The sequence below is a fragment of the Thauera sp. WH-2 genome, from assembly GCF_048321015.1.
In the GTDB taxonomy this organism is placed as follows: Bacteria; Pseudomonadota; Gammaproteobacteria; order Burkholderiales; family Rhodocyclaceae; genus Thauera.
In genome coordinates this window covers 164,628-277,246 of the sequence record NZ_JBLWFG010000003.1, presented here as the reverse complement: position 1 = coordinate 277,246, position 112,619 = coordinate 164,628, and the positions used below count along the sequence as shown (strand labels likewise).

Sequence of the window (112,619 nt, the reverse complement as noted above, 5' to 3'; positions counted from 1 at the left end):
GATCACGCGAGACGGCCGTCCGTCCACCGTGACCGGCGTGCCGTCCGGCACCACGCGCGGATAGCCGTCCGCGTAGCCCATGGCGACCAGGCCGATGCGGGTCGGTCGCTGGGCCACGAAGCGCCCGCCATAGCCGAGCGGCTCGCCCGACCCGATCTCCCGTGTCGCCATGACTGCGCTCTCGAGCGTCATCACCGGCTGCAGGCCGTGTGCGGCGTCGGGCATCGGGTCGGCACCGTAGAGCAAAATGCCGGGTCGCGCCCAGTCGCGTCTTGCCTGCGGCCAGCCCAGGACGGCCGCAGAGTTCGCTAGGCTGCGCGCGCCGGGCAGGCCGGCTGTCGCCGCGTCGAAGCGTGCGATCTGCTCCAGCGTTGCCTGCTCGCCAGGCTCATCGGCGCGCGCGAAGTGGGTCATGAGCGTGATTTCGCCCACCCGCTCACAGGCGCGCAGGCGCTGCCAGGCGGCCGAGGTGGTTTCGGGCGTGAAGCCGGCGCGGTTCATGCCGCTATTCACCTTCAGCCAGACCTGCAGCGGATGGTCGAGCGGCGTCGTCTCCAGCATGCGCAGCTGTGCTTCGTGGTGCACGACGATCCAGAGTCGGTGTGCGGCCGCCTGCGTCAGCTCAGCGGCGTCGAAGACCCCCTCAAGAAGCAGGATGGGAGCGACGACGCCGGCCTCTCGCAGCGCGAGGGCTTCGTCTAGAAAGGCCACCGCGAAACCGTCCACTTCATCGGCAAGCGCCTGCGCACAGCGCGTGGCCCCATGGCCGTAGGCGTTCGCCTTTACCACGGCAAGCGCCCGACCGCCATGCAGGTGGCGGGCGATGCGGTAGTTGTGGCGTAGCGCAGCGAGGTCGACGAGGGCGCGTGCAGGTCGCATGTGGGCTTCCGGGGGCGGGGCGATACGGGTAAACGCGTGATGGTGCGGGGAAACGCGCTCGCCTGCAATGCCGCTGGGGCGGGGCGCCCGGAATCAGGCGGTGCCTAGCATGCGGCCGCCTTCCGTCCGGGGTTGCCGTCCGGCGTTCCCGCCGTGGTAACGGGTGAGGCCCAGGTCCTCGTGACGGATTGCGGGCTGGCGGCCGGTGACCAGATCGGCCACGAGCTGGCCGGCGCCGCAGGCCATGGTCCAGCCCAGAGTACCGTGCCCAGTGTTCAGGAACAGCTCCGGGAAGGGCGTGGCGCCGATGATTGGTGTCGAGTCGGGCGTCATCGGACGCAGGCCGGTCCAGAACTCGGCCTTGTCCACCGCGCCGCCGCCCGGGAAGAGGTCGCTTACCACCAATTCCAGGGTCTCGCGGCGGCGCGGGTTCAGGCGCAGATCAAAGCCGCCCAGCTCAGCCATGCCGCCGACGCGGATACGGTCGTCAAAGCGGGTCACGGCCACCTTGTAGGTTTCGTCGAGCACGGTCGATACCGGCGCCCGGGCTGCGTCGATGAGCGGAATGGTCAGCGAATAACCCTTCACCGGGTACACCGGGAGATCCAGCCCGAGGCTGGCAGCCATTGGGCGCGAATAGCTGCCGAAGGCGAGCACGTAGCGGTCAGCGGTAAGCAGCTCGTTTTCCGCCTGAGCGTCATTGCCGGCGATGCGTACGCCCGCAATGTGGCCACCACGCTGCACCAACTCGCGCACCTCCACGCCAAAACGGAACTGCACCCCCGCCTGCTCTGCCATCTGTGAGAGCCGCTCGGTAAATAGGCGGCAGTCGCCGGTTTCGTCGTTGGGCAGACGCAGGCCACCTGCGAGCCTGCTGGGACGCTGCGCCAGCGCCGGCTCCGCCCGCGCCACATCATCGCCGGTGAGCAGTTCATAGGGTACGCCGCACTCATCGAGCACGGCGATGTCGCGTGCCGCCGCGTCCAGCTGCGCCTGGGTGCGGAAGACTTGCAAGGTGCCGCGGCTGCGCTCTTCGTAGTGCAGGCCGGTCGTTTCGCGCAGCGTGCGCAGGCAGTCGCGGCTGTATTCCGAGACGCGCATCATGCGTTCCTTGTTCACCGCGTAGCGTGCGCCTGAGCAGTTGGCCAGCATCTTCGCCATCCAGCGCAACTGGAAGAGGCTGCCATCGGCGCGGATGGCGAGTGGGGCGTGGCGCTGAAACAGCCACTTGAGCGCCTTGAGCGGGATGCCGGGTGCGGCCCAGGGCGTGGAGTAGCCGGGTGATACCTGACCGGCATTGGCGAAGCTGGTCTCGAGGGCTGCACCAGGTTGGCGGTCGATCACGGTGACCTGTGCACCTTGCTGCGCGAGATACCATGCTGTCGTGGTGCCGACGACGCCGCTGCCGAGTACGATGACGTGCATTTCAGGTCTCCTGCCGGATATAGGTTGAATATCGGCAGTGTAGGAATGCTTGTGCAGAGAAAGTCACCTATTATTGGCGGTTAAATAGCGATAACGCCTGAATCAGGTGGTGCCTTGGTAGGGATGGGAGTGAAATGCGCGAACTCGACCGTATCGACCTGAAAATCCTCGATCTTCTGCAAAAGGACGGGCGCCTTTCGATGACCGAGTTGGCGCAGCGCGTCGGCCTGTCGGCGACCCCGTGCACCGAACGCGTGCGGCGCATGGAGCGCGAGGGTGTGATCACGGGCTATCACGCGCGCGTGGATCCACACGCGCTCGGCCGGGCGTTGCTGGTGTTTGTCGAGCTCAAGCTGTCGGCCAAGTCCAATGATGCCTTCGACCGGGTGAAGAAGGAGCTCGCCTTCGTGCCGGAGGTGATGGAATGCCATCTCGTGTCGGGCGACTTCGACTACCTGATCAAGGCGCGTATCGCCGAGATGAGCGACTACCGCCGCCTGCTCGGCAACATCCTGCTCAAGCTGCCCTCGGCGACCGAGTCGCGCAGCTACGTGGTGATGGAGGAGGTGAAGGAGTCGCTCTACCTGCCGCCCGAGCTGTGAGCGAGGGCGGGCGTGCAAAAGCAAAAAGGCCAGTCCGGTGCGGGACTGGCCTTGTGCAGGAATGGGGCTGGAGCGGGTGAAGGGAATCGAACCCTCGTATGCAGCTTGGGAAGCTGCCGTTCTACCATTGAACTACACCCGCACGCGTTTCGACGCCCTTGCCGAGCGGTATCGCGGAAGCACGGATTGTAGCCGCTGTGCCGGGTGGCTTCAACTTGCGTTTGTCACTTGCGTTTGTCGGCTGCGGATGGTCCCGCAGGCGGCCTTCAACCGGAGAGGCGCTCCATCGCTTCGCGGATGCGTGCTGGTTCGTCCATCTTCAGGATACGCTGGACCTTGGGCGCGAGGTCACCGAGGTCGGCACGCAGGATGATCTGCTTGATCTCGAGGATGTTTCCCGGGTGCATGGAGAAGTTGCGCAGGCCCATGCCGAGCAGCAGCGCCGTGTAGGTCGGATCGCCCGCCATCTCGCCGCATACCGATACCGGGAGGCCGTAGCGTGCGCCGGTGGAGATCGTCATGGCGATGAGCTTGAGCACCGCCGGGTGCAGCGGGTCGTAGAGGTGGACCACCGCGTCGTCCGAGCGGTCGATGGCCAGCGTGTACTGGATCAGGTCGTTGGTGCCGATCGACAGGAAGGACAGACGGCGGATGAACATCCCCAGGGATAGCGCTGCAGCGGGCACCTCGACCATGCCACCGATGCGGATGCCCTCGTCGAACTTGTGCTTCTCGGCGCGTAGCTCGGCCTTGGCCTTTTCGACCAGGGCGAGGCACTGGTCGATCTCCTGCGCGTGCGAGAGCATCGGCACCATGATCTGCAACTGGCCGTGTGCGGAGGCGCGCAGCAGGGCGCGCAACTGCGTGAGGAACATCTTCGGCTCGGCGAGGGAATAGCGCACCGCGCGCAGACCCAGCGCCGGGTTGGGCTCGACACGTGTCTGCCCGCCGTCGAGCGCCTTGTCGGCGCCAACGTCGAAGGTGCGGATGGTGACGAGCTTGTTCGGCAACGCCTTCAGCACCGTGCGGTAGGCCTCGTACTGCTCGTCCTCGTCGGGCAGGCTCTCGCGGCCGATGAAGAGGAACTCGGTACGGTACAGGCCCACGCCGTCGGCGTTCGCGGTCTTCAAGGCCGGAAGGTCCTTGGGGCCTTCGATGTTGGCGAGCAGGTTGATCTCCTCGCCATCGAGTGTGGTGGCCCGGGTGTCGCGCAGGCGATTGAGCTTGGAACGCTCGATCTCGAGCTCGCTCTTGCGCAGGCGGTATTCTTCCACCAGCTGCTCGTCGGGTGCGACGATGATGACCCCGCGAGAGCCGTCGACGATGATCAGCTCATCGTCCTCGAGCAGGTCGCGTACATGGTGCAGGCCTACAACGGCGGGAATCTTCAGACTGCGCGCGACGATTGCGGTATGGCTGGTCGGGCCGCCAACGTCGGTGACGAAGCCTGCGATATTGTGGTCGCGAAAGCTGATCGTGTCCGCCGGGGAAAGATCATGGGCGACGACGATGGTGCCCAGTCCGTCGCGGCGCTTGGGCGGCAGGTGTCCCGGGTGGCCGAGCAGCTCTTTCACCAGGCGCTCGACGACCTGGACCACGTCGGCCTGGCGTTCGCGCAGGTAAGGGTCCTCGATCTGGCGGAACTGCTCAACGACGTGCTCCATCTGCTGCACCAGCGCCCACTCTGCATTGCAGCGCCGCTCGAGGATCAGCCGCCGTGCGGCTTCGACCAGCATCGGATCGGCGAGCATCATCAGTTGCAGGTCGACGAAGGCGCCGACCTCGCTGTGCGTCTGGCCGGATGTGGTGACCGCCTTCAGGCCTACGAGCTCGCCCTGGACGGTCGCGACGGCCTCGTCGAGGCGCGCGGTTTCCTCATCAAGGTATCTCTCGGCGACGTGGTAATGGTTGACCTCGAGCAGTGCATGCGAGACCAGATGGACGTGGCCGATTGCGATGCCCTGGGAAACAGGCAGGCCGTGCAGGGTGAAAGGCATGTCACTCCTCTTCGCCGAAACGGTCGGCGATCAGCGCCTGAAGCGCCTGCATGGCTTCCTCGGCCCGTTCGCCGTCGGTGTCGATGGTTATCGTGCTGCCCTTTGCGGCGGCAAGCATCATCACACCCATGATGCTCTTGGCATTGACGCGGCGGCCATTGCGTTCGAGCCATATTTCACAAGGGTAGCCGCTCGCGAGCTGGGTCAGTTTGGCCGAGGCGCGCGCATGCAGGCCGAGCTTGTTGATGATGGGCGCATCCTCTCGCGGCATTGGGGCGGGTCTCCGTCGGCAGTTACGGGAGGAAGGGGCTATGCGGCCCGGTCGTCCCGTCGATCTCGTGCAAGGACGGAATTCTAGCCGAGCGGGCCCGAATCGTGCCGTGGATCATCTTCGCTAACTCTATTGGCCCAAAACGAATTTGTCTGAAAATGATAGAATATGCGGCCTGCAGCTTCCGGCGTGCTGCGCGCTCGTGCGCCGGTCGTGCAAAATGACAAGGAGTACAGATGGCAGAAAACAAGGATCCCATGATCCCGGACGGAGACGTCAATCCGATCGACACCGATTACAAGGTCGGTCAGGACAACATCCTCGTCAACGTGGGCCCATTCGGCCTCGATATCCACAACCGCGTGTTCGCGATCTCCGGCCTGATGGTCGTCGCTTTCGTGGTGCTCACGCTGGCGTTCCAGAATCAGGTCGAGCCGATGTTCACCTCGATGCGGGGCTGGCTCACCTCGAGCCTCGACTGGTTCTTCCTCAGTGCCGGCAACATCTTCGTGCTGGTGTGCCTGGTTCTGGTGGTCTCGCCGCTCGGCAAGGTGCGCCTGGGCGGCACGGAGGCCACTCCCGATTACACTTACCTGGGCTGGTTCTCGATGCTGTTCGCTGCCGGCATGGGGATCGGGCTGATGTTCTTCGGCGTCTCCGAGCCCTTGTCGCACTTCGGCAGCGCCTTCGGTGGCACCGCGATGGACAACGGTGCTCGTACCGACTGGGCCCCGCTCGGCGCTGCGGCAGGCGATGCTGCAGCTGCGACCCGGCTTGCCATGGCGGCCACGATCTACCACTGGGCGCTGCATCCGTGGGCGATCTACGCCATCCTCGCGCTCGGCCTGGCGCTGTTTTCGTTCAACAAGGGCCTGCCGCTGACGGTGCGCTCGGTGTTCTATCCGCTGCTGGGCGAGCGTGTCTGGGGCTGGCCGGGTCACGTCATCGATATCCTCGCCGTGCTGGCCACGCTGTTCGGGCTGGCGACCTCTCTGGGCTACGGTGCGGCACAGGCGAGTTCGGGTCTGAACTTTCTGTTCGACGTGCCGCTCGGCAACACCACGCAGGTCGTGCTGGTGATCGGCATCACGGCGATTGCGCTGTTCTCGGTGGTGGCCGGCCTGGACGCCGGGGTCAAGCGCCTGTCCGAGATCAACATGATCCTGGCCGTGCTGCTGCTGCTGTTCGTGGTCGCGGTGGGGCCGACGCTCGACATCCTCACCGGGTTCTTCGCGAATCTTGGGGCGTATTTCCAGCAGCTGCCGGCGCTGTCCAACCCGGTCGGCCGCGACGACGCCAACTTCTCGCAGGGCTGGACCGCGTTCTACTGGGCATGGTGGATCTCGTGGTCACCCTTCGTCGGCATGTTCATCGCACGCGTCTCGCGCGGCCGCACGGTACGCGAGTTCATCATTTCGGTGCTGATCGTGCCCTCGCTGGCCTGCGTGCTGTGGATGACGGTTTTCGGCGAAACCGCGATCCTGCAGTTCGTGCGTGACGGTTACGATGCGGCGACCAAAGCCGAACTGCCGCTGCAGCTGTTCTCAATGCTCGACGCGCTGCCGCTGGCGCAGATCACGTCCTTCATCGCGATCATTCTGGTGGTGGTGTTCTTCGTGACCTCGTCCGACTCGGGTTCGCTCGTCATCGATGTCATCGCCGCGGGCGGCAAGGTCGATGCGCCCACGCCGCAGCGCGTGTTCTGGTGCGTGTTCGAGGGCCTGGTGGCGATCGCGCTGATCCTTGGCGGTGGCCTCGTGGCGCTGCAGGCGATGGCGGTGTCGACCGGCCTGCCCTTCACCATCGTGCTGCTGATGTCGGCGGTGGCGGTGGTCAAGGGACTCATGTCGGAGCCGCGCGCGCGCTGACGCCTTGGCGCTGATCGCCGGTGTCGCGCCGGCTTCAGGCACACTTCGCGGGCAAGCCCGCTCCTGCGGCGGTGATGCGGTGGGAGCGGGCTTGCCCGCGAAGCGCTTGTAAGAATCGGAACCCAGCATGCAAGTCGAACAACTCGAGATCCTCGATTTCCTGCGCGCTCATCGCCCCTTCGATGAATTGCCTGAAGAGGCGCTGCAGCGCACCGCGGCTGTCATCGACGTGCGCTACTACAAGGCGGGCGAGCGCATCGTGGCGTTCGGTGAGGTGGCCGAATACTGGCATCTGGTGCGCAGCGGCGCGGTGGAGGTGTTCCGGCGCAACGGTACGCTCTACAACCGGCTCACCGAGGGCGGCTACTTCGGCGAGTTCGGTCTGCTGCGCAACGGGCGTGTGCGTTTCCCGGTGGTGGCGCTGGAGGATTCGCTGATCTACCTGATCCCGCGCGAGGTGTTCGCCGAGCTCTTCGATCAGTACGAGGCCTTCGCCGACTACGTCGAGGTCGAGGACAAGACCCGCCTGCGCCAGGCCATGTCGCGCAAGGAAGACGCCAACGACCTGTTGTCGGCTACAGTCGAAACCCTGGTGGGGCGTGCGGCGGTGACACTCGACAGCACGGCGACGGTGCGCGAGGTGGCGCAGCGCATGAGCGAGGAGGGCGTCTCCTCGCTGCTGATCGTGGACGACCACCCCGACGTCCCCGGCCTGCCCCAGCTCTCGGGCATCATCACCGACCGTGACCTGCGCACCCGCCTCGTGGCGCCCGGCCTCGCCTACGACACGCCGGCGACCGAGATCATGTCCTCGGGCGTGGTGTCGGTGAACCACAACCAGCTCGTGTTCGAGGCGATGCTGACCATGCTGCGCCACAACGTGCATCACCTACCGGTGCTCGACAATCTGCGCCCGGTGGGTGTGGTGGCGCTGTCGGATATCATCCGCTACGAGTCCCGCAACAGCCTGTTCCTGGTCGGCAGCATCTTCCGCCAGCAGTCTCAGGACGAACTCGCCACCCTGGTGCCCGAGGTGCGCGCCTGCTTTGCACGCATGGTCAACGAAGACGCCAGTTCGCACATGATTGGCAGCGCAATGGCGGCGATCGGGCGCAGCTTCAAGCAGCGCCTGCTCGAACTCGCCGAGGCAGAACTCGGCCCGCCGCCGGTGCCATACTGCTTCCTCGCGCTAGGCTCGATGGCGCGCCAGGAGCAACTGCTCGTCACCGACCAGGACAACGCGCTGGTGCTCGACAACCGCTTCGATCCCGCGCAGCACGACACCTACTTCAAGGCGCTCGCCACCTTCGTCAGCGACGGCCTGGCGCGCTGCGGCTACAGTTACTGCACCGGCGGCGTGATGGCGACCAACGACAAGTGGCGACAGCCGCTCAAGGTCTGGGAGCGCACCTTCACCGACTGGATCGAGCGCCCTACACCGGAGTCCCTGCTCCACGCCGGCATCTTCTTCGACCTCGACGGTGTATGGGGCAAGACCGCGTGGGCGAACCGGCTGCGCGAGCTCATCGCGCGCAAGGCCCGCGGCAACTCGCGCTTCCTTGCCTGCATGGCGCGCAACGCGCTGCAGCGCACGCCGCCGCTGGGCTTCTTCAAGGACTTCGTGGTCGAGTCCGACGGCCGCCACACCGGCGCGATCAACATCAAGCGCCGCGGCACCGCGCCGCTCGCCGACCTCATCCGCGTGCATGCGCTCGCCATCGGCTCGGCTTCGCTGAACTCCTTCGAACGTCTCAAGGATGTCATCGACGCTGCCATCCTGCCGCTCGGTCGCGGGCAGGACCTGTTCGACGCGCTGGAATTCATATCCATGGTGCGTGCGCGTCACCAGGCTGAGTCGCTCGCCGTGGGTGAAGAGCCGGACAACAGCATCGACCCCGAGAAGCTCTCCGAATTCGAACGCAAGAGCCTGCGCGACGCCTTCCTGATCCTGGGCAACGCACAGAAATACCTCAAGTACCGCTATCAGCCCGGGCGGGCGAACTGAGGGGCGCGCGATGCTGCATCTGGGGGATATCAAGGGCGCCGGGAGTGGCGCGCGCAGCCGCAGGCCCGAGGCGGTCGCGGCGCCGGACTGGCCGGCGCGCTTCGCGGCGCTCGCTGAGGCCGCGCGGGACCCGCGCCTGCGCGCCTTCTACGCCGCCGGCGCGGTGGCCGGCGACACGCCGCTTGCCGAGGTGCCGATGGTGGCGATCGACGTCGAGACCACCGGGCTCGACCCCGCCCGCGACGAGATCGTCAGCATCGGCCTGCTGCCGATGACGCTCAAATGCATCGCCTCGAGCGCCTCGCGCTACTGGGTGGTGCGTCCGCGCATCGATTTGAACCCGGAGTCGGTGGTCATCCACGCCATCACCCATGCGCAGATCGAGGCGGCGCCGGATTTGGGTGCGGTCATCGACGAACTGCTCGCGGCGCTGGCGGGTCGCGTGGTGGTGGTGCATTGCCGCGACATCGAGCGCAGCTTCCTGGACCGCGCGCTCAAGGCACGCATCGGCGAGGGCGTCGAGTTTCCAGTCATCGACACCATGGACCTCGAGGCGCGCATTCATCGCGCCGCCCGGCCGGGCTTCTTCGCCCGCCTGTTCGGCAGGAAGCCGGCGCCGGTGTCGATCCGCCTCGCCGACAGCCGCACGCGCTACCACCTGCCGCGCTACCGCGCCCACCATGCGCTGACGGATGCGCTCGCCACCGCCGAGCTGCTGCAGGCGCAGATGGCGCACCGGTTCGCGCCGGAGACGCCGCTGCGAGAGCTGTGGCGCTGAACCGACCTTCGTGAGGGCGGGCAATTCCGCTCCCACGCTCGCCTTCGGTTCAGTCCAGACCTTGCGAGGAAAGGTATTCCTCGTACGTGCCCCGGTAATCCACGATCTGGTGGTCGAGCTTGATCTCGATGATGCGGGTCGCCAGCGAACTTACGAACTCGCGGTCGTGCGAGACGAACACCAGCGTGCCGTTGAACTTGTCCAGCCCGGTGTTGAGCGACTCGATCGATTCCATGTCGAGGTGGTTGGTCGGCTCGTCCATCAGCAACACGTTGGGGCGCGACAGCATCAGCTTGCCGAACAGCATGCGGCCCTGCTCGCCGCCGGAGATCACCTTGACCGACTTCTTCACCTCGTCGCCCGAGAACAGCAGGCGGCCGAGTGTGCCGCGCAGCAGCGTCTCATTGTCCTCGCCGGTGGCGGCCGCGGTGATGCGCGAGTAGGGCGCGATCCAGTCGGTGAGGCTGACGTCCTCGGCGAAATCGCTCGAGTGGTCCTGCGCGTAGTAGCCGGGTTTGGCCTTCTCCGCCCACTTGATGGTGCCCTTCTGCGGCTGCAGTTCGCCCATCAGCAGCTTGAGCAGCGTGGTCTTGCCGACGCCGTTCTCGCCGATGATGGCGATCTTCTCACCGGCCTCGATGGCGATCGAGAAGCGGTTGATCAGCGGCTTGTCCATGCCCTCGTAGGCAAAGGAAATGTTGTCCACCTCGCAGGCCAGGCGGTGCAGCTTGTCCTTCTCGTCGTAGTCGAAGCGGATCCACGGGTACTGGCGCGAAGACGGCTTCACGTCCTCGGGCTTGAGCTTGTCGATCAGCTTGAGGCGACTGGTGGCCTGCTTGGCCTTGGACTTGTTGGCCGAGAAGCGGCGCACGAAGGCCTGCAGTTCCTGGATCTTGTCCTTGGCGCGGGCGTTGGCCGACGACTGGCGTTCGCGCGCCATCGTCGATGCTTCCATGTAGTCGTCGTAGTTGCCCGGGTAGATGGTGATCGTGCCGTAGTCCAGGTCGGCCATGTGGGTGCACACCTGGTTCAGGAAGTGGCGGTCGTGCGAGATGATGACCATCGTGCAGTCGCGGTTGTTGAGCACGTCCTCGAGCCAGCGGATGGTGTTGATGTCGAGGTTGTTGGTCGGCTCGTCGAGCAGCAGGATGTCGGGGTTGGCGAACAGCGCCTGGGTGAGCAGTACGCGCAGCTTCCAGCCCGGGGCGACCTCGCTCATCGGGCCGTTGTGCAGTTCGGTGGGGATGCCCACGCCGAGCAGCAGCTCGCCGGCGCGCGCCTCGGCGGTGTAGCCGTCGTACTCGCCGACCTTGCCCTCGAGCTCGGCGGCATGCATGTAGTCGTCCTCGGTGGCGTCCGGGTTGGCGTAGATCGCGTCGCGCTCCTTGATCGCCGCCCACAGCTCCTCATGGCCCATCATCACCACGTCGAGCACGCGCATGTCCTCGTACGCGAACTGGTCCTGGCGCAGGTAGGCCATGCGCTCATGGACGTCCTTGGAGACGTTGCCGGCGGAGGGTTCGAGGATGCCGCACAGGATCTTCATGAAGGTCGACTTGCCGGCCCCGTTGGCCCCGATCAGGCCGTAGCGGTTGCCGTCGCCGAACTTGACGGAGACATTCTCGAACAGGGGCTTGGCCCCGAACTGCATGGTGATGTTGGCTGCGACGAGCACGGAGAATCCTGTTTTTCAGATAAAACAAAGCCTTGCATTATAGCCGGGAAAAGGCATACGCGTGCGCGTCGCAGCCCTTGCCCGCACGGCAGGCGGGCATGGCGGGGCGATGGAAGGGGGCCCTCAACCGTCGTTGCCGAGCGTGATTTCCTGCGTTCTTGCGGGCAGCAGAATGCGGCCGAGGTCCTCGGCCGGCAGCGGTTTCGAGAACAGGTAGCCCTGCGCTTCGGTGCAGCCGTAGATGTGCAGCTGCGCGAGGGTCTGCTCGTCCTCTACGCCTTCGGCAATCGTGGTGAGCCCCAGGCTGCGGGCCATCTGCACGATTGCGCGCACGATTGCGGCGTCCTCCGGGTCGTGCGCCAGGTTGCGCACGAAGGACTGGTCGATCTTCAGTCGGTCGACGGCGAAGCGCTTGAGGTAGGCGAGGCTGGAGTAGCCCGTGCCGAAATCATCGATGGAGAGCCGGACGCCGAGGTGCTTGAGCCGTCGCACCTTGGCCAGCACCTCGTCGGTACCGGTGATCAGGATCGACTCGGTCAGCTCGAGCTCAAGCAGGGCCGGATCCAGGCCGGACGCGTTCAGGGCGTCGATTACCGATTGTTCTAGGTCGCCGCGCCGGAACTGAATGGCCGAGAGGTTGACCGCCACGGTGAACGGTTCCAGCCCCTCGCGCTGCCAGCGTGCGCACTGCATGCAGGCCTCCTGGAGCACCCAGGCGCCGATCTGCACGATGAGGCCGCTGTCTTCCGCGATCGGGATGAAGCGCGCGGGCGAGATGTTTCCCATCTCGCCGTGGTGCCAGCGCAGCAGCGCCTCGGCCCCGGTGTGGCGGCCGGTGGTGATCTCGACCTGCGGCTGGAAGTGGAGGCTGAACTCCCGGCGCTCGAGGGCGCGGTGCAATCCGTTGCGGATCTGCATCTGCTCCAGCGCTTCCCGGGTCATGTCGGGATCGAAGTAACGGTAGGTGTTTCGGCCGGCATCCTTCGCCTGATACATGGCGAGATCCGCCTTCTGCCGCAGCGCGTCGAACGCCTCTCCGTCCTCCGGGTAGACGGCGACCCCAAGCGAGACGGTGGTCGACAGTTCGTGACCTTCGATCAGGAAGGGCTCGGCGAAGCAGCCGATCAGCTTGGACAGCAGCGGACTGAGATCGCCGACCTCGCCGACTGCGGGCAGCATCAGCAGGAACTCGTCGCCTCCCTGGCGACACAAGGTGTCCGACTGGCGCACGTTCTCCAGCAGCCGGGCGGCCACGCTGCACAGCAGCGCATCACCGACCTGGTGGCCGAGCGAGTCGTTGATGGTCTTGAACTTGTCGAGGTCGATGAAGACCAGCGCGATCCGCGTTCCGGACCGGCTGGCGATTGCCTTCGCCGTCGAGAAATGTTCCTGCACGAGGAGTCGGTTCGGCAGGCCGGTCAGCACGTCGTGGTAGGCGAGGAATTGGACGCGCTCCTCCGCCTTCTTTCGGCCTGTGATGTCGTGGACGATCCAGACGGCACCTGCCCAGGGCCTGCCGGGTTCGAGCGCATGGGCGGTGATTTCCGCCCAGAACATTCCGCCGTCTTGGCGGGCGACGCGGTGGGTGGAACTGAAGCTCCCGCCTTCGGCAAGCACTTCGTCGACCTGTTCGCTGAACGCCTCGAAGTCTTCCTGCGAGGGGCAGAGCGCCGCTGCCGAGCGGCCGGCCAGCTCTCCCGGCGCCAGGCCGTAGATTTCCTCCATGCGCCGGTTGCAGGTGGCGATGTTGCGATTGCGCACGAGTGCGATCCCGACGATCGCGTTGTTGAGGATGGCCTGGTTCTCCGCAAGCAGGGCCGACATGATTTCTTCGCGGTGCTTGCGCTCGGTTACGTCGCGCCCGACCAGGATGCCGAAGCGCTGTCCTTCCACCTGCGCAACGCGGAAGGACAGATCGATCCAGATCGTGCCTTTGGCTTGCTCGAAGCAGGTGATCCCGGTGTGGTTCGGGTAGTCCTGCGTTTTCTTCATGTCGCGACGAAGGATGCGCAGGATTGCCGCTGTGCGGCTCAGGCCGATCTCTTTGAAGGCTCGCCCGATCAACTTCTCGGGCGGCTCGCCGAGCAACTGGGCGAGCGCCAGGTTCGCATCCTCGATCGTGCCGCCGGGGAGCGTCACCATGAGCACGAGGTCCGAAGTCTGATCGAGCAGGGTCCGGAAGCGCTCCAGGCGCGCCATGTTGACCCGGAGTTGCGGGTAATAGCTCTTGCGGAACGAGCGCTCACCCAGTCCGATGATCCGTTCGCGCTGCGCCTGGCGTTCGTCTTCCGGCTCAGATCGCATCGGCGTAGATGGCCTTCAGGTCGTCTTCGAGGGCGATGCGCGGGTTGGTCACGATGCAGGCATCCCGTGCCGCGTGGTAGGCGAGCTCGGGGATGTCCGAACTGCTCACTCCGCGCGTGCCCAGCGCACCGGTGATGCCGCAGCGCTGGCGCAGGCCCGCCACCGCATCCAGCACGCGCTGGCCGCGTTCGCGCTCGCCCAGGCCGCGCAGGTCCAGCCCCATCGCCGCGCCGATGCGCGCGTAACGGTCGGAGGCTTCCCGGTAGTTGAAGCGGATGACGTGCTCGAGCAGCAGCGCGTTGCATTCACCGTGCGGCAGATCGAGGAATCCGCCCAGGGAGTGGGCCATGGCATGCACTGCGCCCAGGCTGGCGTTGGAGAATGCAAGTCCGGCCTGCAGGCTGCCGAGCATCATGTTCTCGCGTGCGCCCATGTCGTGCGGGGCGCTCACCGCCTTCTCGAGGTTTTCCCAGATCAGCGAGATCGCGGCCAGTGCGTGCACGTCGACCACCGGCGAACTGGCGGTCGACACATAGGCCTCCACCGCGTGCGTCAGGGCATCGAGCCCGGTGCAGGCCGTCAGGTACGGCCCCATGGTGCAGGTCGTCTCCGGGTCGACCAGTGCGACGTCGGGGACCATGGTCTTGCTGATGATGGCGATCTTGTAGCGTGACCGGCGGTTCGAGACGATGCAGAACTGCGAGATGTCGGCCGCCGTACCCGCGGTGGTGGGGATGCAGATCAGGGGCGGGCCGGGCATCGTCACCTGGTCCACGCCCTCGAACTCGAGCACGTGCTGCCCGTTGGAGTGCACGATCCCGATGCCTTTCGCACAGTCGATGACACTTCCGCCGCCGACGGCGATGATGACGTCGCAGCCCTCCTGCGCGTACATGGCCGCCCCGGCCATGACCTCGTGGTCCTTCGGGTTGGCCGATATGGCCGAGAACACCACCCAGGAAATGCCGGCCGCCTCGAGGTCTTCCTGCAGCGCATCGAGCCAGCCGGCGGCGATGACCCCGGGGTCGGTGGCGATCAGCACGCGCGCGGCGCGCAGGTTGCTTGCGTAATGCGCAGCCCGGTGGCGTGCGCCGACGCCGAAGATGAATTCCGGTGCGACGAATTTTCGCATCTCGTAGAGGGCCATGCGAAAACCTCCCTGTTTGCGCGCTGCCGTCTTCCGGCAAGGAGTCGCCGGGAGGCCGTTCGCAAGCGCAGGATAGCGCCGCCCATGCGATAAATCACCCATGAATGGCTGCATTGGCGATGCTTATTTCACGCTCCGTTCGCGTTGGAGCGGGCCAGAGCGCGCACATGGACGGAGCGTGCAAGCAAGGTGCTGCACCGGTGCAGGCCTGCAGCGCGCATTCGGGGCGGCAGCGGGGGCGGCAGCGGGTTTGCCGCGAGCAGTCTGAAAAGGCCATGATTCACAGGCATACTGCGCGGGCTTCCCGTTCCGGAGTTCCCGTTCGTCATGCGCCTCCTCCACACCGCGGACTGGCATCTGGGCCGCGTCTACCATGGTGTCTCGTTGCTCGAAGACCAGGCCCACGTGCTACAGGGCTTCATCCGTATAGCGCGCGAAACACGTCCTGACGCAATCCTGATCGCCGGCGACGTCTACGACCGATCCGTACCGCCCGCCGAGGCGGTGCGGCTGCTCGACCTCGTGCTCTCCGAACTGATTCTGGGGCTGAAGATTCCGGTGGTCATGATCGCGGGCAACCACGATGGCCCGGACCGCCTCGGATTCGGTGCCGGGCTGCTGACGCGGGCCGGACTCACCGTGCGCGGCCCGGTGGAAGCTGAATCGGTGCCCCTGCTGCTGCGTGACGCCCATGGCGAGCTTGCGGTGCATGCCCTGCCCTACGGCGAGCCGGCGCTCGTGCGCAGCGCGCTTGGTGACGAGGGGGTGGTGGATCATCACTCGGCCCTTGCAGCGCAGACGCGGGCAATCCTGCGCGCCCGGCCCGAGGGGCAGCGTGTGGTGCTGGTGGCGCATGCCTTCGTTCTCGGTGGTGCCGAGAGCGAGTCCGAGCGTCCCCTGTCGGTGGGGGGGAGCGGGGCCGTCGGCGTCGGCCTGTTCGAAGGCTTCGACTATGTTGCGCTCGGGCACCTGCACCGGCCACAGCAGGTCGGCGCGCCATGCATCCAGTATTCCGGCTCGCTGCTCAAGTACTCCTTCTCGGAGGCCGGCCACACGAAGTCGGTCAATCTGGTCGAACTCGGCGCCGAGGGCCGCTGCACGGTCGAGCGTATCCCGCTCGTGCCGCGTCGCGACCTGCGCATCGTCGAGGGCGAGCTCGACACCCTGATCGCTGCCGCAGCCGCCGATCCGGGGCGGGACGACTACCTGCTCGCCCGCCTCACCGACCATGGTGCGCTGCTCGACGCCATGGGCCGGCTGCGCGCTGCCTACCCCAACGCGCTCGCGATCGAACGCCCGGCGCTCAGCGGCGACGGTCCGGGGCGCGCCGCGGCGGATCATCGCCAGCTGCGTGTACAGGATCTCTTCGCCGGTTTCCATCGCGACGTCACCGGTCTCGCCCTCGACACGGCCGAGCATGCCGCGCTCGAGCGCGTCCTCGATAACCTGGAGCGGGAGGCGCGCGCGCAATGAAACCGCTGCGACTCATCATGCAGGCCTTCGGGCCCTTTGCCGGCCGTGAGGAGGTGGACTTCACCCGCCTGCCCGAGGGCGCCCTGTTCCTGATCGCAGGCCCCACCGGCGCGGGCAAGACCTCTATCCTCGACGGCCTCAGCTACGCCCTCTACGGCGACACCTCGGGGGGCGAGCGCAGTGCGCGCGAAATGCGCAGCCACCACGCCGACGCCGCACTGGAGACCGAGGTCGAGTTCGACTTCGCGCTGGGTGCGCGCCGCTACCGCGTGCGCCGCGTGCCCGAGCAGGAGCGTGCCGCGCGCCGCGGCGGGGGGCTGGCCAAGGTGCTGGCCAAGGCCGAGCTGTCCCGTCTGGAGGAAGACGGTCACACATGGACTCCGCTCGCACACAAGACCACCGAAGTCACCGCCCTGGTCGAGGAACTGCTCGGCTTCAAGGCGGAACAGTTCCGCCAGGTCGTCGTGCTGCCCCAAGGCCAGTTCCGCCGTCTGCTCGCGGCGAGTTCGGCCGAGCGCGAGAAGATCCTCGAGACCCTTTTCGCCACCGCTGCCTACAAGCGCGTGCAGGATGCACTCAAGACCGAGGCTGCCACATTGCGCGAGCGCGGCGAGAAGGCTGCGCTGCAGCGCCGCACCTTGCTCGACCAGGCCGGCGCTGAAACGGCCGAGGCCGTCGCCGCGCAGCAAGCGACCCTGAGCACAACGCTTGCAGGCCTGACCGAAGAGGAAGGCCGCGCGCGCAGCGAGGATGCCGCTGCGCGCCTCGCACTGCAGCAAGGACAGGCGGTCGAGGCGAGGTTCGCCGAGGCCGCCAGTGCCGCCGCTGCGCTGGAGGTTCTGGAGGCGGGCAAGGCCGAGCTGGACGCGCAGCGCGCGGTTCTGGCGAGTGCGCGCCGGGCGCAGCAGATCGTGCCCGCCGAGAAGGCGCTCGCGAGCGCGCGCCGTTGCGCCGACGAGGCACGCACGCAGGTCGAGCAGGTGGGCCGGGAGGCCGTCGAAGCCGCCCGCTGTCTCGACGCGGCACGGCACACGTTGCAAGCCGAGGTCGAGCGGGCGTCCGTGCGCGAAGCCGCGCAGCGCGAGTTGCTGCGTCTGGAAGGGCTGGCCGAAACGGTCGCACGCGCGGCCGAGGCCGACGCCGAGCTGGCGCGCAGCGATGCAGCGCGCGTTTCTGCGGACAAGGCGCTGGCCGATGCGTCCGCTCGCCACGAAACCCTGCGCCTGCAGCGCAGCGAACTCGCTGCCCGCATCGACACCCTGCAGGCGCCGGCCGCAGAGGCGGGTAGCCTTGCGCTGCAGGTGCAGCAGGCTGAACAGCGCGCCGCGGCGCTTGCTGCGCTGGCGCATGCACGCACACAGCTCGCCGGCCGAGCTGCAGCCGAGGCGCACGCACGGCAGGCTTTTGAGGCCGCCGACGAGGGGGCACGTGCTGCGCACAGCGCGCTCGAGGCGCTCGACGCCCGCTGGCGCACGGCCCAGGCGGCCGTCCTCGCCCGCCACCTGCAGGAGGGCGAACCCTGCCCGGTGTGTGGTAGCGCAACCCATCCCGCGCGCGCGCGCCATGACGGCGAGCTGCCCACCGAGCAGGCCCTGCAGGCGGCAGCCGAACAGGCGCGCGCTGCCGAGCAGGCGCTCGACGCGGCGCGGCGTGCGCTCAACGCTGCAGAACTTGCACGCGCCGGGGCGGCAGCTGCGGTCGACACCCGCGCGGCGGCGCTCGCATGCGACCCGGGCGCAGCGCAGGCGGCACAGGGTGAACAGGCCTCGCCCGATGCCGCGCTCGCCGAACTGCGCCGCCGGCTGGAGGCTGCCCAGGCCGCAGCACGCGAGATCACGCCGCTGCGCGCGCAACTGAATGAGACCGATGCAGCAATCGCCACGGCGACCGCTGTCTGTGAGCAGGCCCGCAGCGCTGCGGCCGAAGCTGCGAGCGTGGCGCGCGCCGCGCAGCACGTGGCGCAGGAGCGCCGTGCCGGCGTGCCCGAAGCGCTGCGCACGCCTGACGCGCTGCACGCTGCGACCGCCGCCGCGAAGGCTGCGCGCGAGCGGGCCGAGCAGGCGCTTCAGCAGGCTCAGCACGCCCATCATGACGCCGCCAGCCGCGAAGCCGCGCTGCGTGCCCGGCATGCCGCCCTGAACGAGGCTGCTCAAGCTGCACGCATGCGCGTGGACGAGGCCACGCAGCAGTTCATGGCAGCGCTGACCGCCGCCGGTTTTGGCGCCATAACCCCCGATTCGTCCGTCGCCGCGTCCGGTGCCGCCGACCCAGCGCAGGGGCTTGCCGCCGCTGAGTCCGCCTGGCGCGCCGCCCTGCTGCCGCTCGAGCGTATCGACCTCCTTGAGACGTCGTTACGCTCGGCCGATGACCGCCTCGCCGCCGCGCGTGCGCGCGCGCAACGCGCCAGCCAAGACATTGCCGGCCTCGTCCGCCCCGAGCTTGCCGTGCTCGAAGCCCGCGCCGCCGCTGCGCGGGAACGGATCGAGTCCGTGCTGGCGCGCATTGGTGACACCCGGGCCGCCTTGCGCACGCTCGATACCCTGCTCTCCCGCCTGGAGGCGCTTGCACGCGAATCCGGCGCGATCGAAGCTGAATACCGTGTCGTGGGCCATCTTGCCGAGGTCGCCAATGGCAACAACGGTCGCAATCTCACCTTCCAGCGCTACGTGCTCGCCGCCCTGCTCGACGACGTGCTGCGCGCCGCTTCCGAGCGTCTCGCCGCAATGAGCCGTGGCCGCTATCGCCTGCAGCGGCGTGAGGAACTCGCCGACGCCCGCCGCGCCGGCGGCCTCGACCTGGAGGTGTTCGACGAATACACCGGTCGCAGTCGCCCCGCGGGCACGTTGTCTGGCGGCGAAGGCTTCATGGCCTCACTCTCGCTCGCGCTTGGGTTGTCCGATGTGGTCCAGGGGTACGCCGGTGGCGTCCAGCTCGATACCCTGTTCATCGACGAAGGCTTCGGCAGCCTCGACCCCGAGGCGCTCGACCTCGCGATGAAGGTGCTCATCGACCTGCAGCAGCGCGGTCGCAGCGTAGGCGTGATCTCGCACGTCGAGGAGATGAAGCAGCAGATCGACGTGGCGATCGAGGTGGTGCAGGGGGTGCGGGGGAGCCACGTCCGCATACGGTCGTGAGTACTCGCCGCCCGTAGCCGTCGTGCTTAGTCCGCAAGGGCCTGAGCGTGATGCCGCAGATGATCCTCGATGAAGCTGGCGATGAAGTAATAGCTGTGGTCGTAGCCCGGCTGCAGGCGCAGCGTGAGCGGGTGGCCGGCAGCAGCAGCAGCGGCTTGCAGGGCCTCGGGCTTGAGTTGATCCGCAAGGAAGCCGTCGGCTTCGCCCTGGTCGACCAGCAATGGCAGGCGTTCGGTAGCTTGCGCGATCAGCGCGCACGTGTCCCATTCGCACCACTGCGCGCGGTCTTCGCCGAGGTAGCGTGAGAAGGCCTTCTCGCCCCAGGGGCAGTTCATCGGATTGACAATCGGTGCGAAGGCCGAAACCGAGCGGTAACGCCCCGGGTTGCGCAGCGCGCAGACCAGTGCGCCGTGGCCGCCCATGGAGTGGCCGCTGATGCCGCGGCGGTCGGAGGCGGGGAAGTTGGCCTCGATCAGCGCCGGCAGTTCATCGACCACGTAGTCGTGCATGCGGTAGTGGCGCGACCACGGCGCTTGAGTGGCGTTCACATAGAAGCCGGCGCCATGGCCGAAATCCCAGGCGCCGTCCGGGTCGCCCGGCACGTCGGCGCCGCGCGGGCTGGTGTCGGGGGCGACGAGGATGAGGCCGAGCTCGGCCGCCATGCGCTGCGCGCCCGCCTTCTGCATGAAGTTCTCGTCGGTGCAGGTGAGCCCCGACAGCCAGTACAGCACCGGCAGGCGGGCGCCGGGCTGCCCGGCCTGCGGCGGCAGGTAGACCGCGAACACCATGTCGCAGCCGAGCACGTTCGAGTGATGGCGGACGCGCTGGTGCCAGCCGCCGAAGCTCTTCTGGGTGCTGAGGATCTCCAGGCTCATCGCCATGTCTCCGGGCAAGGTGGGGTCGGAAGGGTGGGCGTGGCCGGACTCGCCGGGAGCACCACCGTACGGCTCGCCTGCGGCCGCATCAGAAATGAATCACCGTGCGGATGCTCTTGCCCTCGTGCATCAGGTCAAAGGCCTGATTGATGTCCTCGAGCGGCATGGTGTGGGTGATGAAGTCGTCCAGCGGGATCTCGCCCTTCTGCGCTTTCTGCACGTAGCTTGGCAGTTCGGTGCGGCCCTTGACGCCGCCGAAGGCGCTGCCGCGCCAGACGCGACCGGTGACGAGCTGGAACGGCCGCGTGCTGATCTCCTGCCCCGCGCCGGCCACGCCGATGATGGTCGATTCGCCCCAGCCCTTGTGGCAGCACTCGAGCGCGGCGCGCATCAGCTTGACGTTGCCCACGCATTCGAAGGAGTAGTCCACGCCGCCGTCGGTCATGTCGACGATGACCTCCTGGATCGGCTTGTCGAAGTCGTTCGGATTGACGAAGTCCGTCGCGCCCAGCTTCTTCGCGATGTCGAACTTGCCCGGGTTGATGTCGATGGCGATGATGCGGCCCGCCTTCGCCATGGTCGCGCCGATGATCGCCGCCAGTCCGATGCCGCCCAGGCCGAAGATGGCCACGGTGGCGCCTTCCTCCACCTTGGCGGTGTTGAGCACAGCGCCGATACCCGTGGTGACGCCGCAGCCCAGCAGGCAGACCTTGTCGAGCGGTGCGTCCTTGTCGATCTTGGCGAGCGAGATCTCGGGCACCACCGTGTATTCCGAGAAAGTCGAGGTACCCATGTAGTGGTAGATCGGCTGGCCCTGGTAGGAGAAGCGCGTGGTGCCGTCGGGCATCAGGCCCTTGCCCTGGGTGGTGCGCACCGCCTGGCACAGGTTGGTCTTGCCCGACTTGCAGAACTTGCACTCGCGGCATTCGGCCGTGTATAGCGGGATCACATGATCGCCGACCGCGAGCGAGGTCACGCCTTCGCCCACCGCCTCGACGATGCCGCCGCCTTCATGGCCGAGGATGGCCGGGAACACGCCCTCCGGATCCTCGCCTGACAGGGTGTAGGCGTCGGTGTGGCACACGCCGCTGGCGACGATGCGCACCAGCACTTCGCCCTTTTTCGGCGGCTCGACATCCACCTCGACGATCTGCAGGGGCTGGTTGGGGCCGAATGCCACGGCGGCACGCGATTTGATGGTCATGGTGCGGATCCTGGAGGCAAGCGGGCGCACGGCCCGCGACCCTGAAAGTATCCGTATGCGGCTAAATCCGATAAATGGATAATTTCAGATTTCAGTCTTCCTAATGCTGGAATAATCGGCCATCCCCTTTTCCGTCTTGTCAGGAGTACCCAATTCTGAACCGCCTGGAAATGCTGCGCATCTTCTGCACCGCCGCCGAGTCGCGCAACTTCAAGGAAGCCGCCACCCGACTGGGCGTGTCGCCGCAGGCGGTCACGCGCGCGGTGAAGGAGCTCGAGGACCACGTCGGCGAACTGCTCTTCCACCGCAACACCCGCCACAACCGCATCACCGAATTCGGCGAACAGCTCGCGGTGCGCGCGCGGCTGAGCCTGCAGGGTGTGGATGCGGTTTTCCAGCGTGCCGAGCAGGCGCGCGCCAGTGAGCTGGTGGGCCTGGTGCGCATCACCGCGCCGCGCGCGCTGGGCCGCCACGGGCTGATGCGGGTGCTGGGCGAGCTGTGCGCGCAGCATCCCGGGCTGCAGCTCGACCTGCGCTTCTCCGACCAGTTCGCCGACGTGGTCGATGAGCAGATCGACATCGGCATCCGCGTCGGCGTGCTGCGCGACAGCCGCTTCGTCGCGCGCGCGGTGTCGAGCGTGTCCTTCCACATCGTTGCCGCGCCCGAGCTGCTTGCGCGCTGTGGCCCACCGAAGACGCTGCAGGAGCTGGCCGAGCGTCCGACCACGGTCGCCATCGACCCCAACACCGGGCGGCCCTGGGCGTGGTTCCTGGCCGGCGGCCAGCAGTGGCTGCCGCGCGCACCCACCTTCGCAACCGACGACACCGGCGCCGAGGCCGAGGCGGTGCTCGCCGGCGTCGGCTTCGGCCAGCTCACCGCCTACCTGGCGGCGCCGCACCTGCGCGCCGGGCGGCTGGTCGAAGTCCTGCCCGAGCTGGCGCCCGAGCCGTGGAGCCTGTCGGTGTACCGCCCGCAGCGCGGCCCTGTGGCGGCGCGCATCCGGCTGGTGTTCGACCGGTTGGTGGAGTACTTCGGTGAGGGCGGGCGGTTTCCGTAGGATGCCCGCCAGACAAGGCCCATGCGCAAACACAGGCTATACTGCAGTCAGGTGTAATACAGGAGATTACTCATGGCTACGACCCCTGTTTCGGTTCGTCTTGATGAACCCCTCAAGGCACGCGTTCGCAGCTTGGCCGATCAGCGCCGCCGCCCGGTGCACTGGTTGATGCGCGAGGCGATCGAGCAGTACGTGACGCGCGAGGAGCAGCGCGAGGCATTCCGCCAGGAAGCGCTCGACGCTTGGGAGCATTTCCAGAGCACTGGCCTGCACGTGACCGGCGCGGAGGCGGTTGCCTGGCTTGCCGAACTCGAGGCCGGTAATGACGCCGAGCCCCCCCGAGCGCATATCTGATGCCTCGCCTGATCTGGTCGGAACCGGCGCTGGCCAGCGTCCAGCGTTTGTATCGGTTTCTGGCCGCCAAGAATCCTGCTGCAGCCCAACGCGCGGTGAGGGCGATTCGTGAGGGCTTGAACATCCTGGCGACGCACCCCCAGGTGGGGCGGGTCGTCGAGGACATGGACGAAGCGTTCCGCGACTGGCCGATACAGTTCGGGGACTCTGGTTATGTGGTTCGCTACCGATTCGATGGCGACCAGGTCACGATCTTGACGGTAAGGCACCAGAGGGAAGCCGGGTTCTAGACGACGGGTTGACCGAGCTGTTACGAGGCATGCGGGTAGGCAAACGCTACACGACCGCCCAGCTCAGCCCGCCACCTTCGCCCGCGCCGCGTGCAGCTTGCGGTAGCTGTCGATCAGGCGCTGGTGGCGATCCAGCCCCTCGAGCTTGATGCTCGTCGGCGTCAGCCCGTAAAAGCGCACGCTGCCGTCCACCGACCCACGCACCGCGTCCATGCGCGCGTTGCCGAACATGCGGCGGAAGTTGGCGACGTAGTCGTCCAGCGCCAGTTCGTCGTCCAGCACCACCTCCAGCACCACGTTCAGCGCCTGGTAGAACAGCACGCGCTCGACGGTGTTCTCGTTGTACTGCAGGAAGGCCTCGACGCGCTCCTTCGCTTCCTCTAACTGCTGCAGCGCGAGGTGGATGAGCAGCTTCAGTTCCAGAATCGTCAGCTGGCCCCACACCGTGTTCTCGTCGAACTCGATGCCGATCAGCGTGATGATGTCGGTGTAATCGTCGAGCTCGCTCTCTTCCAGGCGCTCGAGCAAGGCTTCCAGGGCGTCGTCGTCGAGGCGGTGCAGGTTCAGGATGTCCTCGCGGAAGCGCAGCGCCTTGTTGGTGTTGTCCCAGATGAGGTCGTCCACCGGATAGACCTCGGAATACCCCGGCACCAGGATGCGGCAGGCGATGGCGCCGAGCTGGTCGCGCACCGCCACGTACACCTCCTTGCCCATGTCCGCGAGGATGCCGAACAGGGTCGCGGCCTCGTCGGCGTTGGAATTCTCGCCGTGGCCGGAGAAGTCCCACTCGACGAAGTCGTGATCGGCGCGCGCGCTGAAGAAGCGCCACGACACCACGCCGCTGGAGTCGATGAAGTGTTCGACCGAGTTGTGCGGGTCGGCGACGACGGCGGTCTCAAAGGTCGGCGGCGGCAGGTCGTTGAGGCCCTCGAAGCTGCGCCCCTGCAGCAGTTCGGTCAGGCTGCGCTCGAGCGCCACCTCCATGCTCGGGTGCGCGCCGAACGAGGCGAACACGCCGCCCGTGCGCGGGTTCATCAGGGTCACGCTCATCACCGGATACACCCCGCCCAGCGACGCATCCTTCACCAGCACCGGAAAGCCCTGGCGCTCCAGCTCCTCGATGCCGGCGACGATGCCGGGATACTTCGCCAGCACCGCCTTCGGCACGTCGGGCAGCGCGATCTCGCCCTCGATGATCTCGCGCTTCACTGCGCGCTCGAAGATCTCCGACAGGCACTGCACCTGCGCCTCGGGCAGCGTATTGCCGGCACTCATGCCGTTGCTGAGGAACAGGTTGTCGGTGAGGTTGGTCGGGAAATACACCACCGCGCCGTCGGACTGGCGCACGTAGGGCAGGGCGCAGATGCCGCGCGCGGTGTTGCCCGAGTTGGTGTCGTACAGATGCGAGGCGCGCAACTCGCCCTCGGGGTCGTAGATCGCCCGGCAGTAGTCGTCGAGCAGCCCCGCCGGCAGCGCATCCTTGCGGCCCGGCTTGAACCAGCGCTCGTCCGGGTAATGCACGAAGGGCGCGTTGGCGATGTCCTCGCCCCAGAACTGGTCGTTGTAGAAGTGGTTGAAATTGAGCCGCTCGATGTACTCGCCCAGGGCGGAGGCCAGCGCGCTCTCCTTGCTCGCGCCCTTGCCGTTGGTGAAGCACATCGGCGAATGCGCATCGCGGATGTGCAGCGACCACACGTTGGGCACCAGATTGCGCCACGACGCGATCTCGATCTTGATGCCCAGATCCGCCAGCACCTTCGACATGTTGGCGATCGTCTGCTCGAGCGGCAGATCCTTGCCGAGGATGTAGGTGTGGGCGTCCGGCGCCGGAGCCAGCGTCAGCAGCGCCTGGGCGTCGGCGTCCAGGTTCTCCACTTCCTCGATCACGAACTCCGGCCCGGTCTGCACCACCTTCTTCACGGTGCAGCGCTCGACCGAGCGCAGGATGCCCTGGCGGTCCTTGTCGGAGATGTCGGCCGGCAGCTCGACCTGGATCTTGAAGATCTGCTTGTAGCGGTTCTCCGGATCGACGATGTTGTTCTGCGACAGGCGAATGTTGTCGGTGGGGATGTTGCGCGTGTCGCAGTACAGCTTCACGAAGTAGGCCGCGCACAAGGCCGACGACGCCAGGAAGTAATCGAACGGGCCGGGTGCCGAGCCATCGCCCTTGTAGCGGATGGGCTGATCGGCGATGACCGTGAAGTCGTCGAACTTGGCTTCGAGACGAAGCTTGTCGAGGAAGTTGACCTTGATTTCCATGGGGGGCTGACGCGGCGGGCTGAGTGAAGTGGGCGCGATTATCGCCGGTTTCCCCGCGGATGAACGGAGCTTCTCGTAAGTCGGCGGCAACGATCGACTAAGCGACGGTGCTAGGGCTCCGGGGTGGCCGGGATGTCATGCGTCAAGCTCGGCTGCGAAGCGCAGGCGGTTTCCATCCGGGTCCGTGACCACCATTTCTCTCGTGCCCCACGGCGTGTTGTCTGGCCCTTCGATGCGCGAGACCCCCTTCTCACGCATTGACACAGCGAGCTGGTCTACGTCAGGCACCTTGAAATAGACGGCCCCGCCGACCTGGCAATCGCCCGCGTGCTCCGTGAGAAAGATCGTTTGCCCTTCTCGCGTAAGCTGGAAGAACCACGGATAGCCCGGTCCAAATTGATGCTTCCAATCGACGGCGAAGCCCAGTCCGTCGACGTAGAAAGCCAGGCTGCTCGTTGCACTGGTAATGCGCAATTGCGGAATGACCGTCTGGCTCATTCTAGGACTTGCTTGTGAGGATCATGGCTATGTTCTAGGGCGGATAAACCTGCTGGATAGGATCGATCTTTGGTTCTCTAACCAGTTAAGGGCTGGGTTCGACCCAATCCAGCCGTCGGGCACTTCGTGGCTCGAACGGCAAGTAACCGAGTGAAGCCGCCACCTCGCATGAGATATTGGGGACGCGAAGTTGGTGCTTCGTTCAATCAATGTGAGTGCCGATGGTGGATGTCTGGAAAGTGCGGGTGCTTGTGAACCAGCGCCTCGTGACGGTGCCAATGTTCATGTGACTCGTCACTGTTCCAGGCGAAGTCGTGTTCGTGCTGGTGGTGTTCGTCATGGGTGTGCCGATGGCCATGCTCCATCGGCTCATGCACGTGCTCGTGCTCGTGATGGGGTCAGCTCACGAAACGGAAAAAATCGTACGCTATGCCTTGTCGTGCCAGCCCAGCACAATGATTGACATGCCCAGTAGCGCGACTCCAGCCCCCGTCCAATCCAGCGCGGACAGCTTCACGCCATCCACGACCCGAAGCCAAACCAGCGCGGTAGCCACATAAACGCCGCCATAGGCGGCGTAAACGCGGCCACTGGCGGCTGGGTGTAACGTGAGCAGCCAAACGAAGAGCGCCAAGCTCATCGCTGCCGGAATCAGCAGCCACATTGGCCCCCCTTTGCGCAGCCACAGGTAAGGCAGAAAGCAGCCGACGATCTCGGCAAGCGCTGTTGCGATGAACAGTCCGGTCGTTTTCAGAATCAAGATCAGTAGCTCCACAGTTGATAGACCTTACGAAGACGTTGCTAGCGGTGCCTGCTCGATCAATCGCAGCGGCCGGAACTTGCCCTGCTCGACGTGTTTGTTCTGCCGCCAGATGTAGTCGCCGGTCAGGTTGATGTGCTCCCAGCCCAGCGGCGAGAGATGTGGCAGCAGTCTCTCGTCGATGTCCTTGCCCGAGTCCCGCAGCCCCTGGATGGCCCGCTCCAGGTAGACGGTGTTCCACAGGACGATCGCCGCCACCACCAGGTTGAGGCCGCTGGCGCGGTAGCGCTGGTTCTCGAAACTGCGGTCGCGGATTTCGCCGAGCCGGTTCAGGAACACGGCGCGGGCCAGCGCGTTCTTGGCCTCCCCCTTGTTCAAACCGATCTGCACGCGGCGGCGCAGCTCGACGTTCTGCATCCAGTCGAGCGCGAACAGCGTGCGCTCGATTCGCCCAAGCTCGCGCAAGGCCACGGCCAAGCCGTTCTGTCGCGGGTAGCTGCCGAGCTTCCTGAGCATCAGCGAGGCCGTCACCGTGCCCTGCTTGATCGAGGCGGCCAGGCGCAGGATTTCGTCCCAATGGGCGCGAATGTGCTTCACGTTGACGCTGCCGCCGATCAGGCCGGCGAGCGTCGGGTACTGCTTGGCGTCGCCGTGGATGTACAGGCGCTTGTCGGTCAGGTCGCGGATGCGCGGCGCAAAGCGGAAGCCCAGCAGGTGCATCAGCGCGAACAGGTGATCGGTGAAGCCGGCCGTGTCGGTGTAATGCTCCTCGATGCGCAGGTCGGATTCGTGGTACAGCAGTCCGTCCAGGACGTGGGTGGCGTCGCGCACCGTGGCGTTGATGACCTTGGTGTGGAACGGCGCGTACTGGTCCGAAATGTGGGTGTAGAACTGCACGCCCGGTTCCTGGCCGTACTTCAGGTTCACCTGGCCGGCGGCGTGGCCCCGACCGCCGGCCTTGAAGTTCTGGCCGTCCGACGACGACGTGGTGCCATCGCCCCAATAGGCGGCGAACGGCTGACGGAACTGCGCGTTGACCAGCTCGGCCAGCCCGGCCGAATAGGTCTCGTCGCGGATGTGCCACGCCTGCAACCAGGTCAGCTTGGCATAGGTCACGCCCGGGCAGGATTCGGCCATCTTGGAGAGCCCCAGGTTGATGGCGTCGGCCAGGATGGTCGTCAGCAGCAGGTGTTGATCTTCGGCCGCCGCGTCGCTCTTGAGGTGCTTGAAGTGGCGGCTGAACCCCGTCCAGCCATCGACTTCCAGCAGCAGCTCGGTGATCTTCAGGTGCGGCAGCGGGCTGTACGCCTGTTGCATCAGCGCCTCGGCCTCGTCGGGCACGCCGTTGTCCAGCGGCGAAATCCTGAGCCGGCCGGTACTGGTGATGGCGGCGTCGGGCAGCTCGTTGGCGGCGGCCAGCCGCTCCACCGTCGCCAGTTGCTCTTGCAGCACCGTGAGGCGCGCCTCCAGGAAGCGCTCGCAGTCGGTTTCGACGGCCAGGCCCAATTCCCGCTGATCGCGCTGCGCGGCGAAACGCGGTGGCGGCAACAGGTAGTCCTCGAAGTCCTTGAACTGGCGCGAGCCCTGCACCCAGATGTCGCCGGAGCGCAGCGAGTTTTTCAGCTCGGACAGCACGCACAGCTCGTAGAAGCGCCGATCCAACCCGTCTTCGTTGCGCACCAGGCTTTCCCAGCGCTTGCGCACGAACGACGTGGGCGCATCGTCCGGCACTTTGCGCGCCTGGCGCTCGTTCATCCCTTTGAGCACATCGACGGCGGCGAGCAGCTCGCGTGCCGCCGGCGCGGCCTTCATGGTCAGCGCTTCCAGCAGGGCCGGCGTGTAGCGCCGGAGCTGGTTGAAGCCGTCGCCGACCAGCGCGAGGAAGTCGAAACCTTCCGGCTGGGCCAGCAGCTCGGCCTCGGTGATGCTCTCGGTGAACACCTCCCACGGGATGATGGCCTCGATGGCGGCGAACGGATCGCCGCCCGACTGCTTGGCTTCCAGCAGGGCGCGGCCGATGCGCGAGTAGAGCCGCACCTTGTCGTTGATCGCCTTGCCGGACTGCTGGAAGCGGTCGGCGTGGTTGCGCTTGGCCTTGCTGAACAGCGCGCCCATGAAACGGTCGTGCAGGTCGATGATCTCGTCGATCAGGGTGGCGCGGGTATCGAGGATCACCGCGGACAGGGTCGCATAGCGGCGGCTCGGCTCCAGGTCGCGCAGGTGCTGGGCCGTCATCTGTCCTCCTTCGCGGGCGAGCTTCAGCAGGCGGTTTTGGTGGACGGTGTGCTCCAGCCCATCCGGCAACGCCAGGTCACGGAGGGTCTTCAGCCGCTCCAGGTGGGCCAGCACATGCTTGGGCTTGGGCGGGCCGGGCGGCTGGCGCAGCCAGATTAGCCCGCTGCCCTTGGTGCCCTCGCGGATCGCCAGCAGACCGTCGAGCGCACGGCGATGGTGATCGGCCAGCGGCGCGGTCAGCGCCGCGTACACCTGGCGCGTACCGCGCGTGAGCGCCTCGCTACATACACGCTCGATGACATCGATGGCCGGCAGGATGATACGTTGCTGCCGCAGCAGCTCGACCAGCGCCTCGGCCAGCACGATACCCCGGTCGGTCTGCTGGGCCAGCTCGGCGAGCTGGTGGACGAAGCGCCGGTAGTCGGCGGCCGCGAACGGCGTCAGCTTCAGCCACGCCTGCAATTCCAGCAGGTGCTCGCGCCGGGTTTCCGGCCGCTGCGCGTACTGCGGCCAGATGTCCGGCGCGATGCGCAACTGGCGGCCGACGATATTCAGCAGGGATGCGGGCGGTTCCGCGTCGGTCGGCAGGGCGAAGCCGGGATAGCGCAGGTAGCACAACTGCACCGCGAAACCGAGCCGGTTGTGGTTGCCGCGCCGTTGGCGGATCACTGACAGGTCGGGTTCGGAGAAGGTGTAATGCCGGATGAGGTCGTCGTCAGTGGTCGGAAAGGCAAGCAGGCCGGTGCGCTCGGCGGGCGTCAGCAAGCTGCGGCGCGGCATGGTCAGTCATCCGTTCTCAGGTATTGGTACAGGGTTTCGCGGCTGATGCCGAATTCGCGGGCGAGCTTGGCTTTCTGCTCGCCGGCGGCGGCCCGCCGGCGCAGCTCGGCCACCCGCTCCGGCGACAGCGCCTTCTTGCGGCCCCGGTAGGCCCCGCGCTGCTTGGCGAGCGCGATGCCTTCGCGCTGCCGCTCGCGGATAAGGGCGCGCTCGAACTCGGCGAACGCGCCCATCACCGACAGCATCAGGTTCGCCATCGGCGAGTCCTCGCCGGTGAAGGTCAGGCTTTCCTTGACGAATTCGATGCGCACGCCGCGCTGGGTGAGCTTCTGCACTAGACGGCGCAGGTCGTCGAGGTTGCGCGCCAGGCGGTCCATGCTGTGCACCACCACCGTGTCGCCCTCGCGCACGAAGGCGAGCAACCGTTCTAGCTCGGGGCGCTGGGTGTCCTTGCCCGATGCCTTGTCGGTGAACAGCCTGTCCACCGGCACATGCTCAAGCTGGCGTTCCGGGTTCTGGTCGAAGCTGCTGACGCGGACGTAGCCGATGCGCTGACCGTGCAAAGGGTCCTCCTGAGGGGAATGTGTCAGGAAGAAATCTATGACTCTTGACGGTGCGTGTCAATCAATTCTGAAGGCGACTCTATTCTGACGCTTTCGCGCCGGATGGTCTGACGCCATGTTAGGGTATAGCTTAACCGGACACATCGGCCTCTGTGCCTCTACTGCTTTTCGGTACAACCGTCAAGAACAGGCAGAGCGCTCCGATAGTTATCGCCACATCAGCGAGGTTGAAGGCGGGCCAGTGCACAAGCTGCCAATGGAAGTCGAGGAAATCGACAACCGATCCACGCAGCACACGATCCACGACATTGCCGAGCGCACCACCAAGGATCAGGCTGTAGCCCACCGCTTCAAGGCGTGGCCGCTGCTGGCACAGCATGCGGCCCAGCCAAGCAGAAACGACCAGACCCAGCGCCATGAGAAAGTAACGTTGCCAGCCGCCAGCGTTCGCCAGAAAGCTGAATGCCGCGCCGGGATTCAGGACATGGACAATGTTGAAGAAGGTGCTGACTTCGACCTGTTCACCGTAGGCAAACGTGCGGGTGATGGCGAACTTTGCGAGCTGATCTGTCATGACAGAACTGGCGGCCACTGCGAACCAGACCCAAGTCGATGTGCGGCGAGCCGATTGCCACACAGGGGCGGCCAGCGGCATCAGCCACCCGGCGAGCGCCGTGCAGCTCAATCCAAGTACCCACCCCGCCAGCACATCGGCAGGAAAGTGCATTCCGGCTGCGATGCGTGACCAACCGACCAATGCGGCGTACAACACCAAGCCGATGCGGCCACGACGGCCTATCAAAGGCCAGAGCGCGCCGACCACCAGCGCGGCATAGGTGGCATGCCCGCTGGGCAGGCTGTAGTGTCGTTCGATGCCCCCGATAACGCGCACCATGTCGCCAAAAACGGCAGGCGGGCGTGGAAAGTCGATCCATAGCTTCAAGATGGTGGCGACGAGAAATGCCAACGCAAAGGCCACGCTAAAGACTCTGAGTCTGTACCGGATGGCATCGGCCCGCGTTGGGTCAGGTGCCGACTTTGACCATCCCCACATCGCCAAGAGCATCAGTGGTGCAGTCCAGTAGTTGCCTATCACAAGGTTGAAGAACGATACCGGCGGTTCCAGCGCTGCAGGTGTGCTCATGTTGATGGCTTGGAACAACGCGATGTTTAGACCACCCCAGTCGTAGAGAAAGAATTTCCAGCTCATTTGCGCAACAGCCTCAAGCCATTGCCAACGACGAGCAAGCTGGCCCCCATATCAGCAAACACCGCCATCCACATGGTCGCTTGACCCGTGAAGGTCAGCACCAGAAATACTGCCTTGATGCCAAGGGCCAGCACAATGTTTTGCATCAGCACCTGCGCCGTCGCACGCGACAGGCGCACGAAGGTCGGAATCTTGCCCAGGTTGTCGTCCATCAGGGCCACGTCAGCGGTCTCGATGGCGGTATCGGTGCCAGCCGCTCCCATGGCAAAGCCGATGTCCGCACGCGCCAAGGCCGGGGCATCGTTGATGCCATCACCGACCATGCCGACCTTGCCCTTTATGGCCAGTAGCTCAACTTCGCGCAGTTTGTCGTCTGGGAGCAGATTGCCTTGCGCACTGTCGATCCCGGCTTGTGCGGCAATGGCCTGTGCCGTGTGGGGGTTGTCGCCGGTCAGCATCATGGTGTTGATGCCCAGTGCATGAAGCTCGGCAATGGCGCTCCTGCTGCTTTCCTTGATGGTGTCCGCTACGGCAAATAAGGCATGAACCCCTTTTGCGCTGACCAACATCACGACAGTTTTACCCATGGTTTCCAGCGCCGCGATGCGCTGTTCCAGTTCTGGTGTGCATTGCCCCAGCGCTTCGAGCATCCGCTGGTTGCCAAGATGGTAGGTCTCACCGTTGATTTGGCCTTGCACGCCCCGACCGGGCAGCGCGCTGAACTCGGCTACGTCGAGTAAGGCAACCCCATCCGTCTGCGCGGCTTGTGCCACCGCTTTGGATACAGGGTGGTCGGAACGAGCCGCCAGACTGGCAGCGATGCTGCGGCTGTTTGCGGCGAGTGCATTGCCCCAAGTGACAAAATCGGTCTGTGCGGGCTTGCCGTGCGTGATCGTGCCGGTCTTGTCCAGAGCCAGCCAGCGCAGCTTGCGGCCTTCTTCCAGATAGACGCCGCCCTTGATGAGAATGCCGTGGCGGGCGGCAGCGGCCAGGCCGCTGACGATGCTGACCGGCGTAGAGATCACCAGTGCGCACGGGCAGGCGACCACCAGCAGAACCAATGCACGGTAAATCCAGTCGAGCCATGCCGCACCCATGAACAGCGGTGGCAACAACGCGACGGCGATGGCAACACCGAAAACAATGGGCGTGTACCAGCGGGCGAACTGATCGACAAAGCGCTGAGTCGGCGCACGGCTTCCTTGGGCAGCCTCTACCGCGTGAATGATGCGGGCCAATGTGGAGTTGCTGGCCACGGCGGTGACGCGGTACTCGAATGAACCGGATTCGTTGATCGTGCCCGCAAACACCGGATCACCGGGGGATTTCTCGACCGGAAGGCTTTCACCCGTGATCGGGGCTTGGTTGACGGCAGAGCGGCCTTCCAGCACCTCACCATCCAGGGCGATGCGCTCACCTGGCTTGACCCGGACGCGGCTACCGATGGCAATTTGCTTTGCACCCACCTCGCGCCATGTGCCGTCAGCCTGCTGCACCGTGGCCTGTTCCGGGGTCAGGTCGAGCAGGCCACGGATGGCATTGCGGGCGCGATCCAGCGACTTGGCTTCGATCACCTCGGCCAGCGCGAAAAGCACCATCACCATTGCCGCCTCGGGCCAGTGCCCGATCAACATGGCACCCGTGACGGCAATCGACATCAGGGCGTTCATGTTGAGATTACGGTTCTTGAGCGCAATCCAACCTTTCTTGTAGGTGGACAGACCGCCGGTGAAGACCGCGACGAGCGCCAGAACGACGACCGACCAATGATTGCCGTTGTGGAGCCAGTAGACCGCCTCGGCCGCCGATGCAGTTACAAAGGAGATGCCCAGCGGCCACCAGTTGGTCGGCGTGGTCACAAGGGATGCGGATGGCGATGCGGCCTCTGCGGTGTCCAACACCTGCGCCTCGAATCCAAGCGCTTGCAGTGCCGCGAGCACGTCCGGCAGAACCTGGTCCGCATGGCGTACCGACAGCGTGCGCTGCATCAGGTTGAAATCGAGATCGGCAACTCCGGCCATGGTACCGAGCTTGTTGCGGATCAACGTCTCTTCGGTCGGGCAATCCATTTTGGTAATGGACAGCTTGGTCGTTTGCCCGGTCGATGCCTGATCCATGCGCACGGCTTGCATGCCGATGGCGGTTAGCGCCTGCTCAACGGGAAACAACGAAGGCAGTTCGTGCCGAACGGCCAAAGTACGCTGCATCAGGTTGAACTCAAGACCAACCACCCCCGCCAGCCCGACCAGCTTGCCTCGGATCAGCGCCTCTTCCGTGGGGCAGTCCATGTTCTCGATGCGATACACCGCTTGAGCCGATCCGGTTGTCGCTGGGGCTTGTGTCGTGGGTTGGATGATCGGCCCAGCCGAGCAGCCACACGCCGTGGAAGCGCATTCGCTCATAAATAACTCCTTCAAATCTATACAACTTCCATTACAAACCCTATAGTTACTATAGAGTCAAGTGAAATAAAGGAGATTGATGCATGGAAATCAGAATTGGCGACCTCGCCAAGCGCTCTGGATGCGAGGTTGTGACCATCCGCTACTACGAGAAGGAAGGGCTACTGCCGAAGCCAGCGCGAAGCGGTGGCAACTTCCGGCTGTACGGTGAGGCGCACATTGAGCGCTTGCAATTCATCCGTCATTGCCGTTCGCTCGACATGACGTTGAGCGAGATTCGCGCATTGCTGGGTCTGCGAGACAACCCGATGCAGGACTGTGGGGAGGTCAACACGCTGCTGGAGGCCCATATTCAACAGGTGGAAATGCGTGTGTCCGCGCTGTTGCAGTTAAAGCGGCACTTGGTTGATTTGCGCGAGAAGTGTTCTGGCTCTCGATCTGTAGAGGCGTGCGGCATTTTGCAAGGGTTGGGCAATTGCAATTGCCATGGTGAAAGTGCCACGAAAAGTCAAACATCTGGGTAAGTAAGGGCTTAGCGTGCTTTATTTTCCGTTTTCTGAGGCGACCCCATTAACGGCCAATCGAAACGGCCGCCAATTCAACGCCAGCCAGCGCTGCATCTGACGGCAGGCTTCACCCAGCACCCACGCGCCGATTTTGGGCATCAGCCCGGACGATTCGGCCAGTGGCAGGAACGCGCCCGGCGGCAGCAGGCCAAGGCTCGGGTGCCGCCAGCGCAGCAGCGCTTCCGCGCTGGCAATTCGGCCGCGGCGCAGATCGACGATGGGCTGGTAGTGCAGCTCAAGCTGCCGATGCTCGGCCGCCTGGGCCAGTTGCGCCGCCGTCCAGCCATCCGGCTCGGTAGCGCTCATGATCTTCCCTTGAACGCCCGCATCGCCCGCGCCAGGGACAGGACGAACAAGCCGGTCAGGCCGAACGCCGCAATGCCCCAATACTTGCCGAGGAACGCACCGGCGGTGGTGCCGGCAAGAACGATGGCGAGCACCGGCAGGTGGCAGGGACAGGTCAGCGCGGCGAGCAGGCCCCACAGGTAGCCGGCGACCGGCTTGCGCGCCTCGGGGGAAACGCGCTCCGGGCTGTTCATGCCGAGATCTCCGACGTGCTGTGCGCCAATTCGGTCAACTGCGTTTCCAGGTTCGTCAGCGCTTGGCGTCGGCGCTCGACGAGGTGGCACAGGTCGGCAAGATGCGCCGACGCTTCATCGCCGTCTGCGGTGTCCAGCGCCCGGCACAGCCGCGTCAGCAGGTCGAGGCCGATGCCGGCCTCCAGGGCGGCTCGCACGAAGCACAGCCGCTGCAAGGCGGCCGCGTCGAACACCCCGTAGCCGCCGGCGGTGCGCGCCACCGGCCGCAGCAGCCCACGCACCTTGTAATCGCGCACGACATGTACGCTCACACCGGCCTCATGGGCCAGACGCGATACCGTGTAGGCGTTCATCGACCACCTCCTGTTCCTCACCCGGCGCAGCAGGACAGCTGCTTCACGTCCTTGTTGAACGTCTGCGCCGCGAGCTTCAACCCTTCGACCATCGTCAGGTACGGGAACAACTGGTCGGCCAGTTCCTGCACCGTCATGCGATTGCGGATCGCGAGCACTGCGGTCTGGATCAGTTCGCCCGCTTCGGGCGCCACCGCCTGTACACCGATGAGCCGTCCGCTACCTTCCTCGATGACCAGCTTGATGAAGCCGCGCGTGTCGAAGTTGGCGAGCGCGCGCGGTACGTTGTCGAGCGTGAGCGTACGGCTGTCAGTCTCGATGCCGTCGTGGTGCGCTTTCGCCTCGCTGTAGCCCACCGTCGCCACTTGCGGATCGGTGAACACCACGGCTGGCATCGCGCTCAGATCCAGCGCCGCGTCACCGCCGGTCATGTTGATCGCGGCACGGGTGCCCGCCGCGGCCGCCACATAGACGAACTGCGGCTGGTCGGTGCAGTCGCCGGCGGCGTAAATGTGCGGGTTACTCGTGCGCATGCCCTTGTCGATGACGATGGCGCCCTGCGCGTTGATCGTGACGCCCGCCGCTTCGAGGTTCAGGCCGCGTGTGTTCGGTGTGCGGCCGGTGGCGACCAGCAGCTTGTCGGCGGCAACGATGCCGTGCCCAGTGGTCAGCACGAATTCCCCGGCGGCATAAGCGACGTGGCTCGCCTGGGTATGCTCCTGCACCTCGATGCCCTCGGCACGGAAGGCGGCGGTGACGGCCTCGCCGATCGCCGGGTCCTCGCGAAAGAACAGCGTGCTGCGCGCCAGGATCGTCACCCGGCTCCCGAGCCGGGCGAAGGCTTGCGCCAGTTCGACGGCTACCACCGACGAGCCGATGACGGCGAGCCGCTGCGGGATCGTGTCGCTTTCCAGCGCCTCGGTGGACGTCCAGTAGGGCGTGTCCTTCAGTCCGGGGATCGGCGGCACGGCCGCACTGGCGCCGGTGGCGATCAGGCAGCGGTCAAAGGCCACCTCGCGCTCGCCACCGTCGGTCAGGCGCACCGTGAGGTGGTGGCCGTCCCTGAAGCGCGCTTCGCCGCGCAGCATGGTAATGGCGGTGTTGCCGTCCAGGATGTTTTCGTATTTGGCGTGGCGCAGCTCATCGACCCGCGCCTGCTGCTGGGCCAGCAGCCGCTCGCGCAGGATCGCCGGCGGTGCCGCGGCGATCCCGCCGTCAAACGGGCTTTCTCGCCGCAGGTGGGCAATGTGCGCGGCGCGGATCATGATCTTGGACGGCACGCAGCCCACATTGACACAGGTGCCGCCGAGGGTGCCGCGCTCGATCAACGTGACCCGCGCGCCTTGCTCGACGGCCTTCAGCGCCGCCGCCATCGCGGCACCGCCGCTGCCGATGACAGCGATATGCAAACCACCCCCATCGCCGCCCGCCTTGTCGCCACTGCCCAGCCACTCGCGCATCTTGCCGAGCAACCCGCTTCCCATCGCGGCGGGCGGCGCATCGGCGAGCGCGGCCCGGTAGCCAGCTGCTGCGACTGCCGAGACGAGCATCGTCGGATCAAGCGCCGGCTCCCCGCTCACACGGGCCAAGGCGTCAGGGTAGGACACCTCCGCCTTATGAACACCGGGCACGGTGAGAAGCGCCTTCTCGACGTGGTTTGCGCAGGAATCGCAAGTCATCCCGGTAACATGCAGAACACGGCTATTCATTTCATATCCCCTTCTTCTGGTTTTCTCCGACTCCAACAGCGCAGCAAGCGGCTTCCGCCCGCCGGCGACGCAGCGCGTAGATCGTGATGCCGACAAAAACGACGAGGGCCGGGATCAGCACGTAATCGAGCCACCCGACCCAGGCGGACAGACCCAGGACGCCGAGCGCAATCACGAGCACGGGGGTCGCGCAGCATATGGCGGCGATCACCGAACCGGTGATGCCGGTCTTGAGCAAGGTCCGGTTATCCAGGGATCACCTCTTGAGCTCGGACGGATAGCCGGCATCGGCGGTGGCCTTGGTCAGGGCCTGCACGCTGGTCTTGGCATCGTCGAAGGTGACGACGGCCTCGAGCTTCTCGAAGCTCACCGCAGTCTTGCTCACGCCTTCGACCTTGGAGAGCGCCTTCTTGACCGTGATCGGGCAGGCGGCGCAAGTCATGCCGGGCACCGACAGCGTGACAGTCTGCGTGGCGGCCCACACCGGGGCAGCAACGGCGACGAGGACGAGGGAGGCAAACAGCTTTTTCATGGCGAACTCCTGATCAGTAGAAAAATGGCACGACGAAGGGAAAGGCGAGCGCGACCAGAACCAGCGCGGCCACGATCCAGAAAATGAGCTTGTAGCTGCCGCGCACCTGTGGAACTGCGCAGACCTCCCCCGGCTTGCAGGCTTGCACCGGGTGGAAGATGCGCCGGTAAGCAAAGAACAGCGCCACCAGCGCCGTGCCGATGAAGATCGGGCGGTATGGCTCCAGCACCGTCAGGTTGCCGATCCAGGCGCCGGAAAAGCCAAGCGCGACCAACACGAGGGGGCCGAGGCAGCAGGTCGAGGCGAGGATGGCCGCGACACCTCCGGTGGCCAGCGCGCCACGACCGGTCTTGGGTTCTGACATAAAGCTTCTCCTTCTGGGTCTTCGCTTGATGTTGTAACGTTACTGCCGTAGTCAACTACGGAGTCAAGCGGGATGGAGAACGGTCTGAAGAACCTGACCATCGGCGCCTTCGGTAAGGCGGCCGGGGTCAATGTGGAGACGATCCGGTTCTATCAGCACAAGGGCTTGCTGCCCGAACCGGCGCGGCCCTATGGCAGCATCCGCCGCTACGGCAAGGCGGATGTAGCCCGGGTGAAGTTCGTGAAATCGGCCCAGCGCTTGGGCTTCAGCCTGGATGAGATCGCCGAGCTGCTGCGGCTGGAGGATGGCACCCACTGCGACGAAGCCAGCCGCCTGGCCGAGCACAAGCTCCAGGACGTGCGCGCCAAGCTGGCCGACCTGGCGCGCATGGAGGTCGTGCTGTCCCAACTCGTGTGCGCCTGCCATGCACGCCAGGGAAATGTTTCGTGTCCGCTGATTGCGTCGTTGCAAGGCGAAACGAGCCTCGCCACGTCGGCAGGGGACCGGCTTGGGCGAGCTATGCCTTAGCGTACGATTTGTTCCGTTTCGTGAGCTGCCCCCGTGATGCTCGGTGAGGTGTAACCACACCCCCCAGCCCATCAGGGCTGCCGCAATCCAGAATGAGATCGAGGTCGACTCCCCCAGCAGGGCCAGCGACACTGCCGCGCCGATGAACGGCGCAGTCGAGAAGTAGGCGCCGGTGCGCGCCGTCCCCAGTCCGCGCAGCGCAAGCACGAAGAGGACCAGGCTGATGCCATAGCCGAACAACCCGACGACCATGGTGCCGAGCAGGACCGCGCCGTCCGGCAGGCTCGCGCCGAGCGCAAACGCCAGCCCGACGTTGACCGTGCCAGCCACTGCACCCTTCGTGGCCGCGATGAAGAGCGCATCCGATGCCGACACGCGCCGCGTCAGGTTGTTGTCGATTGCCCAGCACAGACAGCCAGCGGCGATGGCTAGCGGACCGATCCAATCGTTCGCGCCCTCTTCACCACCCGACCAGGACAGCACGATACCTCCGGCCACGATCGCGAGCATGCCGAGCACGATGCGGCGGTCGGTGTTCTCCCTGAACACGACCCACGCAATTGCGGCGGTCAGTACCGCTTCAAGGTTGAGCAGCAGCGACGCGGTCGCGGCACTTGTGCGCGTGAGACCGAACATCAGCGCGAGGGGGCCGAGCACGCCGCCGAAGAAGATCGCCCCCAGCAGCCACCGCCATTCCCCCTCGGCCAGGCCGGAGGGCGTCCAGCTGCGATCGCGGATCAGACGCGACGCAGCCAGCCCGAGCCCGCTTCCAAGGTAGAGCAAGCCGGCCAGCAACCACGGCGACATCTCGCCGACCAGCAGCTTGGCGAACGGGGTGCTCGCGCCGAACAAGGCCGCCGCGAGCAACGCATGGATCACGTAGATGTTGTTCATTGCCCTTGCCAGACCGGTGTGGCCAGAATGATCGGAAGCGCCCCCACCCCGGCGGGATGGGGGCGCTGCGCTTACAGCACGCGCTCGATTTTGGTGTAATCGCCTTGGGTCTTGAGCGTGACCGTGACGTCGAAGCCGGAGCGGTTCCGCCAGAACCAGCCGTGCTTGCCATCGAACGCGGCAACCAGGTCGCCCTGGTTGCCGAGCTCGTTACGCCCCTTGCCGTAGCCGTGATAGAAGTTTTTCGGCGCGTCGTAGGGGTCGCCATGGGTGTCGAAGTTCACCGGGCCACCGGCGCTCGCCCACTCATAGCGGACACGGCTGTCCTTGTTCATCGTCAGTTTGACCTCGGCGCCCTGACCGGGTTTGAGCGTCACGGTCACCGTGTCTTGTCGTCCGGCGACAGGCTCGGGCGCGACCGCTGCGGGCGGCAGTGCGGCGACCGCGACGGGCGCCGGTGCCGGGACAGGCGCCGCTTCGGCACGAACCGTAGGGGCGACGGCTACGGGCTGTGCGGGCGCCGTTTCCGTAGCAACGCGCTCTTCTGCGCGGGCCTCAGCCGCCAGCGACATCTTGATTTCGCCCATCGGTGTCAGACCGAGTGCGCGGCCGATGCCCGTGGGGTCGATGCCGTACTCGGCGGGCAGTACGGTGGTGACGAGCAGTCCGCCGGCGATCAGGGCAGCGAGGGCGGTCGAGCGCAGCAGCTTGCCGGTGGTCGGCAGGTCGGCGCGTTTGGGAAGGTCGGTGTTGTACATGGTGGATGACTCCAGGAATCTCAGGATACGAACAGGCCGGTGAGCTGATAGCCGATCAGCATGAACCCGGCGCACATCATGGCGACGTTGGCGGTATAGGCGTGCTGGAAGAAGCCGGCGGTACGACGCCAGAAGCCCATCGCGATCAGGATTGCGCCGAGCGCGAGCAACTGGCCGATCTCCACCCCGACGTTGAACGCCAGCAGGTTGGGCAATAGGCCATCGCGGGCGATCTCGAACTCCTGGATCTTGGCCGCCAGGCCGAAGCCGTGGAACAGGCCGAAGACCAGGGTCGCCACTTTGGTGTTCGGCTGCACGCCGAACCAGCGCTGGAAGGCGCCGAGGTTGTCGAGCGCCTTGTAGACGACCGACAGGCCGATGATCGCGTCGATCAGGTAGGCATTGACGTTCACCCCGGCGTAGACGCCGTACAGCATGGTGACCGAGTGCCCGATCGCGAACAGGCTGACGTAGAGCGCGATGTCCTTGAGCTTGTAGAGGAAGAAGATCACCCCGGCGAGGAACAGCAGATGGTCGTAACCGGTGACCATGTGCTTGGCGCCAAGGTAGGTGAAGGGCAGCAGGTGCGTGCCCGAGACCTCCTGGATGTAGCCCTTGTCGCCCTCGGCCACGCCATGAGCGTGCGCGAAAGCGGTCAGGAGCAGGTAGAGCAGTACGCCTGTGAAAGCATGCAGCAGCGGCCCGGAGCGTGGCAGCACGGCTGCCCGCCCCCGGCTGGGGAAGGAATGCGTCATGAGAGTCTTCCGATGAAGTTTGCTGGGTGAGTCCGGCGCTTCACGCGCGCGGAACTCGACAGGTCAAACGATCAGGAGACGTTTTGGCGGGCGCTCGAGCAGGGCGCAGGGCGCGGGATAGGCGGGTCGACGCTCGTCGGCGAGCCACTGATCGGACAACGGTGGGATACCCATCGCGTGCGTGGGCGGCACATTCGGCTTGTCGTGACTGTGATCGGCCGGGTTGTGCCCGTGTTGGTGGGGGCCGCCCTCGTCCTCGAAGTCATCATGGCGATGTCCATGATCGTCCTGACCTGTGTCTGCATCGGCAAACGCCTGCGCGTGCGTGCTTGCACGCAAGGGGTCGTGAGACAGCGAGATCGCGCTCGAGAACGCGAACAGCGCATGCGACAGCATCAGCAGCCCGATCACCCCCCTCACCAGCATGCGGGCGATCTTTCGCGAGAAGACGGACGAGGAGGCAAACACGGTCATGTCGGGTCGGTTTCGCGAGGGCTGGGCGCCTTCGGCGATCCGTCGGCCGTTTTATACAGGAGTCCGGCTTGTTGCGGGAAATTCCCAACGATTGGATACGTCAGGGCCGTGGCGAGAATTGCCCCTCCCACGCGTGGACGCAACTCCGTTGCCGCACCAAGGTTGGGGGCGAGGCAAGGAGAGCAGCAGGCGGGAGTGTGGCTCGGATGGCCGTTATCCCGATGCTGATGCGGTTTGCGAGGTCGCCGCAGAGCTTTCTAATAGCTAGAACAGAACGTTGTCGTTCAAACATCAAACAACACTCATCAGCTTGGGAAGGTTGGTTTTGAGCTATCTCGCCCGTTTCGTGAGCCTGCCCAAGTCATCAACCGGCTGAATGCGCGTCTGCCGTTCGGTCAAGGCCTTGGGCTGACGAAACCCAGCCCGCCAACCCTGACCGTACCCTTTCATTCTTATGACTTAAATGTAATTGTAGGGTCACTGCCCTGTCAGTCGCTGGCTCCTATGATCGAGTCCATGGTTGCTCAAACATGAGCAGCCAATCTGGACAACTGGACAAGGAGCCACCATGAAAAAGTCGATCATCGCCGTTCTCGCCGTCTCGGCCATCAGCACCCTTGGATCTTCCGCTGCGTTCGCACACGAGGACTATTCCGAGGGCGGTGCGGTGCACTGGCTCGAGCATGTCCAGGCACGCGCTTCGAGCCCGACTGAGCGAGAGCTGGCCACATATGGCTACGCGAGCAACGCCACGCCCTCCCGCACCGTGATCGTCAATGCGGACACGCGCTACATCAACGTCACGCGGCTCGAGACGGTTGCCCTGAAGGTCGGTGACAAGACGATCAACTGGACCTTCGACACCCTCGGCACAAACAGCTTTCCGCTTTCGAAGGTGGTCCAAGGGGGCGACAAGGTGACTGTCTATCTCGAAGAAAGCCCCCTTTACCGCAGCGGCTCCTGATAGCACCAAGCTTCCCCAGGAACCAAGGCGGGTAAGGCATCGGGCAATCTTCTATGGAAGAGGCCTGATGCAATGTTCAGCAATTATTTGTAGTTGATTCAAGGAGACGAGCATGTTGAAGAAAGCACTGATGGTCGCGGCACTTGGGATTGCCACCACATCGGCCTTCGCGGTCGATGTCGAGCGGGTCGAAAAGTCCATCCCCATGAAGGATGGCTCGACGGTCCACATCTTCAAGGATGGGAAAATGGGCATGGAGGACAAGATGGGCCGTGCGGTGAGGATGAAACACGGCGAAGTGATGGAGACCAAGGATGGACAGAAGATCATGATGCACGGCGACGAGGTCATGCGTCTCGACAGCATCCTTCGCCACGACACCCGTAACTGATTCGCACGTTTCAGGATGAACTTGCCCCCGGTGTCGATCCCGGGGGCTTTTCTGTCGACCTTTCTCAGGATCGGCGGGTGTGATTGATCAAACTCGCTCTGCCCTGCACGCATGCGTGGAGCCCCAAGCTCAAAGGCGCCTTGCTTGCAGACAATGAGCAATCTGCGCGGCGGCATCTCCCTCTACTTCGCAAGCGGCGCTCGGCACCAAACGGTCCATCGAACTACCGCAGGCGAGGAATGAACGCCGGCGTGCGGTCGCGGTATGAGCGATAGGCATCACCGAATGCCTCGATCGCATCGAGTTCTTCCCGGCGGGCGAGCCTGGCGTACACGATCAACAGAACCGGGAACATGATCAGCGTGATCAAGGTCGGCCATTGCAGCAAAAAGCCGAACATGACCAGAACGAAAGCGACGTATTGCGGGTGTCGAATGCGTGCGTACGGGCCACTGTCGGCGACGCGGCGGGTGCGCTGAGCCTCGAGGAGTACGGGCCAGGCCTTTGCCAGGAGCCAGAAGCCACCGACGATGAACACCGTGCTCAAGAGGTGAAACGGGCCGAAGTGCGGGTTACTGCTCCATCCGAACATCACCTCCAAGAGGTGGCCCGAGTCGTGGGCAAAAAAATCGATTCCCGGAAATTTCGAAGACAGCCACCCCGAGAGCAGGTAGATCGTCAACGGAAAGCCGTACATCTCGGTGAAGAGCGCGAGGATGAAGGCCGAGTAAGCGCCCAAGGATCGCCAGTCCTGGCTTGTGCGGGGACGCGTGAAGCTGAATGCGAAGGCGATGAAGAACAGCGAGTTGATGATAACCAGTGACCACAAGCCGTAACTCGACGTCTCATTCATCTCGATCTCCCGTGGCATTACGCATCATGGTTACCTTGGTCTTCAGTCGGCGTGTGTTTTCCCTTGTGGCCGTGACCGCCATGCATGAAGACGTGCATCAGGGGGCACGCAAGCAAGATGAGCCACGGTAGGTAGCCGAGCACATGGAGCCGATGCTCGACGATGAGGAGAACGGCCGCCAGCCCGACGAAGACCAGAAAAACACGGCGAACCCTTAGGTTTGATGCAGCCCGACCGGATGGACGGGGCTCGACTTCAGTCTCGGCTTTCATGAGACAGCTCCTTGTGAGCAAACATCGACATGCCGGGGTCGGGATGGCTTCCAACGAACGAGACAACGCGAGACGCGGTTCGTCTGCCCAGCTTTCCGTGCGGGCGGATTGAGGTCGATCAGATCCTTTTCCGTCCGAGGCGCAACGCGTTACCGACCACCGACACGGAACTCAAGCTCATCGCCAGGGCCGCAATCAGCGGTGAAAGAAGCAGCCCGAACGCTGGATAGAGCACCCCGGCTGCGATCGGCACACCCGCTGCGTTGTACAGGAAGGCGAACACGAGGTTCTGGTGCATGTTGCGCACGGTGGCGACGGAGATGCTGCGTGCGGTGGCGATGCCCCGGAGATCACCCTTGACCAAAGTCAGATGGGCACTGTTCATCGCGACGTCGGTCCCCGTGCCCATCGCGATACCCACATTCGCGCGCGCGAGCGCCGGCGCGTCGTTGATGCCGTCGCCGGCCATGGCGACGATGTGCCCCTCGGCCTGCAGTTTGCCGACGAGCTCATTCTTGTCGGCGGGCTTCACTTCGCCATAGACCTCGTCGATGCCCAGGCGGGCACCGACCGCACGCGCCGTGGTGAGCCCATCGCCCGTGGCCATGATGATCCTGAGCCCGCTCGCCCGCAGCGCATCGAGCGCTTCCGGGGTCGAAGCCTTGATCGGATCTGCAACGGCGATGAGGCCGACGAGCACGCCCTCTGCGGCGAGGTACATCACGCTTGCGCCCTCAAGGCGCAGAGCCTCGGCGCGTTCCGCGAGCCCGCGCCAATCGATGCGCTCATCGTCCATCAGGGCGGTGTTCCCCAGAACCACACGTTGGCCATCGACCGTGCCGCGCACGCCGATGCCGGACGAGGACTCGAAGGTGTCCGGTGTGCTGAGCGAGAGACCACGCGCGCGGGCCTCGGTCACGATGGCGTGGGCGAGTGGGTGCTCGCTGCCCTGATCGAGGCTGGCTGCGATGCGAAGCACGTCGGCCTCCGTCCCGCCCGGCGCGGCCACCACACTATGGAAGGCAGGGCGTCCTTCGGTCAGGGTGCCGGTCTTGTCGACGATCAGGGTGTCGACCTTGCGCAGCGACTCGATCGCCGCCGCATCGCGGAACAGCACGCCCTGGGTGGCGGCCTTGCCGGTCGCGACCATCACCGACATCGGCGTGGCCAGGCCCAGTGCGCAGGGGCAGGCGATGATCAGCACCGCCACCGCGTTGATGAGGCCGTAGGCCCAGCTCGGCTGGGGCCCAAAGAGTCCCCAAACGACGAACGTGGTGAGGGCGATGAGCACGACGACGATGACGAACCAGCCCGCGACGACATCGGCCAGGCGTTGCATCGGCGCGCGCGAGCGCTGGGCCTGCGCGACCATCTGCACGATCTGCGACAGCATGGTCTGTGCGCCGATCTTCTCGGCGACCATGACCAGCGCTCCACTGGTGTTGAGCGTGGCGCCAATCACCTTGTCCCCGGGGCGTTTGGTCACCGGGATCGGTTCGCCGGTCAGCATCGATTCATCGACCGCGCTTTCGCCTTCGGCAACGGAACCATCGACGGGCACCTTTTCGCCCGGACGAATGCGCAACCGGTCGCCGGGATGGACGTGCGTCAGCGGGATATCCTCTTCCGTGCCATCCGCGCGAATGCGCCGCGCGGTCTTGGGGGCAAGCCCGAGCAGCGCCTTGATCGCGGCGCCGGTCTCCGAGCGTGCCTTCAACTCCAGCACCTGGCCTAGCAGCGTTAGCGAGATGATCACCGCTGCCGCTTCGAAATACACCGCGACGTGTTCGCCCATGCGAAACGAGGCCGGAAATACCCCCGGCGCAACAGTGGCGACGACGCTGTACACATAGGCGGCGCCAACCCCCAGTCCAATCAGCGTCCACATGTTCGGGCTGCGGTTGCCGATCGACTGTGCGCAGCGCACGAAGAACGGCCAGCCTGACCACAGCACGACCGGTGTCGCCAGGGCCAGCTCGACCCAGGGGCGTGCGGCCCCCAACATCGGATCGAAGAAACCGCCGGACATGGCGATCACCGTCACGATCACCGTCAACGGCAGCGTCCACCAGAAGCGGCGGCGGAAGTCGGCGAGTTCGGGATTGTCGTCGTCCTCGAGCCCCGGCATCACCGGCTCGAGCGCCATGCCGCATTTCGGGCAGGTGCCCGGTCCGATCTGGCGAATCTCGGGATGCATCGGGCAGGTGTATTCGGTACCGGGCGCCGGAGCGCTCTCGGCCGAAGCCTGTCTTGCCTTCGGTGCCAGATACCGCGCCGGATCGGTCTCGAACTTGCCTTGGCACTTCGCACTGCAAAACCGGTATTCGTGCCCGGCGTGAATCGCCCGATACGGAGAATCGGGCTTCACGGTCATGCCGCAGACCGGATCGGTGTGCTCACCTGTCGAGGCATGTTCGTGGCGATGCGTGTGGCCGGAATGGCCGCCCTGCGAATGTTCGTGGGTCATGAGACTTCTCCCCGTCGATTATTGTTATCGAATGCCCATCTTGCGCTGTTCACCGCGCACGAATGCCGTGATGTGCGCGACGTCGTCCGGCGTCAGTTCGGGAACAGGTGCCATGTCGCCGAACTGCCAGTGGTGGGCGCGCACACCGTTCGCTACCGCCAACTGAAAGGCGATATCGGCGTGATGACTGGGTTCGTAGACCTTATGGAGCATGGGCGGCCCCTTGTCCGAGCCCTTGAGGTCGGTCCCATGGCAAGCGGCACAGTGCTGTGCGTAGAGTCCCTTTCCTTGCGCCGGATTGGGCATCAGCCCCGGAGAGGGCTGCGGGATCTTCCAGCCTTGCGCCGCTGCGCTCGAAATCAAGACGCCCGAAAGCGCCGCAATGACGACGCCACGGCCTAGGCACGCCTCTGTCATCGGCATCTCAGCGCTTCTCCGAGTCGGTGTCGTTACTGTGGTGCCCGCCGTGATGTCCGCCATGGCCAAACAAGTGCATCAGGGGACACAGCAACAGGATCAGATACACCCAGTTGCCCGACACATGCGCCCAGTGTTCGCGCAGCAGGAAGAACAGTGCGATCGCCGCCAGCATCAGGCCAGCGATGACGCCGGGGGAGCGATACCAGGCGACAGATCGAGGGTGTCCAGGATCATGAGCAGGCTTCGTGTTCATGGCTTCATACCTTGCGGGTCGGCGAACGGTGAACGGCTGCGGGCGGCTTCGAGCAGCACGGCGAGAGCGGGGCATCCCGGTGGGCTCGCTCGTTCTCGCGACACCAATTCTTGAAGGATTGCCAGAGGGATTTCAGCCAGGCAAGCATCGCAATGCTCCTCGTCACGTTCAGCGGCGGCCTCGGGAACGGGGCCCTGGAAACAAGCCTACGCCCCCGATGCTGTCGCGCCGCTGACCGGTGCATTACAAATTCGACACCGTGACCAGCGCCTGCGCGGGTGCTGTCTTGGCGCTGCGGCGCAACTCCCACTGCTTGACCAGCGCATACAGCGCCGGAATCACCGCCAGCGTTAGTACCGTCGAGGACACCATGCCGCCCACCATCGGCGCGGCAATGCGGCTCATGACCTCGGCGCCGGTACCGGTGCTCCACATGATCGGCAACAGGCCGGCCATGATCGCGACCACGGTCATCATCTTCGGCCGCACGCGCTCCACCGCGCCTTCCATGATCGCCTCGTAGAGATCGGCGACACCCGCCTCGCGGCCTTCGGCCTGCCTGCGCTCGCAAACGGCCTTCCACGCATGGTCGAGGTAGATCAGCATGATCACGCCCGTCTCCGCCGCCACCCCGGCGAGGGCGATGAAGCCCACCGCCACCGCCACGCTCATCTGGTAGCCCAGCCACCACATCAGCCACACCCCGCCCACCAGCGCGAAAGGCACCGACAGCATCACGATCAGCGTCTCGGTGAGCCGCCGGAAGTTGAGGTACAGCAGTACGAAGATGAGTGCGAGCGTCACCGGCACCACGATCTTCATCTTCTCCTTGGCGCGCTCCATGTTCTCGAACTGGCCGCTCCAGGTCGCGTAGTAGCCCTGCGGGAATTCGACCTCTTCGGCCACCGCCTGCTGCGCGCGCTTGACGAAGGCGCCGAGGTCGGGCTCGCGGGTGTCGACATACACATAGGCCGCAAGCAGCGCGTTCTCGGTGCGGATGCCGGGCGCGCCGCGCGTCAGCTTGACCTCGGCCACCTGGCCGAGCGGGATCGGGCCGTTCATGGTCGGCACATAGACGTCGGACGCGAGCCGCGCCGGGTCGTCGCGCAGGCCGCGCGCGTAACGCACCGACACGCCGTAGCGCTCCAGGCCTTCGACCGTGGTCGTCACCATCTCGCCGCCGAGTGCGGTGGCGATCACGTCCTGCACCATGTCGATGGTGAGCCCGTAGCGCGCGAGCTGGTCGCGGCGCGGCACGATGTCCACGTAGTAGCCGCCGGCCACGCGCTCGGCGTAGGCGCTGCTCGCGCCCGGCACCTTGCGCACCGCTGCCTCCACCGCCTGCGCCACCTTCTCCAGCGTCTCCAGGTCCGTGCCGAACACCTTGACCCCCACCGGGGTGCGGATGCCGGTGCTGAGCATGTCGATGCGGGCCTTGATCGGCATGGTCCACGAGTTGGCCAGGCCGGGGAACTTGAGTGCGGCGTCCATCTCGGCAATGAGCTTGTCGGTGGTCATGCCCGGGCGCCACTGGTCCTGGGGCTTGAGGTTGATGACGGTCTCGAACATCTCGAGCGGCGCCGGGTCGGTCGCGGTGTTGGCGCGGCCGGCCTTGCCGTACACCGATTCGACCTCGGGGAAGGTCTTGATGATGCGGTTGGTGGTGGCGAGCAGGCGCCCGGCCTCGGTGACCGACATGCCGGGCAGCGCCGCCGGCATGTAGAACAGCGTGCCCTCGTTGAGGGTCGGCATGAACTCCGAGCCGATCTGGCGCGCGGGCACGAGGGTGGCGGCCATCGCCAGCACGGCGAGCACGAGCGTGAGGACCTTGAAGCGCAGCACGCCCTTGATGATCGGCCGGTACAACCAGATCAGCAGCCGGTTCACCGGGTTCTTCGCCTCGGGCAGGATACGCCCGCGCACGAAGAACAGCATCAGCACCGGCACCAGGGTCACCGACAGCAGCGCGGCGCCGGCCATGGCGAAGGTTTTGGTGAAGGCGAGCGGCGAGAACAGCCGCCCCTCCTGGCCTTCGAGCGCGAACACCGGCAGGAAGGACACGGTGATGATCAGCAGCGAGAAGAACAGCGCCGGCCCCACCTCCTTGCAGGCGAGCACGATCGCCGCTGCGCGCTGCGGCTGGGTGGCGCCCTCGGGCAGGCGCTCGATGTGCTTGTGCGCGTTCTCGATCATCACGATCGCGGCATCGACCATCGCCCCGATCGCAATCGCGATGCCGCCCAGGCTCATGATGTTGGAGCCGAGGCCGAGCGAACGCATGGCGATGAAGGCGAACAGGATGCCCAGTGGCAGCGTAATGATCGCCACCAGCGCGCTGCGCACATGGAGCAGAAAGACGATGCACACGGCGGCGACGATCAGGCTCTCCTCGAGCAGCGTCCATTTGAGGTTGCCGATGGCGCGCTCGATCAGTTCCGAGCGGTCATAGACCGGCACGATCTCCGCGCCCGTCGGCAGGCCGGGGGCGATCTCGGCGATCTTGGCCTTGACGTTGGCGATCACGTCGAGCGCGTTCTGGCCGAAGCGCGCCATGACGATGCCGGAGGCGACCTCGCCCTCGCCGTTCAACTCGGCGATGCCGCGCCGCTCGGCCGGCACCAGTTCGACGCGGGCGACGTCGCCCACCCGCACCGGCGTGCCGCGCTCGGCCTTCAACACGATGTCGGAGATGTCATCCACGCTGCGCAGGTAGCCGCGCCCGCGCACCATGTACTCCTTCTCGGCGAGTTCCAGCACGCGGCCGCCGACGTCGCGGTTGGAGGCGCGGATGGCTTGCGTGACCTGGTCGAGCGTGATGCCGTAGCCGGCCAGGCGCAGCGGATCGACGGTGACCTGGTACTCGCGCACGAAGCCACCGATGCTGGCGACTTCCGACACGCCCTGCGCCTTGGTGAGCTGGTAGCGCACGTACCAGTCCTGCAGGCTGCGCGTGTCGGCCAGGCTCATGTCCTTGCCGAGCACGGCATATTGGTAGACCCAGCCCACGCCGGTCGCGTCCGGCCCGATCTGCGGCGCCACGCCCTGCGGCAGGCGGCTGGCGGCGGTGCTCAGATATTCGAGCACGCGCGAACGCGCCCAGTAGATGTCGGTGCCGTCCTCGAAGATCACATACACATAGGACGCGCCGAACATCGAGAAGCCGCGCACCACCTTGGCGCGCGGCACCGCCAGCATCGAGGTGGTGAGCGGATAGGTGACCTGGTCCTCGACCACCTGCGGCGCCTGGCCGGGGTAGTCGGTGTAGACGATGACCTGCACGTCCGAGAGGTCGGGCAGCGCGTCGAGCGGCGTGTGCTTGACCGCGTAGAGGCCACCGCCAATCAGGAACAGCGTGGCCAGCAGGACGAGGAAGACGTTGCGTGCCGACCAGTCGATGACGCGGTCGAGCAGGCCGGGTGCTGCCGGTCTGGCTGCCGCGTCGGTTGGCACGACGTTCGAAGAGTCTGTCACAGGGGCATGCATCTCAGTGCCCCCCGTGACCGCCGGCGCTCGGTGCAGGCGCAGTGCCTGCAACCGGCTCGATGCCTGTGATGATGTACTCGCCTGGCTCACCCGCCTCGAAGACGAACCGCACCGGCGAGCCTGGGGCGATGCTCTTCACCAGCGCCGGATCGGCAATCATGAAGTCCATGGTCATCGCCGGCCACTGGAGGGCCGGGATCTCGCCATGCGTCATCGTCACGCTGCCGCCTTCGGCGTCGAGTGCATCGAACGTCCCTTGCGCTTCGTAACGGGTAGGGCTCGCTTGGGGCTGATCGCCGGCATCGGGCTCGACAAGGTTGGAGAGTGCCGCCTTGAGCTGGCTTTCCGAGTCGATCAGGAAGTTGGCCGAAACCACCACGCGATCGCCCGCCGCCACGCCGTCGAGCACCTCGACCACATCCCGACCGCGCTGGCCGAGCTTCACCGGCTGCGGCTTGAAGCGCCCTTCGCCGAGCGCAATCAGCACGACCCGCCGTTCGCCATCGTCGATGATCGCCGAGCTCGGCACGGCGACCCTCGGGGTGGCATCACCTGCCGCCAGCGCGATCTGGGCGAACATGCCTGGGCGCAACAGGCCCTCCGGGTTGTCCAGTTCCAGGCGCACGCGGGTGCTGCGCGTCGCGGCGTCCAACGTCGGATAGAGATAATCGACTCGCGCCGCGAAGCTGCGACCGGGATAGGCCTCGAGCGCCACCTGCGCGCTCTGACCGACCTGCACGCGAGCGAGATCCTGTTCATACACATCAGCAATGATCCACACCTTCGACAGGTCGGCGATGCGGAACAGTGCGTCTCCCGGCATAAAGCGTCCGCCTTCGATGGCCTCCTTCTCCAGCACCACGCCGCTCGCCGGGGCGTGGAAGACCTGGCGCGCACCGGCCTGGCCGGCCACCTGCAGGTTGCGCAGGCGCGCACGCGTCGCCTCCGCCAGGCGGCGGGCGGATTCGCTTGCGATCGGATCCTGCGCCGCGCTCTGGCTGGCCAGACGCTCGGCAATGCGCAACTCATCGCCAGTGGATTGCAGCTCTGGACTGTAGGCGGTGAACAGCGGCTGGCCCTTCCTCACCGGGTCGCCGACCGCATTCACATGCAGGCGCTCGATCCAGCCCTCGAAGCGCGGCGCCACCACCACCTGCCTGCGCTCGTCGAACTCGATACGGCCGCTCGCGCGCACCGCCGCATCCACGGTGCGCAGCTCAACCTCTGCGGTCTTCACCCCCAGGGTCTGGATGCGCGCAGGGCTGACCACCACCGCGCCGCTGTCGTCGGGCTGGTCGTCGGCGTAGACGGGGATGTAGTCCATGCCCATCGAATCCTTCTTCGGCACGGGCGAGGTGTCGGGCAGGCCCATCGGGTTGCGGTAGTAGAGGATCTTGCGTTCGCCGTCGGCCGGGGCTGCGCTATCGCTTTGCGCCTGGCTTTCGGTGATCAGCGGAACTGGATTTCCAGCATTTTGCAGGTGCGCAATCCAGTACCCCGCACCTATGGCAATCGCCACGCCCGCAGCGATCGCCGTCATTCGAATGGCTGAGCTCACTTCAGATCCCCTGTCAGTTTCTTGATTTCTGTCAGCGCCAGGCGCGTGTCGAGCTCGGCCTTCAAGCGTTGAGTCCGGATGTCGATGAGCTGGCGCTCGGCTTCGATCACGCTGTCGAAGTCGACCTTGCCGCTGCTGAGCGCGGCCTGACTTGCATCCCGGGTGGCCTGGGCCTGCGGCAGCAGCGTATGTTCGAGCAGGCGCAAGGTCTCGCGGCCCTGCGCGTACATCGACCAGGCGATACCCAGTTCGCCGGATGCGCGCGCCTTGGCATCCTCCCGCCGCGCCTCGGCCGCCATCAGCATGTATTCGGCTTCGCGCTCCTTGGCGCGACGGCTGGACTGTTGCAGCGGGATCATCACCTCGAACATCACGTCCCAGGACGACTTACCTTCATCAGGACGGTTGTTGCGCACGCCAACGGCGAAGTCCGGCAAGCGGTCCTGATACGTTCGTTCGCGCTCGGCACGTGCCACGTCGATGCCGTAGGCGGCGGCATTCACGTCCGGGTTGGCACTGGCCGCCGACTCAAAAAGGGCGCCCGCCTCCAGCTGCTCGGGCAAGGGGGCTGGATCTGCGGGTGTGGCGAGCGGCGCATCATGCGCCCGGCCGAGCAGGCCGTTGAGCCCCGCTGCCAGCCCCTTGCGCCGCTGTTCGACCTCCACGAGCGCGAGGCGCTGGGCAGTGATTTCGCGCTGCATGCGCAGCACCGCCTGCTGCGGCAGCAGACCCAACTCGTAACGGGCCAGGCTGAGTTCCTCCAGGCTTTTCAGCAAGGTCAAGCCCTCGCGGTTGAGGACGAGTTCGCGGTCGGCGGCGTAGTAGCGCAACCACAGCGTCTCGATCTTTGCCGCGAGCTCAGCCCAGGAGGTATCGCGCATCGCATCAGCCTGGGTCGCCTGGGCTTCGGCGGCCTTCACCGCCAGCTCGCGCTTGCCCCACCCGGGTAGCGGCTGGGTGATGCGGTAGCGGGTCTCGCCCACCTGGCCGGGCAGCAACGACGCCGAGCGCCCGCTCATGGTGTTGGTGGCGTCCATCAGCTCGACCTCGAACGTCGGGTCGGGCAGCGCACCGGCGGGCGTCACGCGCTCCTGCGCTGCGGACGCTTCCGCGCGGGCAGCGGCAAAGCCGGGGTTGCTGTGGCGCGCATATTCAATCAGCGCCTGGGGGCTCGAGCCGAGCGTTGGAGTGTCGGGCGAACCCTGTGTCCAGGCACTGCCACTTCCCAGCGTGAGCGCGACCACCAGTGCAAGCGCTGCAGGACGTAGCAGGTGAGATGAGGGTACTGCGAACGGGGATTTCATCGAGAAACGATTCCGGCAGGCGGTCAAGTGCATGCGCAGGCCCTTCGCCACCCGCCTCGTCGTTCAGCCACTCAGTGGGGCATCCCCACGGCTGGCCGGTCAGAGTGGAACGCGACGCACCTGCGGGATAGGCGTCACTGGGCGGGCTCGAGAGACGTCACGGTCAGCGCACCGCCGACCTTCTCGACCGCGAACCGGATCTTGTCGCCCGCCTTGACCTGATCAAGCATGCCCGGCTCGGCCGCGCGGAACACCATGGTCATCGCCGGCATGCCGAGCGACTCCAGGGGGCCATGGGCAATGGTCAGCTTGCCAGCCGACTTGTCGATCTTCTTAACCGTGCCCTCGGCCAGCTTGGCGTTGGCTTCGGCCGGGGCACTCGCCCCGCCGTGATGTGCATCGTGATCGGCCTGTGCGAACGCAAGCGGGGCGCCGCCGCCGAGCACGGCCAGGAGCGCAGTGGTGATGAGGGTCTTTTTCATGATGGGCTTCTCCAAGGGTTGAAATTCTGTGTGAATTCGAGCATGAGCACGATTATGCGAAGCGCTCACCAACGGGACGCTGACGCACGGATTACATTTCTGTCAGCCGACCTTGATCGTGCCGATCATGCCGGCCTGGAAGTGGCCGGGAATCAGGCAGGCGAACTGGAATTCGCCCGCACGGTTGAAGTGCCAGATCATTTCTCCGCGCCCACCTGGCGCGACATGCGACATCCACGGTTCGTCATGTTCCATCTCCGGGAAGCGCTGCATCATCTCCGCGTGCTCGGCAAGCGTCTTGGGCGTACCGACCACCATCTCGTGCATCACCGCGCCTCGATTTTCGTGGGTGAATCGGATCGTCTCGCCCAGACGCACCTCGATGCGGTCCGGAACGAAGCGCATCTCATCGGTCATCACGATGGCGATCGCGCGCGAGACGGCTTTCGCGTCCCCCGCAATCCCCCATTGCTGCTGCTCCTTGGGGGTATCGGACGCTGCTTTGTCGGCATGCTCGGCATTGCCATGGGCGAACGCGCTGCGGTGAACGGCAAGCACACCGGCGGCAAGGCTGGTGGCAAGAAATCGACGACGACTTTTCATGGGAATCTCCTTCTCTGTGGGTTGAATCTTGTTGGTGTTGTCGTGGGGGCTGATTACGAGGCGATCGACTTCAATGCCCCTGATGGCCGGCAGGCTTGCGAACCGTCATCTCGACCGATCGCGCAGGCTCGGTGCGCGGCATGCTCGAGGGTCCGGCTGCAGCACTGCGCGCCGGTTCGGGTAGCGCCGCGCCCGCCCACTCGTAGGCCACCGTCCCCTTCGGGTGCTTGAACCAGCCCGGGTCGCGGTAGTCGCCCCGCTGCTGCTCGCGGCGCACCTTGAGCACGGTGAACATGCCGCCCATCTCGACGGCGCCGAACGGCCCCTGCCCGGTCATCATCGGCAGGGTGTTGTCGGGCAGGGGCATCTCCATCTCGCCCATGTCGGCCATGCCGCGCTCGCCCATCAGCATGTAATCGGGCACCAGCTTCTGGATGCCCTCGACCAGGCCGCGATGGTCGACGCCGATCATGGTCGGCACGTCGTGGCCCATCGCATTCATGGTGTGGTGCGACTTGTGACAGTGCATCGCCCAGTCGCCCTCCTCGTCGGCGATGAACTCGATCTGGCGCATCTGGCCGACGGCGACGTCGGTGGTGACCTCGGGCCAGCGCGACTCCGGCCGCGTCGGCCCGCCGTCGGTGCCGGTAACCTCGAACTCGTGGCCGTGGATGTGGATCGGGTGGTTGGTCATGGTCAGGTTGCCGATGCGCACCCGCACCCGGTCGCCCTTCCTGACATTGAGCGAGTCGATGCCCGGAAAGGCGCGGCTGTTCCAGGTCCACAGGTTGAAGTCGAGCATCGTGTTGATCTTGGGCACGTAGCTGCCGGGCTCGATGTCGTAGGCGTTGAGCAGGAAGCAGAAGTCGCGGTCCACGCCCGCGATGTGCGGGTGCGGCGCGCGCGGATGCGTGACCCACATGCCCATCATGCCCATCGCCATCTGCACCATCTCGTCGGCGTGCGGGTGGTACATGAAGGTGCCGGGGCGGCGGGCGACGAACTCATAGACGAAGGTCTTGCCCGGCGGGATCTGCGGCTGGTTGAGGCCGCCGACCCCGTCCATGCCGTTGGGCAGGCGCTGGCCGTGCCAGTGGATGGTGGTGTGCTCGGGCAGGCGGTTGGTGACGAAGATGCGCACGCGGTCGCCCTCGACGACCTCGATCGTCGGCCCGGGCGACTGGCCGTTGTAGCCCCACAGCCGCGCCACCATGCCGGGGGCGATCTCGCGCTCGACCGGCTCGGCGACGAGGTGGAACTCCTTCACGCCGTTGCGCATGCGCCAGGGGGCGGTCCAGCCGTTCAAGGTGACGACCGGGTCGTAGGGGCGTCCGTCTGGTGGCGACAGTGGGGCCGCCGTTACGGCGCTGGTCTGGATCACGGGCTCGGGCAGCGCCGCGAGCGCGGCGCGGTTGACGGTTCCGGCAGCGGCCAGCAGGCCTGCCCCGGCGAGAAAGCTGCGTCGGGTGGTCATGATCGTCTCCGGATAGGTCAGTGGCCACCACCGGCTTGCGCCGGTGATGCGCTTGATTGAAGGCTGAGCGGCGCGATCGGCTGGCCGAGCAGGCTGGCCTTGAGCCCAGCCTCGGCGCGCCAGAAGTCGCGTTCGGCCTCGATCGCCTGCACCACGCTCGCCGACTGCGCGCGCGCGGCGGCAAGCAGCTCGAACACGCCGATCAGCATCCCGTTGTACTGGAGCACCGACTCTTCGGTGATGTTCTGACGCAGCGGGACCACCTCGTTGCGGTAGTGGCGCGCGAGATCGTATGCACTGCGATAGCCCTCGTAGGCTACCCGGACCTGGGAGCTGGCGTTACTGGCAAGCTCGAGCGTGCGATTGAAGGCCGCGAGATAGCGGGCCTCGCCGCCGGCGCGCGCCGCGTCGCCGAGGTCGAACAGCGGCAAGGGCAGCTCGAGCTCGAAGCCGCGCTGGGTCGATTCGCCGGTCTCGCTGTTGCGCACGCCGGCCACATGCAGGCCATTGACGACGCTGGTGACCCGCGTGAGGCCCAGGCTCTTCGCCGTCCGGTCGAGATCGGTGCGGGCGATGCGCACGTCGAGCCGGTTCTCCAGCAACGCCGCACCGGCGGTGGCTTCGTCCATCGGCGCCTCGGGCAAGGCCGGCAACTGATCCGGCAGACGCAGCGCCTGCGCCTGGCTCGGAGTGAGGCCCAGACGCTGGATCAGGGTTTCGCGTGCGGCGGTGGCGTTCTGGCGGGCGCGGATCAGGTTGGCCGTTTCCTCGGCGGCGAGCGCCTGTTCGCGCGCGCGCTGCAGGCGGCTGAAGTTGCCGGTGGCCTGCATCCGACGGGCGAGCTCGGCAGCGGTCCCGGCGGCCGTGGCCACCTCCTCGCGGTAGCGCGCGACCTGTCGCGCCGCGACCGCATCGACCCAGGCCTGGCGCACTTCAGTGACGGTGCTCAACAGCGCAATCGAGGACTGCAGCCGGGTCTGCTGCTGGCGGAACTCGGCCTGCTCCAGCCGCGCGGGCAGAAACAGCAGGTCGAACAGCGAGATGCCGAGCGAACGGCCGATGTCGAGTTCGCGCCCCTCGGCGCCCGAGCGAAACAACCGCTCGAAGGTGAACACCGGATTGCCGATGCGGGCCGAACCGGTCGCATCCGCCGAGGCCACGGCGGCTTCCGCCAGCAGGGACTGGAACGCCGGGCTGTAGCCCAGCGCGATGCGCACCGCGTCGTCGATCGCCAGCGGCTGTGCGAGCAGGCGATCGACCTCGGCGCGCATCGCCTCGCGCTCAGGGTCCGAGCGCAGCCAGCGCACCTCGCTACCCGTCTGCTCGCGCGCAAAGCGCTCGACCTCAGCGAAGTTCTCATCGATCGCAACGCTGGCGCACCCGGTCAGCACGGTGGCGGCCAGCAAGGATATGGGGAGACTGGCTCTCATCGCTCGCCCCCTTTCGAAGTCGGCGTGAGGTGGCCCATGTGCCCGCCGAGACGTCCAGCCTCGTCGTTGGCATCCTTCCACGACCGCAAGGGCTCATCGACACGGTAGGGCCGATATTCGTTCAGGGGCGAGCGATACGCCGGCACGCGCTGTGGCTTGGGTGACCCAGACTGGGTCGCGGCAGGCGCGTGGTCGGCGGGATTAGACGGAGAGGAGGGCTCGGCCTGTGCGCCTGACGCAAGCGCCACAGCGACAGCCAGCCCTCCACCGAGGTGGATCATTCGTCTCTGCATGGGGAATGTCCCTTTGTTGGTCTTATGGTGAACCGTTCGCGGAGCGCGCGACAATGCCGCCGCTCCGCGTCTTGATGCTCAGTTGGGCATCGCCGGCTTGGCAGCCGGATGCATCTTCATCATGTTCTGCATCATGCCCATGTGATCCTGCATCATCTCCATATGCTCCTGCATGAGCTTGGGATCCATAATCATGCCGCCCATCGGGCCAGCCCCGGGTCCAGGACCACCACCCTTCATCATCGGACCAGCCCCCATCTGCCCCCCCATCATCGGGCAACCAGTGGGCGTGCCCTGCGATGCAGCCTCCAGGGCCTTGACCTGCTCTTCCATCAGGGCCATGCGACGTTCCGGGTTGGTCTCGGCACGGATCGACTTCATACGTTCCTGAAGCGCGGGGACACTCGCTGCGGGCGGCCAGGCCTGCACCGGATCGGTCGTCTGCGCGACGACCGGACTGCCATGCAAGGCTGCAGCCAGAGCGACGACGGGCATGAGCCCGGCGAGACGGTACAAACGCAGTTTCATGATCGATCTCCCATTGGTCGCGGGGTTCCGTCGCGGTACGGAACGCTGTGCCACGCAGAGCATCTTGCGCCCGCCTGCCTGTCGTCGGCCTGACCTGGAAATTACATTTCTGTAATCCCGGGGCTTATCCAGCACCTCGGGGCAAAATCGGTCACAGGCAGCACGAAGCGCACAGGAGCGAAACAATGAAAATTCTGATCGTCGAAGACGAAGTGAAGACCGGCGACTACCTCCGCCAGGGGCTCACCGAAGCCGGGTTCGTCGTCGACCTTGCAAGAGATGGCCTCGATGGGCTCCACCTCGCACTCAATGGCGATTACGACCTCATCGTGCTGGATGTGATGCTTCCGTCGCTGGACGGCTGGGGCATCTTGCAGACGCTGCGTCGCAGCAGTCGTGAGACCCCCGTGTTGTTCCTGACTGCCCGTGACCAAGTTGAGGATCGGGTCCGTGGTCTTGAGCTCGGCGCCGACGATTACCTGGTCAAGCCCTTCGCGTTTTCCGAGTTTCTCGCGCGGGTCCGCACCCTGCTGCGCAGGGGACGGGGTCATGAACCGGAGATCCTGCGCTCGGCAAACCTGGAGCTCGATCTGCTTCGCCGCAGGGTGACGCGATGCGGGCAGCGTATCGATCTGACCGCCAAGGAGTTTGCCCTGCTGGAACTGCTGCTGCGCCGCAAGGGTGAAGTATTGCCGCGCTCACTCATCGCTTCGCAGGTTTGGGACATGAACTTTGACAGCGACACGAACGTGATCGAGGTCGCCGTGCGCAGACTACGGGTGAAGGTCGACGACCCCTTTGAACCGAAGCTGATCCGCACCGTGCGCGGGATGGGCTACGTCCTGGAAGCGGTGGAGCCGAGCTGACGATGATCCGCATTCCCTCGCTGACGGCGCGACTGGCAACACTTTTTGCCGCCCTCACCGCAAGCCTGCTTGTCCTGGTGGCGGTACTCTTTGGGCGCATGTTGGACGCGCATTTCCAGGAGCTGGACATGCATGAGCTGCACGGAAAGATCACGCTCATCCGGAATACGCTGCAGGACCAGACTTCGAACCCGGGGCAATCAGAACGCCTCCAGGCACTTGAGCGCTCCTTCATTGGACACGAGAGCGTTGGGGTACTGCTTCGCGATGTCGAGGGCCGTGTCCTTTACATCATCCATCCCGAGCACTTTACCGCCGCCCAGCGGGCAGGCGAACGCGTTTCGGGCGAGGTCACGGACTGGACGGTCGATAAGCGTCCTCATCGAGGGGTCGAGATAAGCATCCCGTTACCGAGCGTTGGCTCGAACGATCAAACAATCGAGGCGCTGGTCGCACTCGATCTGTCGCACCACGTCCACTTCCTCGCATCAGTACGTAACGCAACGTGGGCGGGCGTCGTCGTCGCAGCATTGGCGGCGGCGCTCTTCGGCTGGTTTGCTGCGCACCGTGGCCTCGCCCCGCTGCGCCAGGTCACCGAAACCGCCCGCAAGCTGTCTGCACGGCAACTGGCCGAGCGTCTCGCCATCGATGATGCACCGCTGGAGGTACGCGACCACATCGAAGCCTTCAATGGCATGCTCGCCCGGCTCGAGGCTGCTTTCCAGCGCCTCGGTGACTATTCGGCGGACATTGCCCACGAACTGCGTACGCCGATCTCGAACCTGATGACGCAGACCCAGGTGGCGCTGTCGCGGCCACGCACGAATGACGAATATCAGGACATCCTGGCGTCGAACCTCGAGGAATACGAGCGCATCGCACGCATGGTCAGCGACATGTTGTTTCTCGCCAAGGCCGAGGAGAACACCCTCGCGCACGCGGGCGAGGCGATCGACCTGGCCCGCGAGGCAGACGCACTGATCGACTTCTACGAGGCGCTGGCCGACGAGCGCCAGGTCCGCATCGTGCGCCAAGGCCAGGCGAGCGTTCAGGGTGATCGCCTGATGCTGCGGCGCGCCTTGTCGAACCTGATTTCGAATGCGCTTCGTCACACACCGAAAGAGGGACAGATCACGATCAGGATCGACGCGGACGCAGCCGGCGTAGGTCTCGCCGTGTGCAATGTCGGCGACCCCATCCCCGCCGATCAGATCGAGCGGATCTTCGAACGCTTCCATCGCGGTAGCGCCCAGCGCGAATCTCGCGGTGAAGGCGCAGGGCTCGGACTTGCGATCACGCGTTCCATCGTCCAGGCCCACGGGGGTCACATCACTGCGCGCTCCGCTGAAGGTGTCACCTGCTTCACGATCACCTTGCCTCGCAATGAAGCCTCATCACCTTCCTGATCCTGCAAAGTCGACCGGGGTCCCGGCTGTCTGACGGAAATGTAATTTTGAGGTCAGCTTCCCGTTGGGCTCAAAGTGCCAAACTATGCCTCGACGCCATCAACCGGAAGACGAACATGAAGACGAAAACTGTGCTCGGCGGGCTCCTGGCAAGCCTGATGATCGTGAGCGGCGCAGCGTTTGCGCAGGGGCCCGTACGCGTAGAGGTCTACAAGAGCGCTTACTGCGGGTGCTGCGGGAAATGGGTCGAGCACCTGAGAAAGAACGGCTTCGATGTCGTGACGAAAGACGTCGATGACGTCCCCGCAGCCCGCAAGGCACTGGGCATGCCGGACAAATACGGCTCATGTCACACGGCCAAGGTAGGTTCCTACTCCGTCGAGGGGCACGTCCCTGCGGACGACATCCGACGGCTTCTCTCCGAGTCCCCAAAGGCCATCGGACTGGCTACGCCGGGCATGCCGCAGGGGTCGCCGGGGATGGAGACGTCGACCCCGCAACCCTATGAGACACTCCTGGTCGGGCTTGACGGAAGCGCGGCGGTTTTTGCCCGACACTGACGGCAGAGCTGGTGAGTATCGACTTTATGAGCGCAGTGCCGGCCAACTTGCGAGCCACGTTGGCCTCAGCTCGCTCTAGGGCTGGTTTCGGATCTCACCGGTCGCTCGAATGACGACTCTGCTACTACCATGTGTGGCAGCAAATGGCCGAACTGAGACTGTCAGCACCACTCCTGTCCGGGAGCGGGGAAGAAGCGACTACGGCTGTCCCGATCCGACACAGATCTGAAGTCGTGCGCATGGCATGTGCATCAATTACTTCGGAGGCAACGCCTGTACCGTCTCCAGCGCGTCCTTGGCGATCTGGATGCGCAGGGGGAGGTCTGTCGCGTCGCGGGTAGCCAGGTTCAGCGCAAACACCCAAACCTCGTCATTTGCTTCGACATAGCCAACGTACCAGCCCACCGAGGGAGTGCTGCCGGTCGCCCATCCCGTCTTTGCATAAATGCGATACCGAGCAGTCTCATCGCTGAGCATGATCTTCTTCAGTACGTCGTAGCTGCTCGTTTTGAACGGAAGTTTCCGCTCAACGACCTGTCGGAGAAATGCGACCTGCTCTTCCGCGCTGATCTTCAGCGAGCCATCCAGCCAGAACTGCGTGCCGTTGAAGGGTTCCCGCAGCTGGCCGTAGTTTGATCGCTGTATATAGGCCGGATACTTCAGCGCCCCGATTCGACGCGCAATCTGCTGGTAGCACCAGACGCAGCTCACTTTGAAAGCACTGTCCAGAGTCTGATCCTGGTTCCAGTTCGCAATCGAATACGGGGTGCCGTCCCAATGAAAGATCGCGTCCTCGCCCGAAATCGCTCCCTCTTCGAGGGCAATCAAGGTATTGAGCACCTTGAACGTCGAAGCGGCCGGATATCGTTTTTGAGCACGAAGTTCGTTGTGAACGACGCGCTTCCCACTCCTGAGCGATTCGATGACGATGGTCCCGTCGACGCCTGCGCGCCGGAAAAGATGATCGATGGCTGCGTCTTCGGCACGCGCTGGTATTGCGACGAGGAGAGCAAGTGCCAGAAGGAGGAGGCGCTTTAGCATTGGGGACTGCCGGAGTTTTCACCCGTGAGGAATCGTGGTGGATTCAATTGCAGGAAGCACTGGCCACCCTGTTCGCAGCGAGTCAATGCCTGCTGCAGCGTCCCTCGGGCGTGACGCTTGGACTTTGCGGCGACCACGAAGAACTGGTGCGGGCGAGATGGCACTTTCATCTTGCGAAAGGACTCGTGCACCACTGTTGCTCGCAGGGCACGCCATCATTGTTGCCGTCCATCTGAACATTGGGGCAGTTGCGAAGGAAGAACGTGGCTTCAGCACAGGACGTCATTTGGGAACAATGAGTGCGTCCGTCGCAAGCGTAGGCCTGCGAGGAGGCCTGAACTTCCGTCATCGCGGAGCTTGCCGATGACGGCGCCGCACGGCGGTTGTATTCACCATAGCCATACGCCACCAGGCCCATCACGACGAGCAGCGGAATGACCCGTGCGAAGAAGCCAGGGCGTTCATTACGGCGGTCGGAGGCCGGTCTGCGGGAAGGTGCAGGAGACGTACGGCTGACGGTTCGACGCTCTGGACAGGCGAGGTTCTTCGCCCGCTTCTTTCCGTTGCTGTCGATTTCAATCTCGAAGGTGAGCTTTTCTCCGAGCGTAGGGCGTACGCCGTCCTTGGGAAACGTGGAGATATGGACAAAGATCTCCTGGCCGCCCAGGGTCGGCGTGATGAATCCGAAGCCCCGGTCGTCATTCCACTTCGAGAGCGTGCCTTCGATGCGCATACGAGATGTCCAGTGCTGTTCTGTGGCGACAGTTCGTCCGCGCAACATCGGGACGCCGGCGAACATGCGGTGCAGATTGCTGTTTGGGGGCAGAGACGACGCGCGCGGAAGAAACAAGAAGGCAAAAGCCGCTCCCGATGACAAAGCGGCGTGATTCGATCCAGTCATTGCCTTGCGCTAGGCCGACAGCATACCGGCTGAAGCGGAGGGCTGCCAGCTGCAGCCCGCGTGAAAGGACCATCGTGTCTTGCGTGCTAGCGATGTCCGAATCGCGGCGCTCGTTTTTCGATGAAAGCGCGAAGGCCTTCGCGAAAATCCTGTTCGGAGAAGCACGCGTGGAACAGGCTGCGCTCGAGTGCAAGCCCCGCCTCGAGCTGGACCTGCGCCTCATTGACCGAGGCCTTGATCCTGCAGGCAACAGGGTTCGAGTACGACGCGATCTGCCGGGCGATGGACATTGCAGTGGTTTCAAGCGCTTCGTCGGGAACCACGCGCGACACCAGGCCGGCGGCAAGCGCTTCATCTGCGCTCAAGGCGCGCCCGGTGAGCAGGAGGTCCATCGCAAGGTGCTTGCCGACGACACGCGCCAGTCTCTGCGTTCCGCCAGCACCTGGCATGGCCGCGAGCGTGATCTCGGGATGACTGAATCGAGCGGAAGCTGCGGCGACAACGATGTCGCACATCTCCACCAGCTCGCAGCCTCCCCCCGCCGCCAGCCCTTTCACGGCGACGATCAAGGGCTTCCGGACCTGGCTTGGTGCCGAAACGCATCCGGTGAATCCCGTCGCCTCCGCCTGTTCAGCGCTCATGCCCAGCATCTCCCGGATATCGGCTCCGGCAGAGAAGTGCCTCAATGACGAGGAGATGAGAATCGAGCGCACGTCGTCGCGTGCGTCCAGGGCGAGCAGGGACTCGTCTATCTCTTTGCAGAACTGCACGTCCAGCGCATTCAGCGCATCCGCGCGATTGAGTTGCAGATGGCCGACGCCATCAGCACATTCAACGACCACCGACCTCATCACTCCTGCCTCCGTCGTTCGTACCGTGTCACTGACCGCCAGAATAGGGCCACCGATGATCGGCATGTAGAAGCCACTCGAACCGGGCTCTGTCGGACGTCGTTGGGGCGTCAACAATCGATGCTTTTCGGGGTGCTGGCAAGGGCGTTTTTCGCCCGATTCGGCCCCTGTAGCGGGGCGCGATCATCGCTGGCTTCCCGGAGGAGAATGTGCCGCGCGTCAGTTTGACGGTTCGGGAGCAAGCGCCGACAAGGTGACGCGCCGCCAAAGTCGAGGAGAATGCATTTATCATGCTGTTCGGCCGAGATCAACGAGATCCTTCAACGCACCCAGTGCCTGGCCGCGTGATCGCGGGAAGGGCAGCACAAGGAGTCAGCATGCAACCCGGCGCCATTCAACTGATGAAGGACCGATTCGACGCCCTCAGTCAGCGTACGCCTGAAGAGAACGTCGAGTTCTGGTTCGCCCGCGACCTCATGGAGCCGCTTGGATACGCGCGCTGGGAGAACTTTCAGACCGCCATCCGCCGAGCGATGGAGTCTTGTGAAACAACGGGTTACCCGGCTGACGATCATTTTCGTGGCGTCACGAAAATGATCGAGATCGGCAAGGGCGGCCAACGGCCGGTCGAAGACTTCATGCTCACTCGCTACGCTTGCTACCTCGTCGCGCAGAACGGCGATCCGCGCAAGGAACCGATCGCCTTCGCGCAGAGCTACTTCGCCATCCAGACCCGCAAGCAGGAGCTGATCGAAGACCGCATGCGACTGCAAGCCCGGCTGGATGCCCGCGAGCGCCTGCGTGAGTCCGAAAAGACGCTGTCCCAGAACATCTACGAACGCGGCGTTGACGATGCCGGCTTCGGCCGCATCCGCTCCAGGGGCGATGCCGCGCTTTTCGGCGGCCATACCACCCAGGCCATGAAGGACCGGTTCGGCATCATCAAGACTCGTCCGCTGGCGGATTTTCTGCCCACGCTGACGATTGCGGCGAAGAACCTCGCCACCGAAATCACCAATCACAACGTCAGCCAGGACAACCTGCAGGGCGAGCACGCCATCACCCGCGAACACGTGCAGAACAACGAAAGCGTGCGCGACATGCTGGGTCAGCGTGGCATCAAGCCGGAACAACTGCCGCCGGAAGAAGACATCAAGAAGCTGGAACGCCGCGTCAAGGCTGAAGAGAAGAAGCTCGTCCAGCAGTCCGGCACCCTGCCGCCCGCGAAGGAATAAGCCGCTCCTCACTCCACGATCGGCGTCCGCTTCTGTGACGACATAAGGTTGATCGTGGCGGTCGGAGCCAGCAGGCCGCGCTACTCGCCCGCTAGCCCCATGGTGCCCCGTCTCACCGCATCTCGAACGCCTCGCGCCTGAAGCTCAGCCGCCGCCCCCACAGTCGCGCGAGCCCGGCCTTGAGCTGGTCGCCGAAGCCGCGCGGGCCGCAGAACCAGACTTCCGCGCGCCGGCCGTCGGTGGCCATGGCGGCGAGGCGTTCGGGCGTCAGGTCGTCGCCGGCGGCGCGGTCGTGGATGTGCAGGCTCACGCTCGGCAGTCCGGCGCACAGGCTGCGCAGGCGTTCGACGAAGGGGTCGTGCGCCGCGCCGCGGGTGCTGTAGTGCAGCTCGACTGCCGGGGCCGCGGCGGGGTCGGCGCGCAGGGCGTCGAGCCAGGCCAGGAAGGGCGTCACGCCGATGCCGCCGGCGACCCAGATCTGGCGCGCCTTGCGGTCCTGGCTGCCGAGCACGAAGCGGCCGTAGGGGCCTTCGACGGTGAGCGCCTGGCCGACCGCGACGCGGCTGGCGAGCTGGCGGGTGTAGTCGCCCAGGGCCTTGATCTGGAAGGTGAGGCTGCGGTCACCGTGGTCGGCGCTGGCGATGGTGAAGGGGTGCGAACCTTCGAAGCGCTCGAAGCCGACGAAGGCGAACTGCCCGGCCTGGTGTCCGCGCCAGGCGCCGTCGAGCCGGCACACGATCTCGGTGACGTCGGGGGCGGGCGAGGACACCGCGGTGACCACGCCCTGCACCTTGCGGTCATGGCCGATGCGGCCGGTCAGCGCGATCAGCGAGGCCACCGTGCCGCCGGCCAGCAGCAGCGCGAGCAGCATGCCGACCGGCTGCATCCAGTAGTCGGGCGGCGCCAGCACGGCGGCGTGGAAGGCGAGCAGCAGGTAGAACACCGGCATCGCGCGGTGCAGGTGGCGCCAGAACTTGTAGGGGAAGCGCTTCCACAGGCTGAGCACGACCATCGCCAGCACCAGGTAGATGGCGAATTCGCCGAGCTCCTCGCCGGCGTCGCGCAGCATCTCGTAGAGGCCGCCGAACTCGTCATGCGCCGGCCGTCCGGCCTTGCCGTAGAGCGACTTGATGACGTCGTCGGACATCTCGATCAGCCAGTGCAGCGCGGCGAACACCGCGGCGCCGATGCCGGCCCATTTGTGCAGGCGGAAGATGCGGTCCATGCCGCCGAGCGGGCGCTCGAGCACGGTGGGACGGGTGGCGAGCATCATCGCCAGCGACATCAGGCCGATGGCGAGCAGGCCGCTGAGGTAGAGGCCTTGCTCGCGGATCAGCCAGGGCAGGGAGGCGGTGCCGCCGTCGAGGGCGGCGACGTTGAGGCCCCAGGCTGCGGCGATCAGGGCGATGAAGGCGGCGAGGGCGGGCAGGGTAGAGAGGGCGGGGATCATGGCGCGGGCTCCCGGCGGTGATGATTGGAAGGTGAGACGAGGCTGGAAGGCATCAGCCGGCGGGCGACGCTTGCCGCGCGGGAAGCGCATGGTGACGAGCGCGCACGTGGCGGCCACGCAGCGACAAGGGGGCCGGCGGTCGTGCCGGCCCCCTGGGTGGTGCTTACTTGCTGCGCTTGACCTCGGTCTTGAGGACCTCGCCGGTGACCGGATCGACATCCAGCTCCACGCGCTGCCCTTGCGGGTCGGTGGCCTTGACCTCGTACTTGTTCTTCTCGCGCTCGATCTCGCGGAAGTCGGTGTAGCCGGCCGCTTCGAGCTTGCCGAGCACGTCCTTGATACTCATCCAGCTGGACTGGGCGGCGGGCGCTACTGCGGTAGCCGAGGCGGCGGGGACTGTGTTCTGGGCGAACGCGGGGGCGATGGTGGCGCCGGCGCCGATGAGTCCGCCGGTGAGGGCCAGGGTGGCGATGAGGGTGGTTGCACGCATGATGGCATCTCCTTGGTTGGGTAGTCGGTCCTGTTTCGACCGTGATGCCATGCTGCGCCCCGCCGCCTGAATCGATGCTGAAGGCGCCGTTCATCGCGCGTTCATCTCTGCAGCGACGGAAAACGGGAGGATTGTGGCGGTGGCGGTGGCGGCTGTCGCAGCCGCACTGGTTTCAGTCTGGCAGGCGTCGGTAGCGCCCCAGGCGCACATCCACCATCATCGTCAGCGCAGTGAGCGCCGCGGCGCGGGCGCGGCCTTCGGCGGTGGCGCGGTAGAGGTGGGGCGTCATCGCCAGCAGGTCGGCGATGGGTGAGGCGCCGTCGACATGGATCTGGAAGCGCAGGGTGTCGGTGCCGAGGGGCTCGAAGCCAGGCGGCATCTGGCGTGCGGCGGGGCGTTCGGGCTTGAGCGTGGGGTAGATGACCTCGCGCAGTTCGCGCAGGTGATCGGGGCCGGCGTCGACCTGCAGCAGCTCGCCGCCGCGGCGCAGGACGCGGGCGAATTCCGTGTAGACCGGGAAGCCGAACATGCACAGCACGCGGTCGAGCGTGGCGGGCAGCACCGGCAGGCCGGCGTTGCTGCCGACTACCCAGGCCGTGTGCAGGTCACGCTTGGCGGCGGCTTGTACCGCCCACTTCGAGATGTCCAGCCCGAGCAGGGCGAGTGGCAGCGCGTCGCCCGCGGCGGCAAGCTGCCGGAGGTAGTAGCCCTCGCCGCAGCCAGCGTCGAGACAGGTGAGGGTGCGGCCGGGCACGGCGTCGGCGAGCACGGCTTGCGCCACCGCATCGGCGATGGGCTTGTAATGCCCGGCCTCGAGAAAGCGCCGGCGTGCGGCGACCATCTCCTTGCTGTCGCCGGGGTCGCGCGAGCGCTTGTTCTGCACCGGCAGCAGGTTCACATAGCCCTGGGCGGCGAGGTCGAAGCAGTGCCCGTCCGGACAGCGCAGGCTGCCGCCCTGGCGCTGCAAGGGCGCGCCGTCCAGCGGGCAGGCGAGGGCGGTGAAGGGTTTTGCGGGCATGGAGGCGTGAGGTGTGAAGGTGATCGGCCGACGGGCGGAGCGCGCATGATAGGCGAGGTGCAGGCGACTGTTTTGGCGGGCCTGCAATGCTGCGGACCTTGTTCGACACGCAGGTCCCGGGGGCAGGGCGGGCAAGCGCAAATGCAACCTCGACCCCTGTGTGCGTGTCGAAGCGCACGTTGCGGACCTGGACGGGTTCGATGCTGGCGCGCCTCATACGCCAGCAGGACAATACCGAAAAAACTCAGGAACCTGATGGATACCCTTACCCATGCACTCTCCGGTGCCCTCGTTGGCCGTGTGTTTGCCGGGCGTCGTGCCAGCGCCGGTGCGGCCGCGGCCGCTCCGGCTGCAGGTCGGGTGCAGCCGCCGGTCTGGCAGATGGTCGCCGCCGGCACCATCGCCGCGATCTTTCCCGATCTCGACTTCGTGCTCGGCTGGGTCTCCGAGCTCACCTACCTGCGCGGCCACCGCGGCGTCACGCACTCGCTGCTCCTGCTGCCGCTGTGGGGCCTGCTGATCGCCTGGCTGCTGGCGCGCTTCTGGCAGCGCGGCGGGCGGGTGGCGGCGGGCTGGCGCAGCTTCCACCCGGTGGTGTGCGCGGCGATCTTCGGGCACATCCTCGGTGACCTGATCACCCAGTTCGGCACCATGATCCTGGCGCCGTTCTCCGACCAGCGCTTCGGCTGGGGCACGACCTTCATCATCGACCTGCCCTTCACCGGCATCCTCCTCGGCGGCCTGCTCGCCAGCGCGCTGTGGCGCAACAGCCGCGTACCGGCGACGGCGGCGCTGGTGCTGCTCGTCGGTTGGGTCGGCGTGCACGCCATGGGCCGCGCCGAGGCGATCGACGCCGCGCGTGCCTACGCCGCGGCCAAGGGCATCGCGGCGGTCGAGGTCGACGCCGCGCCGCGTCCGGCCTCGCCCTTCAACTGGACCGCGATCGTGTTCGACGGCGAGCGCTACCACTACGCCCACATCAACACCCGACGCAGCGAACCGCTCGTTGCCACCGACGACGACAACTTCATCCGCCGCTTCTCCGCCCCCTACCTGCCGGTGGCGATGGCACAGTGGGAGGTGCGAGAGCGCTTCGGCAACGGCAGCATGCGCGCGCTCGCCGAGCAGGTGTGGAACGCGGAGGACTTTGCCTTCTACCGCTGGTTCGCGATGTTCCCGGTGCTGGACCATGCCGGCGAGGAAGGGGACGGCAGCGTGTGCGCCAGCTTCAAGGATCTGCGCTTTGTTACCCCGGGACGCGGCCGCGAGCCTTTCGTCTATGGTCTGTGCAACATGGCCGGAGGCTGGCGGCTGTTCGAGCGCGAGGCCGACGGCTTGCGCTGGATCGACGTACGATGAGCAGCATGAACGGGCAGATGAAGAATCCGGGGAACGACCCTGCGCCCCCGCCGCCGGACCCGGGCGAAGCCTCCGAGCAAGGGACGCCGCATGCCGCGGCGCCTGCACGCAAGCGCCTGCGCTGGCGGCGCTGGGCCGTGGAGATTGCGATTTTCGTGGGGATCTTCTTCGCCATTCAGGCATGGATGGCGCGCGACGTGCCGGGCGGCGCTGCGCCGGCGTTCGCTGCGCCCGGTACGGATGGCAGCGAGCTGAGCCTTGCCGCCTGGCGGGCCGCGCATCCCGGCAAGTCGGTCGGGGTGTATTTCTGGGCCGACTGGTGCCCGATCTGCACCGCGCAGCAGGGTACGATCGACGCCGTGCAGGCGGACTACCCCGTGCTTACGGTGGCGATGCAGTCCGGCGATGCTGCGGCGGTGGCGGGGGTGCTTGCCGAGCGCGGTTTGGACTGGGCTACGGCGATCGACTCAGATGGCGGCATCGCCCGGGGATACGGCCTGCGCGGCGTGCCGGCCTTCGTCACCGTTGATCCGGCGGGCGAGATCCGCTCGGTGTCGCTCGGTTACACCACCGGCTGGGGCTTGCGTGTGCGGTTGTGGTGGGCAGGTTTGAGTTCTTGAGGAGCAGCAAATGGGCGCACCCGGACTGATCACCGCTTTCACCGCCGGCGCAGCCACGCTCGCGGGCGGACGGGCGTTGGTGCATTGGGGAATCCGCAAGGGCCTGGCCGCGCCGCGGGTGCCGCATCACATGGATCCCAGCGCGCTCGGGCTGGGGTTCGAGACGCTGCGCATCGGTACCGAAAACGGCAAGTCGCTGCATGCGTGGTTCATTCCCGCACCGGTGCGCGTAGGGGTTGCCGATGCGGATGCTGCGAGCGCCGCCGCTGCGGCTGAAAGGGAAGCGGACGTTTCGCCCGCGGCTGCGCCGGCGGTGGTGGTGATGCACGGCTGGGGCGGCAACGCCGCACTGATGCTGCCGCTCGCCCGCCCGCTGCACGCGGCCGGTTACGCCACGCTGTTCGTGGATGCGCGCTGCCATGGCGCGAGCGACGACGACACGTTCGCTTCGCTGCCGCGCTTTGCGGAGGACACGGAGCACGCGTTCGCCTGGCTGGCGGCGCAGCCGGGGGTGGATGCTGCGCGCATCGCGCTGCTCGGTCATTCGGTGGGGGCGGGCGCGGTGTTGTTCGCGGCCACCCGTACGCCGCAAGTGGCAGCGGTCGTGAGCGTGGCGGCCTTCTCGCATCCGGCGGCGATGATGCGGCGCTGGCTGGCGGCCAAGCGCATCCCCGAGAGGCCGGTCGGGCGCTACATCCTTGACTATGTGCAGAAGACCATCGGCCACCGCTTCGACGACATCGCTCCGCTGAGTACCATCGGCCGTATTCACCGCCCGGTGCTGCTGGTGCATGGCGAGGACGACGAGGTGGTGCCGATCGACGAGGCACACCAGATTTTTGCCGTGCGCGGCGACACGCCGGCGGAGATGATGAGCGTGTCGGGCGATCACGAATCCTTTGCCGATCTGGAACATCACATGGGGCGGTTGATTGCGTTCCTGCGCCGAACGCTCTGATCTTGCAGGAGAAGCACGGGATCCCGTGGGGCCAAACGCCCGCATTCGCGCCCGTCGATTCGTTCACCCGGCGGACCGGCGCTGGAATTTGCGCTGGCCCGCAGGCTTCCCGGTTTGTAGAATCGGTCTTCCCCTGCGCAGCGCTCGCCGCCGCGTCCCCCGCGTCAAAACCAAGAAAACGGAGACGTCTCATGCAAAAACGCCGCTTCACCGCCCTCATCGCCGGTCTCGCCGCTTCGGCCGCACTCGGCCTGTCGATGCCCGCCTCGGCACAGCAGTACAAGGACGAATACAAGCTCTCCACCGTGCTCGGCGAGGCCTTCCCCTGGGGCTGGGGCGCCAAGCGCTGGGCCGACCTGGTGGCCGAGAAGACCGAAGGCCGCATCAAGATCAAGGTCTATCCGGGCACCTCGCTGGTGTCGGGCGACCAGACCAAGGAATTCACCGCGCTGCGCCAGGGCATCATCGACATGGCCGTGGGTTCGACCATCAACTGGTCGCCGCAGGTCAAGGAGCTGAACCTGTTCGCGCTGCCCTTCCTGATGCCCGACCACAAGGCGATCGACGCGCTTACGCAAGGCCGCGTCGGCACCAAGATGTTCGAGATCCTCGCCGAGCGTGACGTGGTGCCGCTGGCCTGGGGCGAGAACGGCTTCCGCGAGGTCTCCAACTCGAAGAAGCCGATCCGCACCCCGGACGACGTCAAGGGCATGAAGATGCGCGTGGTCGGCTCGCCGCTGTTCCTCGCTACCTTCAATGCGCTCGGCGCCAACCCGACGCAGATGAGCTGGGCCGACGCCCAGCCGGCGATGGCGACCGGTGCGGTCGACGGCCAGGAGAACCCGCTGGCCGTGTTCAACGCCGCCAAGCTGCACACCGTCGGCCAGAAGAATCTGACGCTGTGGGGCTACGTTGCCGACCCGCTGATCTTTGTCGTGAACAAGAACGTGTGGAATTCCTGGTCCGAGGCCGACCGCAAGGCGGTGTCCGAAGCCGCCCAGCAAGCCGCGAAGGAAGAGATCGCCCGCGCCCGCGCCGGCATTTCGGCGGGCGACGATGCGTTGCTGAAGGAGATCGAGGCCAACGGCGTGGCCGTCGTGCGCCTCTCCGACGCCGAGCGCGATGCCTTCCGCAAGGCCACGGCCGGCGTGTACAAGGAATGGGCCGAGAAGATCGGTTCGGACCTGGTCAAGCAGGCTGAGGAAGACATCGCCAAGCGTTGATTGCCCTTGTTCTGCCCGCCGGGGACGCGGCGGGCATTCCTTCTGCAGGCTGTGGAACTCGCTTCGCTCAGACAGTCCTCGCCTGCGCCAGGAATGCCCACCGCGTCCCCGACTACATGGGTGCGGGTGATTCCGCCTTGCGCCCCGCTTGCTCCCCGACCGGATCCGGACGGGGCTATCTCCTGAATCACTGGCACTCTCGATGAGCACCGAATCGCAGCACGAAGACGCGAGCCCTGCGCCCTATACCGTCGAACAGATCCTTTCCGGCATCGTCATGGGCCTGATCGTGCTGATCACGTTCGGCAACGTGCTGGCGCGCTACTTCACCTCGCAGTCCTTCGCCGCGACCGAGGAGTTCTCGATTGCGCTGCTGATCGTGCTGTCTTTCCTCGGCTCTTCGGCGGCGTTTGCCTTTGACCGCCACATCCGGGTCGATTTTTTCGTACGCAAGCTCCCATCGGCCTGGCACACGGCGGCGGACTGGTTGTCGTTTGCCGTCACCGCGAGCCTGTTCGCCTTCATTGCGTTCTATGCCGGCAAGCTCACCTGGGATCAGTACCGCTTCGAGGAGACCTCGCCCGCGCTCGGCGTGCCGCAGTGGTGGTACACGGTGTGGATGCCGGTTCTGGCCGTCGCGCTGGTGCTGCGTCTGGTGCTGACCCGCATGCGGAAGCGCTCGTCTCCGCCGGAGAGTGGGGTGCATGGTGGTGGAAGGGGCGTCCAGTGATCGGCACCGTTCTCATCGGCTTGTTCTTGCTCGCGCTGGTCGCGGGTATGCCGCTGGCCACCGGTCTGGGTGTGGCGAGCATCGCAGTGCTGGCGATGGCCGGCTTCGACCAGCTTGCGGTGCCCACCAACATTTACGCGGGCATCGCCAAGTACCCGCTGCTGGCGATCCCGATGTTCATCCTCGCCGGCATGATCTTCGAGCGTTCCGGGGTGGCGGTGCGGCTGGTGCGCTTCGTCACCGCGATGGTCGGCGAATGGACCGGCTCGCTGGCGGTGGTCGCGGTGCTGGTGTCGATGCTGCTCGGCGGCATCTCCGGCTCTGGCCCGGCCGATGCGGCCGCGGTGGCGGCGGTGATGCTGCCGTCGATGATTGCGCGTGGCTATCCAAAAGGTTTCTCCGCCGGCCTGATCGCCGCCTCGGGTTCGACCGCGATCGTCATCCCGCCCTCGGTGGCCTTCATCGTCTACAGCGTGATGGTGCCGGCGGCGACCGTGCCGGCGCTGTTCGCCGCCGGCCTGTTCCCGGGCATGATTGCCGCGCTCTGCCTGCTGGTGCCGGCCGTCATCATCAGCCGCAAGTACGGCTTTGGCCGCGATTACAAGGCCGAGCGCCCGCCGCTGGGCAAGAGCTTCATCGATGCGATCTGGGGCTTGCTCGCGCCGGTGATCATCTTGGGTGGCCTGCGCACCGGCATCTTCACGCCCACCGAGGCAGCGGTAGTGGCCGTGGCCTATGGCATCTTCGTCGGCATGGTCGTCTACCGCAGCATCAGCCTCAAGGGCCTGTTCCGCATCCTGGTCGAGGCGGGCGAGCTGTCGGCGGTGGTGCTGATGATCATCGGCGTCGCGTCGGTGTTTGCCTGGGCGGGTAACACGCTGGGTATCTTCGACGCTGCGGCCAAGGCGCTGGTGGGACTGCATTCCAGCGAATGGCTGATGCTGCTGTCGATCAACCTGCTGCTGCTCGTTGCCGGCATGTTCCTCGACGCGATCTCGATCTTCCTGATCCTGCTGCCCTTGCTGGTGCCGATCGCGGTGGCGATGGGCTGGGACCTGGTGTGGTTCGGCGTGATGATGACGATCAACCTCGCCATCGGTCAGTTCACCCCGCCGATGGCGATCTCGCTGATGATCACCTCTCGCATCGCCGGCATCGGCATGGAGGAGACCTTCAGGTGGGTTGTCTGGCTGGTGCTGGCGATGGCCGCCGGGCTGGCGCTGATGATCGTGTTTCCGCAACTCGCGCTGTGGCTGCCGGGACGGCTGGGTTACCTCTAGGGCGGATCCTTCGGGCCAGCGGCGGGCCGCTCAGCCCGGCTGGTCGAGCAGATCGTTGATGGCGATCTGGATGCGTCGCGCGACGCGCTCGTGGTCGAGGGCAGGGTTGCGGATGGTGCGCAGCAGCAGACCCTCGAACAGACTCGCGAGTACTTCCACCATGTCTTCGATCGCCTTGGGGGGGGCGTCGTGCCCGGTGGCACGGCGGATCACGCCGATCGTGGTCGCGAGCTCGCGTCGACAGGCAGCGTCCGCCTCGCGCACGATCTGCGCAACCCGTGGGTTGCGCGCCGCTTCGGCGACGATCTCGAGCTTCAGTGCGGCACTCACCGGGTCGAGCTGATCGAAGACGCCTTCGGCAGCGCGCTCGATCAGGGCTGCGCGCACATTGCATGCAGCGCGCAGTTCGGCGGTCAGCGTGAGCAGGCCCTCGAGATCCTGTGCCACGATCGCGGCGATGATGGCTTCCTTGTTTTCGAAGTAATGATAGATGTGCCCCGGACTCATGCCCGCGGTCTTCGAGATCTGCGCGATGCTGGCGCCATGAAAGCCGTGCTCGCGAAAGCACTGCGCCGCGGCGTTGAGGATCTGCTGGCGGCGCGCGGCGGCGCGCGAGGCTTCGTGCTGGTGCTGCTGAGGTGTCTGTTCCGTGGTCTGCATGTCTTGCTGGCGGCGCGCGCGGGCCTGTTGTGGATCGGCCTGCGCATGGGAAGCTCACTGAAATTCTTGCGGTGCAACAAACCATAACATAGAATGAGCGTTCGATCTAGAACGAGCATTCTAAATCTACCCGATTCCAGCCTGCAGCCAACACCTTTCAGTGGGCCGCAGTCTTTCGCGTTCACGAGGCTCAAATGAAGACCAACTCCCGTTCCCTGATCCGATCCGCAGTCGCGGTGGCCGCGAGTGCCCTGTTCCTTGCTGCCTGCAGCGGCGGCAAGGAACAGGGCGCCGCGCCGGGTGCCGGGGCGCAGCAGCAGGCGCCAGCGGTCACCGTGATGACCGTCGCGACCGCTGCGGTGCCCATGGTGACCGAGCTGCCCGGCCGCACTACGCCGTACCTGATCGCCGAGCTGCGCCCGCAGGTCACCGGCATCCTTACCGAGCGCGCCTTCAAGGAAGGTAGCGAGGTCGAGGCTGGGCAGGTGCTCTACCGGATTGACCCGGCGCTGTACCAGGCCGCGCTGGACAGTGCGAAGGCGAATCTCGCGCGCGCCGAGGCCAATGCCCAAGCGGCGAGTATCAAGGCCCAGCGCCATGCCGGCCTGGTGAAGATCGACGCGGTGAGCAAGCAGGCCAACGACGATGCCCAGGCTGCGCTCAAGCAGGCCCATGCCGAGGTTGCGGCGGCAAAGGCCGCGCTCGACAAGGCGAAGATCGACCTTGACTACACGCGGCTGAAGTCGCCGATCGCCGGCCGCATCGGCCGCTCGGCGGTGACTGCCGGTGCGCTGGTCACCGCTAACCAGGCGCAGGCACTCGCCACGGTGCAGCAGCTTGACCCGATCTACGTTGACCTTACCCAGTCCAGCGCCGAAATGCTGCGCATGCGCGCCGAGATCGCCGCTGGCCGACTGCAGCCGGGCGCCAAGGGCGAGGTGCCGGTGAGGCTGGTCCTCGAGGATGGCAGCGAGTACGCCGCCGAGGGCCGCCTGGCGCTGTCCGAGGTCACTGTGGACGAAGGCACCGGCAGCGTGACCCTGCGTGCCCAGTTTCCCAACGCCGACGGCGTGCTGTTGCCCGGCATGTACGTGCGTGCGCGCTTGCCGCAGGGCACGCGCAGCGAGGCGATCCGGGTGCCGCACAAGGCGCTCAGCCGCGACCCGCGCGGCAACGCACTGGTGATGGTGGTCAATGCCGAGAGCAAGGTCGAGGCGCGTCCGGTGCAGGTTGTGCAGTCGTTGGGCTCGGACTGGGTGGTGACCAGCGGCCTTGCGGCTGGCGAGCGCATCATCGTCGAGGGGCTGCAGAAGGTCCGGCCGGGTGCGCCGGTGCAGGCGCAGGAGGCGGGGACAGGGGTGCCCGCTGCCACGCCCGCAGGCAAGGCCAGCTGAGGTAGCGGACCATGGCACGTTTCTTCATCGACCGGCCCATCTTCGCGTGGGTCATCGCCATCGTCATCATGCTGGCGGGCGCCCTGTCCATCCAGCAGCTGCCGGTGTCCCAGTATCCTTCGATCGCGCCGCCCGCGATCGTCATCAACGCCCGCTACCCGGGCGCCTCGGCCAAGGCGGTGGAAGACTCGGTGACGCAGATCATCGAGCAGAAGATGACCGGCCTCGATGGCCTGCTGTACATGAAGTCGACCAGCGACGCCTACGGCAACGCCTCGACCACGCTTACCTTCTCTGCCGACACCGATCCCGACATCGCGCAGGTGCAGGTGCAGAACAAGATGCAGACCGCGCTGCCGCTGCTGCCGCAGGCCGTGCAGCAGCAGGGGGTGACGGTCGCCAAGTCGGGCGCCAACTTCCTGATGGTGGTCGGTTTCGTATCGACGGACGACAGCCTGACGGGGCCGGATCTTTCGGATTTCCTCGTATCGACCATTCAGGACCCGCTCTCACGCGTAGAGGGCGTGGGCGAGGTGCAGGTCTTTGGTGCGCAGTACGCGATGCGCATCTGGCTGGATCCAGCAAAGCTGCAGAGCTTCCGCCTTCTCCCTGGTGACGTGCGCGCCGCTCTGCAGGCCCAGAACGCCCAGGTGTCGGCCGGTCAACTCGGCGGCACCCCCGCCGTGCCGGGGCAGGGCTTCACCGCCACCATCACCGCGCAGAGCCGCCTGCAGACTGTGCAGCAGTTCGAGGACATCCTGCTGCGCAGCAGCCAGCAGGGCGGCGAGGTGCGCCTGAAGGACGTCGCCCGCGTCGAGATCGGTGCCGAGAACTACGGCACCCTGGCCCGCTTCAACGGGCAGGTCGCCTCGGGCATGGGGATCCGGCTTGCGCCGGGCGCGAACGCGCTCGACACCGCCAGCGCGGTGCGCGCCAAGCTCGACGACATGCAGCTTTACTTCCCCGAAGGGGTCGAATACGTCGTGCCCTTCGACACCACGCCCTTCGTGAAGATCTCCATCGAGTCGGTGGTGATGACGCTGATCGAGGCGGTGGCGCTGGTCTTCCTGGTGATGTACCTGTTCCTGCAGAACTTCCGCGCTACCCTGATCCCGACCATGGCGATTCCGGTGGTGCTGCTCGGCACCTTCGGTTTGATGGCGGCGTTCGGCTTCTCGATCAACACGCTGACCATGTTCGGCATGGTGCTGGCGATCGGCCTGCTGGTGGATGATGCCATCGTGGTGGTCGAGAACGTCGAGCGCGTGATGAGCGAGGAGGGCTTGCCACCCAAGGAGGCGACCAAGCGCTCGATGGACCAGATCACCAGCGCGCTGGTCGGTATCGGCCTGGTGCTGTCGGCGGTGTTCGTGCCGATGGCCTTCTTCGGAGGCTCAACGGGGGTCATCTATCGCCAGTTCTCGATCACTATCGTGTCGGCGATGGCGCTGTCGGTGGTGGTGGCCATCGTGTTCACCCCCGCCCTGTGCGCGAGCATCCTCAAGCCGGTGGAGAAGGGCCATGAGCATGGCGAAGGCGGTCTGTTCGGCAAGTTCTTCCATTGGTTCAACGTTAGGTTCGACCGCAGCACCCAGGGCTACGAGTCGGCGGTCGGCGGAATCCTCAAGCGCAGCGTGCGTTTCCTCGCCATCTACGTCGCCATCGTCGCGGTGCTCGGCCTGCTCTTCATGCGCATGCCGACCTCCTTCCTGCCCGAGGAAGACCAGGGTGTGATGTTCAACCAGGTCATGCTGCCCGCTGGTGCCACCCAGGAGCGCACGCTCGAGGTGCTGAGGAAGGTCGAGCAGCATTACCTGGTGAATGAGAAGGACACTGTGCGCGCGATCTTCACGGTTGCAGGCTTCTCCTTCGGCGGCAGTGGCCAGCACATGGGTATCGGCTTCGTGAATCTGAAGCACTGGGACGAGCGCAAGGCGCCAGGCAAGGACGTGAAGTCCGTGGCCGGGCGAGCGATGGGCGCGTTCTCGCAGATCCGCGAGGCCATGGTGTTTGCCTTCGTGCCGCCGGCGGTGATCGAGCTCGGCACCTCGGGCGGCTTCACCGTGCAGATGCAGGACCGCTCCGGCCTCGGCCACGAAGCCCTGCTGGCTGCGCGCAACCAGTTCCTCGGCATGGCCGCGCAGGACAAGCGCCTGGTGGGCGTGCGCCCCAACGGTCAGGAGGACATGCCCGAGCTCAAGCTCGACATCGACCACGCCAAGGCCGGCGCGCTCGGCCTGTCGGTCGCGGACATCAACGACACCTTGTCCACCGCCTGGGGCGGCAGCTACATCAACGACTTCCTCGACCGTGGCCGCATCAAGAAGGTCTATCTGCAGGGTGAGGCAGGCTCGCGCATGACGCCCGAGGATCTCGACAGGTGGTACGTGCGCAACAAGGCGGGCGAGATGGTGCCGTTCTCGGCCTTCGCCACCGCGCACTGGAACTATGGCTCGCCGCGCCTGGAGCGCTTCAATGGCCAGCCCTCCATGGAGATCCTCGGCCAGGCCGCGCCAGGCCTTTCGTCGGGTGAGGCGATGCAGGCCGTGGAGGAGATCATGGCGAGGATGCCGCCCGGCATCGGCTACGACTGGTCGGGCACCTCCTACGAGGAGCGCCGCTCCGGCTCGCAGGCGCCGGCGCTGTACGCGCTGTCGCTGCTGGTGGTGTTCCTGTGCCTGGCGGCGCTGTACGAGAGCTGGTCGGTGCCCTTCGCGGTGATGCTGGTGGTGCCGCTCGGCGTGCTTGGCGCGCTGCTCGCCGCCAGCGGGCGTGGCCTGTCGAACGACGTGTATTTCCAGGTCGGCCTGCTCGCCACCATCGGCCTGTCGTCGAAGAACGCGATCCTGATCGTGGAGTTCGCCAAGGCGCAGATGGAAGAAGGCAAGGACCTGATCTCCGCCACGCTGAACGCGGTGCGGATGCGTCTGCGCCCGATCATCATGACCTCGCTCGCCTTCGGTTTCGGCGTGCTGCCGCTGGCGATCGCCACCGGCGCCGGCGCCGGCAGCCAGAACGCGATCGGCACCGGCGTGCTCGGCGGCACCATCGCCGCGACGCTGCTTGGCCTGTTCTTCGTGCCGCTGTTCTATGTGGTGATCAAGCGCGTATTCCCCGACAAGCCGAGAACGGAGGTCGTGGTGCCGACCGCCCAGGAGGGACGTTGATATGAGCAAGTACGCAACAAGGTTGCCGCTGCGCGGCCTGCTGACGGCACTGGCGGCCAGCGCGCTCGGTGCATGCTCGATGATGCCGGTGTTCGAGCGCCCCGCGGCGCCGGTGCCGGCGAGCTTCCCGCAGGCTGCGCCTACCGAGGCTGCGGCGGTCGCGCCGCTGGCCGACACCGTCGCCTGGCGCGACTACTTCGCCGACGAGCGCCTGCGCGAGGTGATCGCGCTCGCGCTCGAGAACAACCGCGACCTGCGTGTCGCCGCGCTCAATATCGAGCGCGCGCGGGCCCAGTACGGCATCCAGCGTGCCGACCTGTTCCCGTCGATCGCGGCCAGCGGCGGGCAGAGCGCGCAGCGTGTGCCGGGCGACCTGAGCATGAGTGGCGACTCGACGGTCAGCCGCCAGTATTCCGCCAACCTCGGCTTTGCCAGCTATGAGCTCGACTTCTTCGGTCGTGTGCGCAGCCTCGAAGAGCAGGCGCTGCAGACCTACCTTGGTACCGAGGAGGCGCGCCGCAGCGCACAGATCAGCCTGGTCGCCGAAGTGGCCAATGCCTGGCTGCGCCTTGCGGCCGACCGTGAGCGTCTGGCTCTGGCGCGCAGCACCTTCGCGACGCGGCAGAAGTCCTTCGAGCTCACGCAGCGCAGCTTCGATCTCGGTGCGGTGTCCGCGCTCGATCTGCGCCAGGCCGAAACCCTGATGCAGACGGCGCGTGCCGATGCCGCGCGTTACGCCGCGCTGGTGGCGCAGGGCGAGAATGCACTCGCGTTGGTGGTGGGGACCGGCGTGCCCGCTACGCTGCAGCCGCCGGCCCTGGGCGAGCAGGTCGCGGCCATCGCCGAACTGCCCGCCGGTCTGCCTGCAGAGGTGCTTGTGCGCCGCCCCGACATCCTGCAGGCGGAGCGCGCGCTGATGGCCGCCAATGCCAGCATCGGTGCGGCACGTGCCGCCTTCTTCCCGCGCATCACGCTCACCGCCAGCGCCGGGACGGCGAGCAGCGCGCTGAGCGGCCTGTTCGACGGCGGCTCGGGGGCGTGGAGCTTCGTGCCGCAGATCCGCCTGCCGATCTTCGAGGCGGGGCGCCTGCAGGCCAGTCTGGATGTGGCCGAGATCCAGCGCGACATCCATGTCGCCCAGTACGAGAAGGCGATCCAGTCCGCCTTCCGCGAGGTGTCGGATGCGCTCGCCGAGCGCGCCACGCTGGCCGAGCAACTCGACGCGCGGCGCCGGCTGGTCGAGGCTGCGCAGCAGAGCTTCGCGCTCTCGGATGCACGCTACAAGGGCGGGGTGGACAGCTACCTCAACCTGCTCGACGCCCAGCGCAGTCTGTACGGCGCCGAGCTCGAGCTGATCTCCACCCGACTGTCGGATGCGAGCAACCGTGTTGCGCTGTACAAGGCGCTGGGCGGCGGCTGGCAATAAGGGCGCGTGCCGTGGGTCGTGAAGCACGGCTTGCGGCACGCTACACTGCATGCCGATGAACGCCTCCGACCCAAACGCACAAGAAGCCGACCGCCGCATTCCGGTCACGATCCTCACCGGCTTCCTCGGTGCGGGTAAAACCACGTTGCTGAACCATCTGCTGCGACAGCCGCAGATGGAAGGCTGCGCGGTGTTGATCAACGAGTTTGGCGAGGTCGGCGTCGATCACCACCTGGTCGAGAAGGTCGATGAGAGCCTGGTGGTGCTCGATTCGGGCTGCATCTGCTGCAGCGTGCAGGGTGATCTGGTGCGGGCGCTCAAGGGCCTGTTCATGCGCGCGCTGCGACGCGAACTCAAGGGTCTGCGCCGGGTGCTGATCGAAACCACCGGCCTGGCCGATCCGGCCCCGGTCATCCATACGCTGCTGTCGGAGCCCTTCCTGTCCGAACGTTACCGGCTCGACGGCGTGGTGACTGCGGTCGATGCGACCCATGCCCGTGAGCAGCTCGCCAGTCATAACGAGGCCATGCGCCAGGTGGCGATGGCTGACCGCCTGCTGCTCACCAAGTGTGATCTCGCCAGTGAAGAGGTCCGCGCCGAGGTCGCGGCGCTGGTGTCGGCCTTGAATCCCGGCGCGCGTCAGGTGGAGGTTGAGCAGGGCCGGGTGGCCCCCGAGCAGATCTTCGACTGTGGCTTGTACGATCCGGGCGGCAAGACGCCCGATGTGGCTGCCTGGCTGGGAGAGGAGGCGGTGCGCGCTGTGCGCCGCGCGTCTCCTGCGCCGGCTTGGCGTCGGCCGGGCGCGGGGCAACGGGCAGTGTCCGGTGAGAGCGCGGACGCGCAGGTTTCGGAGCGCCACAGCGCGGGGGTGCACAGCTTCGTGCTGTGCTTCGACGAGCCCCTGGCCTGGTACGAGTTTTCCGACGGACTGTCGCTGTTGCTGCAGGTCTATGGCGGGCGGATCCTGCGTATCAAGGGCCTCCTCAACGTGGCGGGCGACCCGCAGCCACGCGTGCTGCAATGCGTTCAGCACAGTGTCTATCCCGCCACCAGCCTGGAGGCCTGGCCCGATGGCCCGCCCTACCACGATCGCCGCAGCCGACTGGTGTTCATCGTCCGCGATCTGGCGCAGGAGGAGGTGGCCTCCATCCTGGGCAGCTTCACCGGGCAGGTTCCGCACGCTTGAAGAGCGTGCTGCGGTACCCGGTGCGCCTACTTCAGTCGCAGCGGGCCCTGCATTCGCCGGTGCTGCAGTCTGCCTGCTCGACCGTGCAGTTCGCCTTGGTCCGATGCACCATGCGCTGGTCGTTCTCGTAGTTGCAGATCAGCCGGGTCAGGTTGTTCTTGCGCTCGGCGCTCATCTTCAGGGCCTTCGAGGCCTTGATCGTGTCCGCGCCGAGATTGCAGGAAAGATAGCCGCTGAAGGCGCCGTCTGCCGTCTCCCAGAGCGCGTAGTTCTTCTCGGCCTTGTAGTTCTCGAAGCTCGCGCAGGTGAGTACGTCGCGGCCGTAGAGACGTGCATTGTCGCCGCAGAAGCCCATGTAGGTGTAACGCAACTCCTCGTCCGTCGGGCAGGGCTGGATCTGCGCAGCCTTGGAAAGATCGGGGCAGATGAGCGTTTCCGCGTGTGCGCTCGTGGCCGCAAGGCTGCTGCCGAGCAGGACGAGGGAGAGGAGAGCGAGTCGGGATGTCCGGGCGTGCTGCATCATCGTTTTCTCGAAAGGGTGGGCGGGTTGAGAAAGGGTGGAAAGAGTGAGAAGGGCGAAGTTTGGCCTCTGCCGCACAGGCTTACCAGAACTTCCACCACCATTTGCGCTTCTTCATCGCCTGCTCGACGTCATCGGACCACTTGGACTCGCCGCCGGCCTCGATGAAATACGCGCCGAAGCGCTTGTCCGCCTCGTTGATATGGCGCATCAGCCAGACCTTGAGGAAGTGCAGGAGTTCGAAGCTGATCGTCGCCTCGCCGCTGTCGAGCTTCTCCTGCAGCGACTGGACTTGCCCAATCAGATCCTCGTGGTTCTGCTTGTGGGCGGCGAACTCGGGGTAGTTCGACACCCGCATCAGACTCTCCTCCACGGCGAAGTGGGTTCGGGTGTAGTCGGCCAGTTTGTCGAGGATCTGGCGTGAAGTAGTAGACCCGTGATGCTCCCGGATGGCGGTGTGCAACTGGTTGAGCAGGTCCACCAGTTCCTTGTGCTGCTCGTCGATCTCCTGCAAGCCGATGCTGAACTCGTCGGTCCAGTGAAACAGTTCGGTGCTCATGGGCGCGATCCGGTCGTGAGGAAAGCCATAAGGCTAACGATTCCATTCAGGATGATCTTGATCAGGATCAATTCTAAATGGAAGGGATTGCGTCCCATGCCGACATGCACCTCCGACATGCACCTCCGGCTGCATCCGCCGCTGCTTCATCCCGGGTGGCATGCTGCCATGTGCCTGCCGCCGATGCGTATGGACGGCGAGGTTGTTATGCTTGCCCCATCACTCTGTGCGAACTTCTTGCCTTCCGCTTTCGCGTGCCCAGATCCCCCTTGCCGAATCCCCTCTCTTCGCGCTGGCTGGCCGAACTCGTCCGCCGCCATGAGGAACATCATCCACCGCTTGACGAGGCGCGCGCGCACGCCGCGGCGCGGGAGCACTCGGGTGGCTTCGAGGCGCGCCTGCTGAAGCGCGCCGAGTTGCTCGAGGGCGCCGTGGCGTGGCGCGCGGCGATCCGGCGCTGGCAGGCGCGCGCGCGGCTGGTGCTGACGCTTGCCTTCGTGCTTGCGTTCCTGTTCGGCTTCGGCGCGGCGGCCGGGGTGCTGGGCGACGGTTCGCGTCCGGTCAATGTGGTGTGGACCCTGGGCGGGCTGCTCGGCGTGCATGGGTTGAGCCTGCTGCTGTGGCTGGCGAGCCTCGTCCTGCAGGGTGGCGCTCAGGGCGCCGCGCTGCAGCATGGGGGGCTGCTCGGCCGGGCCTGGCTCAGCCTGACCGGCTGGCTCGACCGCAGCCGCGAGGCTGCCGACCTCCCGCTCGCGCTCGCTGGCCTCCTCGGGCGCGGTCGCCTTGCGGCCTGGGGGGTGGGGGCGGCGAACCATGCGCTGTGGCTCGGTGCGCTGCTGGGCGCCACGCTCGGCGTGCTCGCGCTGCTGGCCACAAGACGTTACGGCTTCATGTGGGAAACCACCATCCTGCCGGCGGACACCTTCGTCGCGCTGAGTGCCGCGCTCGGCGCGCTGCCCGGGTCGCTAGGCTTTCCGGTGCCGGATGCGGCCACCGTGATGGCGAGCGGTGATGCACCGATGCTCGCCGAGGCGGGCCGCCGTGCCTGGGCCGGCTGGCTGGTGGGCGCGATGGTGGCCTACGGCGTGCTGCCCCGGCTGGCCCTGGCACTGCTTTGCTTCGGGCTGTGGCGACGTGGCGCGGCCCGCATCCGGCTCGATCCGTCGCATGCCGGCTACGCCCGCCTGCGCCCTCTGCTGATGCCCGACAGCGAACGCATCGGCGTGCGCGATCCGGAGCCAGCGGCGATGCCGCGTCCGCAGCGCAACGCACCAGTAGCGCAGGGTGGCGGCGGCGCGGTCGCGGTCGCGCTGGAGCTGGGTGACGATCTGCCGTGGCCGGGGCTGGTTAGGGCACCGGCGGCGGCCCCCGCTCCGGGCGGCACGGGGGCTGGGTGGGAGGACGGCGGACGACTGGACAGCCGCGAGCAGCGGCGCGCAGTGCGCGAGCGCTTTGCCGCACATCCTCCAGCGCGCCTGCTGGTCGTGGTCGATGGGCGGCAGACACCCGATCGCGGCAGCCTGGGGCTGATTGCCGACCTGGCCGATCATGCACAGTCGATCCGGGTCTGGCCGGCCGGCGTGGTGCCCGTGGGGGCTGGCGAGTTGCTTGGGCGCGTGGCGCAATGGCGGGAAGGGCTGGGCGGCCTCGGGTTGGGTGAGGAAGCCATGTTTGCCAGCGTCGCCGCAGCGCAGGCCTGGCTCGCAGGCGGAGATCCGGAACGATGAGCGACATCCTGCGCGTGGCCGTGGTGGGCCACACCAACACCGGCAAGACCTCCTTGTTGCGCACGCTGGCGCGCGATGTCGGCTTCGGCGAGGTTTCCGATCACGCCGGAACCACCCGCCACGTCGAGGGCCTGCGGCTGATGGCGGACGGCGAGCCCGCGGCGGAACTCTTCGACACCCCGGGCATGGAGGACGCCATCGCCCTGCTCGAGTTCATCGATGGCCTGGTCGACCCCGGTGAGCGTGTCGACGGCCCCGAGCGGGTCGCGCGTTTCCTGGCGCGCCCGGAAGCCAGCGCGCGCTTCGAGCAGGAGGCCAAGGTGCTGCGCCAGATGCTCGCGAGCGATGCCGGCCTGTATGTGGTGGATGCGCGTGACCCCGTGCTCCCCAAGCATCGCGACGAGCTCGAACTGCTCGCGGCCTGCGCGCGCCCGCTGCTGCCCGTGCTGAACTTCATTGCCGATCCGGCGGCGCGGGCAGGAGACTGGCGTGCTGCGCTCGCCCGATTGGGCCTGCATGCGGTGGTGAGCTTCGACACCGTGGCGCCGCCGCTCGATGGCGAGCGCGAGCTCTTCGGCACCCTGGCGACGCTGATTCACGGTCATCGTGCCCGCCTGCAGGTGCTGATCCAGGCCCGCCAGCGCGAGGCCGATACGCGCCGTGTGGCGGCGCGCAGGCGGGTCGCGGAGCTGCTGGTCGAACTTGCAGCCCGCCGCGAGCGTGTGGTGGAAAGGGGCGACGACACCGTCGGCGGTGAAACCGGTGGCGACGAAGCCGCGCTGCAGGCGGCCGTCGCCCGCATGCGTGAGGACGTGCGCCGGCGCGAGCAGGCCTGTGTCGATGGCCTGCTGCGGCTGTACCGCTTCCGCCCTGACGATGCACGCATGGCCGAGCTCCCGCTCGCGGACGGACGCTGGGAGGATGACCTCTTCAACCCCGAGACGCTGCGCCAGATGGGCGTGCGGCTGGGCACGGGAGCTGCTGCGGGTGCAGCAGCCGGGGTGGGCATCGACCTGATGACTGGCGGCCTGACCTTGGGTGCCGCAGCCGCCCTCGGTGCGCTCGCGGGGGGCTTGTGGCAGACCTTCGGCCATTACGGCGAGCGCATCGCAGCGAAGGTGCGTGGTCATCGCGAGCTCACCGTCGATGATGCGATCCTGCGCATGGTTGCGCTGCGTCAGCGCGCGCTGCTGGCGGCGCTTGACGGCAGGGGGCACGCCGCCTTGATGCCGATCGAGCTGCAGGGCGGAGGGGAGACGGTGGCTGGCCCTTCCGCTGCCGATCCGGCTGCCGACCGCTGGCGCAAGGGTGCACTCCCGGATGCGTTCGCACGTGCGCGCGCGCACCCCGAATGGGCGCTCGATCACGGCGGCCAGGACAAGGAGGGTGTGATTGCGGAGCTTGCCCAGGCGCTCCTTTGAGGGTGTGGCGGCCCAGGCCTTCAGAATTCCCGTGCACGGCCGTTAACGCGGACAACCGACCCGTCCGTCCGGGGTGCCCGCATGAAAGTTGCCGCCTACCGTATCGATCTGCAGTCCTCGCATCAGTCTTCCAGTACCTTCGAGCGCCATGAGCGCCTGGAGGTGTGGGGCGGTGGTGCGGGCGCGCCCACGCCACGAGGCCGGGGGCTGGGTGTCGCGACGACGCCCTCGGCCGCCGGAGCGGAGCCGGGCCGCGCACTCGCAACCGGTGCGCTGCAGATTTCGACGGCGGGCCGCGCGGCGCTCGCCGCAGATTCGCCCGAGATCGGTGCTGCGGAGGCGGCCTCGGTCGAGGCGCTGGAAGATCCCGCCGAGAACGACCCCCAACTCGCCCTGCTCATCCGCATGATCGAGTTCCTCACCGGGGAGCCGGTGCGGCGTATGAGGACGGAGGATCTGCGTGCGCTCTCCGGCGAGGGGGCCGCCGCGCAGCGGCCGGCAGGGGCGGAGGCCGAGGCGGGGCCGGGCGCCGGCTTCGGCATGGCGTATGAGCTCACCGAGCGCTACGTGGAGCAGGAATCCGTGGCGTTCCGAGCCGGCGGGGTGGTTCGCACCGCGGACGGCGGAGAGATCCGCTTCGAGATCGGCTTCGCAATGTCCCGCAGCTATTCCGAGGAGGTCTCGGTGAGCTTGCGTGCCGGCGCAGCACCGATGAAGGATCCGCTCGTGCTCGATTTCGGCGGTCCTGCAGCGGCTCTGTCCGATCTGCGCTTCGCCTTCGACCTCGATGGCGACGGGCGCAAGGAGCAGCTTCCCATGGCCGGTGGTGCCGGCTTCCTCGCCTTCGACCGCAACGCCAGCGGTCGCATCGAAGATGGCAGGGAGCTCTTCGGCCCTGCCAGCGGCGACGGCTTCGCCGAGCTTGCCGCGCTCGACGACGACGGCAACGGCTGGATCGACGAGGCGGATGCAGCGTGGTCACAGCTGCGCATCTGGCGTCCGGATGCGCACGGCGAGGGCAGCCTGAAGACGCTCGAGCAGGCCGGGGTGGGCGCTTTCTACCTCGATCGGGTCGGCACTCCCTTCAGCCTCAACAACGCGGCCAATGAGGCCCTCGGGCAGATGCGTGCGAGCAGCATCTACCTGCGCGAGGACGGCAGCGTCGGCACGGTCAGCCAGGTCGACCTGCGCGTCTGAGCGCCACGTGCCGGTCGCGCCAGCGGTGGAGGGATCCGCTGGCGGCGCGTGTCCAGCCTTGTTTCAGCTGCTGCCTGCATCGAGTGGCTCGAGTGCCCTCGCAGCCTGCTCCGACGCCACCAGGATCAGCTTCATCGTCGCCCGCGTGGCGCCGACGAAGAGTTTGCGCAGGGTGAGTTCGTCCATGTGCTCGCGGGAGTGCCCATCCGACGTCTCGAAGTCGATCTCCGTGAAGATGATGCAGGGCGCGGACTGGCCCTTGAAGCGATACACCGAGTCGATCAGCAATTCGCCCTGGGAGTGCTCCGGCTCGCCGAGCAGGTCGTAGCGGCCGGTGAAGGCACGCAGGCGGTGCGGCCCGAGGTGGTCGAGCGGGGTGAAGCGCGAGTGCTCGCGGCCGCGGAAGGTCAGCAGCACGATCATGTCGCGGCGGAAGCCCAGCCCGAGCGCACGCGTGATCGCACGTTTGGTGGCTTCCATCAGTCCGGCCTCGTCCCGCCAGGAGAACAGCTCCGGCCTGCTGTCGGTCACCGGGCTGCCGGTGCGCACCGGTGCGGGCAGCGGAAGCCGGGCGTTGAGCAGGGCGAGCACGTCGGCCGGGGTGCGGTAGTTGGTGTCGGCTGTGAGTCCCACCCAGCCGGGCAGGGCGACCGGCGGGCGGTCGTAGAGGTTCTGCAGCGGGTCTTCGAGCCACCATGCGCGTCCGCCCGGCTTGAGGAGCGCGAGCAGGGCGTCGCGCCAGGGCTCCCTGAAGTCCTGCCCCTCGTCGATGATCAGTTCGTCGAACTGCCAGTCGGCGGTGGCGTGGGTTGCAGCCAGGGTGGCGAAGTCCGCCTCCATGCGGCGGAAGGCGCCGGGGGCGCCGAAGGCTGGTTTGCGCCCGGCGTCGCGCAGGCGACGGTCGCACAGTTGGTGGTAGGTGGCGATCTCGCCCCCCGCTGGCGCAATGCGCAGGAAGTGGTCGGCGAGCGGGCGGTTGTAGCACACGTAGAGCGGCCGCCGGCCCGCGGCGATCGCATCGCTGTAGGCGGCGAGCGCGAGCTGTGTCTTGCCGCTGCCGGCTGTAGCGGTCACGCGCAGCCGATGCGGGTTCATCTCGATCCGGCGTGCCCACTCGGTCAGGCCGCCGGCGAGGCGGGTGGTCAGGTCCTCCGCCTGGCCGATGTGCGCCTGCACGTCGGGCACGAGTTCCAGCAGGTCAGCGAAGAAGCGGTGCAGGGCGGTGCGGGCCGCGGCGTCCAGCGTGGGGTCGCCTGCCTGCGCTTGCGTGAGCGTGGTGATCACTGCCGGCAGCGCGTCGCGGCGCGTGGCATCGACGATCCGCGCCGGGTCGAGGCCGGCGGTGCCGGGCTGGCGCACCGTGTAGTCGGGGCAGTACAGCAGCAGCTCGAGCGGGCGCTCCTCGCCGTGCAGCAGCGGGCGCAGGCGGCTGCGCAAGGCCTCCGCCGAGCGCGCCAGCTCCACGTGGATCTGCGGCCCGCGCTGTCTGCCCGGGCGCGCCAGCCCCTGTGCGCCCTCGTCCAGCAGGCCGGTGTGCTGTTCCACCAGCAGCACGCGTCCCGTAGGACCGACCACCGCGAAATCGACCTCGCCGAACACCGTGCCCAGCCCATCGCTCCGGGTCCAGTGCAGACCATGGTAGATCGTGGTGTCCGCGGGCAGTGCCGCGGCGAGCAGAGTCAGGGTGGCGATCTCGCGCCGGCGCGCCCCTTCTGCAGGAAGCAGGCGCCAGCCTTCGGGGTGGGTCTTGGCCATGGGGAGAGTGCTCGGGTCGCGGGACGCAGGCCGTCCGCAGGACGGAAAGATGGGATTGTACCGCCCTGCCCGCGACCTCAGCCGCACGGCCGGGAGCGCTGTCCCGCGCGCCAGGGCGTGTGTCCTTGCGCCGGCAAAGCGCCGTCGATGCGCTATCCTCACCGCTTGCCCTGCGTGCGGCCTGTCGCTCTTCCCGACCATGTTTTCCGTCACCTTCTCGAACCGCTTCGAAGTCCTGCTCGACTGCCTGCTCGACCGCCTTGCCGACGAGCGCCCCGGCCCCTTCGGCGGGCGTGAGGTGGTGGTGCCGAATGCGGCCCTGCGGCGGCGGCTGGAGCTGGCTGTTGCGGATCGCGAAGGTGTGTGTGTCAACCTGCGCTGCGACTACCTGGCGCAATGGCTGTGGCGCCAGATCGGGCGCGTGCTGCCGGTGCCGGAGCGCTCGCCCTTTGCGCCGGCGCTGCTGGTGTGGCGCATCCTGGCCCTGCTCGACCTGAACCACGAGCGTGGCGCCTGGATCGCCGGGCACCCGCGCCTGCAGCACTATCTCGCTACGGCCGATGAGCGCGGGCGCTACGAGCTCGCTACGCGGATCGCTCGCGTGTTCGACCACTATCTGACCTATCGGCCGCATTGGCTCGCGTTGTGGGCGGAAGGGCGCGGCACGGCGCTGTCGCGCGATGCGGGCGAATCCGCGCGGGCCGACGAGGCCTGGCAGGCAGAGTTGTGGCGACGTTTGCGTGAGATGCTGGCGCTGCACAGCGAGCATCCGGCGACGGCCTTCCTGCGTGCCCTGGGAGCCCTGGCCCCTGATGCGCTCGCCGCGCGCGGCCTGCCGCGCACCGTGCATGTGTTCTGCCTGCCTGCGCTGCCGCCCCTCTATCTCGACATGCTGCGCGGGCTCGGACGCATGGTCGATGTGCGGCTGTACGTGCTCAACCCCTGCCAGGAATACTGGTTCGATATCGTGGATGCACGGCGGCTGTCCTGGCTCGCCGTGCGCCAGCAAGACATGTTCTTCGAAACCGGCAACCGCCTGCTGGCGGCCTGGGGCAAGCAGACGCGTGCGCAGATCGGCTTGCTGTTCGAAGGCGAGCATGAGGTTGAGGAGGAGGCCTTCTTCTCACCCCACCCGGGTCGTCATCTGCTTGCGCGGCTGCAGAACGCCATCCTCATGCTGCAGGAATTGCCGCCAGCGGGGGTGAAAGTGGCCGCAGGCGATCGTAGCGTCGAGGTGCATGTATGCCACGCCCGCACGCGCGAGCTGGAGGTGCTGCACGACCGCCTGCTGGGCCTGTTCAGGGCGCCTCCGGGCAGTGGTGAGCCCTTGCGGCCCGCGGACGTGCTTGTGCTGACCGCGGACCTGGAGCGCAGCGCACCGCTGATCGAGGCGGTGTTCGGCACCGCGCCGCCTGCCCGGCGGATCCCGTGGCGCATCACCGGCCTGGGCAGCACGCAGGACAACCTGGTGGCGCGGGTGCTCGACGGCGTGCTTGCGCTCGCCGCAAGCCGTTTTCCGGCGACGCGCGTCTTCGATCTGCTCCGCCAGCCTCCGGTGGCTGCCCGCCACGGGCTCGACGAGGCGGGGCTGGAGCAGGTGCACGACTGGCTGCGGGTGGCGGGTGTGCGCTGGGGGCTGGATGCGGCCTCGGTGCAGGCCGCGCTCGCTGAAGACGCTGCGCCACAGGGGGCAACACAGGGGGCGGAGCGCCGCTCCGCACGCGTCGCGGTAGCCGCCCCCCATACCCTGGAGGAGGGCCTGCACCGGCTCTTTCTCGCCTGGGCGGCGGGGGATGCGGCGCAGGCCGCGCCGTTCGGCGGGCGCATCGGCGCGGGTGTGCCTGAAGGACAGGCGGCGGAGGTGCTGGGCCGTTTCTGGCGCTTCATCGATACGTTGCGCACGATCTGCCGCCGTCTGGCGCAGGCGCAGGACGCGGCATCCTGGCAGGCACTGCTGAACGAGACCCTGAGTGGCTTCGTCGCCGATCTGCCTGCGTGGGCGGACGAACTGCGCGAGGTGCGCGCAGTCATTGCACAACTCGGCGCCGACATGGATGCGGGTATGGATGGCGCGCCGCTGTCGCTCGAGGTCGTGCGCGCTGCGCTCGCCGAGCGTCTGGATGACCCTGCGCGTGGCGGCGTGCCGGGCGGCGCGGTCACCTTCTCGGCGATGCCTTCGCTACGCGGCCTGCCCTACCGTGTGGTGTGCGTCATCGGGCTGGATCAGGGCGCGTTCCCGGGCAGCGAGCGTGCGGCGGAATTCGATCTGATGAGCTTGCATGCGCAGGCCGGTGACCGCCAGCGCCGGCTCGACGACCGCAACCTGTTCCTCGATGTGCTGCTGTCTGCGCGTGAAGTGCTGCATCTTTCCTACGTCGGTCGCAGCGTGCGAGATGGCGCGGGCCTGCCGCCCTCGGTGCTGGTGGACGAGCTGCTGGACATACTCGCCGAGGCAACGGCGCCCTGCGCGGGGGACCCGAACGCGTTCGCCGAGGCGCGCGGGCGGCTGATCGTGGAGCATCCGCTGCAGGCTTTCTCTTCGGAGTATTTCCTCTCCGGGACGCGCACGGACGAGCGCCTGGTGAGTTTCAACGAAGGGCATGCGCAGGCGCTCGCCGCCCGCCTCGCTGCAGCGCAGCGCCAGGCAGTAGGTGGCGCGGCTGCGGCAATGGCGGCAGACGGGGCCGCGCCCGCCAGTCGGGCCGCCATGTTTGTGGCGGATGGGGCGGAGGAGGGCACGGAGGACGCGATGGAAGATCTGCCCGCGGACGCAGAGACCGGCCTGTGCGATACGCCCTTCTTCCCGGTGCCACTGCCCCCGCCCGGGCCTGCGTGGCGCACGCCCTCGCTGGATGCGCTGGCCCGCTTCTTCCGCAACCCCTGCCGCTACCTGCTGGGTGAACGGCTGGGTCTTGCGCTGCCGGAGGCCGCGGCGGAGCTGGAGGATGTGGAGTGCCTGCTCGCCGACCGGCCTGCACAATGGTCACTCGCCCGCCGCCTGCTGCCGGTGCTGCTCGACCCCGCTGCCGAGGTGGACGCGGCGGGCCTGCGCACGCTCGCACGGGCGGGCGGGGAGTTTCCGTCGGGTGTGCTCGGCGAGCGAGCATTGGATGCAGAGCTTGCTGCGATGCGCCGCTTCGCTATCCGACTGGCGCAAGCGCGCAGTTGTCCTGCACTGCCGGCGCAGGCTCTGCATGTGGCGGTGACGGTGGCCGGTGAAGACTGGCGCGTGGACGGCGTGTTCGCCGAACTGCGCCCCGACGGCTTGCTACGGCATCGTTTCGCCCCTCCCGCCGCGGCGGATTATGTCGAAGCCTGGCTGGCACACCTGCTGCTGTGCGCCAGTGCACCTGCCGCAATCACGCCGTGTACGCGCTTGCTGGGCCGGGATGCCGCCTTCGCGTTCACGCCGCTGCCGGCGGAGTCCGCGCGCGCGCACCTGGCGGCGCTGCTCGAGCACTACCGTGCAGGGCTGATGCGGCCGCTGCACTTCTTTCCCAAATCTGCCTGGGCGTACGTGGAGGCCGGCGAGAGCGCGGCCAAGGCCGCTGCGCGCTGGCGTGGTGGCCAGCGTGCCGAGCATGGCGAGTCGAGCGACCCGGCCTACCGACTCGCGCTGCGTGGTGTGGCCCAGCCGCTGGACGATGCCTTTGAGGCGATCGCGAAGGCCGTGCTCGGCCCCCTGCGGGCGCATCTCGAGACCGGGCCCGAGCTTACGGCAGGATAGACACGGATATGCCTCTCAGTCTTGCCGGACCGGTTCACAGCGAGCTGGTCATCAAGAAGAGCCGCTTCATCGGCTGCGTGCAGCCGATGGCCGACCGTGCCGGTGCGCAGAAGGTGGTGGCGGACCTGTGGGCCCAGCACCCGGGGGCGCGCCACGTGTGCTGGTCCCTGCTCGCCGGTGGCCAGTCGGCGGCGGTCGATGACGGTGAGCCGAGCGGCACCGCCGGGCGGCCGATGCTGGATGTGCTGCGCCATCAGGACCTGGAGGGCGTGCTCGCGACCGTGGTGCGTTACTTCGGCGGGGTGAAGCTGGGTGCGGGCGGCCTGGTGCGTGCCTATACCGATACGGTGGCGCAGGCGCTGCTGCAGGCCGAGAAGGTGCCCATCGTTCGCCTGGCGACCTTGCGCTGCAGGGTGCCCTATGCGCTGGAGGGCTTGTTGCGCCGCGAGCTCGAAGCTGCGGCCGCAACCCTGATGGCGGTGGCGCATGGCGAGGCGGTGGAGCTGTGCTTCAGCCTGCGCGAGGAGGACGCGGCGGCGCTTCGCGCCCGGCTGGCCGAGTCGGGACAGGGGCGGATCGAGTGGCTGAACGCGCCGGAGGAGATCGGCTCAGCGCGAGGTGAGCATCTCGGGTAGGGTGCAGACCGTCCACCCACGCGCCTCCAACTCGCTGCGCAGGTGCCGTGCGCTCTCCACCGCCCCCAGAGTGTCGCCATGCACGCAGATGCTGTCCATCGTTGTCGTCAATACCTTGCCGCTCTGGCTCACCACGCCGCCGGCCTCCAGCATGCGCAGCACGTGGGTGACGAGTAGGTCGTGGTCGTGGATGACCGCGCCGGGCTGTCCGCGCGGCACCAGCGTGCCTTTGTCGGTGTAGGCGCGGTCGGCGAAGATCTCGCCGGCCACGCGCAGCCCAGCGCGCTCGCCAGCCAACTGAAGCTCGGACAGCACCGGGGCGAGCAGTACCAGATCGCGGTCGATTGCCTTGACCGCCTGCGCCACCGCATCGGCCAGCGCCGCGTCTTCGCAGGCCTGGTTGTTGAGTGCACCGTGCGGCTTGACGTGGGTGACGCGGCCGCCCTCGGCCGCGGCCATGCCGGCGAGGGCACCGACCTGGTAGATGACCATGGCTTCGAGCTCGGCGGGCGTCATCTTCATGGGCCGGCGACCGAAGCCCTGCAGGTCGGGGTAGGCGGGGTGGGCGCCGAGACTGACGCCGGCGGCGAGGGCGGTGCGCACCGTGTGGCGCATCACCACCGGGTCGCCGGCGTGGAAGCCGCAGGCGATGTTGGCCGAGCGCACCACCTGCAGCAGGGCTTCGTCCTCACCCATGGTCCAGGCGCCGAAGGATTCGCCGAGGTCGGCGTTGAGGTTGATGGTCTTGTTCATGCAAAGGGCCTCAGGTCGGGCGTTGGGGGGCGGCCCCCGCGGGGGGCTTCAATACAGCGGTCGGTACTCGGCGCCGAGCGCATGCACGACGCCACCGACCAGATTGCTCGTGTACAGCGCGACGAGGTCGATGCCGTCGGGCGGCAGGGGGCGGATCGTTGCGATCAGGGCCTGGGTCCCGGCCTCTGCGGCACGTGCGATCTGCGCGCCCTCGGCGGCAGTGACGGTGGTGAAGCGCAGCGTTTCGCCCGGCCGCAGTGCGGCGAGGCGGCCGAGGTCGGCGCTGATCACGGTCGCGATCTTGGGATAGCCGCCGGCGGTCTGTGCATCGGCGAGCAGCACGATCGGCTGACCGGCGCCGGGCACCTGGATCGAGCCGGGGACGGTGGCGTCGGAGACGATCTCGGCGGCACCGCTGTGTGCCAAAGGTGCGCCTTCGAGGCGCATTCCCATGCGATCGGCCTCGGCGGTCACGCGGTATTCGCTGTTGACCAAAGCGACGCAGGCCTCGGTGCGGAAATGATCGTCCTGCGGGCCGGGCACCAGGCGGATCGGGCTGTGGTCCGCTTCCGGGATCTGCGTGAGCACGTGATCGCTGCCCCAGGCGCCGGCTTCGGCCAGGGGCAGGCGCATGCCGGCGGCCAGTGCCCGCCCGTTGCCGTCCGCGCCGCCAAGGCTGGCGCGCACATAGGTGGCCGCGCTGCCGAGCACCATGGGAACCTGCAGGCCCGCGACCGCGACCATCGCGATGCGGCCCGCGTTCATCTTGCGGATGCGCAGGGTTTCGCCTTCGGCCAGCGTCACCGAGCGCCAGGGTGCGAGCGGGCGACGACCCTCCGCGCCTTCAAGCTCGAGGACGGCATCGCCTGCGATGGCGAGCTTGATCGCACCGCCGTGCGCGGCAAGCTGCAGCCCCCCGTCGAAGCACTCGATGACGGCTGCGTCGTCGGCATTGCCAGCCAGCGCGTTGGCGATCCGCATCAGGCGGCGGTCGAGCACGCCCGCCCAGGGCACGCCGATGCGGCGGAAGCCGTGGCGACCGCCGTCCTGGATCGAGGCGAAGGCACCGGGCGAGATGATCTCCAGTTGGATCCGAGGGGTCATGTGGCGTTCTCCACGGTGGAGGGGGCGGCGTGCAGCCATTGCAAGGGGTCAATCTCGCCGCTGCGCACGCCGGCTTCGATCGCGCGGTATTGGTCTGCGCTCACCGGCATGAAGCGCACGCGGTCTCCTGCGGCGAGCAGCGAGGGCGCGGCGCGGTGGGCGTCGAACAGCGACACCGGGCAACGTCCGAGCAGGTGCCAGCCGCCAGGGCTCTCCCACGGGTAGATCGCGGTCAGGCCGGTGGCGATCGCCACGCTGCCGGCGGGTACGCGCACGCGTGGCTGGGTGCGCCGCGGCAGGCGCAGCTTTTCCGGCAGATCGCCCATGAAGGGAAAGCCAGGCAGGAAGCCGAGCATATAGACGAGGTACTCGGCGCCGCTGTGCAGCGCCACGACCTCGGCCTCGCCGATGCCGAGGGCGTGCGCCACCTCGCCGAGATCGGGTGCGGCCTCGCCCTCGTAGCATACTGGCAGGCGCCAGTGGCGACCGTCGGCCGGCACGCCATGTTCGGCGGCGGCGATCAGGGGCTGCAGCGTGGTGAGCAGGATGGCGCGCTCGGTGGTGAGCGGATCGAAGAACACCGTCAGCGAGCGGAAGGTGGGCATGGTTTCGATCACGCCCGGCAACTCGCCCGCGTCGAGCAAGTGCTGGATGGCGGTGTCGAGCGCGTTGACTGTGCCGAGCAGGGCCGGATCGATCACGGCGCCGAACTCGATCGTCAGTGCGGCGTCACCGGCGTCGAGGATGCGATGGCTCAAGTGCGTGCTCCTGGCGTCACAGTGAGGAAGTGGAGGCTGCGCGTGCCGCCTGGTCGTAGCGACCGGACAAGGTGCGCAGCAGACGGGCGAGCTCGCCGATCTGCGCGTTGTCCTCCGGGTTTCCGGTGAAGCCCGGCATCAGGCAGTCCTCCCGCACGTCGCGATAGGCCATGCAGACCTCGCGACCCTGCTCGGTGAGCGAAAAGAAGGCCTCCTTGCCGCGCTTGATGCTTTGCACCAGGCCCAGCCCGGCGAGCTTGCGCAGCGAGTAGGAGACGACGTGGGTGTCCTCGATGTTGAGCACGAAGGCGATGTCGCCGAGGCGCTTCTCGATGTCGCGGTGGGCGACGTGGTGCAGGACCAGTACGTCGGTGGGGGTCATGTCCTTTACCCCGGCGGCGGTCATGCACCGGATCATCCAGCGCGCAAAGGCATGCCAGGCGATGATCAGGCCGAACTCGAACTCGGAGAGCTCGGGTGATTTGGCCGACACCAGATGCTGGGACGAAACGATGCGATTGGCCTCGGTCATGGTGGTCTCCGGGGAAAAGACACGGGTTTGATGAATGAAACGTCGAAAAAACGTATACGTTTTGTTGACAAGATACCCATAAAATCTCTATCGTGCAATAACGGTGACTTATGAGAAGCAGGTCGCCGCCCCTCAAACCGCGTTACGGGGCTCTCGCCCTCCTTCAATCAGGAGCACATGCCATGACTCTCTCACGTCCTCTCTTCAAGGCGCTCACCATCTCCCTTCTCGGTCTGGGGCTGGCCGCAAGCGCCCACGCCCAGAGCACCTGGGACATGCCCACGCCTTACCCGGCCAGCAACTTCCACACCGAAAACATCCAGCAGTTCGCCAAGGAGGTCGATGAGGCCACCGGTGGCAAGCTCAAGATCACCGTGCATCCCAACGGCTCGCTGTACAAGGCCAACGAGATCAAGCGGGCAGTGCAGGGGGGGCAGGCGCAGATCGGTGAGGTGATCATCTCCGGCCTGGCCAACGAGGATGCGCTCTACGCGCTCGATACCGTGCCCTTCCTGGCCACCGGCTACGAGGACTCGAAGAAGCTGTGGCAGGCCTCCAAGGACGCGGTCGAGGCGCGCCTGGCGAAGAACGGCCTGAAGATCCTGTACTCGGTGGCCTGGCCGCCGCAGGGCCTGTATTCAAAGACCGAGCTCAACACGATCGGCGACCTCAAGGGCATGAAGATCCGCTCCTACAGCCCGACCGTGGCGCGCATGATCCAGCTCATGGGCGGTCAGCCAGTGACTGTGCAGGCAGCGGACCTCACCCAGGCGCTGTCGACCGGCGTGGTGGCGGCCAACCTGACCTCGTCGGCCACCGGCTACGACACCAAGAGCTGGGAGCAGCTCAGCCATTACTACGATATCCAGGCCTGGCTGCCGAAGAACATCGTGTTCGTGTCGCAGAAGGCCTTTGATGGCCTCGACGATGCCAGTCGCGAGGCGCTGCTCAAGGCGGCTGCGGCTGCCGAAGAGCGCGGCTGGAAAGTGTCGGAAGAGAAGACCGCCTGGTACATCGACCAGCTCACGGCCAACGGCATGAAGGTTCAGCCCGCGCCCGAGGCGCTGCAGGCCGAACTGCTCAAGATCGGTGAGCGCATGACCGCGGAGTGGGCCGAGAAGGCCGGCGCCGACGGGCAGGCCATTCTCGACGCCTATCGCAAGCTCAAGTAAGTCCTCGCTGTCCCACGGGGCCCGTGCATGCGGGCCCCGGCCTTTCCGGAGACCGCCATGAGAGCGTTGCTCGATTCACTGTACCGCTTGTCCGGTGCGCTTGCTGCTGTCGGCATGATCTTCACCCTGGTCATGGTCGCGGCCGGCGTGTTCACCCGGCCGTTCAATATCTACCTGCCGGGGACCGATGACTACGCGGGCTACGCAATGGCGGCCTGTGGTTTTCTGGCGCTCGCCTACACCTTCAAGCACGGTGAACACATCCGCGTCAGCCTGGTGATCGAGCGCCTCGGGCCGCGCATGCGCCGTGTCGCGGAGTGGTTCGCACACGGCGCCGGCGTGGTGGTCGCTTCCATGCTTGCCTGGTACGCAGCGCGCCTGGCCTGGCAGTCGCACGAATTCGACGAGATCTCGCAGGGCATTGACGCCACGCCGCTGTGGATTCCGCAGCTGTCGATGGCGGTCGGCGCGGTGATCCTGTTGGTCGCCGTGCTCGACGACTTCGTCCAGGTCAGCCTCGGCCGCGAGCCGCAGCGCCTGGCCAGGGCCGACGCCGAAGAAATGGCGCACATGGAATAAGGGGCCATCATGGAACTCACCGCTGCACTCGTTCTCGTTGGTCTGATGGTGCTGCTGCTCGCCGGCGGCCTGTGGATCGGCCTCGCCCTGATGGCGATCGGCATCCTCGGCATGCTCGGCTTCACCACACGCGCCGCCGGCGACGGCATGGCCGTCGCCATCTGGAGCCACGGCTCGAGCTGGACCCTGACTGCGCTACCGCTCTTCCTGTGGATGGGCGAGATCCTGTTCCGCACCAAGCTGTCGCAGGAGATGTTCAAGGGCCTGTCGCCCTGGCTCGAGCGCCTGCCCGGCCGCCTGCTGCACACCAACGTGATCGGCTGTACGCTGTTCGCCGCGGTGTCGGGCTCGTCTGCGGCCACCTGCGCCACCATCGGCAAGATCGCCATGCCCGAGCTGAGCCGCCGCGGCTATCCGGAGTCCATGGTGCTTGGCACCCTGGCCGGCGCCGGCACGCTCGGCCTGCTGATTCCGCCCTCGATCATCATGATCGTGTATGGCGTGGCGGCCGACGTGTCGATCTCCAAGCTCTTCATCGGCGGCGTGCTGCCGGGCATCCTGCTCGCGTCGCTGTTCATGGGCTGGGTGGTGATCTGGTCGCTGATGAATCGCGACAGGATCCCCCCGGCCGACCTCAAGAGCAGCTTCATGCAGAAACTCGCGGCGTCGAGGAACCTGATCCCGGTGGTGCTGCTGATCGCCGGCGTGCTCGGCTCGATCTACAGCGGCGTTGCCACCGCCACCGAGGCGGCGGCGATCGGCGTGATCGGCAGCCTGATCATCGCCGCGGCGCAGAAGTCGCTGACCCGCGAGAGCTTCATCGCCGGCCTCATGGGTGCCACGCGGCTGTACTGCATGATCGCGCTCATCCTCGCCGGCTCGGCGTTCCTGACCCTGGCGATGGGCTACATCGGCCTGCCGCGCCATCTGGCCGAGTGGATCGGCACGCTCAACCTCACGCCCGGCATGCTGCTGTTCGCGCTCGCGATCTTCTTCGTGCTGCTCGGCTGCTTCCTCGACGGCATCTCGATCATCGTGCTGACGATGGCGGTGCTGCTGCCGACGATCCAGGCCGCGGGCATCGATCCGTTGTGGTTCGGCGTGTTCGTGATCGTGGTGGTGGAGATGGCGCAGATCACCCCGCCGGTGGGCTTCAACCTGTTCGTGCTGCAGGCACTGTCGGGCAAGCAGATCACCACCATCGCGGTGTATGCGCTGCCCTATTTCCTGCTCATGGTGCTGGCGCTGATCCTGTTGTACACCTTCCCCGGATTGGTCACCTGGCTGCCGGGGCACATGATCGGCTGAGCGCGTCGAAGCAAGGCGCGTCTCATCGCGGAGGTTCGCATGTCCATCAGCGTTCTCGACCTGTTCAAGATCGGTGTCGGCCCGTCCAGTTCCCACACCGTCGGGCCAATGCGTGCGGCGCACGATTTCGCTGCCGTGCTGGCGCATCGCGGCTTGCTCGGCCGTGTGCGTCGGATCGAGGTGAGGCTCTACGGTTCGCTGTCGGCGACCGGCATCGGACACGGCACCGACCGGGCCGTGATTGCGGGCCTGATGGGTGCGCGGCCCGACGAGGTCGATCCGGATGGACTCGTCGAGGCGGTGGATGCAGTGCGCATCGACGGTGCGCTGCCGCTGCCGGGTGGCGTGGTGGTGCCTTTCGAATGGGGGCGAGACATGCGCCTGCTGCCGGTGAGTCTGCCTTACCACCCGAATGCGCTGCGCCTGACGGCCCAGGGTGAGGCGGGTGTGCTGTACGAGAACAGCTATTACTCGATCGGGGGCGGCTTCGTGATCGACGAGGCGCAGGCTCGCTCCGATACGCCGGGCGAGGCCGAGGTGCAAGTGCCTTATCCCTTCGATACCGGCGCCGAACTGCTCGCCCAGTGTCGGCGTCACGGTCTGCGCATCAGTGCCCTGGTGCTCGCCAATGAGGGTGCCTGGCGCAGCGAGGATGAGACGCGCGCTGCGTTGCAGCGCATCTGGGGCGTGATGCACGCCTGCGTCGAGCGTGGCATCGCCCATGAGGGCGTGCTGCCTGGCGGACTGAAGGTGCGTCGCCGAGCTCCTGCGCTGTATCGCAAGCTCAGCGAACAGAGCACCGGTCGCAACATGATCAGCGATTCGATGGCGGCGCTCGATTGGGTCAATCTCTATGCGCTTGCGGTCAACGAAGAAAACGCCGGTGGCGGTCGCGTCGTCACCGCGCCCACCAATGGTGCGGCCGGCATCATCCCGGCCGTGCTGCACTACTACATGAAGTTCATGCCGGGCGCTGGCGCGCGCGACGTGGAGAATTTCCTCCTCGCCGCGGCTGCGGTGGGTGTGCTGTGCAAGAAGAACGCTTCGATCTCGGGCGCCGAGGTCGGCTGTCAGGGCGAGGTCGGCTCGGCCTGCGCGATGGCTGCGGCGGGCCTGGCCGAAGTGCTCGGCGGCACCCCAGAGCAGGTGGAGAACGCCGCCGAAATAGGCCTCGAACACAACCTCGGCCTGACCTGCGACCCGGTCGGCGGTCTCGTGCAGGTGCCCTGCATCGAGCGCAATGCGATGGCCTCGATCAAGGCCATCAACGCTGCGCAGCTCGCCCTGCGCGGCGACGGCGCGCACGCGATCTCGCTCGATCAAGTGATCCGCACCATGCGCGACACCGGTCGTGACATGCTGGACAAGTACAAGGAAACCTCGCGCGGCGGCCTCGCCGTCAGCTTCCCCGAGTGCTGACGGCAAGCACTCGGGACGCTTGCCGGTTCTTTCCGGCCCGGCGCAGCCCACTCATGCCGCGTCCGCACCACGCCATATCCGGCATCCCTGACCACAACGTCATCCACGAGGAGCCCCCCCGATGACCACCGCCACCCCCACGGCGCTGCAGCGCGTGCTGCGCACGAGCCTCATCTCCCAGATCGCCATTGGTCTGGTCCTCGGCGTCGCCCTGGCGCTGATTGCGCCCGCTGCGACCCCGTCGGTCGCACTGCTTGGCGACCTCTTCATCGCCGCGCTCAAGGCCGTCGCGCCGATTCTGGTGTTCGTACTGGTGGCTGCAGCCATCGCCAATCACAAGCACGGTCAGCCGACCCACATCCGTCCGGTGCTGATCCTTTACCTGCTCGGTACCTTCGCCGCGGCGCTGGTCGCGGTGCTCGCCAGCTTCGCCTTCCCCACCACGCTGGTGCTCGACGCGCCGGCCGCCACCGGCAACCCGCCGGGCGGCATCCTCATCGTGCTCAAGAACCTGCTGCTCAACGTGGTTGCCAACCCGGTCAGGGCGTTGATGGAGGCCAACTTCGTCGGCATCCTGGCGTGGGCGATCGGGCTGGGCGTCGCGCTGCGTCACGCCGGTGAGGGTACGCGCAAGGTCGTCAACGACCTCGCCGACGCGGTGTCGAAGATCGTGCATGTCGTGATCCGCTTCGCCCCGCTGGGCATCTTCGGATTGGTCGCCGCAACCATGGGTGAGACCGGCATCGACGCGCTGCTCGGCTACGGCCGGCTGCTGCTGGTGATCGTGGGCTGCATGATGTTCGTCGCGCTGGTGGTCAATCCGCTGTTCGTGTTCTGGAAGCTGCGCACCAACCCCTATCCGCTGGTCTTCACCTGCCTGCGCGAGAGCGCCGTCACCGCCTTCTTCACCCGCAGTTCGGCGGCCAACATCCCGATCAATCTCGAACTCTGCCGTCGCCTCGGCCTGCACGAGGACACCTTTGCGATCTCGATCCCGCTCGGCGCCACGATCAACATGGCCGGGGCGGCGATCACGATTTCGGTAATGACGCTCGCTGCGGCCCACACCCTGAACATCCCGGTCGACTTTGCCACCGCGCTGCTGCTGTGCATCGTTTCCTCCCTGGCTGCAGCCGGTGTGTCGGGCGTGGCGGGCGGGTCGCTGCTGCTGATCCCGATGGCGACGGCGCTGTTCGGCATCGACGCCGACGTGGCGATGCAGGTGGTGGCGATCGGCTTTGTCATCAGCGTGGTGCAGGACTCGGCCGAGACCGCGCTAAACTCCTCGACCGACGTCCTCTTCACCGCTGCTGCCAGCGCTGCAGCGACCGGTGAGCCCCTCAACCTGGACCGCGTCTGATCTCCCCATGCAGCCGACGCAACATTTCGCCAGCGACAACTACGCCGGCGTCTGTCCGGAGGCCCTGGCAGCCTTCGTGGCGGCCAATGCTGGCCACGCCCCGGCCTACGGCGAGGACGAATGGACGCGCAAGGTCTCCGACCGCCTGCGTGAGCTGTTCGAGACCGACTGCGACGTCTACTTCGTCTTCAACGGCACGGGTGCCAATTCACTGGCGCTCGCCTCGCTGTGCCAGAGCTACCACAGCGTGGTGTGCCACGAGCTCGCCCATGTCGAGACCGACGAGTGCGGTGGGCCGGAGTTCTTCTCCAATGGCTCCAAGCTGCTGCCTGCGCGCGGCGAGCAAGGCAAGCTGACGCCGGAGGCTGTGCTCGAGGTGGTTTCGCGCCGCAGCGACATTCACTACCCGAAGCCGCGCGTGGTCACGCTGACGCAGAGCACCGAGGTCGGCACGGTGTACCGGCCGGACGAGGTGGCGGCGATCGCCGCGTGCGCGCGCGAACACGGTCTGCGCGTGCACATGGACGGCGCGCGCTTCGCCAATGCAGTGGCCTCGCTCGGCGTGATGCCGGCCGAGATCACCTGGAAGGTGGGCGTCGACGTGCTGTGCTTCGGCGGCACCAAGATGGGCTTGCCGGTGGGTGAGGCAGTGGTGTTCTTCGACCGCCGGCTGTCGGAGGACTTCGCGTACCGCTGCAAGCAGGCCGGGCAGCTCGCCTCGAAGATGCGCTTTCTGTCCGCGCCCTGGCTCGGCATCCTGGAGGACGATGTGTGGCTGAAGCACGCCCGCCACGCCAACGCCATGGCGCAGCGCCTCGCCGCGGGACTGGTCCGGGTGCCGGGCGCCAGGCTGATGTTTCCGGTGCAGTCCAACGGCGTGTTCTGTGAGCTGCCCCTGACGGTGCTCGACGGCCTGCGCGCACGCGGCTGGCGCTTCTACACCTTCATCGGCGCCGGCGGGGCGCGCTTCATGTGCGGCTGGGATACGCTGCCAGAGAGCGTCGACGCGCTGCTTGCCGACGTGCAGGCGCTGTCGGTCCCGTAGCGGCTCGCGACCAAGCTCCGTTACCATCCCCGCCATGTCTGCCGCACCCGAACTCGACGTCTTCTCCTGCCCGCTCGACGGCATTCGTCTGGTAGAGGCCTCTGCCGGCACCGGCAAGACCTGGAACATCTGCGGGCTCTACCTGCGCCTGCTGATCGAGCGCGCGTTGCCGGTGGAGTCGCTGCTCGTCGTCACCTTCACCAAGGCCGCGACGGCGGAGCTGTCGGCACGCATCCGTGCGCGCATCGCCGAAACGCTCGGCGTGCTGGAGGGCGGAGCGGCGGGCGCAGACCCGTTCGTGCCCGGGCTGATCGAGTCGGCGCGCGCGCGCGGTCTTGAGGACGAGCAGATGGTGGCGCGCCTGCGCCTGGCGCTGCAGACCTTCGATGAGGCGGCGATCTTCACCATCCATGGTTTCTGTCAGCGAGCGCTGGCCGATACGCCCTTCGCGGCGGGGTTGCCCTATGCGCTCGACCTCGTCGAGGACGACAGTGCACTGCGCATGGAGGCCGTGCAGGATTTCTGGCGGCGTGAAGTTGCCACCGGGGTGTCGCCGCTGCTGGCGGATCATCTGCTGCAGACCGGCGACACGCCCGAGGTGTGGGCGGACATCCTGCGGGAGCACATGGCGCGGCCGTGCGCGGTGGCGCTCTGGGACGAAGCGGTTTGCGCGCCTGCTACTGCAGCGGGCGCGGATGGAGGGGACAGCACGCTGCGCGCCGGGCCGGAGGCGGCATCCGAAGCCGCTGCCGCGCAGCGTCTGCGCAGCGCCTATGCGGCGGCGTGCGCCCTGTCGACCGGATTGCACGAAGCCTGTGCCGCGGTGACTGCGGCGCTCGCCGGCCTCAATGCCAACAGCTACAAACTGGAGGCGATCGACAAGGCCGTCCAGCAGTGGGCCACCTGGCTCGCAGCGGATAATGCACTTCACCCGCTGCCGGGCGGCAAGGACAGCAAGCTCGCGCTGCTGTGCGCCGACACGCTGGAGGTGCGCACGACTGCGGCCGGTCGCAAGAACGGCCTGGCCCCGCCGCGTCACGCTTTCTTCGATGCAGCCGCCGAGTTGCTCGCCGCACGCATCGAGGTGGATGCGGCGCTGTCCGTCGCCCGCCTGCGCCTGCTGCGTCGGTTCCTCGAAAACACCACGGCCGCCGTGCGCCGGCGCAAGCGCGAGCGGCGGCAGATCGGTTTCGACGACATCCTGTGGAACGCCCATGTGGCACTGCACTCCGGTGCGCAGCCCTGGCTGGCGACGGCGCTGCATGTGCGTTACCCGGTGGCGCTGATCGACGAGTTCCAGGACACAGATCCGCTGCAGTTCGGCATTTTCGACCGCATCTACCACGCCGAAGGCCGCCACGGCACCCTGTTCCTGGTCGGCGACCCCAAGCAGGCGATCTATAGTTTCCGCAGCGCGGACCTGTTCACCTATCTTGCTGCGCGCGAGCGCACCGATACCTGCTACACGCTTCGTCATAACCAGCGCTCGGCGCCCGCGCTGATCGAGGCCTGCAACCGACTCTTCAGTGCGAACCCGGCGGTGTTCATGATGGACGGGCTGGACTACGTGCGTGTCGGCGCCGGCAGCCGGCCGCGCGCGCCCTTGCATGACGAAGGCTCCCCCGATTCGATGCCGGCGCTGCAGCTCTGGCGCATCCCGCGCGACGAAACGCAGGATGATGGCGAGGAAGGCGGCGGCAGCCGGTTGTCGCGTGCGCAGGCGTTGCAACGCGCCGCGCTCGCCACGGCTGCCGAGATCGCGCGCTTGCTCGCTGCGGGCGCTGAGGGGCGTGTTCGCATCGGCGCCAAGCCGCTCGTGCCTGCCGACATCGCGGTGCTGGTGCGCAGCCACCGTCAGGGCGCGCGCATGCGCAGTGCGCTCGCTGCGTTCGGGGTGGGGAGCGTGGAGTTGTCGCAGGCCAGCGTGTATCACACCGACGACGCTGAAGAGCTCGAGCGTGTGCTGCTGGCGATCGCCGAGCCCTTGCGTGAGCGCCGCGTAAAGGCGGCGCTCGCGACCAAGGCGATGGGACGCGATGCCGTTGCGATCGCCCGCCTCGCCGAGGACGAGTCCGCCTTGCTCGCCACCCTCGACGCCTTCACGCGCTGGCGCGAGCTGTGGCTCACGCGCGGCTTTGGCGTGATGCTGCGGCAATGGATGAGCGACGAGGGCGTCGCCGCGCGCCTGCTTGCCCGCACGGACGGCGAGCGCCGGCTCACCAATCTGTTGCACCTGGCCGAACTGCTGCAACAGGATGCGGGCAGCCTCACCCCCGAGGTGTTGTTGCGCCTGCTCGCCAGCCGACGCGCCGACGGCGCCATGGGCGAGGCCGCCCAGTTGCGTCTCGAGTCCGACCGCAACCTGGTGCAGATCGTCACCATCCACCGTGCCAAGGGGCTGGAGTACGGCATCGTGTTCTGTCCCTTCCTGTTCGACGGCTACGCGCGCAGTGGCAGCGGGGGGGGCATGCGTGCCTGGCATGACGATGCCGGCGCGCTGGTACTCGATTATCGTGCGGCGGCGTCCGATGATCGGGCGGTCAAGGCGCGCATGCGGCGCGAGCAGCAAGCGGAGGACCTGCGCCTGATCTATGTGGCGCTGACACGCGCGGTGCACCGCTGCTATCTGGTGGTTGGAAGCTATGCCCGTACGCATTTCGGCAAGGTCAGCCATGCCGAAGCGGGGCGCAGCCTGCTCAACTGGATGGTTGCCGGCGCTGGCATGAGCCCGGATGCCTGGGCGGAACACAAGCCGACACCGGCTGGAACCGATGCGCACTGGCGTGCGTTGGCGACCTCCGCCACGCTCGATGGGCGTTCGGTGATTCAGCTCTCGGACCTGCCCGAAGGCGAGGGGCCGGTGCTGGTCCCGCCGGAGACGGCCGGCCAGCGTCCGCACGCGCTCCGCCCGCCCGCACTGCCGTCTGCCTGGCGCATTGGCAGCTTCAGTGCGCTGCTGTCGGGCGCTGCGCATGAACGCGCGGCACAGGATCACGATGCGGAAGCGATCGGCGCGCCCGAACTCGCCCGCCTTGCGGCAGGGAGGGTGCCCGGCGTCGCTGCCGGCGTCGCGTCTCCGCCGACCACGGACCTGGCCGCGGAAGTCGATGCGGGCCGGACCGATCCGCAGGCCAGTGCCGCTGACCTGACCCCAGGCTCACACGGTCCCGACGACATCCTGCGCTTCCCGCGCGGCCCCGCCGCGGGCGACTGCATGCACGCCGTGTTCGAGTCGATCGACTTCACCGATCCGGCGGGTTGGGACGTCGCGATCGAAGCTGCGCTGGCCATGCACCCCCAGACGCTGGCCGCGGAAACATCGCCCTCCGACGCCACGGCCGTGCCCGGACGGGCGGCCGAGGCAATGCAGGCCAGGCTGCGCCGCATGCTGCGCGGGATGCTGGAGGATGTGCTCTCCACGCCCTTGCTCACCAGGGAGGATTCCGCCCAGCCTTTGCGCCTGGGCGAGCTACCGCCGGCGCGCAGGCTGGTCGAGCTCGGCTTTCATCTTCCCGCGCCGCGGCTCACTGCCGAGCAGCTCAATACCTGGCTGACTGCTCAGGGCTACGGGGTGCCGCGGCTCGCCTTCGCCGGCCTGGAGGGCTACCTGAAGGGCTTCATCGACCTCGTTTTCGAACACGAGGGGCGCTATTACGTGCTGGACTGGAAATCGAACCACCTTGGCGACCAGCCCCAGGACTATGGGCCCGAGCGGCTGGAACTCGCGATGCAGGCGCATGGCTACCACCTGCAGCACCTGCTCTACAGCCTTGCGCTGCACCGCCATCTGGCGTGCAGCCTGCCGGGTTACGACCATGCACAGCATTTCGGCGGCGTGCTCTACCTGTTCGTGCGCGGAGTGCGTCCGCACTGGCGCATCGGCGGGCACGCCGCGGGCGTGTTCCATCACCGTTGCCCGCCGGCGACGCTGCGGGCACTGGATGCGCTGCTCGCAGCAACTGCACACGAGACGGCTGGAGCGACCGCATGAGGGATCTGGCCGAAGGTTTCGCCCGCCATCTTGTGGATTGGGCAACAGCGCTGGAAGCCCCTGCGGACAGCGTGGCGGTGCTCGGTCCGCTGGCCCGCCGGCTCGCACTCGCGACCGCAGCCGGACATGTCTGCGTTCCGCTGGGTGCGCTGGCGGATACGCCTGCAGCGACGTGGTCCACCGGCGTGCAAGCGCCCCCCGACGAGGCGAGCGCGCCGCAAGACGCAGCGCAGCCGGACCTGCTCGGGCTGGAGGACGAGCCTGGGGTGTCGGGGCAGCAGGGCGCGGGGGAAGGCCTCCCCCTGCCCCGCTTGCGTGCCCGCCTGCTTGCCAGTGGTGTGGTGGTCGATGCGGCGCTGGCGACTCCCGGGCGTTCGGCGCATCCGTTGGTGCTCGATGCCGGCGATCGCCTCTATCTGCGCCGCCTGTTCGATCAGGAGCGCGCGCTCGCGCGTGCGCTGGCCGCGCGGGCACGTTCGGTTCCGGTCGGACCGGAGCCCGTGCCGGCATTGCTCGATAGCCTGTTTCCACCTCGCCCCGGAGCGGGGCACGACTGGCAACGGATCGCGGTGCTGCTCGCCTTGCGCGCTCGTCTCACCGTGATCAGCGGCGGCCCCGGAACGGGCAAGACAAGCACCGTCGCTGCGCTGCTCGCCTGTCTGCTGGAGGTGGAACCGGAACTGCGCATTGCGCTGGCCGCCCCGACCGGCAAGGCAGCGGCGCGCATGCTAGAGGCTCTGCGCCAGCGGGCGCAGACCCTGCCCGCAGCGCTCGCCGCCCGCCTGCCGGATGAGGCATTCACGGTGCACCGCCTGCTCGGGGTCACGCCGGAGGCCGGCCGCTTCCGCCATCATGCAGACAATCCGCTGGCAGTGGATGTGCTGATCGTCGATGAAGCCTCGATGCTCGACCTTGCCCTCGCGAACCGCCTGGTCGATGCCCTGCCGGCCGCAGCGCGGCTCGTGCTGCTGGGAGACAAGGATCAGCTTGCCGCGGTGGAGGCGGGCGCGGTGTTCGCCGAGCTGTCGGCTGAACGGGTGTTCAGCCCTGCCCTGAGCACGCGGCTCGGGCTGGAGCCGGTGCCGGGCGAGGCGGAGCCGCACGTGTGCGCCTCCGCTGGCCTGAAGGACTGTGTGGTGTGGCTTACCGAGAGCCATCGCTTCCGTGCGGATTCAGGGATCGGCCGACTGGCAGCGGAGGTGCGCGAGGGCCAGGGCGCACGCGCGCTGGCTTGGTTGCGTGCCGGGCAGGATGTCTCGGTGGGCTGGATCGAAGAGGACGGTGCGCGCCCCGGCGCGAGGCTGCTCGCAGCCATCGAGGCCGGATATGACGCCTATTTCGATGTCCTGCACCGCACACCGCAGGATGTTGCCGCAGCCATGCGGGCTTTCGAAGACTTTCGCGTGCTGGTCGCGGTGCGCGAGGGTGCGCGTGGCCTGGCGGCGCTGAACGCGTACCTCGAAGGCCGGCTATGTGCGCGGCTTGCGCTGCCGCCAGCGCGCGGCGCTGCCGCGCGCTGGTATCCGGGCCGCCCGGTGATCGTGCTGGCCAACGACTACACACTCGGACTGTTCAACGGCGACATCGGGCTGTGCCTGCCCGATGCGCAGGGTGGGCTGTGCGTGTTCTTCCCCGCGCCCGAAGGGGGTTTCCGCGCACTGCCACCACTGCGCCTGCCTGCGCACGATACGGCCTTCGCGCTCACGGTGCACAAGAGCCAGGGGTCCGAGTTCGGGGAAGCGGTGCTGGTGCTGCCGCCTGCGCCTGCGCGCGTGCTCACGCGCGAGCTCATCTACACCGGTGTCACGCGCGCGTCGCGGCGGGTCACGGTTGCCGGCGCGGCCGGGGTTCTGATTGCCGGCTGCACGGCACGCAGCGAGCGGGTGTCGGGCTTGCGCGAACGCATGCGGGAGTGTGTCCTGGGTGTGGAGCAGATGTCCGGGCAGTTGTTCAGCGGCTGAAATGGGGGCCGGATGCGACACGCCTGATCTGGCGCTTCATGGCGACCTGCTTGCGGCAGGACGAAGGTGCTGGCAACGTGCTGGCCTGACCGGGCGGCTGCCCGGCGAGAGGGGAGGTTGCAATGGGGTTTGGGAATCGCTTGGGCTGGCGTGCGCTGACGGGCGCGTTTGCCTTGCTGGGGGCGCTGCTGGCTTTTGCGCCGGGTGCACGGGCGGCTGAGCGCGTCATGGTCGCGGCGGCGTCCGATCTGAAGTTCGCCCTGGACGAGATCGTGGCGGACTTCCGCCGTGCACATCCGGACGGCACGATCGAGGTGGTCTATGGCTCGTCGGGCAAGTTTGCCACCCAGATCCGTCAGGGCGGCCCCTTCGACCTGTATTTCTCTGCCGATATCGCCTACCCGCGCGCGCTCGAAGCCGATGGCCTCGCGCTGGGGCGCACGCGCCCCTATGCCCTCGGCCGCATCGTGTTGTGGAGCCGGACCCGCGATGCGCGCACGCTCACACTTCAGGATCTTGCCGACCCCGCCCTCGGCCGCATCGCCATTGCCAACCCGCGCCATGCCCCCTACGGCAAGCGCGCCGAGGAGGCGCTGCGCGCGGCTGGCGTGTGGGAGGCGGTGCAGTCGCGGCTGGTGCAGGGCGAGAACATCGCCCAGACCGCGCAGTTCGTGCAGACCGGCAACGCTGCTGTCGGCATCATCGCCTTGTCGCTCGCCCTCAATCCGGCGCTCGCCGCGCAGGGCGGCTACCACCTGATCGATGACGCCCTGCATGCGCCGCTGGAGCAGGGCTTCATCCTCACCCGCAGGGCGGAAGGCAATGCCCTGGCTGCAGCCTTCGCTGAATTCATCGGCAGCGAGCCGGCGCGTGCGGTGCTGCAGCGCTATGGTTTCGTACTGCCGGCTGCGGCGCAGTAAGCATGGCTGGCCTGGGCAGTGCCGACTGGTCTGCGGTCTGGCTCACGTTCAAGCTCGCCACGGTGAGCACCGTGATCCTGCTGCTGGTCGGCACGCCGATCGCCTGGTGGCTGGCACGCACGCGCTCGAAGTGGAAGGGCGTCGTCGGCGCGGTGGTGGCGCTGCCACTGGTGCTGCCGCCGACGGTGATCGGCTTCTATCTGCTCGTGGCAATGGGCCCCAAGGGGCCGGTCGGGCACCTCACCGAGGCGATCGGCGTTGGCCTGCTGCCCTTCTCCTTCGCCGGCCTGGTGGTCGGCTCGGTGATCTATTCGCTGCCCTTTGTGGTGCAGCCGGTGCATAACGCCTTCGAGGCGATCGGGCGTCGCCCGCTCGAGGTGGCCGCCACCCTGCGTGCCGGGCCCTGGGACCGTTTCTTCAACGTCGCGTTGCCGCTTGCGCGCCCGGGATTCGTCACCGCCACCATCCTCGGCTTCGCCCACACGGTGGGCGAGTTCGGCGTGGTGCTGATGATCGGTGGCAACATCCCCGACCGCACAAGGGTGGTTTCGGTCGCGATCTACGATCACGTCGAGGCGCTGGAGTACGCCCAGGCGCACTGGCTGTCGGCAGGCATGCTGCTGTTCAGCTTCGTGGTGCTGCTCGCACTGTACGGACGGCGGCGCACGCACGGCGGCGGTTTCAACTGATGACCGGCATCGAGGCGCGCTTCGCGGTGAACTATGCCGGCTTTCGCCTGGAGGTGGACCTGCGCCTGCCCGGGCGCGGCGTCACCGCGCTGTTTGGCCACTCCGGCTCGGGCAAGACCACGCTCCTGCGCTGCGTCGCGGGGCTGGAGCCGGCAGCGCGTGGCCGCCTGGTGGTCAATGGCGAATGCTGGCAGGACGACGCCGGCGGGGTGTGCGTGCCCACGCACCGGCGCGCACTCGGCTACGTGTTCCAGGAGGCGAGCCTTTTTCCGCATCTCTCGGTGCGGCGCAACCTGGAGTTCGGCCTGCGCCGTATTCCTGCAGCGGCGCGGCGGGTGCGTCTGGATCATGCGGTGGCCCTGCTTGGGATCGAGACTCTGCTCGAGCGCATGCCCGAACGCCTCTCCGGCGGCGAGCGCCAGCGTGTGGGTATGGCGCGCGCGCTGCTCACCAGTCCGCGCATCCTGCTCATGGACGAGCCCCTGGCCGCGCTCGATCACAAGCGCAAGCAGGAGATCCTGCCCTACCTCGAGCGTTTGCACGACGAGCTCGACATTCCGGTGCTCTACGTCAGCCATTCGCCTGACGAGGTTGTGCGTCTGGCCGACCATGTGGTGATGCTCGGCGAGGGCAAGGTGATGGCCGCGGGTGAACTGCATGCCACCCTGGCCCGGCTCGATCTGCCGACCGCCTTCAGCGAGGACGCCGGGGTGGTGATCGACGGTACGGTGGCCGCGCATGACGACCACTACCACCTTACCCGCCTCGACTTTCCCGGCGGTGCGGTGTGGGTGCAGCGCCAGCAGGTGCCGCTTGGGCACGGGCTACGCTTCCGCATCCATGCGCGCGACATCAGTCTGGCAGATCATCAGGTCGCGGGCACCAGCATCCAGAACCTGCTGCCGGCGACGGTCGAGGAGGTCGTAGGCGCAGATACCCCCGCCCACGTGCTGGTGCGCATGGACGCGGGCGGCACCCCGCTGGTGGCGCGCATCACCCGTCGCGCCGCCGAGCAGCTCGTGCTGCGCCCCGGGCGGCGGATGTGGGCGCAGATCAAGTCGGTTGCCCTGCTGGGCTGAGGACGCCTGCATGCGGGTGTGCAGGAACGCGCCAGAGCGCCGTGCCAAGGAACCAAGGGGACTCCGTGCTCGCCCTCCGTCCTCTGCGGATGCGATGATGACGGCCCTTGCCACATGGACATGAAGATGACCGACCCATCGCGTATCCGCGCCCGCAACTTCCCTTCTGCCGGGGACGAGGCCCGTGCCGTCCAGCCGCACGGCCGCTATGACGGACCCGGCAGCGCCTTCCGCATGGCGTTCACCGACACCGATTTCCTGCTGCGCGAGGAGTTGCGCCCGGTACGGCTGCAG

General features: G+C 66.7%; 96 protein-coding genes, 1 tRNA gene and 2 pseudogenes (2 of these 99 cut by a window edge). 44 read left to right on the top strand and 55 right to left on the bottom strand.

The features are described 5' to 3' along the window. Positions 1 to 879, bottom strand: partial view of an alanine racemase gene (gene alr, locus ACNKW1_RS07805; RefSeq protein ID WP_418364013.1) — the 5' portion only. 183 nt of this gene lie to the left of the window's left edge; 879 of the gene's 1,062 nt are visible here — the first part of the coding sequence; its start codon is at positions 877 to 879; its stop codon lies beyond the left edge, outside the window. 93 nt (positions 880 to 972) lie between these two features. Further along, complete coding sequence (locus ACNKW1_RS07800; protein ID WP_418364012.1) at positions 973 to 2,304, bottom strand: D-amino acid dehydrogenase; 1,332 nt, start codon at positions 2,302 to 2,304, stop codon at positions 973 to 975. 134 nt (positions 2,305 to 2,438) lie between these two features. Here ACNKW1_RS07800 and ACNKW1_RS07795 point away from each other — a divergent pair, with 134 nt between their 5' ends. After that, complete coding sequence (locus tag ACNKW1_RS07795) at positions 2,439 to 2,906, top strand: winged helix-turn-helix transcriptional regulator (RefSeq protein ID WP_418364011.1); 468 nt, start codon at positions 2,439 to 2,441, stop codon at positions 2,904 to 2,906. Positions 2,907 to 2,974: 68 nt separating this feature from the next. On the opposite strand, the gene ACNKW1_RS07790 is transcribed toward ACNKW1_RS07795, so the two are convergent. The 3 genes from ACNKW1_RS07790 to ACNKW1_RS07780 all read right to left on the bottom strand — a co-directional run bounded on the left by ACNKW1_RS07790 (position 2,975) and on the right by ACNKW1_RS07780 (position 5,174). Continuing rightward, a tRNA-Gly gene (locus tag ACNKW1_RS07790) sits at positions 2,975 to 3,048 on the bottom strand. 124 nt (positions 3,049 to 3,172) lie between these two features. After that, a complete protein-coding gene (ptsP, locus tag ACNKW1_RS07785) occupies positions 3,173 to 4,903 on the bottom strand; it encodes a phosphoenolpyruvate--protein phosphotransferase (RefSeq protein WP_418364010.1) in 1,731 nt (576 codons plus the stop codon). Between the two features lies 1 nt (position 4,904). Then, a complete protein-coding gene (locus ACNKW1_RS07780) occupies positions 4,905 to 5,174 on the bottom strand; it encodes an HPr family phosphocarrier protein (RefSeq protein WP_418364009.1) in 270 nt (89 codons plus the stop codon). Positions 5,175 to 5,410: 236 nt separating this feature from the next. Here ACNKW1_RS07780 and ACNKW1_RS07775 point away from each other — a divergent pair, with 236 nt between their 5' ends. The 3 genes from ACNKW1_RS07775 to ACNKW1_RS07765 all read left to right on the top strand — a co-directional run bounded on the left by ACNKW1_RS07775 (position 5,411) and on the right by ACNKW1_RS07765 (position 9,825). Continuing rightward, positions 5,411 to 7,042 carry a BCCT family transporter gene (locus tag ACNKW1_RS07775; RefSeq protein ID WP_418364008.1) on the top strand — a complete coding sequence of 544 codons (1,632 nt, stop codon included), beginning with the start codon at positions 5,411 to 5,413 and terminating at the stop codon, positions 7,040 to 7,042. A 127-nt stretch (positions 7,043 to 7,169) separates the two neighbouring features. After that, positions 7,170 to 9,047, top strand: a complete 1,878-nt coding sequence (locus ACNKW1_RS07770) for a DUF294 nucleotidyltransferase-like domain-containing protein (RefSeq protein ID WP_418364007.1) — start codon at positions 7,170 to 7,172, stop codon at positions 9,045 to 9,047. Positions 9,048 to 9,057: 10 nt separating this feature from the next. Next, positions 9,058 to 9,825, top strand: coding sequence for a 3'-5' exonuclease (locus ACNKW1_RS07765; RefSeq protein WP_418364006.1), 768 nt, complete (start codon positions 9,058 to 9,060; stop codon positions 9,823 to 9,825). A 49-nt stretch (positions 9,826 to 9,874) separates the two neighbouring features. Here ACNKW1_RS07765 and ACNKW1_RS07760 read toward each other — a convergent pair whose 3' ends face one another. The 3 genes from ACNKW1_RS07760 to ercA all read right to left on the bottom strand — a co-directional run bounded on the left by ACNKW1_RS07760 (position 9,875) and on the right by ercA (position 14,951). Beyond that, entirely contained in the window at positions 9,875 to 11,500 is a 1,626-nt protein-coding gene (locus tag ACNKW1_RS07760) for an ABC-F family ATPase (RefSeq protein WP_418364005.1), read from the bottom strand. Between the two features lie 123 nt (positions 11,501 to 11,623). Then, positions 11,624 to 13,804 carry a putative bifunctional diguanylate cyclase/phosphodiesterase gene (locus ACNKW1_RS07755; RefSeq protein ID WP_418364004.1) on the bottom strand — a complete coding sequence of 727 codons (2,181 nt, stop codon included), beginning with the start codon at positions 13,802 to 13,804 and terminating at the stop codon, positions 11,624 to 11,626. Continuing rightward, a complete protein-coding gene (gene ercA / locus ACNKW1_RS07750; protein ID WP_418364003.1) occupies positions 13,794 to 14,951 on the bottom strand; it encodes an alcohol dehydrogenase-like regulatory protein ErcA in 1,158 nt (385 codons plus the stop codon). Before ercA ends, ACNKW1_RS07755 begins: the two co-directional genes overlap by 11 nt. 327 nt (positions 14,952 to 15,278) lie before the next feature. Between ercA and ACNKW1_RS07745 the strand changes: the two genes are divergently transcribed. Further along, a complete protein-coding gene (locus ACNKW1_RS07745; protein WP_418364002.1) occupies positions 15,279 to 16,424 on the top strand; it encodes an exonuclease SbcCD subunit D in 1,146 nt (381 codons plus the stop codon). Beyond that, on the top strand, positions 16,421 to 19,558 hold the full coding sequence (locus tag ACNKW1_RS07740; RefSeq protein ID WP_418364001.1) for an AAA family ATPase: 3,138 nt from the start codon (positions 16,421 to 16,423) through the stop codon (positions 19,556 to 19,558). The genes ACNKW1_RS07745 and ACNKW1_RS07740 overlap by 4 nt, the downstream gene beginning before the upstream one ends. Positions 19,559 to 19,584: 26 nt before the next feature. On the opposite strand, the gene fghA is transcribed toward ACNKW1_RS07740, so the two are convergent. Together fghA and ACNKW1_RS07730 are read right to left on the bottom strand one after the other, a co-directional pair. Further along, positions 19,585 to 20,433: an S-formylglutathione hydrolase gene (gene fghA, locus ACNKW1_RS07735; protein ID WP_418364000.1), complete on the bottom strand. Its 849-nt coding sequence runs from the start codon at positions 20,431 to 20,433 to the stop codon at positions 19,585 to 19,587. 88 nt (positions 20,434 to 20,521) lie between these two features. Then, on the bottom strand, positions 20,522 to 21,637 hold the full coding sequence (locus ACNKW1_RS07730; protein WP_418363999.1) for an S-(hydroxymethyl)glutathione dehydrogenase/class III alcohol dehydrogenase: 1,116 nt from the start codon (positions 21,635 to 21,637) through the stop codon (positions 20,522 to 20,524). Positions 21,638 to 21,807: 170 nt separating this feature from the next. Here ACNKW1_RS07730 and ACNKW1_RS07725 point away from each other — a divergent pair, with 170 nt between their 5' ends. The 3 genes from ACNKW1_RS07725 (at position 21,808) to ACNKW1_RS07715 (ending at position 23,339) form a co-directional block, all read left to right on the top strand. After that, positions 21,808 to 22,695: a LysR family transcriptional regulator gene (locus tag ACNKW1_RS07725; protein ID WP_418363998.1), complete on the top strand. Its 888-nt coding sequence runs from the start codon at positions 21,808 to 21,810 to the stop codon at positions 22,693 to 22,695. A gap of 72 nt (positions 22,696 to 22,767) precedes the next feature. Beyond that, the gene (locus ACNKW1_RS07720) at positions 22,768 to 23,049 is read left to right on the top strand and encodes a CopG family ribbon-helix-helix protein (protein ID WP_418363997.1); all 282 of its coding nucleotides are present in this window, start codon (positions 22,768 to 22,770) and stop codon (positions 23,047 to 23,049) included. Beyond that, positions 23,049 to 23,339 carry a type II toxin-antitoxin system RelE/ParE family toxin gene (locus ACNKW1_RS07715; RefSeq protein ID WP_418363996.1) on the top strand — a complete coding sequence of 97 codons (291 nt, stop codon included), beginning with the start codon at positions 23,049 to 23,051 and terminating at the stop codon, positions 23,337 to 23,339. Before ACNKW1_RS07720 ends, ACNKW1_RS07715 begins: the two co-directional genes overlap by 1 nt. Positions 23,340 to 23,402: 63 nt before the next feature. On the opposite strand, the gene ACNKW1_RS07710 is transcribed toward ACNKW1_RS07715, so the two are convergent. From ACNKW1_RS07710 to ACNKW1_RS07680, 7 genes are all read right to left on the bottom strand, one after another. Beyond that, positions 23,403 to 25,598: an OsmC domain/YcaO domain-containing protein gene (locus ACNKW1_RS07710; RefSeq protein ID WP_418363995.1), complete on the bottom strand. Its 2,196-nt coding sequence runs from the start codon at positions 25,596 to 25,598 to the stop codon at positions 23,403 to 23,405. 135 nt (positions 25,599 to 25,733) lie between these two features. Further along, positions 25,734 to 26,096: a bleomycin resistance protein gene (locus ACNKW1_RS07705; RefSeq protein WP_418363994.1), complete on the bottom strand. Its 363-nt coding sequence runs from the start codon at positions 26,094 to 26,096 to the stop codon at positions 25,734 to 25,736. A 427-nt stretch (positions 26,097 to 26,523) separates the two neighbouring features. Continuing rightward, positions 26,524 to 26,859: a YnfA family protein gene (locus tag ACNKW1_RS07700; protein WP_349255540.1), complete on the bottom strand. Its 336-nt coding sequence runs from the start codon at positions 26,857 to 26,859 to the stop codon at positions 26,524 to 26,526. Positions 26,860 to 26,883: 24 nt separating this feature from the next. Continuing rightward, on the bottom strand, positions 26,884 to 29,871 hold the full coding sequence (locus ACNKW1_RS07695; protein WP_008063270.1) for a Tn3 family transposase: 2,988 nt from the start codon (positions 29,869 to 29,871) through the stop codon (positions 26,884 to 26,886). 2 nt (positions 29,872 to 29,873) lie between these two features. Further along, positions 29,874 to 30,434 (bottom strand): recombinase family protein, encoded by a 561-nt coding sequence (locus ACNKW1_RS07690; RefSeq protein WP_008063271.1) that lies wholly within the window; start codon positions 30,432 to 30,434, stop codon positions 29,874 to 29,876. Positions 30,435 to 30,564: 130 nt separating this feature from the next. Continuing rightward, on the bottom strand, positions 30,565 to 31,644 hold the full coding sequence (gene lspA / locus ACNKW1_RS07685) for a signal peptidase II (RefSeq protein ID WP_008063278.1): 1,080 nt from the start codon (positions 31,642 to 31,644) through the stop codon (positions 30,565 to 30,567). Continuing rightward, positions 31,641 to 34,046, bottom strand: coding sequence for a heavy metal translocating P-type ATPase (locus ACNKW1_RS07680; protein WP_008063280.1), 2,406 nt, complete (start codon positions 34,044 to 34,046; stop codon positions 31,641 to 31,643). Before ACNKW1_RS07680 ends, lspA begins: the two co-directional genes overlap by 4 nt. Positions 34,047 to 34,129: 83 nt before the next feature. Between ACNKW1_RS07680 and cadR the strand changes: the two genes are divergently transcribed. Further along, positions 34,130 to 34,570, top strand: coding sequence for a Cd(II)/Pb(II)-responsive transcriptional regulator (gene cadR, locus ACNKW1_RS07675; RefSeq protein ID WP_008063281.1), 441 nt, complete (start codon positions 34,130 to 34,132; stop codon positions 34,568 to 34,570). Between the two features lie 24 nt (positions 34,571 to 34,594). Here cadR and ACNKW1_RS07670 read toward each other — a convergent pair. The 7 genes and pseudogenes from ACNKW1_RS07670 to merT all read right to left on the bottom strand — a co-directional run. Continuing rightward, a pseudogene (locus tag ACNKW1_RS07670) lies at positions 34,595 to 34,918 on the bottom strand (EAL domain-containing protein); the annotation flags it as partial. Further along, positions 34,915 to 35,151, bottom strand: a complete 237-nt coding sequence (gene merE / locus ACNKW1_RS07665) for a broad-spectrum mercury transporter MerE (protein ID WP_008063283.1) — start codon at positions 35,149 to 35,151, stop codon at positions 34,915 to 34,917. The pseudogene ACNKW1_RS07670 and the gene merE, both read right to left, overlap by 4 nt. Continuing rightward, entirely contained in the window at positions 35,148 to 35,504 is a 357-nt protein-coding gene (gene merD / locus ACNKW1_RS07660; protein ID WP_008063284.1) for a mercury resistance co-regulator MerD, read from the bottom strand. Before merD ends, merE begins: the two co-directional genes overlap by 4 nt. Before the next feature lie 17 nt (positions 35,505 to 35,521). After that, on the bottom strand, positions 35,522 to 37,213 hold the full coding sequence (merA, locus tag ACNKW1_RS07655) for a mercury(II) reductase (protein WP_008063285.1): 1,692 nt from the start codon (positions 37,211 to 37,213) through the stop codon (positions 35,522 to 35,524). Between the two features lies 1 nt (position 37,214). Next, positions 37,215 to 37,451 carry a mercury resistance system transport protein MerF gene (gene merF, locus ACNKW1_RS07650; RefSeq protein ID WP_008063286.1) on the bottom strand — a complete coding sequence of 79 codons (237 nt, stop codon included), beginning with the start codon at positions 37,449 to 37,451 and terminating at the stop codon, positions 37,215 to 37,217. Between the two features lie 18 nt (positions 37,452 to 37,469). Beyond that, positions 37,470 to 37,745 carry a mercury resistance system periplasmic binding protein MerP gene (gene merP / locus ACNKW1_RS07645; protein WP_008063288.1) on the bottom strand — a complete coding sequence of 92 codons (276 nt, stop codon included), beginning with the start codon at positions 37,743 to 37,745 and terminating at the stop codon, positions 37,470 to 37,472. 13 nt (positions 37,746 to 37,758) lie between these two features. Beyond that, positions 37,759 to 38,109, bottom strand: a complete 351-nt coding sequence (merT, locus tag ACNKW1_RS07640) for a mercuric ion transporter MerT (RefSeq protein ID WP_008063289.1) — start codon at positions 38,107 to 38,109, stop codon at positions 37,759 to 37,761. A gap of 72 nt (positions 38,110 to 38,181) precedes the next feature. Here merT and merR point away from each other — a divergent pair, with 72 nt between their 5' ends. Then, positions 38,182 to 38,637 (top strand): Hg(II)-responsive transcriptional regulator, encoded by a 456-nt coding sequence (merR, locus tag ACNKW1_RS07635; protein WP_008063290.1) that lies wholly within the window; start codon positions 38,182 to 38,184, stop codon positions 38,635 to 38,637. Positions 38,638 to 38,697: 60 nt separating this feature from the next. Here the strand turns inward: merR and ACNKW1_RS07630 are convergent. The 4 genes and pseudogenes from ACNKW1_RS07630 to ACNKW1_RS07615 all read right to left on the bottom strand — a co-directional run. Then, positions 38,698 to 39,531: pseudogene (locus ACNKW1_RS07630) on the bottom strand (DMT family transporter); the annotation flags it as partial. A gap of 71 nt (positions 39,532 to 39,602) precedes the next feature. Next, entirely contained in the window at positions 39,603 to 40,289 is a 687-nt protein-coding gene (locus ACNKW1_RS07625) for a hypothetical protein (RefSeq protein WP_043742012.1), read from the bottom strand. A 20-nt stretch (positions 40,290 to 40,309) separates the two neighbouring features. Then, positions 40,310 to 41,044, bottom strand: a complete 735-nt coding sequence (locus ACNKW1_RS07620; protein ID WP_418363993.1) for a HupE/UreJ family protein — start codon at positions 41,042 to 41,044, stop codon at positions 40,310 to 40,312. 63 nt (positions 41,045 to 41,107) lie between these two features. Continuing rightward, positions 41,108 to 41,518, bottom strand: a complete 411-nt coding sequence (locus ACNKW1_RS07615) for a hypothetical protein (protein ID WP_043742015.1) — start codon at positions 41,516 to 41,518, stop codon at positions 41,108 to 41,110. A 568-nt stretch (positions 41,519 to 42,086) separates the two neighbouring features. Here ACNKW1_RS07615 and ACNKW1_RS07610 point away from each other — a divergent pair. Both ACNKW1_RS07610 and copK read left to right on the top strand, forming a co-directional pair. Continuing rightward, positions 42,087 to 42,482, top strand: coding sequence for a CzcE family metal-binding protein (locus ACNKW1_RS07610; protein WP_418363992.1), 396 nt, complete (start codon positions 42,087 to 42,089; stop codon positions 42,480 to 42,482). 112 nt (positions 42,483 to 42,594) lie between these two features. After that, positions 42,595 to 42,873 carry a periplasmic Cu(I)/Cu(II)-binding protein CopK gene (gene copK, locus ACNKW1_RS07605; protein WP_002943396.1) on the top strand — a complete coding sequence of 93 codons (279 nt, stop codon included), beginning with the start codon at positions 42,595 to 42,597 and terminating at the stop codon, positions 42,871 to 42,873. A 223-nt stretch (positions 42,874 to 43,096) separates the two neighbouring features. On the opposite strand, the gene ACNKW1_RS07600 is transcribed toward copK, so the two are convergent. The 13 genes from ACNKW1_RS07600 to ACNKW1_RS07540 form a co-directional block, all read right to left on the bottom strand. After that, on the bottom strand, positions 43,097 to 43,726 hold the full coding sequence (locus ACNKW1_RS07600; RefSeq protein ID WP_277833335.1) for a methyltransferase family protein: 630 nt from the start codon (positions 43,724 to 43,726) through the stop codon (positions 43,097 to 43,099). Between the two features lie 17 nt (positions 43,727 to 43,743). After that, positions 43,744 to 43,998 carry a DUF2933 domain-containing protein gene (locus tag ACNKW1_RS07595; RefSeq protein ID WP_418363991.1) on the bottom strand — a complete coding sequence of 85 codons (255 nt, stop codon included), beginning with the start codon at positions 43,996 to 43,998 and terminating at the stop codon, positions 43,744 to 43,746. A gap of 118 nt (positions 43,999 to 44,116) precedes the next feature. Then, positions 44,117 to 46,465: a heavy metal translocating P-type ATPase gene (locus ACNKW1_RS07590; RefSeq protein WP_418363990.1), complete on the bottom strand. Its 2,349-nt coding sequence runs from the start codon at positions 46,463 to 46,465 to the stop codon at positions 44,117 to 44,119. Positions 46,466 to 46,489: 24 nt separating this feature from the next. Next, a complete protein-coding gene (locus ACNKW1_RS07585) occupies positions 46,490 to 46,888 on the bottom strand; it encodes a c-type cytochrome (protein WP_418363989.1) in 399 nt (132 codons plus the stop codon). Between the two features lies 1 nt (position 46,889). Next, entirely contained in the window at positions 46,890 to 47,138 is a 249-nt protein-coding gene (locus tag ACNKW1_RS07580) for a DUF2933 domain-containing protein (protein ID WP_141020262.1), read from the bottom strand. Positions 47,139 to 47,381: 243 nt separating this feature from the next. After that, positions 47,382 to 50,621, bottom strand: a complete 3,240-nt coding sequence (locus tag ACNKW1_RS07575; RefSeq protein ID WP_418363988.1) for an efflux RND transporter permease subunit — start codon at positions 50,619 to 50,621, stop codon at positions 47,382 to 47,384. Between the two features lies 1 nt (position 50,622). Then, complete coding sequence (locus ACNKW1_RS07570) at positions 50,623 to 52,161, bottom strand: efflux RND transporter periplasmic adaptor subunit (RefSeq protein ID WP_418364092.1); 1,539 nt, start codon at positions 52,159 to 52,161, stop codon at positions 50,623 to 50,625. Positions 52,162 to 52,175: 14 nt separating this feature from the next. Further along, positions 52,176 to 53,483 (bottom strand): TolC family protein, encoded by a 1,308-nt coding sequence (locus tag ACNKW1_RS07565; RefSeq protein ID WP_418363987.1) that lies wholly within the window; start codon positions 53,481 to 53,483, stop codon positions 52,176 to 52,178. A gap of 134 nt (positions 53,484 to 53,617) precedes the next feature. Further along, positions 53,618 to 53,965 (bottom strand): copper-binding protein, encoded by a 348-nt coding sequence (locus ACNKW1_RS07560; RefSeq protein WP_247726269.1) that lies wholly within the window; start codon positions 53,963 to 53,965, stop codon positions 53,618 to 53,620. 102 nt (positions 53,966 to 54,067) lie between these two features. Then, on the bottom strand, positions 54,068 to 54,568 hold the full coding sequence (locus ACNKW1_RS07555) for a cupredoxin domain-containing protein (protein ID WP_418363986.1): 501 nt from the start codon (positions 54,566 to 54,568) through the stop codon (positions 54,068 to 54,070). 70 nt (positions 54,569 to 54,638) lie between these two features. Then, positions 54,639 to 56,042, bottom strand: a complete 1,404-nt coding sequence (locus ACNKW1_RS07550) for a multicopper oxidase family protein (protein ID WP_075146732.1) — start codon at positions 56,040 to 56,042, stop codon at positions 54,639 to 54,641. A 17-nt stretch (positions 56,043 to 56,059) separates the two neighbouring features. Then, positions 56,060 to 57,472: a TolC family protein gene (locus tag ACNKW1_RS07545; protein WP_075146731.1), complete on the bottom strand. Its 1,413-nt coding sequence runs from the start codon at positions 57,470 to 57,472 to the stop codon at positions 56,060 to 56,062. Between the two features lie 371 nt (positions 57,473 to 57,843). Beyond that, on the bottom strand, positions 57,844 to 58,293 hold the full coding sequence (locus tag ACNKW1_RS07540; RefSeq protein ID WP_418363985.1) for a hypothetical protein: 450 nt from the start codon (positions 58,291 to 58,293) through the stop codon (positions 57,844 to 57,846). Between the two features lie 185 nt (positions 58,294 to 58,478). Between ACNKW1_RS07540 and ACNKW1_RS07535 the strand changes: the two genes are divergently transcribed. The 3 genes from ACNKW1_RS07535 to ACNKW1_RS07525 all read left to right on the top strand — a co-directional run bounded on the left by ACNKW1_RS07535 (position 58,479) and on the right by ACNKW1_RS07525 (position 61,125). Then, on the top strand, positions 58,479 to 59,159 hold the full coding sequence (locus tag ACNKW1_RS07535) for a heavy metal response regulator transcription factor (protein WP_341647449.1): 681 nt from the start codon (positions 58,479 to 58,481) through the stop codon (positions 59,157 to 59,159). A 2-nt stretch (positions 59,160 to 59,161) separates the two neighbouring features. Beyond that, the gene (locus ACNKW1_RS07530; RefSeq protein WP_418363984.1) at positions 59,162 to 60,565 is read left to right on the top strand and encodes a heavy metal sensor histidine kinase; all 1,404 of its coding nucleotides are present in this window, start codon (positions 59,162 to 59,164) and stop codon (positions 60,563 to 60,565) included. A 116-nt stretch (positions 60,566 to 60,681) separates the two neighbouring features. Next, a complete protein-coding gene (locus tag ACNKW1_RS07525; RefSeq protein ID WP_075146728.1) occupies positions 60,682 to 61,125 on the top strand; it encodes a DUF411 domain-containing protein in 444 nt (147 codons plus the stop codon). 255 nt (positions 61,126 to 61,380) lie between these two features. Here ACNKW1_RS07525 and blaOXA read toward each other — a convergent pair whose 3' ends face one another. From blaOXA to ACNKW1_RS07510, 3 genes are all read right to left on the bottom strand, one after another. Next, on the bottom strand, positions 61,381 to 62,166 hold the full coding sequence (gene blaOXA, locus ACNKW1_RS07520; RefSeq protein ID WP_418363983.1) for a class D beta-lactamase: 786 nt from the start codon (positions 62,164 to 62,166) through the stop codon (positions 61,381 to 61,383). 166 nt (positions 62,167 to 62,332) lie between these two features. Continuing rightward, on the bottom strand, positions 62,333 to 62,965 hold the full coding sequence (locus ACNKW1_RS07515) for a cold shock domain-containing protein (protein WP_418363982.1): 633 nt from the start codon (positions 62,963 to 62,965) through the stop codon (positions 62,333 to 62,335). A gap of 188 nt (positions 62,966 to 63,153) precedes the next feature. Then, positions 63,154 to 63,984, bottom strand: a complete 831-nt coding sequence (locus ACNKW1_RS07510; protein WP_418363981.1) for an enoyl-CoA hydratase-related protein — start codon at positions 63,982 to 63,984, stop codon at positions 63,154 to 63,156. Positions 63,985 to 64,295: 311 nt separating this feature from the next. On the opposite strand from ACNKW1_RS07510, the gene dinD reads away from it, so the two are divergent. Next, the gene (gene dinD, locus ACNKW1_RS07505) at positions 64,296 to 65,153 is read left to right on the top strand and encodes a DNA damage-inducible protein D (protein WP_418363980.1); all 858 of its coding nucleotides are present in this window, start codon (positions 64,296 to 64,298) and stop codon (positions 65,151 to 65,153) included. Between the two features lie 112 nt (positions 65,154 to 65,265). Here the strand turns inward: dinD and ACNKW1_RS07500 are convergent, their stop codons facing one another. The 3 genes from ACNKW1_RS07500 to ACNKW1_RS07490 all read right to left on the bottom strand — a co-directional run bounded on the left by ACNKW1_RS07500 (position 65,266) and on the right by ACNKW1_RS07490 (position 68,111). After that, positions 65,266 to 66,603 carry a ferric reductase-like transmembrane domain-containing protein gene (locus ACNKW1_RS07500; RefSeq protein WP_418363979.1) on the bottom strand — a complete coding sequence of 446 codons (1,338 nt, stop codon included), beginning with the start codon at positions 66,601 to 66,603 and terminating at the stop codon, positions 65,266 to 65,268. 163 nt (positions 66,604 to 66,766) lie between these two features. Continuing rightward, complete coding sequence (locus ACNKW1_RS07495; protein WP_418363978.1) at positions 66,767 to 67,093, bottom strand: PepSY domain-containing protein; 327 nt, start codon at positions 67,091 to 67,093, stop codon at positions 66,767 to 66,769. A 172-nt stretch (positions 67,094 to 67,265) separates the two neighbouring features. After that, the gene (locus ACNKW1_RS07490) at positions 67,266 to 68,111 is read right to left on the bottom strand and encodes a putative RNA methyltransferase (protein ID WP_418364091.1); all 846 of its coding nucleotides are present in this window, start codon (positions 68,109 to 68,111) and stop codon (positions 67,266 to 67,268) included. A gap of 255 nt (positions 68,112 to 68,366) precedes the next feature. Here ACNKW1_RS07490 and ACNKW1_RS07485 point away from each other — a divergent pair, with 255 nt between their 5' ends. The 6 genes from ACNKW1_RS07485 to ACNKW1_RS07460 all read left to right on the top strand — a co-directional run bounded on the left by ACNKW1_RS07485 (position 68,367) and on the right by ACNKW1_RS07460 (position 74,281). Next, positions 68,367 to 69,470 carry a metal-dependent hydrolase gene (locus ACNKW1_RS07485; RefSeq protein WP_418363977.1) on the top strand — a complete coding sequence of 368 codons (1,104 nt, stop codon included), beginning with the start codon at positions 68,367 to 68,369 and terminating at the stop codon, positions 69,468 to 69,470. Then, positions 69,467 to 70,090 (top strand): redoxin family protein, encoded by a 624-nt coding sequence (locus ACNKW1_RS07480; protein WP_418363976.1) that lies wholly within the window; start codon positions 69,467 to 69,469, stop codon positions 70,088 to 70,090. The genes ACNKW1_RS07485 and ACNKW1_RS07480 overlap by 4 nt, the downstream gene beginning before the upstream one ends. A 10-nt stretch (positions 70,091 to 70,100) precedes the next feature. After that, positions 70,101 to 71,048, top strand: coding sequence for an alpha/beta hydrolase (locus tag ACNKW1_RS07475; RefSeq protein WP_418363975.1), 948 nt, complete (start codon positions 70,101 to 70,103; stop codon positions 71,046 to 71,048). A 191-nt stretch (positions 71,049 to 71,239) separates the two neighbouring features. Continuing rightward, positions 71,240 to 72,271 carry a DctP family TRAP transporter solute-binding subunit gene (locus ACNKW1_RS07470; RefSeq protein WP_418363974.1) on the top strand — a complete coding sequence of 344 codons (1,032 nt, stop codon included), beginning with the start codon at positions 71,240 to 71,242 and terminating at the stop codon, positions 72,269 to 72,271. A gap of 202 nt (positions 72,272 to 72,473) precedes the next feature. Continuing rightward, positions 72,474 to 73,001, top strand: a complete 528-nt coding sequence (locus tag ACNKW1_RS07465; protein ID WP_418363973.1) for a TRAP transporter small permease — start codon at positions 72,474 to 72,476, stop codon at positions 72,999 to 73,001. Continuing rightward, positions 72,998 to 74,281: a TRAP transporter large permease gene (locus tag ACNKW1_RS07460; protein ID WP_418363972.1), complete on the top strand. Its 1,284-nt coding sequence runs from the start codon at positions 72,998 to 73,000 to the stop codon at positions 74,279 to 74,281. Before ACNKW1_RS07465 ends, ACNKW1_RS07460 begins: the two co-directional genes overlap by 4 nt. A gap of 30 nt (positions 74,282 to 74,311) precedes the next feature. Here ACNKW1_RS07460 and ACNKW1_RS07455 read toward each other — a convergent pair whose 3' ends face one another. After that, positions 74,312 to 74,941: a TetR/AcrR family transcriptional regulator gene (locus tag ACNKW1_RS07455; RefSeq protein WP_418363971.1), complete on the bottom strand. Its 630-nt coding sequence runs from the start codon at positions 74,939 to 74,941 to the stop codon at positions 74,312 to 74,314. A 194-nt stretch (positions 74,942 to 75,135) separates the two neighbouring features. Between ACNKW1_RS07455 and ACNKW1_RS07450 the strand changes: the two genes are divergently transcribed. Genes ACNKW1_RS07450 through ACNKW1_RS07435 form a run of 4 tightly spaced genes read left to right on the top strand, consistent with a single transcriptional unit; the run spans position 75,136 to position 82,114 of the window. After that, positions 75,136 to 76,335: an efflux RND transporter periplasmic adaptor subunit gene (locus tag ACNKW1_RS07450; RefSeq protein WP_418363970.1), complete on the top strand. Its 1,200-nt coding sequence runs from the start codon at positions 75,136 to 75,138 to the stop codon at positions 76,333 to 76,335. An 11-nt stretch (positions 76,336 to 76,346) separates the two neighbouring features. Further along, complete coding sequence (locus ACNKW1_RS07445; RefSeq protein WP_418363969.1) at positions 76,347 to 79,502, top strand: efflux RND transporter permease subunit; 3,156 nt, start codon at positions 76,347 to 76,349, stop codon at positions 79,500 to 79,502. Between the two features lies 1 nt (position 79,503). Further along, positions 79,504 to 80,928 (top strand): AdeC/AdeK/OprM family multidrug efflux complex outer membrane factor, encoded by a 1,425-nt coding sequence (gene adeC, locus ACNKW1_RS07440; RefSeq protein WP_418363968.1) that lies wholly within the window; start codon positions 79,504 to 79,506, stop codon positions 80,926 to 80,928. A 49-nt stretch (positions 80,929 to 80,977) separates the two neighbouring features. Further along, complete coding sequence (locus ACNKW1_RS07435; protein WP_418363967.1) at positions 80,978 to 82,114, top strand: CobW family GTP-binding protein; 1,137 nt, start codon at positions 80,978 to 80,980, stop codon at positions 82,112 to 82,114. Positions 82,115 to 82,145: 31 nt separating this feature from the next. Here ACNKW1_RS07435 and ACNKW1_RS07430 read toward each other — a convergent pair whose 3' ends face one another. Together ACNKW1_RS07430 and ACNKW1_RS07425 are read right to left on the bottom strand one after the other, a co-directional pair. Next, a complete protein-coding gene (locus ACNKW1_RS07430; protein WP_418363966.1) occupies positions 82,146 to 82,637 on the bottom strand; it encodes a hypothetical protein in 492 nt (163 codons plus the stop codon). 79 nt (positions 82,638 to 82,716) lie between these two features. Beyond that, entirely contained in the window at positions 82,717 to 83,193 is a 477-nt protein-coding gene (locus ACNKW1_RS07425) for a bacteriohemerythrin (protein WP_418363965.1), read from the bottom strand. A 269-nt stretch (positions 83,194 to 83,462) separates the two neighbouring features. On the opposite strand from ACNKW1_RS07425, the gene ACNKW1_RS07420 reads away from it, so the two are divergent. The 3 genes from ACNKW1_RS07420 to ACNKW1_RS07410 all read left to right on the top strand — a co-directional run bounded on the left by ACNKW1_RS07420 (position 83,463) and on the right by ACNKW1_RS07410 (position 87,538). Then, positions 83,463 to 84,920 carry a DUF2868 domain-containing protein gene (locus ACNKW1_RS07420; RefSeq protein ID WP_418363964.1) on the top strand — a complete coding sequence of 486 codons (1,458 nt, stop codon included), beginning with the start codon at positions 83,463 to 83,465 and terminating at the stop codon, positions 84,918 to 84,920. Further along, the gene (locus tag ACNKW1_RS07415) at positions 84,917 to 86,341 is read left to right on the top strand and encodes a GTPase/DUF3482 domain-containing protein (RefSeq protein ID WP_418363963.1); all 1,425 of its coding nucleotides are present in this window, start codon (positions 84,917 to 84,919) and stop codon (positions 86,339 to 86,341) included. Before ACNKW1_RS07420 ends, ACNKW1_RS07415 begins: the two co-directional genes overlap by 4 nt. An 81-nt stretch (positions 86,342 to 86,422) precedes the next feature. Further along, a complete protein-coding gene (locus tag ACNKW1_RS07410; protein ID WP_418363962.1) occupies positions 86,423 to 87,538 on the top strand; it encodes a hypothetical protein in 1,116 nt (371 codons plus the stop codon). A 63-nt stretch (positions 87,539 to 87,601) separates the two neighbouring features. Here ACNKW1_RS07410 and ACNKW1_RS07405 read toward each other — a convergent pair whose 3' ends face one another. Then, positions 87,602 to 89,293, bottom strand: a complete 1,692-nt coding sequence (locus tag ACNKW1_RS07405) for an ATP-binding domain-containing protein (RefSeq protein ID WP_418363961.1) — start codon at positions 89,291 to 89,293, stop codon at positions 87,602 to 87,604. A gap of 199 nt (positions 89,294 to 89,492) precedes the next feature. Between ACNKW1_RS07405 and recC the strand changes: the two genes are divergently transcribed. Both recC and ACNKW1_RS07395 read left to right on the top strand, forming a co-directional pair. Continuing rightward, on the top strand, positions 89,493 to 93,020 hold the full coding sequence (gene recC, locus ACNKW1_RS07400) for an exodeoxyribonuclease V subunit gamma (RefSeq protein WP_418363960.1): 3,528 nt from the start codon (positions 89,493 to 89,495) through the stop codon (positions 93,018 to 93,020). 8 nt (positions 93,021 to 93,028) lie between these two features. Further along, positions 93,029 to 93,655: an IMPACT family protein gene (locus ACNKW1_RS07395; RefSeq protein ID WP_418363959.1), complete on the top strand. Its 627-nt coding sequence runs from the start codon at positions 93,029 to 93,031 to the stop codon at positions 93,653 to 93,655. Here ACNKW1_RS07395 and ACNKW1_RS07390 read toward each other — a convergent pair. The 4 genes from ACNKW1_RS07390 to ACNKW1_RS07375 are packed head-to-tail and all read right to left on the bottom strand — an operon-like array spanning position 93,629 to position 96,802. Next, positions 93,629 to 94,408, bottom strand: a complete 780-nt coding sequence (locus tag ACNKW1_RS07390) for a LamB/YcsF family protein (protein ID WP_418363958.1) — start codon at positions 94,406 to 94,408, stop codon at positions 93,629 to 93,631. The two genes, ACNKW1_RS07395 and ACNKW1_RS07390, sit on opposite strands and share 27 nt — an antisense overlap. Positions 94,409 to 94,456: 48 nt before the next feature. Next, positions 94,457 to 95,512 carry a biotin-dependent carboxyltransferase family protein gene (locus ACNKW1_RS07385; protein WP_418363957.1) on the bottom strand — a complete coding sequence of 352 codons (1,056 nt, stop codon included), beginning with the start codon at positions 95,510 to 95,512 and terminating at the stop codon, positions 94,457 to 94,459. Then, positions 95,509 to 96,270 (bottom strand): 5-oxoprolinase subunit PxpB, encoded by a 762-nt coding sequence (gene pxpB, locus ACNKW1_RS07380; RefSeq protein ID WP_418363956.1) that lies wholly within the window; start codon positions 96,268 to 96,270, stop codon positions 95,509 to 95,511. The genes ACNKW1_RS07385 and pxpB overlap by 4 nt, the downstream gene beginning before the upstream one ends. Before the next feature lie 16 nt (positions 96,271 to 96,286). Next, the gene (locus ACNKW1_RS07375) at positions 96,287 to 96,802 is read right to left on the bottom strand and encodes a winged helix DNA-binding protein (protein ID WP_418363955.1); all 516 of its coding nucleotides are present in this window, start codon (positions 96,800 to 96,802) and stop codon (positions 96,287 to 96,289) included. Positions 96,803 to 96,984: 182 nt separating this feature from the next. Between ACNKW1_RS07375 and ACNKW1_RS07370 the strand changes: the two genes are divergently transcribed. The 12 genes from ACNKW1_RS07370 to ACNKW1_RS07315 all read left to right on the top strand — a co-directional run. After that, entirely contained in the window at positions 96,985 to 97,974 is a 990-nt protein-coding gene (locus ACNKW1_RS07370; RefSeq protein ID WP_418363954.1) for a TRAP transporter substrate-binding protein, read from the top strand. A gap of 57 nt (positions 97,975 to 98,031) precedes the next feature. Continuing rightward, the gene (locus tag ACNKW1_RS07365; RefSeq protein WP_418363953.1) at positions 98,032 to 98,553 is read left to right on the top strand and encodes a TRAP transporter small permease; all 522 of its coding nucleotides are present in this window, start codon (positions 98,032 to 98,034) and stop codon (positions 98,551 to 98,553) included. Between the two features lie 9 nt (positions 98,554 to 98,562). Continuing rightward, a complete protein-coding gene (locus ACNKW1_RS07360; protein ID WP_418363952.1) occupies positions 98,563 to 99,861 on the top strand; it encodes a TRAP transporter large permease in 1,299 nt (432 codons plus the stop codon). 39 nt (positions 99,862 to 99,900) lie between these two features. Beyond that, positions 99,901 to 101,280: an L-serine ammonia-lyase gene (locus tag ACNKW1_RS07355; RefSeq protein ID WP_418363951.1), complete on the top strand. Its 1,380-nt coding sequence runs from the start codon at positions 99,901 to 99,903 to the stop codon at positions 101,278 to 101,280. A 121-nt stretch (positions 101,281 to 101,401) separates the two neighbouring features. After that, positions 101,402 to 102,640: a serine/threonine transporter SstT gene (gene sstT / locus ACNKW1_RS07350; protein WP_418363950.1), complete on the top strand. Its 1,239-nt coding sequence runs from the start codon at positions 101,402 to 101,404 to the stop codon at positions 102,638 to 102,640. A 7-nt stretch (positions 102,641 to 102,647) separates the two neighbouring features. Further along, a complete protein-coding gene (locus tag ACNKW1_RS07345) occupies positions 102,648 to 103,685 on the top strand; it encodes a threonine aldolase family protein (protein WP_418363949.1) in 1,038 nt (345 codons plus the stop codon). Positions 103,686 to 103,719: 34 nt separating this feature from the next. Beyond that, positions 103,720 to 107,676, top strand: a complete 3,957-nt coding sequence (recB, locus tag ACNKW1_RS07340) for an exodeoxyribonuclease V subunit beta (RefSeq protein WP_418363948.1) — start codon at positions 103,720 to 103,722, stop codon at positions 107,674 to 107,676. After that, complete coding sequence (gene recD, locus ACNKW1_RS07335; RefSeq protein ID WP_418363947.1) at positions 107,673 to 109,637, top strand: exodeoxyribonuclease V subunit alpha; 1,965 nt, start codon at positions 107,673 to 107,675, stop codon at positions 109,635 to 109,637. The genes recB and recD overlap by 4 nt, the downstream gene beginning before the upstream one ends. 122 nt (positions 109,638 to 109,759) lie before the next feature. Beyond that, the gene (gene modA, locus ACNKW1_RS07330) at positions 109,760 to 110,557 is read left to right on the top strand and encodes a molybdate ABC transporter substrate-binding protein (protein WP_418363946.1); all 798 of its coding nucleotides are present in this window, start codon (positions 109,760 to 109,762) and stop codon (positions 110,555 to 110,557) included. A 2-nt stretch (positions 110,558 to 110,559) separates the two neighbouring features. After that, positions 110,560 to 111,246, top strand: coding sequence for a molybdate ABC transporter permease subunit (gene modB / locus ACNKW1_RS07325; protein WP_418363945.1), 687 nt, complete (start codon positions 110,560 to 110,562; stop codon positions 111,244 to 111,246). After that, positions 111,246 to 112,325, top strand: a complete 1,080-nt coding sequence (gene modC, locus ACNKW1_RS07320) for a molybdenum ABC transporter ATP-binding protein (RefSeq protein WP_418363944.1) — start codon at positions 111,246 to 111,248, stop codon at positions 112,323 to 112,325. Before modB ends, modC begins: the two co-directional genes overlap by 1 nt. 126 nt (positions 112,326 to 112,451) lie before the next feature. Next, positions 112,452 to 112,619: the beginning of a TIGR00730 family Rossman fold protein gene (locus ACNKW1_RS07315; protein WP_418363943.1), read on the top strand. Its footprint extends 732 nt past the window's final position; 168 of the gene's 900 nt are visible here — the first part of the coding sequence; its start codon is at positions 112,452 to 112,454; its stop codon lies off the right edge, out of view.

What these genes read in the sequence shown, in the direction of transcription:
- ACNKW1_RS07800 (WP_418364012.1), bottom strand. Translation starts at nt 2,304, where the DNA reads ATGCACGTCATCGTACTCGGCAGCGGCGTCGTCGGCACCACGACAGCA.
- ACNKW1_RS07795 (WP_418364011.1), top strand. Translation starts at nt 2,439, where the DNA reads ATGCGCGAACTCGACCGTATCGACCTGAAAATCCTCGATCTTCTGCAA.
- ptsP (WP_418364010.1), bottom strand. Translation starts at nt 4,903, where the DNA reads ATGCCTTTCACCCTGCACGGCCTGCCTGTTTCCCAGGGCATCGCAATC.
- ACNKW1_RS07780 (WP_418364009.1), bottom strand. Translation starts at nt 5,174, where the DNA reads ATGCCGCGAGAGGATGCGCCCATCATCAACAAGCTCGGCCTGCATGCG.
- ACNKW1_RS07775 (WP_418364008.1), top strand. Translation starts at nt 5,411, where the DNA reads ATGGCAGAAAACAAGGATCCCATGATCCCGGACGGAGACGTCAATCCG.
- ACNKW1_RS07770 (WP_418364007.1), top strand. Translation starts at nt 7,170, where the DNA reads ATGCAAGTCGAACAACTCGAGATCCTCGATTTCCTGCGCGCTCATCGC.
- ACNKW1_RS07765 (WP_418364006.1), top strand. Translation starts at nt 9,058, where the DNA reads ATGCTGCATCTGGGGGATATCAAGGGCGCCGGGAGTGGCGCGCGCAGC.
- ACNKW1_RS07755 (WP_418364004.1), bottom strand. Translation starts at nt 13,804, where the DNA reads ATGCGATCTGAGCCGGAAGACGAACGCCAGGCGCAGCGCGAACGGATC.
- ercA (WP_418364003.1), bottom strand. Translation starts at nt 14,951, where the DNA reads ATGGCCCTCTACGAGATGCGAAAATTCGTCGCACCGGAATTCATCTTC.
- ACNKW1_RS07745 (WP_418364002.1), top strand. Translation starts at nt 15,279, where the DNA reads ATGCGCCTCCTCCACACCGCGGACTGGCATCTGGGCCGCGTCTACCAT.
- ACNKW1_RS07740 (WP_418364001.1), top strand. Translation starts at nt 16,421, where the DNA reads ATGAAACCGCTGCGACTCATCATGCAGGCCTTCGGGCCCTTTGCCGGC.
- fghA (WP_418364000.1), bottom strand. Translation starts at nt 20,433, where the DNA reads ATGAGCCTGGAGATCCTCAGCACCCAGAAGAGCTTCGGCGGCTGGCAC.
- ACNKW1_RS07730 (WP_418363999.1), bottom strand. Translation starts at nt 21,637, where the DNA reads ATGACCATCAAATCGCGTGCCGCCGTGGCATTCGGCCCCAACCAGCCC.
- ACNKW1_RS07725 (WP_418363998.1), top strand. Translation starts at nt 21,808, where the DNA reads ATGCTGCGCATCTTCTGCACCGCCGCCGAGTCGCGCAACTTCAAGGAA.
- ACNKW1_RS07720 (WP_418363997.1), top strand. Translation starts at nt 22,768, where the DNA reads ATGGCTACGACCCCTGTTTCGGTTCGTCTTGATGAACCCCTCAAGGCA.
- ACNKW1_RS07715 (WP_418363996.1), top strand. Translation starts at nt 23,049, where the DNA reads ATGCCTCGCCTGATCTGGTCGGAACCGGCGCTGGCCAGCGTCCAGCGT.
- ACNKW1_RS07710 (WP_418363995.1), bottom strand. Translation starts at nt 25,598, where the DNA reads ATGGAAATCAAGGTCAACTTCCTCGACAAGCTTCGTCTCGAAGCCAAG.
- ACNKW1_RS07705 (WP_418363994.1), bottom strand. Translation starts at nt 26,096, where the DNA reads ATGAGCCAGACGGTCATTCCGCAATTGCGCATTACCAGTGCAACGAGC.
- ACNKW1_RS07695 (WP_008063270.1), bottom strand. Translation starts at nt 29,871, where the DNA reads ATGCCGCGCCGCAGCTTGCTGACGCCCGCCGAGCGCACCGGCCTGCTT.
- lspA (WP_008063278.1), bottom strand. Translation starts at nt 31,644, where the DNA reads ATGAGCTGGAAATTCTTTCTCTACGACTGGGGTGGTCTAAACATCGCG.
- ACNKW1_RS07680 (WP_008063280.1), bottom strand. Translation starts at nt 34,046, where the DNA reads ATGAGCGAATGCGCTTCCACGGCGTGTGGCTGCTCGGCTGGGCCGATC.
- cadR (WP_008063281.1), top strand. Translation starts at nt 34,130, where the DNA reads ATGGAAATCAGAATTGGCGACCTCGCCAAGCGCTCTGGATGCGAGGTT.
- merE (WP_008063283.1), bottom strand. Translation starts at nt 35,151, where the DNA reads ATGAACAGCCCGGAGCGCGTTTCCCCCGAGGCGCGCAAGCCGGTCGCC.
- merD (WP_008063284.1), bottom strand. Translation starts at nt 35,504, where the DNA reads ATGAACGCCTACACGGTATCGCGTCTGGCCCATGAGGCCGGTGTGAGC.
- merA (WP_008063285.1), bottom strand. Translation starts at nt 37,213, where the DNA reads ATGAATAGCCGTGTTCTGCATGTTACCGGGATGACTTGCGATTCCTGC.
- merP (WP_008063288.1), bottom strand. Translation starts at nt 37,745, where the DNA reads ATGAAAAAGCTGTTTGCCTCCCTCGTCCTCGTCGCCGTTGCTGCCCCG.
- merT (WP_008063289.1), bottom strand. Translation starts at nt 38,109, where the DNA reads ATGTCAGAACCCAAGACCGGTCGTGGCGCGCTGGCCACCGGAGGTGTC.
- merR (WP_008063290.1), top strand. Translation starts at nt 38,182, where the DNA reads ATGGAGAACGGTCTGAAGAACCTGACCATCGGCGCCTTCGGTAAGGCG.
- ACNKW1_RS07625 (WP_043742012.1), bottom strand. Translation starts at nt 40,289, where the DNA reads ATGTACAACACCGACCTTCCCAAACGCGCCGACCTGCCGACCACCGGC.
- ACNKW1_RS07620 (WP_418363993.1), bottom strand. Translation starts at nt 41,044, where the DNA reads ATGACGCATTCCTTCCCCAGCCGGGGGCGGGCAGCCGTGCTGCCACGC.
- ACNKW1_RS07615 (WP_043742015.1), bottom strand. Translation starts at nt 41,518, where the DNA reads ATGACCGTGTTTGCCTCCTCGTCCGTCTTCTCGCGAAAGATCGCCCGC.
- ACNKW1_RS07610 (WP_418363992.1), top strand. Translation starts at nt 42,087, where the DNA reads ATGAAAAAGTCGATCATCGCCGTTCTCGCCGTCTCGGCCATCAGCACC.
- copK (WP_002943396.1), top strand. Translation starts at nt 42,595, where the DNA reads ATGTTGAAGAAAGCACTGATGGTCGCGGCACTTGGGATTGCCACCACA.
- ACNKW1_RS07600 (WP_277833335.1), bottom strand. Translation starts at nt 43,726, where the DNA reads ATGAATGAGACGTCGAGTTACGGCTTGTGGTCACTGGTTATCATCAAC.
- ACNKW1_RS07595 (WP_418363991.1), bottom strand. Translation starts at nt 43,998, where the DNA reads ATGAAAGCCGAGACTGAAGTCGAGCCCCGTCCATCCGGTCGGGCTGCA.
- ACNKW1_RS07590 (WP_418363990.1), bottom strand. Translation starts at nt 46,465, where the DNA reads ATGACCCACGAACATTCGCAGGGCGGCCATTCCGGCCACACGCATCGC.
- ACNKW1_RS07585 (WP_418363989.1), bottom strand. Translation starts at nt 46,888, where the DNA reads ATGCCGATGACAGAGGCGTGCCTAGGCCGTGGCGTCGTCATTGCGGCG.
- ACNKW1_RS07580 (WP_141020262.1), bottom strand. Translation starts at nt 47,138, where the DNA reads ATGAACACGAAGCCTGCTCATGATCCTGGACACCCTCGATCTGTCGCC.
- ACNKW1_RS07575 (WP_418363988.1), bottom strand. Translation starts at nt 50,621, where the DNA reads ATGCATGCCCCTGTGACAGACTCTTCGAACGTCGTGCCAACCGACGCG.
- ACNKW1_RS07570 (WP_418364092.1), bottom strand. Translation starts at nt 52,161, where the DNA reads ATGACGGCGATCGCTGCGGGCGTGGCGATTGCCATAGGTGCGGGGTAC.
- ACNKW1_RS07565 (WP_418363987.1), bottom strand. Translation starts at nt 53,483, where the DNA reads ATGAAATCCCCGTTCGCAGTACCCTCATCTCACCTGCTACGTCCTGCA.
- ACNKW1_RS07560 (WP_247726269.1), bottom strand. Translation starts at nt 53,965, where the DNA reads ATGAAAAAGACCCTCATCACCACTGCGCTCCTGGCCGTGCTCGGCGGC.
- ACNKW1_RS07555 (WP_418363986.1), bottom strand. Translation starts at nt 54,568, where the DNA reads ATGAAAAGTCGTCGTCGATTTCTTGCCACCAGCCTTGCCGCCGGTGTG.
- ACNKW1_RS07550 (WP_075146732.1), bottom strand. Translation starts at nt 56,042, where the DNA reads ATGACCACCCGACGCAGCTTTCTCGCCGGGGCAGGCCTGCTGGCCGCT.
- ACNKW1_RS07545 (WP_075146731.1), bottom strand. Translation starts at nt 57,472, where the DNA reads ATGAGAGCCAGTCTCCCCATATCCTTGCTGGCCGCCACCGTGCTGACC.
- ACNKW1_RS07540 (WP_418363985.1), bottom strand. Translation starts at nt 58,293, where the DNA reads ATGAAACTGCGTTTGTACCGTCTCGCCGGGCTCATGCCCGTCGTCGCT.
- ACNKW1_RS07535 (WP_341647449.1), top strand. Translation starts at nt 58,479, where the DNA reads ATGAAAATTCTGATCGTCGAAGACGAAGTGAAGACCGGCGACTACCTC.
- ACNKW1_RS07530 (WP_418363984.1), top strand. Translation starts at nt 59,162, where the DNA reads ATGATCCGCATTCCCTCGCTGACGGCGCGACTGGCAACACTTTTTGCC.
- ACNKW1_RS07525 (WP_075146728.1), top strand. Translation starts at nt 60,682, where the DNA reads ATGAAGACGAAAACTGTGCTCGGCGGGCTCCTGGCAAGCCTGATGATC.
- blaOXA (WP_418363983.1), bottom strand. Translation starts at nt 62,166, where the DNA reads ATGCTAAAGCGCCTCCTCCTTCTGGCACTTGCTCTCCTCGTCGCAATA.
- ACNKW1_RS07515 (WP_418363982.1), bottom strand. Translation starts at nt 62,965, where the DNA reads ATGTTCGCCGGCGTCCCGATGTTGCGCGGACGAACTGTCGCCACAGAA.
- ACNKW1_RS07510 (WP_418363981.1), bottom strand. Translation starts at nt 63,984, where the DNA reads ATGCCGATCATCGGTGGCCCTATTCTGGCGGTCAGTGACACGGTACGA.
- dinD (WP_418363980.1), top strand. Translation starts at nt 64,296, where the DNA reads ATGCAACCCGGCGCCATTCAACTGATGAAGGACCGATTCGACGCCCTC.
- ACNKW1_RS07500 (WP_418363979.1), bottom strand. Translation starts at nt 66,603, where the DNA reads ATGATCCCCGCCCTCTCTACCCTGCCCGCCCTCGCCGCCTTCATCGCC.
- ACNKW1_RS07495 (WP_418363978.1), bottom strand. Translation starts at nt 67,093, where the DNA reads ATGCGTGCAACCACCCTCATCGCCACCCTGGCCCTCACCGGCGGACTC.
- ACNKW1_RS07490 (WP_418364091.1), bottom strand. Translation starts at nt 68,111, where the DNA reads ATGCCCGCAAAACCCTTCACCGCCCTCGCCTGCCCGCTGGACGGCGCG.
- ACNKW1_RS07485 (WP_418363977.1), top strand. Translation starts at nt 68,367, where the DNA reads ATGGATACCCTTACCCATGCACTCTCCGGTGCCCTCGTTGGCCGTGTG.
- ACNKW1_RS07480 (WP_418363976.1), top strand. Translation starts at nt 69,467, where the DNA reads ATGAGCAGCATGAACGGGCAGATGAAGAATCCGGGGAACGACCCTGCG.
- ACNKW1_RS07475 (WP_418363975.1), top strand. Translation starts at nt 70,101, where the DNA reads ATGGGCGCACCCGGACTGATCACCGCTTTCACCGCCGGCGCAGCCACG.
- ACNKW1_RS07470 (WP_418363974.1), top strand. Translation starts at nt 71,240, where the DNA reads ATGCAAAAACGCCGCTTCACCGCCCTCATCGCCGGTCTCGCCGCTTCG.
- ACNKW1_RS07465 (WP_418363973.1), top strand. Translation starts at nt 72,474, where the DNA reads ATGAGCACCGAATCGCAGCACGAAGACGCGAGCCCTGCGCCCTATACC.
- ACNKW1_RS07455 (WP_418363971.1), bottom strand. Translation starts at nt 74,941, where the DNA reads ATGCAGACCACGGAACAGACACCTCAGCAGCACCAGCACGAAGCCTCG.
- ACNKW1_RS07450 (WP_418363970.1), top strand. Translation starts at nt 75,136, where the DNA reads ATGAAGACCAACTCCCGTTCCCTGATCCGATCCGCAGTCGCGGTGGCC.
- ACNKW1_RS07445 (WP_418363969.1), top strand. Translation starts at nt 76,347, where the DNA reads ATGGCACGTTTCTTCATCGACCGGCCCATCTTCGCGTGGGTCATCGCC.
- adeC (WP_418363968.1), top strand. Translation starts at nt 79,504, where the DNA reads ATGAGCAAGTACGCAACAAGGTTGCCGCTGCGCGGCCTGCTGACGGCA.
- ACNKW1_RS07435 (WP_418363967.1), top strand. Translation starts at nt 80,978, where the DNA reads ATGCCGATGAACGCCTCCGACCCAAACGCACAAGAAGCCGACCGCCGC.
- ACNKW1_RS07430 (WP_418363966.1), bottom strand. Translation starts at nt 82,637, where the DNA reads ATGATGCAGCACGCCCGGACATCCCGACTCGCTCTCCTCTCCCTCGTC.
- ACNKW1_RS07425 (WP_418363965.1), bottom strand. Translation starts at nt 83,193, where the DNA reads ATGAGCACCGAACTGTTTCACTGGACCGACGAGTTCAGCATCGGCTTG.
- ACNKW1_RS07415 (WP_418363963.1), top strand. Translation starts at nt 84,917, where the DNA reads ATGAGCGACATCCTGCGCGTGGCCGTGGTGGGCCACACCAACACCGGC.
- ACNKW1_RS07410 (WP_418363962.1), top strand. Translation starts at nt 86,423, where the DNA reads ATGAAAGTTGCCGCCTACCGTATCGATCTGCAGTCCTCGCATCAGTCT.
- ACNKW1_RS07405 (WP_418363961.1), bottom strand. Translation starts at nt 89,293, where the DNA reads ATGGCCAAGACCCACCCCGAAGGCTGGCGCCTGCTTCCTGCAGAAGGG.
- recC (WP_418363960.1), top strand. Translation starts at nt 89,493, where the DNA reads ATGTTTTCCGTCACCTTCTCGAACCGCTTCGAAGTCCTGCTCGACTGC.
- ACNKW1_RS07395 (WP_418363959.1), top strand. Translation starts at nt 93,029, where the DNA reads ATGCCTCTCAGTCTTGCCGGACCGGTTCACAGCGAGCTGGTCATCAAG.
- ACNKW1_RS07390 (WP_418363958.1), bottom strand. Translation starts at nt 94,408, where the DNA reads ATGAACAAGACCATCAACCTCAACGCCGACCTCGGCGAATCCTTCGGC.
- ACNKW1_RS07385 (WP_418363957.1), bottom strand. Translation starts at nt 95,512, where the DNA reads ATGACCCCTCGGATCCAACTGGAGATCATCTCGCCCGGTGCCTTCGCC.
- ACNKW1_RS07375 (WP_418363955.1), bottom strand. Translation starts at nt 96,802, where the DNA reads ATGACCGAGGCCAATCGCATCGTTTCGTCCCAGCATCTGGTGTCGGCC.
- ACNKW1_RS07370 (WP_418363954.1), top strand. Translation starts at nt 96,985, where the DNA reads ATGACTCTCTCACGTCCTCTCTTCAAGGCGCTCACCATCTCCCTTCTC.
- ACNKW1_RS07365 (WP_418363953.1), top strand. Translation starts at nt 98,032, where the DNA reads ATGAGAGCGTTGCTCGATTCACTGTACCGCTTGTCCGGTGCGCTTGCT.
- ACNKW1_RS07360 (WP_418363952.1), top strand. Translation starts at nt 98,563, where the DNA reads ATGGAACTCACCGCTGCACTCGTTCTCGTTGGTCTGATGGTGCTGCTG.
- ACNKW1_RS07355 (WP_418363951.1), top strand. Translation starts at nt 99,901, where the DNA reads ATGTCCATCAGCGTTCTCGACCTGTTCAAGATCGGTGTCGGCCCGTCC.
- sstT (WP_418363950.1), top strand. Translation starts at nt 101,402, where the DNA reads ATGACCACCGCCACCCCCACGGCGCTGCAGCGCGTGCTGCGCACGAGC.
- ACNKW1_RS07345 (WP_418363949.1), top strand. Translation starts at nt 102,648, where the DNA reads ATGCAGCCGACGCAACATTTCGCCAGCGACAACTACGCCGGCGTCTGT.
- recB (WP_418363948.1), top strand. Translation starts at nt 103,720, where the DNA reads ATGTCTGCCGCACCCGAACTCGACGTCTTCTCCTGCCCGCTCGACGGC.
- recD (WP_418363947.1), top strand. Translation starts at nt 107,673, where the DNA reads ATGAGGGATCTGGCCGAAGGTTTCGCCCGCCATCTTGTGGATTGGGCA.
- modA (WP_418363946.1), top strand. Translation starts at nt 109,760, where the DNA reads ATGGGGTTTGGGAATCGCTTGGGCTGGCGTGCGCTGACGGGCGCGTTT.
- modB (WP_418363945.1), top strand. Translation starts at nt 110,560, where the DNA reads ATGGCTGGCCTGGGCAGTGCCGACTGGTCTGCGGTCTGGCTCACGTTC.
- modC (WP_418363944.1), top strand. Translation starts at nt 111,246, where the DNA reads ATGACCGGCATCGAGGCGCGCTTCGCGGTGAACTATGCCGGCTTTCGC.